General features: G+C 70.8%; 111 protein-coding genes, 1 tRNA gene, 1 other RNA gene and 1 riboswitch (1 of these 114 cut by a window edge). Of the genes, 69 read left to right on the top strand and 44 right to left on the bottom strand.

Features of this window, described 5'->3' with window-relative positions; translation table 11 throughout:
* The first annotated feature begins 208 nt into the window (after positions 1-208).
* The 7 genes from HCT63_RS20275 (at position 209) to HCT63_RS12175 (ending at position 7369) form a co-directional block, all read left to right on the top strand.
* Positions 209-586, top strand: a complete 378-nt coding sequence (locus tag HCT63_RS20275) for a hypothetical protein (RefSeq protein ID WP_208322424.1) — start codon at positions 209-211, stop codon at positions 584-586.
* Positions 583-1185 (top strand): tetratricopeptide repeat protein, encoded by a 603-nt coding sequence (locus HCT63_RS12200; protein ID WP_243843001.1) that lies wholly within the window; start codon positions 583-585, stop codon positions 1183-1185. The genes HCT63_RS20275 and HCT63_RS12200 overlap by 4 nt, the downstream gene beginning before the upstream one ends.
* A gap of 90 nt (positions 1186-1275) precedes the next feature.
* Positions 1276-3060, top strand: coding sequence for a sulfatase (locus tag HCT63_RS12195; protein ID WP_167004727.1), 1785 nt, complete (start codon positions 1276-1278; stop codon positions 3058-3060).
* Between the two features lie 69 nt (positions 3061-3129).
* Complete coding sequence (gene prfB / locus HCT63_RS12190; protein ID WP_167004724.1) at positions 3130-4245, top strand: peptide chain release factor 2; 1116 nt, start codon at positions 3130-3132, stop codon at positions 4243-4245.
* A 19-nt stretch (positions 4246-4264) separates the two neighbouring features.
* Positions 4265-4954, top strand: coding sequence for a cell division ATP-binding protein FtsE (ftsE, locus tag HCT63_RS12185; protein ID WP_167004721.1), 690 nt, complete (start codon positions 4265-4267; stop codon positions 4952-4954).
* A gap of 9 nt (positions 4955-4963) precedes the next feature.
* Positions 4964-5884: a permease-like cell division protein FtsX gene (ftsX, locus tag HCT63_RS12180; RefSeq protein ID WP_167004718.1), complete on the top strand. Its 921-nt coding sequence runs from the start codon at positions 4964-4966 to the stop codon at positions 5882-5884.
* A gap of 90 nt (positions 5885-5974) precedes the next feature.
* Entirely contained in the window at positions 5975-7369 is a 1395-nt protein-coding gene (locus HCT63_RS12175; RefSeq protein ID WP_167004715.1) for a M23 family metallopeptidase, read from the top strand.
* A gap of 6 nt (positions 7370-7375) precedes the next feature.
* Here the strand turns inward: HCT63_RS12175 and HCT63_RS12170 are convergent, their stop codons facing one another.
* On the bottom strand, positions 7376-8779 hold the full coding sequence (locus tag HCT63_RS12170) for an MFS transporter (protein WP_208322397.1): 1404 nt from the start codon (positions 8777-8779) through the stop codon (positions 7376-7378).
* Between the two features lie 58 nt (positions 8780-8837).
* On the opposite strand from HCT63_RS12170, the gene smpB reads away from it, so the two are divergent.
* The 4 genes from smpB to HCT63_RS12150 all read left to right on the top strand — a co-directional run bounded on the left by smpB (position 8838) and on the right by HCT63_RS12150 (position 11362).
* Positions 8838-9317 carry an SsrA-binding protein SmpB gene (gene smpB / locus HCT63_RS12165; protein ID WP_167004712.1) on the top strand — a complete coding sequence of 160 codons (480 nt, stop codon included), beginning with the start codon at positions 8838-8840 and terminating at the stop codon, positions 9315-9317.
* Complete coding sequence (locus HCT63_RS12160; protein WP_167004709.1) at positions 9314-10189, top strand: amidohydrolase family protein; 876 nt, start codon at positions 9314-9316, stop codon at positions 10187-10189. Before smpB ends, HCT63_RS12160 begins: the two co-directional genes overlap by 4 nt.
* Positions 10190-10251: 62 nt before the next feature.
* Positions 10252-10623: a transfer-messenger RNA gene (gene ssrA, locus HCT63_RS12155) on the top strand.
* A gap of 121 nt (positions 10624-10744) precedes the next feature.
* A complete protein-coding gene (locus HCT63_RS12150) occupies positions 10745-11362 on the top strand; it encodes a class I SAM-dependent methyltransferase (protein WP_167004706.1) in 618 nt (205 codons plus the stop codon).
* Here HCT63_RS12150 and HCT63_RS12145 read toward each other — a convergent pair.
* Entirely contained in the window at positions 11352-12923 is a 1572-nt protein-coding gene (locus tag HCT63_RS12145; RefSeq protein ID WP_167004703.1) for a carboxypeptidase-like regulatory domain-containing protein, read from the bottom strand. The two genes, HCT63_RS12150 and HCT63_RS12145, sit on opposite strands and share 11 nt — an antisense overlap.
* 71 nt (positions 12924-12994) lie before the next feature.
* Positions 12995-13297, bottom strand: coding sequence for a hypothetical protein (locus tag HCT63_RS12140; protein ID WP_167004700.1), 303 nt, complete (start codon positions 13295-13297; stop codon positions 12995-12997).
* 131 nt (positions 13298-13428) lie between these two features.
* On the opposite strand from HCT63_RS12140, the gene HCT63_RS12135 reads away from it, so the two are divergent.
* Entirely contained in the window at positions 13429-13689 is a 261-nt protein-coding gene (locus HCT63_RS12135; protein WP_167004697.1) for a hypothetical protein, read from the top strand.
* Positions 13690-13711: 22 nt separating this feature from the next.
* Here the strand turns inward: HCT63_RS12135 and HCT63_RS12130 are convergent, their stop codons facing one another.
* A complete protein-coding gene (locus HCT63_RS12130) occupies positions 13712-14038 on the bottom strand; it encodes a TraR/DksA C4-type zinc finger protein (protein WP_167004695.1) in 327 nt (108 codons plus the stop codon).
* 124 nt (positions 14039-14162) lie between these two features.
* Between HCT63_RS12130 and poxB the strand changes: the two genes are divergently transcribed.
* Positions 14163-15896, top strand: a complete 1734-nt coding sequence (gene poxB / locus HCT63_RS12125; protein WP_167004692.1) for a ubiquinone-dependent pyruvate dehydrogenase — start codon at positions 14163-14165, stop codon at positions 15894-15896.
* A gap of 3 nt (positions 15897-15899) precedes the next feature.
* Here the strand turns inward: poxB and HCT63_RS12120 are convergent, their stop codons facing one another.
* Positions 15900-17075, bottom strand: coding sequence for a glycoside hydrolase family 3 protein (locus tag HCT63_RS12120; protein ID WP_208322396.1), 1176 nt, complete (start codon positions 17073-17075; stop codon positions 15900-15902).
* A 132-nt stretch (positions 17076-17207) separates the two neighbouring features.
* Here HCT63_RS12120 and HCT63_RS12115 point away from each other — a divergent pair, with 132 nt between their 5' ends.
* From HCT63_RS12115 to HCT63_RS12080, 8 genes are all read left to right on the top strand, one after another.
* Positions 17208-18779: a GGDEF domain-containing protein gene (locus HCT63_RS12115; RefSeq protein ID WP_167004689.1), complete on the top strand. Its 1572-nt coding sequence runs from the start codon at positions 17208-17210 to the stop codon at positions 18777-18779.
* A 187-nt stretch (positions 18780-18966) separates the two neighbouring features.
* A complete protein-coding gene (locus tag HCT63_RS12110) occupies positions 18967-19656 on the top strand; it encodes an NUDIX domain-containing protein (protein ID WP_243843000.1) in 690 nt (229 codons plus the stop codon).
* A 25-nt stretch (positions 19657-19681) separates the two neighbouring features.
* A complete protein-coding gene (gene nadA / locus HCT63_RS12105) occupies positions 19682-20950 on the top strand; it encodes a quinolinate synthase NadA (RefSeq protein ID WP_167004686.1) in 1269 nt (422 codons plus the stop codon).
* Entirely contained in the window at positions 20947-22509 is a 1563-nt protein-coding gene (gene nadB, locus HCT63_RS12100; RefSeq protein WP_167004683.1) for an L-aspartate oxidase, read from the top strand. Before nadA ends, nadB begins: the two co-directional genes overlap by 4 nt.
* A complete protein-coding gene (gene nadC / locus HCT63_RS12095) occupies positions 22503-23357 on the top strand; it encodes a carboxylating nicotinate-nucleotide diphosphorylase (protein WP_167004680.1) in 855 nt (284 codons plus the stop codon). Before nadB ends, nadC begins: the two co-directional genes overlap by 7 nt.
* Position 23358: 1 nt before the next feature.
* Positions 23359-24498 carry a cysteine desulfurase family protein gene (locus tag HCT63_RS12090; protein WP_167004677.1) on the top strand — a complete coding sequence of 380 codons (1140 nt, stop codon included), beginning with the start codon at positions 23359-23361 and terminating at the stop codon, positions 24496-24498.
* 320 nt (positions 24499-24818) lie between these two features.
* Positions 24819-24980: riboswitch (cyclic di-AMP (ydaO/yuaA leader) on the top strand.
* A 6-nt stretch (positions 24981-24986) separates the two neighbouring features.
* Positions 24987-25577: a C40 family peptidase gene (locus HCT63_RS12085; RefSeq protein WP_208322395.1), complete on the top strand. Its 591-nt coding sequence runs from the start codon at positions 24987-24989 to the stop codon at positions 25575-25577.
* 73 nt (positions 25578-25650) lie between these two features.
* Positions 25651-26676, top strand: a complete 1026-nt coding sequence (locus tag HCT63_RS12080; protein WP_167004674.1) for a DUF3048 domain-containing protein — start codon at positions 25651-25653, stop codon at positions 26674-26676.
* A 142-nt stretch (positions 26677-26818) separates the two neighbouring features.
* Here the strand turns inward: HCT63_RS12080 and HCT63_RS12075 are convergent, their stop codons facing one another.
* Positions 26819-27616, bottom strand: coding sequence for a MerR family transcriptional regulator (locus HCT63_RS12075; RefSeq protein ID WP_167004671.1), 798 nt, complete (start codon positions 27614-27616; stop codon positions 26819-26821).
* Between the two features lie 80 nt (positions 27617-27696).
* Between HCT63_RS12075 and HCT63_RS12070 the strand changes: the two genes are divergently transcribed.
* From HCT63_RS12070 to HCT63_RS12050, 5 genes are all read left to right on the top strand, one after another.
* Complete coding sequence (locus HCT63_RS12070; RefSeq protein WP_167004668.1) at positions 27697-28302, top strand: YqgE/AlgH family protein; 606 nt, start codon at positions 27697-27699, stop codon at positions 28300-28302.
* 62 nt (positions 28303-28364) lie between these two features.
* The gene (locus HCT63_RS12065) at positions 28365-28628 is read left to right on the top strand and encodes a DUF3039 domain-containing protein (protein WP_167004666.1); all 264 of its coding nucleotides are present in this window, start codon (positions 28365-28367) and stop codon (positions 28626-28628) included.
* A complete protein-coding gene (locus tag HCT63_RS12060) occupies positions 28621-29661 on the top strand; it encodes a zinc metalloprotease (protein WP_167004664.1) in 1041 nt (346 codons plus the stop codon). Before HCT63_RS12065 ends, HCT63_RS12060 begins: the two co-directional genes overlap by 8 nt.
* On the top strand, positions 29661-31472 hold the full coding sequence (locus HCT63_RS12055) for a DEAD/DEAH box helicase (RefSeq protein ID WP_167004662.1): 1812 nt from the start codon (positions 29661-29663) through the stop codon (positions 31470-31472). Before HCT63_RS12060 ends, HCT63_RS12055 begins: the two co-directional genes overlap by 1 nt.
* A gap of 18 nt (positions 31473-31490) precedes the next feature.
* Positions 31491-32897, top strand: coding sequence for a M1 family metallopeptidase (locus HCT63_RS12050; protein ID WP_167004660.1), 1407 nt, complete (start codon positions 31491-31493; stop codon positions 32895-32897).
* Here HCT63_RS12050 and HCT63_RS12045 read toward each other — a convergent pair.
* Genes HCT63_RS12045 through HCT63_RS12035 form a run of 3 tightly spaced genes read right to left on the bottom strand, consistent with a single transcriptional unit; the run spans position 32870 to position 34837 of the window.
* Positions 32870-33451: a carboxymuconolactone decarboxylase family protein gene (locus HCT63_RS12045; protein WP_167004657.1), complete on the bottom strand. Its 582-nt coding sequence runs from the start codon at positions 33449-33451 to the stop codon at positions 32870-32872. The genes HCT63_RS12050 and HCT63_RS12045 overlap by 28 nt on opposite strands.
* Positions 33448-34332 (bottom strand): SDR family NAD(P)-dependent oxidoreductase, encoded by an 885-nt coding sequence (locus tag HCT63_RS12040; RefSeq protein WP_208322394.1) that lies wholly within the window; start codon positions 34330-34332, stop codon positions 33448-33450. The genes HCT63_RS12045 and HCT63_RS12040 overlap by 4 nt, the downstream gene beginning before the upstream one ends.
* A gap of 7 nt (positions 34333-34339) precedes the next feature.
* Positions 34340-34837, bottom strand: coding sequence for an Lrp/AsnC family transcriptional regulator (locus HCT63_RS12035; protein WP_243842999.1), 498 nt, complete (start codon positions 34835-34837; stop codon positions 34340-34342).
* Positions 34838-34858: 21 nt separating this feature from the next.
* On the opposite strand from HCT63_RS12035, the gene HCT63_RS12030 reads away from it, so the two are divergent.
* Genes HCT63_RS12030 through HCT63_RS12020 form a run of 3 tightly spaced genes read left to right on the top strand, consistent with a single transcriptional unit; the run spans position 34859 to position 37674 of the window.
* Positions 34859-36232, top strand: coding sequence for an FAD-linked oxidase C-terminal domain-containing protein (locus HCT63_RS12030; RefSeq protein ID WP_167004654.1), 1374 nt, complete (start codon positions 34859-34861; stop codon positions 36230-36232).
* Positions 36233-36242: 10 nt separating this feature from the next.
* Positions 36243-37244, top strand: a complete 1002-nt coding sequence (locus HCT63_RS12025; protein WP_167004651.1) for an alpha/beta hydrolase — start codon at positions 36243-36245, stop codon at positions 37242-37244.
* A 13-nt stretch (positions 37245-37257) separates the two neighbouring features.
* Complete coding sequence (locus tag HCT63_RS12020) at positions 37258-37674, top strand: hypothetical protein (RefSeq protein WP_167004648.1); 417 nt, start codon at positions 37258-37260, stop codon at positions 37672-37674.
* Here the strand turns inward: HCT63_RS12020 and HCT63_RS12015 are convergent.
* Positions 37671-38552, bottom strand: coding sequence for a hypothetical protein (locus tag HCT63_RS12015; RefSeq protein WP_167004646.1), 882 nt, complete (start codon positions 38550-38552; stop codon positions 37671-37673). The two genes, HCT63_RS12020 and HCT63_RS12015, sit on opposite strands and share 4 nt — an antisense overlap.
* A gap of 50 nt (positions 38553-38602) precedes the next feature.
* Here HCT63_RS12015 and HCT63_RS12010 point away from each other — a divergent pair, with 50 nt between their 5' ends.
* A complete protein-coding gene (locus HCT63_RS12010; protein WP_167004642.1) occupies positions 38603-39493 on the top strand; it encodes an oxygenase MpaB family protein in 891 nt (296 codons plus the stop codon).
* A complete protein-coding gene (locus HCT63_RS12005) occupies positions 39483-40079 on the top strand; it encodes an acyltransferase (protein WP_167004639.1) in 597 nt (198 codons plus the stop codon). Before HCT63_RS12010 ends, HCT63_RS12005 begins: the two co-directional genes overlap by 11 nt.
* 11 nt (positions 40080-40090) lie before the next feature.
* On the opposite strand, the gene HCT63_RS12000 is transcribed toward HCT63_RS12005, so the two are convergent.
* From HCT63_RS12000 to HCT63_RS11990, 3 genes are read right to left on the bottom strand one after another with little or no spacing between them, the layout of a single operon-like run.
* Positions 40091-40645 carry an isochorismatase family protein gene (locus tag HCT63_RS12000; protein WP_167004636.1) on the bottom strand — a complete coding sequence of 185 codons (555 nt, stop codon included), beginning with the start codon at positions 40643-40645 and terminating at the stop codon, positions 40091-40093.
* The gene (locus HCT63_RS11995) at positions 40642-41961 is read right to left on the bottom strand and encodes a nicotinate phosphoribosyltransferase (RefSeq protein WP_255490664.1); all 1320 of its coding nucleotides are present in this window, start codon (positions 41959-41961) and stop codon (positions 40642-40644) included. The genes HCT63_RS12000 and HCT63_RS11995 overlap by 4 nt, the downstream gene beginning before the upstream one ends.
* 21 nt (positions 41962-41982) lie before the next feature.
* Positions 41983-43293: a fibronectin type III domain-containing protein gene (locus HCT63_RS11990; protein WP_167004633.1), complete on the bottom strand. Its 1311-nt coding sequence runs from the start codon at positions 43291-43293 to the stop codon at positions 41983-41985.
* 58 nt (positions 43294-43351) lie between these two features.
* On the opposite strand from HCT63_RS11990, the gene clpS reads away from it, so the two are divergent.
* The 6 genes from clpS (at position 43352) to HCT63_RS11960 (ending at position 46532) form a co-directional block, all read left to right on the top strand.
* Positions 43352-43657, top strand: coding sequence for an ATP-dependent Clp protease adapter ClpS (gene clpS / locus HCT63_RS11985; protein ID WP_167005016.1), 306 nt, complete (start codon positions 43352-43354; stop codon positions 43655-43657).
* Positions 43654-44235: a DUF2017 domain-containing protein gene (locus HCT63_RS11980; RefSeq protein WP_167004630.1), complete on the top strand. Its 582-nt coding sequence runs from the start codon at positions 43654-43656 to the stop codon at positions 44233-44235. The genes clpS and HCT63_RS11980 overlap by 4 nt, the downstream gene beginning before the upstream one ends.
* A 31-nt stretch (positions 44236-44266) precedes the next feature.
* On the top strand, positions 44267-44737 hold the full coding sequence (locus tag HCT63_RS11975; RefSeq protein ID WP_167004627.1) for a 2'-5' RNA ligase family protein: 471 nt from the start codon (positions 44267-44269) through the stop codon (positions 44735-44737).
* Between the two features lie 80 nt (positions 44738-44817).
* On the top strand, positions 44818-45279 hold the full coding sequence (locus tag HCT63_RS11970; RefSeq protein ID WP_167004624.1) for a M67 family metallopeptidase: 462 nt from the start codon (positions 44818-44820) through the stop codon (positions 45277-45279).
* Positions 45279-45557, top strand: a complete 279-nt coding sequence (locus HCT63_RS11965) for a MoaD/ThiS family protein (RefSeq protein WP_167004621.1) — start codon at positions 45279-45281, stop codon at positions 45555-45557. Before HCT63_RS11970 ends, HCT63_RS11965 begins: the two co-directional genes overlap by 1 nt.
* Positions 45558-45584: 27 nt before the next feature.
* Entirely contained in the window at positions 45585-46532 is a 948-nt protein-coding gene (locus HCT63_RS11960) for a cysteine synthase (RefSeq protein WP_167004618.1), read from the top strand.
* A 113-nt stretch (positions 46533-46645) separates the two neighbouring features.
* On the opposite strand, the gene HCT63_RS11955 is transcribed toward HCT63_RS11960, so the two are convergent.
* Complete coding sequence (locus tag HCT63_RS11955) at positions 46646-47149, bottom strand: DinB family protein (RefSeq protein WP_167004616.1); 504 nt, start codon at positions 47147-47149, stop codon at positions 46646-46648.
* A 142-nt stretch (positions 47150-47291) separates the two neighbouring features.
* On the opposite strand from HCT63_RS11955, the gene murI reads away from it, so the two are divergent.
* Genes murI through HCT63_RS11930 form a run of 5 tightly spaced genes read left to right on the top strand, consistent with a single transcriptional unit; the run spans position 47292 to position 50651 of the window.
* Positions 47292-48113, top strand: coding sequence for a glutamate racemase (murI, locus tag HCT63_RS11950; protein ID WP_167004613.1), 822 nt, complete (start codon positions 47292-47294; stop codon positions 48111-48113).
* Complete coding sequence (locus HCT63_RS11945) at positions 48110-48871, top strand: MBL fold metallo-hydrolase (RefSeq protein ID WP_167004610.1); 762 nt, start codon at positions 48110-48112, stop codon at positions 48869-48871. Before murI ends, HCT63_RS11945 begins: the two co-directional genes overlap by 4 nt.
* A gap of 37 nt (positions 48872-48908) precedes the next feature.
* On the top strand, positions 48909-49640 hold the full coding sequence (rph, locus tag HCT63_RS11940) for a ribonuclease PH (protein ID WP_167004606.1): 732 nt from the start codon (positions 48909-48911) through the stop codon (positions 49638-49640).
* A complete protein-coding gene (gene rdgB, locus HCT63_RS11935) occupies positions 49637-50251 on the top strand; it encodes an RdgB/HAM1 family non-canonical purine NTP pyrophosphatase (protein WP_167004603.1) in 615 nt (204 codons plus the stop codon). The genes rph and rdgB overlap by 4 nt, the downstream gene beginning before the upstream one ends.
* A gap of 7 nt (positions 50252-50258) precedes the next feature.
* The gene (locus tag HCT63_RS11930; protein ID WP_167004600.1) at positions 50259-50651 is read left to right on the top strand and encodes a hypothetical protein; all 393 of its coding nucleotides are present in this window, start codon (positions 50259-50261) and stop codon (positions 50649-50651) included.
* Between the two features lie 26 nt (positions 50652-50677).
* Here the strand turns inward: HCT63_RS11930 and HCT63_RS11925 are convergent, their stop codons facing one another.
* Positions 50678-51142 carry a tRNA (cytidine(34)-2'-O)-methyltransferase gene (locus HCT63_RS11925; RefSeq protein ID WP_167004598.1) on the bottom strand — a complete coding sequence of 155 codons (465 nt, stop codon included), beginning with the start codon at positions 51140-51142 and terminating at the stop codon, positions 50678-50680.
* Positions 51143-51196: 54 nt separating this feature from the next.
* Here HCT63_RS11925 and HCT63_RS11920 point away from each other — a divergent pair, with 54 nt between their 5' ends.
* Together HCT63_RS11920 and HCT63_RS11915 are read left to right on the top strand one after the other, a co-directional pair.
* Positions 51197-52060, top strand: a complete 864-nt coding sequence (locus HCT63_RS11920; protein WP_167004595.1) for a helix-turn-helix domain-containing protein — start codon at positions 51197-51199, stop codon at positions 52058-52060.
* 4 nt (positions 52061-52064) lie between these two features.
* The gene (locus HCT63_RS11915; protein WP_167004592.1) at positions 52065-52496 is read left to right on the top strand and encodes a VOC family protein; all 432 of its coding nucleotides are present in this window, start codon (positions 52065-52067) and stop codon (positions 52494-52496) included.
* Between the two features lie 337 nt (positions 52497-52833).
* Here HCT63_RS11915 and HCT63_RS11910 read toward each other — a convergent pair.
* Both HCT63_RS11910 and bcp read right to left on the bottom strand, forming a co-directional pair.
* Positions 52834-52915 (bottom strand) — tRNA-Leu (locus HCT63_RS11910).
* Between the two features lie 19 nt (positions 52916-52934).
* On the bottom strand, positions 52935-53405 hold the full coding sequence (gene bcp, locus HCT63_RS11905; RefSeq protein WP_167004589.1) for a thioredoxin-dependent thiol peroxidase: 471 nt from the start codon (positions 53403-53405) through the stop codon (positions 52935-52937).
* A 99-nt stretch (positions 53406-53504) separates the two neighbouring features.
* On the opposite strand from bcp, the gene HCT63_RS11900 reads away from it, so the two are divergent.
* The 3 genes from HCT63_RS11900 to HCT63_RS11890 are packed head-to-tail and all read left to right on the top strand — an operon-like array spanning position 53505 to position 55278.
* On the top strand, positions 53505-53789 hold the full coding sequence (locus HCT63_RS11900) for a DUF3618 domain-containing protein (protein WP_167004585.1): 285 nt from the start codon (positions 53505-53507) through the stop codon (positions 53787-53789).
* Entirely contained in the window at positions 53790-54110 is a 321-nt protein-coding gene (locus HCT63_RS11895; RefSeq protein ID WP_167004582.1) for a co-chaperone GroES, read from the top strand.
* A gap of 28 nt (positions 54111-54138) precedes the next feature.
* Positions 54139-55278, top strand: a complete 1140-nt coding sequence (locus HCT63_RS11890) for an FUSC family protein (RefSeq protein WP_167004579.1) — start codon at positions 54139-54141, stop codon at positions 55276-55278.
* Between the two features lie 7 nt (positions 55279-55285).
* On the opposite strand, the gene HCT63_RS11885 is transcribed toward HCT63_RS11890, so the two are convergent.
* A complete protein-coding gene (locus HCT63_RS11885) occupies positions 55286-56254 on the bottom strand; it encodes an L-lactate dehydrogenase (RefSeq protein WP_167004576.1) in 969 nt (322 codons plus the stop codon).
* Between the two features lie 70 nt (positions 56255-56324).
* Here HCT63_RS11885 and HCT63_RS11880 point away from each other — a divergent pair, with 70 nt between their 5' ends.
* Positions 56325-56543: a hypothetical protein gene (locus HCT63_RS11880; protein ID WP_167004572.1), complete on the top strand. Its 219-nt coding sequence runs from the start codon at positions 56325-56327 to the stop codon at positions 56541-56543.
* 17 nt (positions 56544-56560) lie between these two features.
* Here the strand turns inward: HCT63_RS11880 and HCT63_RS11875 are convergent, their stop codons facing one another.
* Both HCT63_RS11875 and HCT63_RS20715 read right to left on the bottom strand, forming a co-directional pair.
* Positions 56561-56845, bottom strand: a complete 285-nt coding sequence (locus HCT63_RS11875) for a hypothetical protein (protein WP_167004569.1) — start codon at positions 56843-56845, stop codon at positions 56561-56563.
* 27 nt (positions 56846-56872) lie between these two features.
* On the bottom strand, positions 56873-57721 hold the full coding sequence (locus tag HCT63_RS20715) for a CatB-related O-acetyltransferase (protein ID WP_208322393.1): 849 nt from the start codon (positions 57719-57721) through the stop codon (positions 56873-56875).
* 98 nt (positions 57722-57819) lie between these two features.
* On the opposite strand from HCT63_RS20715, the gene HCT63_RS11865 reads away from it, so the two are divergent.
* The 5 genes from HCT63_RS11865 (at position 57820) to HCT63_RS11845 (ending at position 60838) form a co-directional block, all read left to right on the top strand.
* The gene (locus HCT63_RS11865; RefSeq protein ID WP_167004566.1) at positions 57820-58368 is read left to right on the top strand and encodes a helix-turn-helix domain-containing protein; all 549 of its coding nucleotides are present in this window, start codon (positions 57820-57822) and stop codon (positions 58366-58368) included.
* Positions 58365-58892: a PaaI family thioesterase gene (locus HCT63_RS11860; RefSeq protein ID WP_167004563.1), complete on the top strand. Its 528-nt coding sequence runs from the start codon at positions 58365-58367 to the stop codon at positions 58890-58892. The genes HCT63_RS11865 and HCT63_RS11860 overlap by 4 nt, the downstream gene beginning before the upstream one ends.
* A gap of 63 nt (positions 58893-58955) precedes the next feature.
* Positions 58956-59246: a YtxH domain-containing protein gene (locus tag HCT63_RS11855; RefSeq protein ID WP_167004560.1), complete on the top strand. Its 291-nt coding sequence runs from the start codon at positions 58956-58958 to the stop codon at positions 59244-59246.
* Complete coding sequence (locus tag HCT63_RS11850; protein ID WP_167004557.1) at positions 59243-60289, top strand: YihY/virulence factor BrkB family protein; 1047 nt, start codon at positions 59243-59245, stop codon at positions 60287-60289. The genes HCT63_RS11855 and HCT63_RS11850 overlap by 4 nt, the downstream gene beginning before the upstream one ends.
* Positions 60290-60298: 9 nt before the next feature.
* Complete coding sequence (locus HCT63_RS11845) at positions 60299-60838, top strand: nucleosidase (RefSeq protein WP_167004554.1); 540 nt, start codon at positions 60299-60301, stop codon at positions 60836-60838.
* A 10-nt stretch (positions 60839-60848) separates the two neighbouring features.
* On the opposite strand, the gene HCT63_RS11840 is transcribed toward HCT63_RS11845, so the two are convergent.
* A complete protein-coding gene (locus tag HCT63_RS11840) occupies positions 60849-61526 on the bottom strand; it encodes a helix-turn-helix domain-containing protein (protein ID WP_167004551.1) in 678 nt (225 codons plus the stop codon).
* A 95-nt stretch (positions 61527-61621) separates the two neighbouring features.
* Between HCT63_RS11840 and HCT63_RS11835 the strand changes: the two genes are divergently transcribed.
* The gene (locus HCT63_RS11835; RefSeq protein WP_167004548.1) at positions 61622-62461 is read left to right on the top strand and encodes a class I SAM-dependent methyltransferase; all 840 of its coding nucleotides are present in this window, start codon (positions 61622-61624) and stop codon (positions 62459-62461) included.
* A gap of 24 nt (positions 62462-62485) precedes the next feature.
* On the opposite strand, the gene HCT63_RS11830 is transcribed toward HCT63_RS11835, so the two are convergent.
* The 3 genes from HCT63_RS11830 to HCT63_RS11820 form a co-directional block, all read right to left on the bottom strand.
* Positions 62486-63610: an endonuclease/exonuclease/phosphatase family protein gene (locus HCT63_RS11830; RefSeq protein ID WP_167004545.1), complete on the bottom strand. Its 1125-nt coding sequence runs from the start codon at positions 63608-63610 to the stop codon at positions 62486-62488.
* Positions 63611-63673: 63 nt separating this feature from the next.
* Positions 63674-65023 carry an NADP-specific glutamate dehydrogenase gene (gene gdhA, locus HCT63_RS11825; RefSeq protein WP_167004542.1) on the bottom strand — a complete coding sequence of 450 codons (1350 nt, stop codon included), beginning with the start codon at positions 65021-65023 and terminating at the stop codon, positions 63674-63676.
* A gap of 48 nt (positions 65024-65071) precedes the next feature.
* Positions 65072-66007, bottom strand: coding sequence for an endonuclease/exonuclease/phosphatase family protein (locus HCT63_RS11820; RefSeq protein ID WP_167004539.1), 936 nt, complete (start codon positions 66005-66007; stop codon positions 65072-65074).
* 89 nt (positions 66008-66096) lie between these two features.
* Here HCT63_RS11820 and HCT63_RS11815 point away from each other — a divergent pair, with 89 nt between their 5' ends.
* Positions 66097-66861 carry an N-acetyltransferase gene (locus tag HCT63_RS11815; RefSeq protein ID WP_167004536.1) on the top strand — a complete coding sequence of 255 codons (765 nt, stop codon included), beginning with the start codon at positions 66097-66099 and terminating at the stop codon, positions 66859-66861.
* A gap of 7 nt (positions 66862-66868) precedes the next feature.
* On the opposite strand, the gene mug is transcribed toward HCT63_RS11815, so the two are convergent.
* Together mug and HCT63_RS11805 are read right to left on the bottom strand one after the other, a co-directional pair.
* Positions 66869-67396, bottom strand: coding sequence for a G/U mismatch-specific DNA glycosylase (gene mug / locus HCT63_RS11810; RefSeq protein ID WP_243842998.1), 528 nt, complete (start codon positions 67394-67396; stop codon positions 66869-66871).
* Between the two features lie 74 nt (positions 67397-67470).
* Entirely contained in the window at positions 67471-68214 is a 744-nt protein-coding gene (locus tag HCT63_RS11805; RefSeq protein WP_167004530.1) for an arylmalonate decarboxylase, read from the bottom strand.
* A 64-nt stretch (positions 68215-68278) separates the two neighbouring features.
* Here HCT63_RS11805 and lhgO point away from each other — a divergent pair, with 64 nt between their 5' ends.
* Positions 68279-69478, top strand: coding sequence for an L-2-hydroxyglutarate oxidase (gene lhgO / locus HCT63_RS11800; RefSeq protein WP_167004527.1), 1200 nt, complete (start codon positions 68279-68281; stop codon positions 69476-69478).
* A 97-nt stretch (positions 69479-69575) separates the two neighbouring features.
* Here lhgO and HCT63_RS11795 read toward each other — a convergent pair whose 3' ends face one another.
* Both HCT63_RS11795 and HCT63_RS11790 read right to left on the bottom strand, forming a co-directional pair.
* A complete protein-coding gene (locus HCT63_RS11795; protein ID WP_167004524.1) occupies positions 69576-70808 on the bottom strand; it encodes an oxygenase MpaB family protein in 1233 nt (410 codons plus the stop codon).
* Between the two features lie 87 nt (positions 70809-70895).
* Complete coding sequence (locus HCT63_RS11790) at positions 70896-72266, bottom strand: aminotransferase class V-fold PLP-dependent enzyme (RefSeq protein WP_167004521.1); 1371 nt, start codon at positions 72264-72266, stop codon at positions 70896-70898.
* A gap of 77 nt (positions 72267-72343) precedes the next feature.
* Here HCT63_RS11790 and HCT63_RS11785 point away from each other — a divergent pair, with 77 nt between their 5' ends.
* Complete coding sequence (locus HCT63_RS11785) at positions 72344-72961, top strand: TetR/AcrR family transcriptional regulator (RefSeq protein ID WP_167004519.1); 618 nt, start codon at positions 72344-72346, stop codon at positions 72959-72961.
* A complete protein-coding gene (locus tag HCT63_RS11780; protein WP_347877936.1) occupies positions 72897-73631 on the top strand; it encodes a nitroreductase in 735 nt (244 codons plus the stop codon). Before HCT63_RS11785 ends, HCT63_RS11780 begins: the two co-directional genes overlap by 65 nt.
* Positions 73632-73651: 20 nt before the next feature.
* On the opposite strand, the gene HCT63_RS11775 is transcribed toward HCT63_RS11780, so the two are convergent.
* Positions 73652-74791 carry a sugar phosphate nucleotidyltransferase gene (locus HCT63_RS11775; protein ID WP_167004516.1) on the bottom strand — a complete coding sequence of 380 codons (1140 nt, stop codon included), beginning with the start codon at positions 74789-74791 and terminating at the stop codon, positions 73652-73654.
* Positions 74792-74892: 101 nt separating this feature from the next.
* Here HCT63_RS11775 and HCT63_RS11770 point away from each other — a divergent pair, with 101 nt between their 5' ends.
* Genes HCT63_RS11770 through HCT63_RS11760 form a run of 3 tightly spaced genes read left to right on the top strand, consistent with a single transcriptional unit; the run spans position 74893 to position 76846 of the window.
* Positions 74893-75387: a VOC family protein gene (locus HCT63_RS11770; protein WP_167004513.1), complete on the top strand. Its 495-nt coding sequence runs from the start codon at positions 74893-74895 to the stop codon at positions 75385-75387.
* Positions 75388-75445: 58 nt separating this feature from the next.
* Positions 75446-75907, top strand: a complete 462-nt coding sequence (locus tag HCT63_RS11765) for a GNAT family N-acetyltransferase (RefSeq protein WP_167004510.1) — start codon at positions 75446-75448, stop codon at positions 75905-75907.
* 27 nt (positions 75908-75934) lie between these two features.
* A complete protein-coding gene (locus tag HCT63_RS11760) occupies positions 75935-76846 on the top strand; it encodes a hypothetical protein (RefSeq protein WP_167004507.1) in 912 nt (303 codons plus the stop codon).
* Between the two features lie 32 nt (positions 76847-76878).
* On the opposite strand, the gene HCT63_RS11755 is transcribed toward HCT63_RS11760, so the two are convergent.
* A complete protein-coding gene (locus HCT63_RS11755; RefSeq protein WP_167004505.1) occupies positions 76879-77478 on the bottom strand; it encodes an XRE family transcriptional regulator in 600 nt (199 codons plus the stop codon).
* A gap of 101 nt (positions 77479-77579) precedes the next feature.
* Here HCT63_RS11755 and HCT63_RS11750 point away from each other — a divergent pair, with 101 nt between their 5' ends.
* Complete coding sequence (locus HCT63_RS11750) at positions 77580-78530, top strand: NAD(P)/FAD-dependent oxidoreductase (RefSeq protein ID WP_243842996.1); 951 nt, start codon at positions 77580-77582, stop codon at positions 78528-78530.
* A gap of 1016 nt (positions 78531-79546) precedes the next feature.
* Positions 79547-80179 (top strand): methyltransferase domain-containing protein, encoded by a 633-nt coding sequence (locus HCT63_RS11740; RefSeq protein ID WP_167004501.1) that lies wholly within the window; start codon positions 79547-79549, stop codon positions 80177-80179.
* Positions 80180-80183: 4 nt separating this feature from the next.
* Here HCT63_RS11740 and HCT63_RS11735 read toward each other — a convergent pair whose 3' ends face one another.
* Together HCT63_RS11735 and gabT are read right to left on the bottom strand one after the other, a co-directional pair.
* Positions 80184-81662, bottom strand: coding sequence for an NAD-dependent succinate-semialdehyde dehydrogenase (locus HCT63_RS11735; RefSeq protein WP_167004498.1), 1479 nt, complete (start codon positions 81660-81662; stop codon positions 80184-80186).
* Between the two features lies 1 nt (position 81663).
* Positions 81664-82980, bottom strand: a complete 1317-nt coding sequence (gabT, locus tag HCT63_RS11730; protein WP_167004495.1) for a 4-aminobutyrate--2-oxoglutarate transaminase — start codon at positions 82978-82980, stop codon at positions 81664-81666.
* Between the two features lie 92 nt (positions 82981-83072).
* On the opposite strand from gabT, the gene HCT63_RS11725 reads away from it, so the two are divergent.
* Positions 83073-83969, top strand: coding sequence for a LysR family transcriptional regulator (locus tag HCT63_RS11725; RefSeq protein ID WP_167004492.1), 897 nt, complete (start codon positions 83073-83075; stop codon positions 83967-83969).
* Between the two features lie 3 nt (positions 83970-83972).
* Here HCT63_RS11725 and HCT63_RS11720 read toward each other — a convergent pair whose 3' ends face one another.
* From HCT63_RS11720 to HCT63_RS11695, 6 genes are all read right to left on the bottom strand, one after another.
* A complete protein-coding gene (locus HCT63_RS11720) occupies positions 83973-84485 on the bottom strand; it encodes a hypothetical protein (RefSeq protein WP_167004489.1) in 513 nt (170 codons plus the stop codon).
* 63 nt (positions 84486-84548) lie between these two features.
* On the bottom strand, positions 84549-85529 hold the full coding sequence (locus HCT63_RS11715) for a phosphotriesterase-related protein (protein WP_167004486.1): 981 nt from the start codon (positions 85527-85529) through the stop codon (positions 84549-84551).
* The gene (locus HCT63_RS11710) at positions 85526-86545 is read right to left on the bottom strand and encodes a DctP family TRAP transporter solute-binding subunit (RefSeq protein ID WP_167004484.1); all 1020 of its coding nucleotides are present in this window, start codon (positions 86543-86545) and stop codon (positions 85526-85528) included. Before HCT63_RS11710 ends, HCT63_RS11715 begins: the two co-directional genes overlap by 4 nt.
* Before the next feature lie 2 nt (positions 86546-86547).
* Positions 86548-87501 (bottom strand): shikimate dehydrogenase, encoded by a 954-nt coding sequence (locus HCT63_RS11705; RefSeq protein ID WP_167004480.1) that lies wholly within the window; start codon positions 87499-87501, stop codon positions 86548-86550.
* The gene (locus HCT63_RS11700; RefSeq protein ID WP_167004477.1) at positions 87498-88772 is read right to left on the bottom strand and encodes a TRAP transporter large permease; all 1275 of its coding nucleotides are present in this window, start codon (positions 88770-88772) and stop codon (positions 87498-87500) included. Before HCT63_RS11700 ends, HCT63_RS11705 begins: the two co-directional genes overlap by 4 nt.
* Positions 88769-89347: a TRAP transporter small permease gene (locus HCT63_RS11695; protein WP_167004474.1), complete on the bottom strand. Its 579-nt coding sequence runs from the start codon at positions 89345-89347 to the stop codon at positions 88769-88771. Before HCT63_RS11695 ends, HCT63_RS11700 begins: the two co-directional genes overlap by 4 nt.
* Before the next feature lie 79 nt (positions 89348-89426).
* Here HCT63_RS11695 and HCT63_RS11690 point away from each other — a divergent pair, with 79 nt between their 5' ends.
* Positions 89427-90416 carry a LacI family DNA-binding transcriptional regulator gene (locus HCT63_RS11690; RefSeq protein WP_167004471.1) on the top strand — a complete coding sequence of 330 codons (990 nt, stop codon included), beginning with the start codon at positions 89427-89429 and terminating at the stop codon, positions 90414-90416.
* A 20-nt stretch (positions 90417-90436) separates the two neighbouring features.
* Here the strand turns inward: HCT63_RS11690 and HCT63_RS11685 are convergent, their stop codons facing one another.
* The gene (locus HCT63_RS11685; RefSeq protein WP_167004468.1) at positions 90437-92224 is read right to left on the bottom strand and encodes a sugar phosphate isomerase/epimerase and 4-hydroxyphenylpyruvate domain-containing protein; all 1788 of its coding nucleotides are present in this window, start codon (positions 92222-92224) and stop codon (positions 90437-90439) included.
* An 83-nt stretch (positions 92225-92307) separates the two neighbouring features.
* On the opposite strand from HCT63_RS11685, the gene HCT63_RS11680 reads away from it, so the two are divergent.
* Positions 92308-92955 (top strand): TetR/AcrR family transcriptional regulator, encoded by a 648-nt coding sequence (locus tag HCT63_RS11680; RefSeq protein ID WP_167004466.1) that lies wholly within the window; start codon positions 92308-92310, stop codon positions 92953-92955.
* Positions 92956-93118: 163 nt separating this feature from the next.
* On the opposite strand, the gene HCT63_RS11675 is transcribed toward HCT63_RS11680, so the two are convergent.
* A complete protein-coding gene (locus tag HCT63_RS11675; protein WP_167004464.1) occupies positions 93119-93511 on the bottom strand; it encodes a MerR family transcriptional regulator in 393 nt (130 codons plus the stop codon).
* A gap of 86 nt (positions 93512-93597) precedes the next feature.
* Here HCT63_RS11675 and HCT63_RS11670 point away from each other — a divergent pair, with 86 nt between their 5' ends.
* The gene (locus HCT63_RS11670) at positions 93598-94539 is read left to right on the top strand and encodes an MBL fold metallo-hydrolase (RefSeq protein WP_208322392.1); all 942 of its coding nucleotides are present in this window, start codon (positions 93598-93600) and stop codon (positions 94537-94539) included.
* A gap of 3 nt (positions 94540-94542) precedes the next feature.
* Here HCT63_RS11670 and HCT63_RS11665 read toward each other — a convergent pair whose 3' ends face one another.
* Positions 94543-96027: an MFS transporter gene (locus tag HCT63_RS11665; protein WP_167004462.1), complete on the bottom strand. Its 1485-nt coding sequence runs from the start codon at positions 96025-96027 to the stop codon at positions 94543-94545.
* A 118-nt stretch (positions 96028-96145) separates the two neighbouring features.
* On the opposite strand from HCT63_RS11665, the gene HCT63_RS11660 reads away from it, so the two are divergent.
* Complete coding sequence (locus tag HCT63_RS11660; RefSeq protein WP_167004459.1) at positions 96146-97711, top strand: FAD-dependent monooxygenase; 1566 nt, start codon at positions 96146-96148, stop codon at positions 97709-97711.
* On the opposite strand, the gene HCT63_RS11655 is transcribed toward HCT63_RS11660, so the two are convergent.
* Positions 97704-99137, bottom strand: a complete 1434-nt coding sequence (locus HCT63_RS11655) for a DNA polymerase ligase N-terminal domain-containing protein (protein WP_167004456.1) — start codon at positions 99135-99137, stop codon at positions 97704-97706. The genes HCT63_RS11660 and HCT63_RS11655 overlap by 8 nt on opposite strands.
* A gap of 41 nt (positions 99138-99178) precedes the next feature.
* Positions 99179-99970, bottom strand: coding sequence for an isocitrate lyase/phosphoenolpyruvate mutase family protein (locus HCT63_RS11650; protein ID WP_208322390.1), 792 nt, complete (start codon positions 99968-99970; stop codon positions 99179-99181).
* A 95-nt stretch (positions 99971-100065) separates the two neighbouring features.
* On the opposite strand from HCT63_RS11650, the gene HCT63_RS11645 reads away from it, so the two are divergent.
* Positions 100066-100833 carry an SDR family oxidoreductase gene (locus HCT63_RS11645; protein WP_167004450.1) on the top strand — a complete coding sequence of 256 codons (768 nt, stop codon included), beginning with the start codon at positions 100066-100068 and terminating at the stop codon, positions 100831-100833.
* Positions 100834-100848: 15 nt separating this feature from the next.
* Here HCT63_RS11645 and HCT63_RS11640 read toward each other — a convergent pair whose 3' ends face one another.
* On the bottom strand, positions 100849-101712 hold the 3' portion of the coding sequence (locus tag HCT63_RS11640) for a sigma-70 family RNA polymerase sigma factor (RefSeq protein WP_243842995.1). The gene runs 447 nt beyond the window's last position; the window shows 864 of its 1311 coding nt (coding positions 448-1311); the start codon falls outside the window, past its right edge; it ends in the stop codon at positions 100849-100851.

The following is a 101712-nucleotide window of genomic DNA, read 5'->3' as shown; positions in this document are numbered from 1 at the left end:
TCAGCGCCGATGGTACTGCACGGGAGACTGTGTGGGAGAGTAGGACGCCGCCGGACAATATTTCAGGTCGTGGGTCGTTTCCCACCCCCTCACCGGGGTGGTTGAAACGACCCACGACCCATTTTTACGTGTGCACAGCCTTGCGAACGAGGGCATGTACGCAAGACTGAGCGCAGGCAGCGCAGGAGGATTGATTTGATGAGCGAGCGTGGTGGAGGCGGCCGCGGAGGCCAGGGCCGTAGCGGTGGAGGCCGCCCGAGTGGCGGGAGCGGCGGAGGCCGTGGCGGCAGCGGAGGCAACGGACGTGGCCAGGGACGGCCGGGTGGACAGGGACGCCCCGGGGGATCGGGCGGCGGTCGACCAGATCGCAGCGGAGGTTCCCGTGACGGTGGCCCGCGTGGCTCCCGTGATGGGCAGCAGCGTGGTCCTCGTGACGGTGCCCCCCGTGGTCCTCGCCGCGAGGGTGATCGTCCTGATCGTCCGCGCCGCGATGGCGACCGCGAGGCTCCCCGCCGTATCGAGGGCCCCCCGATCCCTGAGGGCGTCCACCCCGACCAGCTCGACAAGGGTGTCCGTCGTCTGTTGACGTCGCTGACTCCTGGCAAGGCCGACGCCGTCGCGTCGCACCTGGTCGCTGCGGGGATCCTCATCGACGAAGATCCTGATCTCGCCTATAAGCACGCCCGCACTGCGCGCGAGCTCGCACCCCGGATCGGAGTGATCCGTGAGGCTGCGGGGGAGACTGCGTACGCGGCCGGCCGCTGGGCCGACGCGCTCGCCGAGCTGCGTGCTGCCAAGCGCATGACGGGGAGCTTCGACCACATCCCGTTGATCGCGGACTCCGAGCGCGCCCTCGGTCGTCCCGACCGTGCGCTCAAGGTGATCGCCGACGCGCGTGACAAGCTCGAGGACACCGACCTCCGCGTGGAGGCCGCGATCGTCGCCGCCGGCGCGCGTCGCGACCTCGGGCAGGTCGACGCGGCTCTCGCGGTCCTCCAGCAGGAGCCCCTTCACCACGGCAGCCCGACCACCTGGCTCGCCCGGTTGCGCTACGCGTACGCGGACGCGCTGGTCGAGGCCGGCCGCACACAGGACGCGCTCGAGTGGTTCCACCGCACGCTTGCGGCGGATCCGCAGCACGCCACCGACGCCCAGGAAAGAATCAACGCGCTCGAAACCCCCTGAGTTCTCCCCAGAGGAGCCGCGATGGCGGCTCCTTTGGGTGGGGGTCGTCGTACACTTGTGCCTCCCGTCACCCCTCCTGGAGGTTTTCGCGTGCGCGTCCCTGGTAGCCGTGCGGCCGTCGTTGCTGTCGCGATCACGCTTGTCGCCTCCGTCGCCGTAGCGGTGAAGCTGGCCGAGGAGCCGGTTCCCGTCTCAGCGAGCACGGCTGCAGGCACGACCGCTTCCGGCGCCGCGGCCGCCGCCGTGGCCGCTCCCGCCGTGGCCGCTCCCGCCGCGGTCGCTCCCGCCGCGGTCGCTCCTGCTCACGGGACCGTTGCTGCCGCCGCCCCTGCAGGCGCCGCTCGCTACCGTCCGAACGTCGTGATGATCATGGCCGATGACCTCGACAGCTCCCTCGTGAAGTACATGCCGAACCTCAAGAAGCTGCAGAAGCGAGGTGCCGACTTCCGCCGCAGCTTCGTGGTCGACTCGCTGTGCTGCTCGTCGCGTGCGTCGTTCCTGACCGGCATGTACCCCCACAACTCCAAAGTCTTCATCAACACCACGGGCCCCGATCCGGCGAACCCGATCGGTGGCCACGCCGCGTGGGTGAAGGCCGACAACAACAAGAAGACCTTCGCGTACGCGATGTCCGGCCAGCAGGGCGGCTACCGCACCGGCTTCTTCGGCAAGTTCATCAACCACTATCAGGGGACCTCTGGGAGCGCTGCGCCGGCCGGATGGAGCACGTTCCAGGGCCTGACCGGCAACCTCTACGCGATGTGGGGCTACCGCCTCGCGTCGAACGGTTCGGGCATCCAAGGCGCCCGTACGGTCCAGACCCGCTCCTTCGGCACCCGTCCCACGGAATACTCGACAGACGTGCTGCGCCGGCGTGCGGTCAGCTACCTCCGTTCAGCAGAGCGCGACGGCCGCCCGTACTTCGTCGAGCTCGCGCCCACCTCCGTCCACAGCCGCGCATCAAAGATCGTGCGCAAGGGCGAGCCCGTCTTCCCGGCGGCGCTTCGCGACCGGCCGCTCAAGGGCAAGAAGGCCAAGAAGAACCCGAAGCGACGCTTTGGTGATTGCGGCCCGGTCCGGTGCGACAAAATCGACGTCGCGAAGACCCCCGGGTTCAACGCCAGTCGTGCGGCGTCGCGGCCACGCTATGCCGATGGTCGCCCGGCTCCGCTGTTCGGCCAGACCGCCAAGCTCCGCAAGGCCGACGTCAACCGCATGCGCCGCTATCACCGCGACCGCGTCCGCATGGCGCAGTCGCTCGACGACATGATCGGTGCCGTCATGAAGACGGTGGGGCCTGACACTTACCTCGTCTTCACGAGCGACAACGGCTACCACCTCGGGCACAAGCGGCTCGGTCGCGGCAAGACCACGCCGTACGACACCGACATCAGGGTCCCGCTCATCATCGCCGGCCCAGGCGTCGTGCGTGGTCCGCGCTACCAGGTCGTCCAGAACATCGACCTCTCGTCGACCTTCGAGCAGATCGCCGGCCTGCGCCCCGACCAGCGCCGCGACGGCCGGTCGTTGCTCCCGATCCTGCGCAACCCACGCGCCGCGTGGTCGCGCTACGCATTCGTGGAGCACACCCGCCCGGTCCGCGACGTGAACGACCCCGACAACGAGAAGATCAGCCTCGAGACACCCTCCTACCTGGCCGTGCGGTCCGCGGACTCGATGCTCGTCCGATACGACACGCGGGGCGGCGACCCTGCCGGCTACACCTACGAGTACTACACAGGGCTGTCGCGGCCGCGGGCGTACGAGCACACGAATGTCTACAACCCCCATAACCCGACGGTGCAGACGCTCCTCCGCAAGCTCGAAGCCTTCGCGGACTGCGAGCGCGCCGAGTGTGCCGCGCTGACCCGCTGAGACCTCAACAGCTTTGTCGCGCAGCGCCCTGGGGCGGCTCGCGAGGGGGTGACGGGTAGTCTCGTCGGTGTGGCACAACGGGACTACGACGCAGCACTGAAGGCCCTCGACTCGACGATGTCGTCGATCGAGGCCGTTCTCAACCTCGACGCGATCCGCGCGGAGGTCGCGGAGCTGCAGGAGCAGGTGGCTGCGCCCGACCTCTGGGATGACCAGGCCAACGCCCAGGTCGTCACCGGCAAGCTCTCGGCCCTGCAGTCCGAGTTGGAGCGAGCGACCGGTCTTCGCCAGCGCCTCGACGACCTCGCGGTTCTCGTGGAGCTGGCGCGCGAGGAGGACGACGCCGACGTCCTTGCCGAGGCCGATGCCGAGCTCGAACGGGTCCAGAAGGCCGTCGAGGGCCTCGAGGTCCGCACGCTGTTGTCCGGCGAGTACGACGCGCGCGACGCGCTGATCACCATCCGCTCCGGTGCCGGCGGTGTCGACGCAGCCGACTTCGCCGAGATGCTGCAGCGCATGTACATCCGCTGGGCCGAGAAGCACAAGTACGTCGTCGAGATCTACGACACCTCGTATGCGGAAGAGGCCGGCATCAAGTCGACGACGTTCGCGGTGAAGGCGCCGTACGCCTATGGCACGCTGTCCGTGGAGTCGGGCACCCACCGGCTCGTGCGCATCAGCCCGTTCGACAACCAGGGTCGCCGTCAGACCTCGTTCGCGGCCGTCGAGGTCGTCCCGGTCCTCGAGCAGACCGACCAGATCGACATCCCCGAGGACGAGATCCGGATCGACGTCTATCGCTCCTCGGGCCCGGGTGGCCAGAGCGTCAACACGACTGACTCCGCCGTCCGCCTGACGCACATTCCGACCGGCACCGTCGTGAGCTGTCAGAACGAGAAGAGCCAGCTCCAGAACAAGGCGAGCGCCATGGTGATCCTGAAGGCGAAGCTCCTCGCCCTCAAGAAGGCAGAGGAGCGCGCCCAGATCGACGAGCTGCGCGGCGACGTCCAGGCGTCGTGGGGCGACCAGATGCGCTCCTACGTCCTCAACCCGTACCAGATGGTCAAGGACCTCCGTACGGAGCAGGAGACAGGCAACACCCAGGCGGTGTTCGACGGAGAGATCGACGAGTTCGTCGAGGCAGGTATCCGTTGGCGGCGTGGCGCTGAGGCCACCGCCAAGTAGCGCTGCGTACACTCGCACGGTGATCCGCTTCGAGAACGTCAGCAAGACCTACCCGGGGCAGCCCAGACCCGCGCTTGACAAGCTCAGTCTCGAGATCGAGAAGGGCGAGTTCGTCTTCCTCGTCGGGCAGTCCGGATCGGGCAAGTCGACCTTCCTCCGGATGGTCCTGCGCGAGACTCGCCCGTCGACGGGTCGGGTGTACGTCGCGGGCAAGGAGATCAACCGGCTCGCCAACTGGAAGGTGCCGAAGCTGCGTCGCCAGCTCGGGACCGTCTTCCAGGACTTTCGTCTGCTGCCGAACAAGACCGTCTCGGAGAACGTGGCGTTCGCGCTGCAGGTGATCGGCAAGCCGCGCACGGAGATCCGCCGTGTCGTCCCCGAGACGCTCGAGCTGGTCGGTCTCGAGGGCAAGGGCGGGCGGATGCCGGACGAGCTGTCCGGCGGTGAGCAGCAGCGCGTCGCGGTGGCGCGCGCGTTCGTGAACCGGCCGATGATCCTCATCGCCGACGAGCCCACCGGCAACCTGGATCCCGTGACGTCGGTCGGCATCATGAAGCTGCTCGACCGGATCAACCGCACAGGCACGACCGTGATCATGGCGACCCACGACGCGGGGATCGTCGACCAGATGCGCAAACGCGTGATCGAGCTCAGCGGTGGCGTGCTGGTGCGCGACCAGTCGCGCGGCGCGTACGGCTACGAGGACTGACGAGGACCGATGGCACTGGGAAGCATCCTCTCCGAGCTCACGACGGGCCTTCGGCGCAACTTTTCGATGACGGTGTCGCTCGTCGTCACGATGAGCGTCTCGCTCGTGCTCGCGTCGCTCGGCCTGCTGCTGCAGACGCAGGCCGACCGGACCGAGAAGTACTACGGCGACCGGCTCCAGATCCAGGTCAACCTCTGCACCCAGAACTCCTCCGCGGACACCTGTGTCGGCGGACGGGCGACCCCGGAGCAGGAGAAGACCGTCGAGACCGCCCTCGACGACAACCCCGAGGTCCGCTCGTTCGAGCGCTGGAGCCCGGAGCGCAACTACGAGCAGGCGCAGGAGTACCTCGGCCAGAACGCTGACGGGCGCAAGCAGCTCGAGGCGCTCGGGCCGGAGTCGTTCGGCACCTCCTACATGGTGACGCTGCGCGACCCCAACCAGTTCGAGGGAGTCGTGAGCCAGGTCAGCGGCCTCGACGGGGTTGCGGGCGTCGTCAGCATGCGCGACCTGCTCGCGCCGCTGTTCGAGGTCTTGTCGAAGCTGCGCTGGGCCGCGCTCGGCACGTCCCTGCTGCTCATCGTCGCGGCCGTCCTCCAGGTCTCCAACACGATCCGGATGACCGCGTACGCGCGACGTCGCGAGATCGGCATCATGCGCCTGGTCGGCGCGTCGTCGTGGCACATCCAGCTGCCGTTCATCCTCGAGTCGCTGGTCGCGGCCGTGATCTCGGCCGCGCTCGCGTGCGGCGGGCTGGCCGCGTTCATGCAGTTCGTGGTGTACGGGTTCCTGCGCGACCGGCTTGCGGGCCTGACGACCTGGGTGAGGTGGCAGGAGGCGATCGGGGTGATGGGCTACACGAGCATCCTCGCGCTCCTGCTGGCGCTGGTCCCGACGCTGGTGATGACGAGGCGCTACCTCAAGGTCTAGGACGGCACGCCCGGCGGCACGAAATGCACCCTCTCGTTCAAGTTGAGGGTTAGCGTCGCCTACGGAACGTTCCCGACCAGAGGTAGGCCTGTGGCTTCACCCGTCCTTCCCCGGCGTACTCGTACGCGGACGGCGCTCGCGCTTGCGGTCGTCGTGGCCATGACCGGCGCGCTCGCGAGCCCGAGCGCCGGCGACGAGAAGGGCGACCTGGACCACCGGCGCAAGGAGGTCCAGTCCGAGATCTCCGGAGCCCGGGCGGAGCTCGACCAGTCCAGTGCCCGGCTCGCTGCTGCCACGAAGGCGCTCCAGACGGCGCAGGCCACGTTGTCGGCCGCCCGCTCGGCACTCGCGACCACGCAGAGCAGGCTCGCGACCGCGCAGACCCGCGACATCGCCATGCAGGCCGCGTTGACCAAGGCGGAGGCTTCGCTGGTGACAGCGAAGTCGGAGGCGAAGAAGGGCCGCCGCAGCCAGAAGAGGGCAGCCCGCGAGGTCGAGCGGATGACCGTCGAGTCGCTGCAGGGCGGCTCGCCGAGCATGCGTGCGTTCGCGGCGCTGGTCGACGGCGTCGACCCTGCCACGTACGGCAAGCAGATCAGTCTCGACCGGGCTGTGACCGATGCACGCCTTGCGAAGGTCGACAAGCTTGACGCGACTCGCGTCATCTTGGACCTCAACCGCAAGAAGGTCGAGAAGCTCCGCAACGAGGTGGCGGTCAAGCGCAAGGAGGCTGCCGACAACCTCGCCGAGCAGAAGCGGCTCGAGCAGGCGGCGCGCGAGCAAACAGCAAAGGTCGGTGAGCTGGTCGCAACCAACGCGTCCGCGCAAGCGACCGCGGCCTCCGCACGCCAGTCCGACGCTTCCGAGCTCGCAGCGCTCGAGTCCGAGCGCGGCAAGATCTCGAGCAAGCTGAAGGCGATCGCCGCGCAGGAGCGGCTCGAGGCCCAGCGCGAGCGTGATCGCAAGCGGCGTGAGGCGAACAAGAACAAGAACTCCAGTGGCTCTGGCGGGTCGGGCGGGTCCGGCGGCAACGGTGGGTCGGACGGCAACGGCGGGTCGGACGGCGGAGGTGGAGGAGGCAGCGACAGCGGCAGCGCGCTGTCGTACCCCGTCGACGGTCCGATCACGTCCTCGTACGGCATGCGGTTCCACCCCGTGCTGCACGTTTGGAAGCTCCACGACGGCACCGACTTTGGGGTCGGCTGCGGAACCCCGGTCCGAGCGGCGGCCGGAGGGCGCGTCGTGGACCGCTACTACAACGCCGGGTACGGCAACCGCGTGATCATCGCGCACGGCCAGAAGCGCGGCCGCAGCGTCGCCACGACCTACAACCATCTGTCGCGCTACTCCACCTATGCGGGGCAGCGCGTGAGCCGCGGCGAGATCATCGGGTACGTCGGCAGCACCGGCTATTCGACGGGGTGCCACCTGCACTTCATGGTGATGCTCGACGGTGACACGACGAACCCGATGAACTGGCTCTAGACACCCTCAGCGGCGCCTGCTGGTCGCGAGGTCGGCCAGGCCCAGCAGCAGGGCTCCCACGACGAACGCGACGGTCGTACGCAGGGCGAGGCTCATGGACTCCCCGTAGTCGCCGTCGACCGCGAGCCGGCTGAAGAACTGGGCGAGGACCAGCGACACGCCGATCGCGCTCCCGACGCGCTGAGCGGTCTGAAGCATCCCCCCGCCGACACCGGCGCGCCGGACGTCCACCTCCGACAGGGTGATCGTCACGTTGGGGGAGATGACCAGACCGCCACCGACGCCCGCGAGGAGCAGCAGAGGCGACAGCGTGAGCCCGACGTGGTCGCGGAGGTGAGGGACGGCGAGGTCGATCCCGACCAGGCCGACCACGACCAGGACGAGGCCGACCACGACGAGTGCTCGCCCGTACCGGCCGACAAGACGTCCGCCGAGCGCCGCGGCCGCCGCAGACCCGAGGGCGAACGGCATCTGGGTCAGGCCGGCCTCGAACGCGCTGTAGTCCAGCCCGTTCTGGAGGTAGAGGGTGAGCACCAGGAAGATCGAGGTGAACCCCGCGAAGTAGAGCGTGCCGAGGCTGAGTCCCAGCACGTACGTCCGGACGCGCAGCAGCGCGAGGTCGACGAGCGGCTCGCGCCCCGACCGCGCCCAGCGGCGCTCCCAGGCGACGAAGGTGACCATGAGAACGGCCGAGGCACCGAGCAGCCACCACGGGCGCGTCGACAGGGACTCCCCGCGCGAGCCCTCCACCATCGGGAGCAGTACGAGAAGCGTCGCGACGCCGAACAGCAGCACGCCGACCGGGTCCAGGGACTCGCGCCGCCGGCTCTCCGCCTTCGGCAGCCACCGCAGCGCGAGAAACAGTGCGACGACACCGATCGGTACGTTGACGAAGAAGACGTACCGCCAGCCGTGCTCCGGTCCGCCGACCGACACCAGGACACCGCCGAGGAGGGGGCCGACCGCCGTCGAGATCCCGACCATCGCGCCGAACAGCCCGAATGCCCGTCCGCGTTCGTCGCCCTGGAACATCGTCTGGATGAACCCGGACACCTGCGGGTTGACGAGGCCGGCGCCCAGGCCCTGCACGATCCGGGCGGCGGCCAGCCAGCCGGGGTCGGACGCGGCGCCGGCGACGGCGCTCGACGCGGTGAACACAACCAGCCCGACGCAGAAGATCGTACGGCGGCTCATGGCGTCGCCCAGTCGTCCCGCCGGGACGAGCACGATCCCGAACGCGAGCGCGTAGCCGGCGACGATCAGCTGGATCTGCGAGTCGGTGGCGTCGAGCCCGGTGCGGATGGAGGGGAGGGCGACATTGACGATGCTGACGTCGAGCAACGTCATGAATCCGGCGACCAGGCACACGACCAGCGCGCTCCACCGCGTGTCGCGCTGCGCGTCCGCCACGGTCTGACCGTACGTGCCCGCCCGTGAATGTGCTGGACAGGACAGGGACAATGGGGGAATGGCCAAGGAGACCGGCACCAAGCTGATCGCGCAGAACCGCAAGGCGCGGCACGACTACCACCTCGACGACGTGTACGAGGCGGGGATGGTGCTGTCCGGCACCGAGGTCAAGTCCCTGCGCGAGGGGCGGGCCAACCTCACCGACGGCTGGGCCGACATCGAGAACGGGGAGGTGTGGCTCCACGGGGTGCACATCCCCGAATACACGCAGGGCACTTGGACCAACCACTCCGCGCGCCGCAAACGCAAGCTGCTGCTGCACCGTCGCGAGATCGAGAAGATCGAGAAGGCCGTGTCGACGCCGGGCGTGACGCTCGTGCCGCTGTCGCTCTACTTCGTGTCGGGCCGCGCGAAGGTCGAGATCGCTGTCGCTCGGGGCAAGAAGGCCTGGGACAAGCGCCAGGCGATCGCCGAGCGCCAAGCCACCCGCGAGGTCCAGGCTGAGGTGGGGCGCAAGGTGAAGGGCATGCCCGGATGACCTTGGAGGACGCCGACCTCCCGGCATTCGCCGCAGAGCTGGGCATCCCCGGGCTGTTCGACACCCACGTCCACTTCCTCCCGCCGCGGGTCATGGACAAGGTGTGGGGCTACTTCGACGCAGTCGGTCCGCTGACGGGACGGCCCTGGCCGATCCGTTATCGCTGGCCGGTCGAGGAGCGCGCCGACTACCTCGGGCGGATCGGCGTCCTGCGCTACTCCGCGCTGCCGTACGCGCACAAGCCGGGGATCGCCGAATACCTCAACACCTGGTCGGCCGAGTTCGCCGCCGCCCACGGCAACGCCCTGCGGTCGGCGACGTTCTATCCCGAGCCCGAGGCCGCCTCGTACGTGCGGGCCCGGATCGAGGCAGGCGTCGACGTGTTCAAGACCCACGTCCAGGTCGGCGACTTCGACCCGACCGACCCGCTGCTCGACGACGTGTGGGGTGCGCTGAGCGACTCGCAGACGCCGGTCGTCGTGCACGCCGGATCAGGACCCGCGCCGGGGACGTACACGGGGCCCGAGCTGATCGGCAAGGTGATGGCTGCCTTCCCGAACCTGCCGATGATCGTCGCGCACATGGGCATCCCCGAGTACGAGGACTTCCTCGCGATGGCCGAGCGCTATCCGCAGGTGCGGCTCGACACCACGATGGTGTTCACGGACTTCACCGAAGAGACCGCCCCGTACCCGCGCGACCTTCTCGCGCGGCTGCGCGACCTGCAGCCGCGGGTGCTGCTGGGCTCGGACTTCCCCAACATCCCGTACGCGTATGCGCACCAGGTCGAGGGCCTCGTACGGCTCGATCTGGGTGACGACTGGCTGCGTGACGTCCTGTGGCGCAACGGCTTGGCCCTGTTCGACGCGTGAGCCGGAATACCGTTCGTCTCGAGGCGGTTGGACCAGGTACCCTTCAGGGACAACTACACAGCGGGGCTGATCGGTTTCGACTTTGGTCGTACGACGTAGGAGAAGCGAGCCGAGAATCCAAGGTCATCTCGTAAACGTTCCTTGGAAATCAATAAGTGCCGATTCTAAGCGCACTGACTTCGCTCTCGCCGCCTGAGGCGAGCTAAGTGAAGGGTCGGCCTGGGAACGCCTCCGTCCCAGTCACCGGCCTCAGCTAGGAGGCTTGCTCTGTTAGTCCGGTCGCGGGACTGACAGGGGACATTCACAGCGACTGAGCCTGTCGACGACGTGTCTGTTCGAGCGTCGGGGCTGAGAAAACGACATAGCAGACTGCGCTCGGAGAAGTCCTACCTCTGCGCTGAAGGACGCGGGTTCGATTCCCGCCAGCTCCACCATGAGGTCCCCGCATCACAGAGGCGCTCCCGGCTGACGGCCGGGAGCGCCTCGGTGTCTCTCGTCGCGGGATGCGGCTACGCGCCCCGACCCGTGCGCGCGCGATAGCCTCCCGGAGTGACCATGGCGGACATTGGAGGCGCGTACGACGCGCGAGCGGACGAGTACGTCGCGCTGTTCGGGTCGGTCGATCAGGCAGCGCAGCAGGATCGGGACACGATCGAACGCTGGCAGGCAGGCGTCGACGGACGGATCCTCGACGCCGGCTGCGGCCCCGGGCACTGGACCGAGATGCTCTCGCGCGGTGGGAGCCGGGACGTTGTTGGAGTCGACGCGTCGGCTCGCTTCCTGGACGCGGCACGAGGGCGGTCCGCGTTCCTCGACCTCTCGCGGGCCGATCTCGCCGCGCTGCCTCTCGCGACCGGATCGGTCGGCGGCATTCTGTCCTGGTACTCGATCATCCACACCCCACCGGCCGACGTTCCGGCGATCGTGCGTGAGTTCGCCCGCGTCCTCGCCCCCGGAGGATCCCTGCTGCTCGGGTTCTTCGAGGGCGAGGCTCGCGCCGCGTTCGACCACGCGGTGACGACGGCGTACTACTGGTCCGCCGACGCACTCGGGGGCCTGCTCGCGCCGCACGGGTTCGTGATCGAGCGGGCCTCGGCCCGCCAGGACCCTGGCGTACGGCGGCAAGGCGATCTGGTCGCCAGACGGACTCTGCGCGGCTCCGCTACTTCTTGACCTTCGCGGTCTTCTTGCTGGTCTTGACCACGGTCGCGTACGAGGTGCGTGTCCCGGTGACCTTGACGGTGAGGCGCTTGCCGACGTCGCGCTTGGTCAGCGTGTACGACGCCTTCCTGGCCTTGGTGATCTTCTTGCCGTTGCGGAACCACTGGTACGACAGCCGGACCCTGCCCGGACCCCAGGCACCGGCCTTGATCGTGAGCTTCTTGCCCTTCTTGGCCTTGCCCGAGATCCTCGGCGTCGTCGCAGTGAGCGTTCCGATGGCGCGGGCGGTCGGGGCCGAGGTCCGTGCGACGGAGGCGAGGCCCGACTTCGAACCGGTGACGGTCACCGTGAAGCGCTTGCCGGCGTGCGCGTTGCCGACGCGGAAGGTGGACGCGGTCGCGCCTGCGATCGCCATGCCGTCGGCCCGCCACTGGTAGCGCAGGCTCACGCCCGCCGGTGCCCACGCGCCGGGGACGGCGCGGAGCACCTGACCGGTGCGTGCGGAGCCTGTGATGCGCGGGGTCGCTGCCGCGATGGGTGTGGGAGGCGTGCTCGGTGCGGCGAGCTGCACGGTGTGGCTCAGATGCGTCTGGCGGGTCGGGAACGTGATCGGGGTCGCGCCGGCGACGCTCGCCGCGTCCTTCCACCACTGGCCGACGGCGGCGCCGGTGTAGCCGGCGGGAACCCCGAAGTAGACCTTGTATGCCTCGGCGCTGTCGGTAAAGCGGTAGTGGCCTTCGTCGTCGGTCATGTGCGGACCGGACTGGATGGGACCCCAAGCCCCGTTGGAGAAGACATGGATGAGGAGCGGCGCGTCGACCAGCGGCTTGCCGTCGGGGCCCAGCACCGTGAAGTCGACGGTGGGACGCTCCTGGAGCGTGACGTCGAACGTGGTGGTCGTACCAGGGGACACCACGACGCGCTGATCGACGTAGTAGTACGGCCAGCCGTTGTTGGAGTCGTCGTAGACGGAGACGCTCACCCAGTAGTCGCCGGGGACAAGGTCCTTCGAATCGTCGCCGGACTGGCTCTCGTACGCGCCGCTGGCATCCGTCGTCACGCCGTAGCCGCCCGACATCTCCGACTCGCGGAAGCTGACTGACGCGCCGGCGACAGGCATGCCGAACTCGTCCTTGACGGTGCCCCGGATGAAGCCCGCCTTCTCGAGGACGATGTCGCCGAGGACGAGAGCGGCACCGTTCTTCACCTCGATCACCGTGGCGTCGTAGACCGACCAGGCGTTGCCGTAGTACTCGGCGGCGTAGCCGGCGGGAGGGCTCCACGTGCGGACCGTGTAACGACCGTCGGGGACACCGGGGATCGTGTACGAACCGCCGGCTCCGGTGGCAGTCGAGGCGACCGCGCCACCGCCACCCGTGGCCGGGTAGAGGCCCACTCCGACACCGAAGGCGCCGGACGCCGTACCTCCGGGCGACTGGGCGAGGACTTTGCCGCTGACCGTGCCGGCGGCGGCCTGGGCGGGGGCGGCGACGAGCATCGAGAGCCCGAGCGCGGCCACGAGCGCCACGACGAGCGCGCGCAGGCGCCAGCGGGCAGGGGAAGAGGACAGCATGGAGGGCTCCCGAGGACGTCGCCGGGACCGGGGTGCCCCGAACGCGCGACCATGGTAGACCGCGTACGGGTTCAGTCCTGCGGCGTCGCCTCGCCCTGGGACGGGCCCTCGGACTCGCGCTGGGTGCGCTCGCGGAGCCACTCGCGCAGTCCGTCCGCCAGGTCCTCCCTCTGCGGTGCCTCGTCCTCGGGCTCTGGATCGGCGGCCGCGTCGGGCGCGACGGGGCGCGGCGCGGAGGGGTCGATCTGCCAGGTGACCCCGAACGAGGTCGACGTCACGACCTCGGTGACCGCCTTGAGGTCGGGCTCGTACGGCTGGCCGGAGGTGATGCTCTTAGCCTCTTCCGGTCCGCCCTTGCTCCGGAACATCCCCATGGCTGGCTCTCCTCGGTCACGCGATCGGTCCGGGACCCAGCGTAGAGCGAGGAGGGGCTGGGGCCCAGCCTTGTCCGCGCGATGCACCCTCGGTACGGTCACGGTGAGCCACGACACATCGGAGGACACACATGGCCAAGCTTGCCGCGCTCACCGGGACCGCGATCGCTGCCACCGGAGCGGCCCACTTCGTCTCACCGAAGACGTTCGAGCCGATCTCGGCGGCGGCGTTCCCCAAGGACACCGGCACCTGGATCAAGCGCAACGGAGCGACGGAGGTCGCGATCGGCCTCGGGTTGCTCTCGCGTCGTACTCGCAAGATCGCGACGGTGGGGCTCCTGGCGTACGCCGGGTTCCTCGGCAGTCGGATCGCCGCCAACAAGAGTCGCTGACGGCACGTCGTACGGCCTGTCGTCAGCCGCACCCGACGCAGGTGCGTGCGGCGGGCCGTACGGCCAGGCGCTCGGCAGGGATCTCCCTCCCGCACCGCTCGCAGCGGCCGTACGTCCCGTCGCGCGCCCGCTCGGCCGCGGCAGTGAGCTGAGCCCGGTCCTCCTCGAGCCGTGCAATCAGCGCGGCGACCTGCTCGCGCTCCCACGCGATCGTCGCGCCCTCAGGATCGTGCTCGTCATCGGCGTTGGACGCCTCCGACGCCGCGAGGATCGCCGCGTGGTCGCGCCGCAGCGCCGCCAGCTGGTCGTCGACCCTGGCGAGGCGCGCGGAGATCGGTGCGGTGTCCACGTCGAGTTCAGCGTCAGGTCACGCGCGGGCATTCCGTCTCGACCGGCGAAGTCTCGACCGGCGAAGTCGCGCCTGCCGGGTCACGATGGCCGAGGAGCAGACCGGCCGACCGGGGGAGCGAGCGATGCCGAGCACAGCGGACGTGATGATCGAGACGCTGAAGGCCGCGGGCGTACGCCGGGTGTTCGGCCTCCCCGGCGATTCCCTCAACGCCTTCACGGACGCGCTGCGCAGGGACGGCACGCTCGACTGGATCCACGTCCGTCACGAGGAGGTTGCCGGCTTCGCCGCGGCGGCCGATGCGCACCTGACTGGCGAGGTCGCGGTGGTCGCCGCGAGCTGCGGACCGGGCAACCTGCACCTCATCAACGGCCTGTACGACGCGCAGCGCAGCCGAGTCCCGGTCGTCGCGATCGCGTCGCACATCCCGAGCGTCGAGATCGGCAGCGGCTACTTCCAGGAGACGCACCCGCAGGAGCTGTTCCGCGAGTGCTCGGTCTACTGCGAGATGGCAGGGGTGCCCGAGCAGCTTCCCCGGATCCTCGAGATCGCGATGCGGTCGGCGATCTCCGAACGCGGTGTCGCAGTGGTCGTCGTCCCCGGCGACGTCATGCAGGCCGAGGCCGCGGGGCGGCGCCCCCCGAAGACGATCGAGGCGCCGCGTGCGCTCGTCGTCCCCGCCAACACCGATCTTCTGAGGGCCTCGGCGATCCTCGACGGCGCCGAGCGGGTGACGATCCTCGCCGGCGCGGGCTGCGCGGGCGCGCACGACGAGCTGGTCGGCATCGCCGAGGCGCTCAAGGCACCGATCGTGCACGCGATGCGCGGCAAGGAGTACGTCGCGTACGACAACCCGTACGACGTGGGGATGACCGGGCTGCTCGGGTTCTCGTCGGGCTACCGCGCCATGGAGGCGTGCGACGTGCTGCTCGTGCTCGGCTCTGACTTCCCGTACCCGCAGTTCTATCCCGAGCACGCGACCGTCATCCAGGTCGACGTGCGCGGGGAGCAGCTGGGGCGTCGCACCACTCTCGACCTCGGGCTGGTCGGCGATGTACGCGAGACCCTGAGGGCGCTCACCCCGCTGCTGAACCCGCGGTCGGACGACGCCCACCTGCAGAAGATGGTCGGCCACTACGCCAAGACTCGCCGCGAGCTCGATGAGCTGGCGGCGCCCGGCAAGGACGGGCCCCTGCACCCGCAGTTCGTCGCCAAGAGCGTGTCCGACCTGGCCAGCGGCGACGCGGTCTTCACGTGCGACGTGGGGACGCCGGTGATCTGGACGGCCCGCTACGTCGAGATGAACGGGCGTCGGTCTGTCGTCGGGTCCTTCACCCACGGGACGATGGCGAACGCGCTCGGGCATGCGATCGGCGCTCAGGTCGCCTACCCGGACCGGCAGGTCGTGGCGCTGTGCGGCGACGGCGGCCTGTCCATGCTGCTGGGGGACATGATCACGCTCGTGCAGCAACGGCTCCCGGTGAAGATGGTCGTCTTCAACAACGCGTCGCTGGCGTTCGTCGAGCTGGAGATGAAGGCGGCGGGGATCGTCAACTTCGGCACGAACCTGGTCAACCCGAGCTTCGCCGCCGTCGCGCGCGCGATGGGGATGCACGGTGAGCGTGTCGAACAGCCCGAACGGCTCCCGCACGCGATCTCGGAAGCGCTGGCGGTGCCAGGGCCCGCGCTCGTCGAGGCCATCGTCGAGCGCCAGGAGCTCTCGATCCCGCCGGCGGTGACCGCGGCGCAGGCGAAGGGATTCACGCTGTACGCGCTGCGGACCGTGCTCAACGGACGGGGCGACGAGATCTTCGAGCTGGCCAAGACGAACGTCTTCCGGAGACTGCGGGACCGTTGACGGTCAGCCGGCCGCGTGCTCCCGCTTGAGAGAGACCACCCTTGCGGCCGCTTGCTCGACACGCGTACGGAACGCGGGGTCCTTCTCGGCCTCGGCGACCACCGCCGACGTCATCTCCGCCATGTGCGCGGGGTCGATGGCGAGGACCAGGTCGCCGCCCGCGCGCAGGAAGTCGACCGCCCGGCGGGCTGGGGGACGGTCGGAGACCTGCCGTGCTGCGGACAGGTCGTCGGAGATCACGACCCCCTCGAACCCGAGTCGTTCGCGCAGGAGCCCGGTGATCATGGGGCGTGAGAACGCGGCGGACTCGTGCGGGTCGATCTTGTCGTAGTACGCCGTCGACATCATGACGACCTTCGCATCGGCGGCGATCGCGGCGCGGAACGGCACGAGGTAGGCGTCGGTCGCCGTCGTCTCCGTGTCGCGGACGCCGCTTGCCGTGTCGGTGTTGGCCGTCACGCGCCCGAGCCCAGGGAAGTGCTTGACGGTCCCGATGACCCCGGCCGCCTCCATGCCGTCGAGGAACGCGAGGCCCTGGCGGGTGACGTCGGCGGGTGTGAACCCGAACTGGCGGTCGAAGTAGCCGATGGGCGCGTTGCGCTCGGCGAACGTCGGACTGGGGACGGTGTCGAGGACCGGCGCCAGGTTGAGGTCGACCCCTGCGGCGCGCAGCTCACGGCCCCACGCCGTTGCCTGCTTCTGCAGGGTCGCGGGCGACCAGCTCCCCTGTGTCGTGGTGCGGGGGATCTCGGTGAAACCGCGACCGCGCAGCACCTGGACGAGCCCGCCCTCCTGGTCGGTCGCGACCAGGAGCGGGAGCCCACCGGTGTGGTCGTCGGCCGCGCGGCGCAGCGTACGGACCACGTCGGCGGTCGCCTTCACGCCGTCGGTGCCGCGGCCGCGCAACATCACGTTGCCGACGTGGTGGCGGGTGAGGGCCTCGACGGTCTCGGGCTGGGCCGCGTCAGGCTCGGTCGCCGTCATGAACACCTGTCCGACCAGGACCGGCAGGGACATGGTGGATGGCGTCGACGCTGACGCCGACGGGCGCGGAGCTGTCGAACCGCCCGTCGGCTCGGCCGTGCCGGCGGGGGATCGGGGGACCCCGGCGCATCCAGCGAGAACGACGACCATCGACGCACTCACGGCGATCCGGCGGGCAAGGGGGGATCGGATCATCGGGTCCAGAGTAGTGGGCGCGAGCGTACAATCACGCTCGAGGCGAACCTTCGTGTGCAGTTCCATGTAAACCTCGGACCAATTCGGACCGAAGCGGCCATACTGCCATGGAGTGCTCGGGAAGGAGTGAGGATGGACGCGTCGATCCCGCCCGCCCACGCCGCCCGCCTCACGACTGCCCTGGCGGGGATCCGCGCCGGTGAGAGTGCCTCTGCCGTCGGTGCGATGAAGAACCTGCTCCGCGATCTTGGCCGCGAGCCGTCAGAGCTGCGGGCCCTCACCGAGTACGTCCTCGCGCTCGCCGCGATCCAGCAGGGCGCGAACGGCCAGGCCGCGCGTGCCGCCGCCGCCTGCCAGGCCGTGGGTCTGGCCGTGGGGGAGCCGGGATGGGTCGCGATCGGGTGCGCGACCCGTGCGCTGGCCGTCCTTCACGACAACCGTCCCGCCGACGCCGTTGCCGATCTCGTGCGTGCCGAGTACGAGCTCCGCAGCTCGTACTCGGACGGCCTGCGCGCCTGGGCGCACACGCAGGTCGGGCAGGGCTACGAGAAGTTCGGCCTCTTCGAGCTGGCCGTGCCGCACTACGAGGCCGCGATGGCAATCGAGGCGCGGGTGCTCGATCTCGCCGGCTCCCGGGCGATCGATGCACGCAACCTCGCCACGGTGAACTATCACTGGTCCAAGGAGCTCGACATGCTCATGGAGCCCGACCTCGACGAGGAGGTCGAGCGGAGGCGGGCCGAGGTGGTCAGGTGGGCCGAGCGGTCGCTGGCGCTCGCCGACTCCGAGCACGTCGAGGGCTCGGTGTTCCCGCTGGCTCGGTATCTTCGCGCGGCTGCTGCGTGGCCGTCCGACCCGGCACGCTGGATCGGTGAGCTCCACGTGTGCCGGAGCAACCTGGGCGAGACCTCGTACGCGGGCTTCGAGATGGAGGCGACCGCGCTGCTGGCGGTGGCGTACGTCGAGGTCGGCGAGATCGCTGACGCCCAGCGCGAGGCACGGCGCGCACTGATCCGCCTCGATGGTGTCGAGGACCTCAACGTGCAGCGCTACGTCCGCTGGGCGACGTTGCGGGTCGCGGACGCCATGGGATACCCGTCGGCCGGCGCTGGGCTCGGCTACGGCCGCAGCATCGCGTGGGCGTGGCGCCAGCAGCACCACAGCGACCTGGAGATGATGCGGGCGGCGATCGCGGGCTACGAGCGTGCTCGGGCTCACGAGGCTGCGGTACAGGCGGCGCGCGAGGACGCGCTCACCGGGCTCGGCAACCGGCGCGCGTTCGACGAGTGGATCACGGACGCGGGCGCCTCCGGCGATGACGTCAGCCTCGTCCTCGTCGACGTCGACCGCCTCAAGAAGCTCAACGACACTCACGGGCACGCGGTCGGTGACGGGGCGCTGCGTGCGGTCGCCGACCTGGTGCGCGCCAACATCCGGAGCGGTGACCGGGCTGCTCGCATCGGCGGTGACGAGTTCGCGATCGTGCTCGCCTCCTCCGACCCGGTCGAGGCGCAGCTCGTCATGGACCGCCTGCAGCTCGCCGCCACGGTCGCGATCCTGCCGACGTCGGTCGAGCAGAGCGGCATCGGCCTGAGCATGGGCGTCGCCTCGTCGAGCGAGGGGCTGTCGTCCGACGCGCTCTTCGCGGTCGCCGATGCGCGGATGTACGAGGACAAGCGCCGCCGCGCCGGCGCCGTCGCCTGATCCCTCGCCGCGTTCATTCTTCGGTGGGCCCCACGCAATCGCGCTGCCCCACTGCGTGGTTTCGGTGGGGCGTTCATTCTTCGGTGGGCCCCACTGTCGCGAGTAAGGGTGCTTGTGACTATTATGTGTTCAGGTCAAGGTGACACTTACTGCAGAGGTGGCGCCGTCGGCGTGGCGAGGGGGAGACGTGGAAGGCATCGACGTCGCGGTCTCGACGGTGATCTTCGCGCTGCGCCACGACAGCGCCAAGGACTGCACGTCGCTGTGGATGCCGCTCGTACGCCGCGTCCGTGAGCCGTACGCCGGACGATGGGCCCTTCCAGGCGGCCCCGTACGGCCTGACGAGGACCTCGCCGACACTGCACGCCGGACCCTTGTCGAGACCACCGCCCTGAGCCCGACGTACCTCGAGCAGCTCTACACGTTCGGCCGGGTCGAGCGCTCGGCCCGGTCCGCCGCGGGGCCACGCGTGATCTCGGTCGTCTACTGGGCGCTCGTCCGGCCCGAGGAGGCCGAGCGCGGCATCGAGGATGAGAACGTCGCCTGGCACCCCGCCGACAGCCCTCCCGAGCTGGCCTTCGACCACAGCACGATCGTCTCGTACGCCCTGTGGCGCCTGCGGACCAAGATGGAGTACGCCCGGATCGCGCAGGCGTTCCTCGGCGAGACGTTCACGCTGGCCCAGCTGCGCCAGGTGTACGAGGTCGTCCTCCAGCGCACCCTCGACCCGGCGAACTTCCGCCGGCAGGTCGAGGCCAGCGGCGACGTCGAGCCGACAGGGGAGTACCTCGTCGGTGGCCGCCACCGTCCCCCGAAGCTCTATCGCCACCGCGAGGCCAACGACCTCGCGGACAACGGACCTCTCACGGGCCTCTGACAGGCTCCTCCAGGAAGGCACCACCATGACCTCTGTCGACACTGTCGTCCGCAGCGCCCCTGGCGCCACCTGCGCGCCCGACCTGGCCGACGGCCCGTGGACGTTCGACCTCGCGCCGCCATCGTACGGGCCCGGGGCGTCGATGGCCGACGCGATCCCCGCCGACGCGCCACGGCAGGGCGGCCTGCCCGCCGCATACACGCAGATGTCGGCGAGCGAGCTCGACGCGCGGATCCGTGCGGCGAAGGCGACGCTCGGCGACCGCGTCGTGATCCTCGGCCACTTCTACCAGCGCGACGAGGTCGTCACGCACGCCGACTTCCTCGGTGACTCGTTCCAGCTCGCCAACGCCGCCCTCACCCGCCCCGATGCCGAGGCGATCGTCTTCTGCGGCGTGCACTTCATGGCCGAGACGGCCGACATCCTCTCCCGCCCCGAGCAGGCCGTGATCCTGCCCAACCTGGCAGCTGGCTGCTCCATGGCAGACATGGCCGACATCGACACGGTGGAGCAGTGCTGGGCCGAGCTCGAGGCCTTGTACGGCACCGAGCCCGACGCTGACGGCAAGGTCCCTGTGATCCCGGTGACCTACATGAACTCGTCCGCCGCGCTCAAGGGCTTCTGCGGCGACCACGGCGGCATCGTCTGCACGTCCTCCAACGCCGAGACGGTCCTGACCTGGGCGTTCGAGCGCGCGCACCGCGTGCTGTTCTTCCCCGACCAGCACCTCGGCCGCAACACCGCCAAGGCGATGGGGGTCGGCCTCGACGCGATGCCGATGTGGAACCCCCACAAGCCCCTCGGCGGCAACGACGAGCAGAGCCTCCTCGAGGCCAAGGTGCTGCTGTGGCACGGCTTCTGCTCGGTCCACAAGCGCTTCACGGTCGCACAGATCGAGAGGGCGCGCGCGGAGCACCCGGACGTCCGCGTCATCGTCCACCCCGAGTGCCCGATGCCGGTCGTCGACGCCGCCGACGAGGCAGGCTCGACCGACTACATCCGCAAGGCCGTCGAGGCCGCGCCCGCGGGGACGACGTTCGCGATCGGCACCGAGATCAACCTCGTCAACCGCCTCGCCGCCGAGCACCCCGAGCACACGATCTTCTGCCTCGACCCGGTCGTCTGCCCGTGCTCGACGATGTACCGGATCCACCCCGGCTACCTCGCCTGGGTCCTTGAAGGTCTGGTCGAGGGACGGGTCGAGAACCGCATCACGGTCGGCGCGGACGTCGCCGCCGGCGCGCGGGTCGCGCTGGAGCGGATGCTGGCCGCCCGTCCGCCGGAGCGCGCATGAGTGCGGCGGCCGGACGGCGGCTCCGCGTCGTCGTGGTCGGCGGGGGCATCGCGGGCCTGACCGCAGCGATCGAGGCGAGCGCGTGCCACGACGTGGTCCTCGTGACCAAGGGAGCGCTCACGGAGTCGACGACCCAGTACGCCCAGGGGGGTGTCGCCGTCGTCCTCGACCCGGCTTCACGTCCTGGTGTCGAGGACTCCGTCGCCGCCCACGTCGCCGACACCCTGTCGGCGGGCGCAGGCCTCGTCGACCGCGCCGTCGCAGAGGCCGTGTGCGGGGGCGGCCCCGACGCCGTTGCCGACCTCGTCCGGTGGGGCACCCGCTTCGATCGCGACGACGGGCGGTTCGCGCTCGGGCTGGAGGCAGCGCACTCGGCGCCACGCATCCTGCACGCCGCGGGCGATGCCACGGGGGCCGAGCTCGTCCGCGCGCTCGTCGCCAGGCTGCACGCCAGCGACGTCGAGGTGCGCGAGCACACGTTCGTCACCGATCTCGTCGTGAACGACGGAGTCGTCGCCGGGGTCGCGATCGTCGGCGACCCCAGCGGTCCGCCGCATACGCTCGTCGCCGACGCGGTCGTGCTCGCGACCGGGGGAGCGGGCCAGCTCTATGCCCACACCACGAACCCCGCGGTGGCCACCGCGGACGGCCTCGCCGTTGCGATGCGCGCTGGCGCGGTCGTGGGCGACCTCGAGATGTACCAGTTCCACCCGACGCGCCTGGCGGTCCCGGGCGGCGGCCTGATCTCGGAGGCCGTACGCGGGGAGGGGGCCGTCCTCCGAGACGCGCGGGGGCACCGGTTCATGCGCGAGGCCCACCCCGACGCTGAGCTCGCCCCTCGTGACGTCGTCGCCCGCGAGATCGCCCGCGTGATGCGTGAGCAGGGTGGAGAGCCCGTCCGGCTCGACGCCACCTCGCTGGGGGCCGACTTCCTCGCGCGCCGGTTCCCGGGGCTGGACGCCCGGTGCCGTGCGCATGGCCTGCGCTGGGACGAGGATCCGATCCCCGTCACTCCCGCTGCGCACTACTTCATGGGGGGCGTCCGGACCGACCTCGACGGCCGGACCACCGTCCCCGGACTGTACGCCGTCGGCGAGGTGGCCTGCACCGGTCTGCACGGCGCGAACCGGCTCGCCTCCAACTCGTTGCTCGAGGGGGCGGTGATGGCTCGCCGGTGCGTTGCCGCGCTCGGCGTCCAGGCGCCCGCGCCCTGGGACGGGGAGCCGAGCCCGTACGAGGACCTTCCTCCGGCTCTTGCGGCGACACCTGTGGACCGTGCGCGGCTCCAGGCGACGATGTGGGCCGCGGCCGGCCTGGTCCGTGACGGTCAGACTCTCGCCGCGGCGGCCGACACCCTCGCCGGCTGGAGAGCTGTGGTCGACGGCACCACCGCGGCGTACGAGGACGCGAACCTCCTCGAGGTCGCGAGAGTCGTCGTGATGGCTGCGCTCGCCCGTGAGGAGTCGCGTGGCGCCCACTTCCGTACCGACCATCCCGAGCGTGACCACGCCTTCGACCGGCACCTGTCGTGGGTGCGCAAGGGAGGACACCCGTGCTGACCGAGGCTCACGTCGAGAAGACCGTGGCCGCCGCGCTCGAGGAGGACGCTCCGTGGGGCGACCTCACGGGCGAGACGCTCGTCCCTGCAGACGCGCGGGCGTCGGCCGTCCTTGTCGCCCGTGAGGGCGGTGTCCTTGCCGGCGCACGGGTCGCTGAGTCGGCCTTCCGTCAGGTCGACCCTGCGACGACGGTGCACCTCGTCCTCCGCGACGGCGATCTCCTCGAGCCCGGTACGGTCGTCGCGACGGTCGAGGGCCGCGCCCGCGCCGTCCTGCGCGCCGAGCGAGTCGCCCTCAACTTCGCCCAACGGATGTCAGGCATCGCGACCCAGACCCGCGCGTACGTCGACGCCGTCGCCGGCACGGGCGTCCGCATCGTCGACACCCGCAAGACGACGCCCGGCCTGCGTGCCTTCGAGCGGTACGCGGTCGCGTGCGGCGGCGGGCACAACCACCGCTTCTCGCTGTCGGACGCCGTGATGGCCAAGGACAACCATCTCGCCGTGCTCGGCGACGACCCCGAGCAGATCACGGCGGCGCTGCGGGTCGCGCGCGAACGGCTCCCGCACACCGTCCATCTCGAGGTCGAGGTGGACCGGCTGGACCAGATCGACGCGGTCCTCGCCGCAGGGGTCGACACGATCATGCTCGACAACTTCTCGCTCGAGGACCTGCGGACGGGGGTGGCGACGATCGCCGGGCGTGCGCTCGTCGAGGCCAGCGGCGGGATTACCCTGCCGGGCATCAGGGAGGTCGCCCTGACCGGTGTGGACCTCATCTCCGTCGGCGCACTCACGCACTCCGTCCGCGCCCTCGACCTCGGGCTGGACGTCGAGGTGGCGAGCTGAGGTGCGCTACCTCGACGCGGCGGCGACGACACCCGTACGCCGTGAGGTGCTGGAGGCCATGTGGCCGTACCTCACGGGAGAGTTCGGCAACCCGTCCAGCCGCCACGGGCTCGGCGACGCCGCGGCCCGTGCGCTGACCGCGGCGCGCGCACAGGTCGCGACCGCCCTCGGCGGCCGACCGACCGAGGTCGTCTTCACCGCCGGCGGTACGGAGGCCGACAACCTCGCGGTCAAGGGCCTGGCGCTGGCACGGCCTCGCGGTCGCGCGATCGTCACCTCGGTCGTCGAGCACCCTGCGGTCCTGGAGGCGTGCGACTACCTGGCACGCTTCCACGGCTTCAACGTCCACCGTCTCGGCGTCGACGGCGACGGCGTGGTGGACCTCGCGGAGGCTGCGCATGTCATCGACGAGGACACCGCGCTCGTCTCGGTGATGCTCGCCAACAACGAGATCGGGAGCCTCCAGCCGGTCGCCGAGCTCGCCGCGATCGCCCACCGGGCCGGCGCGCTGATGCACACCGACGCCGTCCAGGCGATGGGGGCCGTCGCGGTCCATCCGGCCGATCTCGGCGTGGACGCGCTGTCGTTGAGCGGCCACAAGCTCGGTGCGCCCAAGGGGAGCGGGGCGCTCTGGGTACGCCGAGGGGTCGCGCTGGAGCCTCTCGTGCACGGCGGAGGGCAGGAGCGCGGTCGCCGGTCGGGTACGGAGGACGTCGCGGCGGCGGTCGGTCTCGCGACCGCTGTGCGGCTGGCGACGGGGCCAGGGTGCGACGAGGAGCGTGCCGACCTGGCCGCGGGGCGGGACGCGTTCGTCCGCGAGGTGCTCGAGGGCGCGCCCGGCGCACTCCTCACGGGACACGCCGAGCACCGCCTCCCCGGCCACGCGTCCTTCTGCTTCCCCGGCACCTCAGGGGAGGCGGTGCTCCTCGCCCTCGAGCACGACCACGGCATCGTCTGCTCGAGCGGATCTGCCTGTGCGGCCGGCTCGGACGAGCCGTCAGCGGTGCTGCTTGCGCTCGGACTGGAGCCGGAGGTCGCCCAGACGGCGGTGCGGTTCGCTGCAGTGTCGGGAGCTGATTTCGACGGTGTCGCAGCAGCCGTCATCAACGCAGTGTCAACGCTGCGTGCACTGGCCGGATAACTGACCGTTCCGGCAAGTCTGCCGTTGCGGCCGTAACCATTCTGTTACCGTCTCGATGCATAACCGAGATCAATGTGAGCGGCTTCACGACGACCCCGTTCGATCCCTGTGATCTCAGGGGGTCCGTACCTGGACAGGTGCCCATGTACGTCTTGTGATGGCTTGGGGGGGTTTGAGACTCGGCTCGAATCGTGTCTATGGTGACCCGCGGCTCGACTACGGGCCTGGACAACTTCACATGAGCCAGCCGAGAACGCGACCCGGAGGCTCGACAACTGAACATCGTGTGTGGGAAACGCCGAGTCCTGCCCCACCTGCACACGCCCCCATCATCGACCCCCACCCAGGGGCAGGAGCGGAGGAACCAACTCTGCACGAAGACCGTCCGCGGTCATGCGTGCTCGGGGTGAAGCCCGCAAGGGCAGGGCCATCCTTCGGCCCTAATCCGACAGCTCACTTCGCAGGCGTGGAAGGGAAACCACGCACTCATGTTCGCGAACCCCCGGATGCATCGCCTCGTCGCGCTGCCCATCGCACTGCTCGCTGCATTCGTCATGGTGGTCTCGACCGCCGGCGAGTCGCAGGCCGCCACCGCCAAGGCGTCGACCTCGTCGACCAAGATGGCGGCCGCCAAGACCACCGCAGCCAAGACCCCGACCGCCAAGCAGGCCAAGCAGGCCCGCAAGAAGGCCAAGCGCGTCGCCGCCAAGAAGCGCCGTGCTGCCCGCATCAGCAAGGCCTCGCGCGTCGCTGCCCGCCAGAAGGGCGACCCGTACCGCTACGGCGCCAGTGGCCCGGGCGCTTTCGACTGCTCGGGTCTCACGTCGTACTCGTTCCGCAGGGCCGGCGTGAAGCTGCCCCGTACCGCGAACTCGCAGTACCGCCACGTGCGCAAGATCAAGAAGAAGAACATCCGCAAGGGCGATCTCGTCTTCTTCGGTGGATCCCGCAAGTACCACGTGGGCATCTACTGGGGCAAGGGCCGCATCCTCCACGCGCCCTACTCCGGGAGCCGCGTGAAGGTCGAGCGGATCTGGACCAAGGGCTGGTCCGCCGGCACGGTCCGTCTGCGCGCCTGACGTACGACCCTCGAGACCGACACGGCAGGGCCGGTGCCACACCTGGCACCGGCCCTGCTCCACCATGGAGAGCATGCCCGTGAGCAACTACCTCCGCGCGACCGCGCGCGCTACCGCTGCCCTCGCTGCGCTCGCCCTCGTCGCTGCGTGCTCGAGCTCGCCTGATCCCGAGCCGGAGCCGACGCCCGACACGCCTGACGCGAGCCGTGATGCCGCGACGCTGATCCGTGCCAACCCGTTCACCGGGAAGGCGGCGCCCAAGGGACTGCCCGACCACCCCGCGTTCCTCGTCAAGATCGAGAACACGGCCGCCGGTGCTCCGCAGTACGGGCTGTCCGAGGCCGACATGGTCGTCGAGGAGCTCGTCGAGGGTGGGCTGACCCGTCTCGCGGCATTCTTCTACTCCCAGACTCCGGACAAGGTCGGGCACGTACGGTCGACCCGTACGACCGACATCGCGCTCGTGAAGCCGACCGGTGGGCATCTCATCGCCTCCGGCGGCGCCGGTGTCGCCGTCCGCAAGATCAAGGCCGCCGGCGTCGACTTCCACAGCGAGGACACCGGCAACCTCACACTCACGCGAGACTCCGCCAAGAGTGCCCCGTACGACCGGCTGCTCGACCTCGACGCCTACGCCGACCAGCACGCGTCCAGCAAGGCGGCGATCCCCGCCCCCTACCTCCCGTTCGGCGCGACACCGACTGCTGCGAAGAAGAAGGCGACCTCGTTCGACGTCCGCTTCTCGCGGGGTTCGGCGACCCGCTGGAAGTACGCGGATGGTCGCTACACGCGCGTCAACGGGCACGCCCAGAAGGGCAAGGACTTCTCCCCGGACACGGTGCTCGTGCTGTTCACGCGCCAGGCCGACGCGGGCTACCGCGACCCGGCTGGCAACCCCGTCCCCGAGACGGTGTTCACCGGCAAAGGCAAGGCCGTCGTTCTCCACGGCGGCACCATGCTCGAGGCCCGCTGGAGCAAGAAGAACGCCGGCGCGCCGGTCCGGCTGGTCGCGGGCGGCAAGCCGGTCGTGCTCGAGCCCGGCAAGGTGTTCGTCGAGCTCGTGCCCCAGGGTGCGGGTGGCATCTCCGTCCGCGGCTGAGCGAGCGACATCACACGCCACAAGGGTGGGCTGTGACCCGCCTCGCGACCTAGCATCGACCCCAGAGGTCGGCCCCACCTGACGGTCCCTCCCTCCAGCGTCGGGTGGGGCCGTCGTCTCTTCGCAGCGAGGCCTGCGGGGCTCAGCTCGCGGGCTTCTGCTCCGCCAGCGCCGCGAGCTCCTCGCCGAGCGCCTCATCGATCGCGTGACCGAGCTCGTCACGGAAGACCGCGACCACGGCCTGCGCCGCGACGGGCAGGAGGTTGGCGATCGACGTGACGACCGAGTTCCACTCCTCTTCGGGCATCCCGCGCTGCGCGAACGGCTGCCAGATGTCGTGGCGGACGCGGGCGACGAGGTCGTCGGCCACCGTGCGCAGCGGCGACGAGAGCGCGGGGAGCAGCTCGAGCACGGTCTCGGGCGACAGGCCCATGGCGATCGCCGACACCCCGGCGCGGACCACGTCGGGGCGATAGACCTCGAGGGTGTCGTCGTCGACGACCGCGACCAGCCCGGCGTCGACCATCCGCTCGACGAGGTCGGTGCCGCGGGGGACGCCGGTGAGCGCGATCAGGCTGCTGCGCGACATCATCTCCGGCTCCTGCTCGCGGGCGAGAGGGGAGTCGAGGACGCCGATCAGGTCGAGCGCGTAGTCGGCGGTCGCGGACGGCTTGTCCTGCAGCGCCTTCTCGACGGCCTGCAGGGTGTAGCCGCGATCGAGGAGCGTGCGGACCAGCTTGAGCTGGTTGACGTGCGACCGCTGGTAGTAGCCCGTCCGTCCCTCCAGTCGCGGAGGGTCGAGGAGTCCACGGCTCGCATAGGCGCGGACGTTGCGTACGGTCATCCCCACGCGCGCAGCGAGCTCGTCGACGGTGAGCTCGCCCTCGTGTTCGGTGTCGGCCATCTCGTCCTCGGGGCAGTGGGTCAACGGTTCCGTCATCCTACGGCCTGGACGCCCGCGTTCCGGTGTGGCACGGCGTACGCTGAGAGGCGAGCGACGGACGGCGTGAGGAGGCCCCGATGACCGAGCAAGAGCCGGCCGAGACGCCTGACGACTTGTCGCCACGTCACCGCTCGTACCGGGGCCGTCTTCTCGTCGCGACGCCGCTGCTCGGCGCCGGGCCGTTCTTCCGTACGGTCGTGGCCGTCCTCGACCACGATGGGGGCGGCGCGCTGGGCGTGATCCTCAACCAACCGCTCGACGCGTCGGTCTCCGACGTCCTGCCGGAGTGGTCGAGCCTCGTCGCGAGCCCGTCGGCCGTCTTTTCGGGCGGGCCGGTGTCGTCGGACTCGGCCCTGGCCATCGGCGTGATGGCCTCGGCAGGTGTCGAGACGCCGGACGGGTGGCGCGAGATGTACGACCGCGTCGGGCTCGTCGACCTCGACATCCCCGCGGCCGGCACGCACGTCGGACTGCGCGGTGTGCGCGTCTTCGCGGGGTATGCCGGCTGGAGTCCGGGTCAGCTCGAGGAGGAGATCGAAGAGGGCTCGTGGGTCGTCGTCGACGGCTTTGCCGAAGATCTCCTCTCGCCGAATCCGGAGGCCCTGTGGCGCGACGTGCTGCGCCGCCAGGGCGGCGATCTCGCGATGCTCTCGACCTTCCCCGACGATCCCCACATGAACTGAGCCGTCCACACCCGCGTGTCGACGGACTGGGGCGGACGACCTGCCTGACATAGACTGCGGAGGTGTCCACCACCTTCAGCCCCGGAGCCCAGACGTCCGAGGACGTCCGTACGCAACCGCGTCTCGACGACGGTGACCACGAGCGCTTCTCGCACTACGTCCCCAAGGACAAGCTCACCGAGGCGATGATCGAGGGCACGCCTGTCGTGGCGCTCTGCGGCAAGGTCTGGGTGCCCAGTCGTGACCCGCAGCGCTTCCCCGTGTGCCCGGAGTGCAAGGAGATCTGGGCGTCGCTTAACGCTGACGACGCCGGTGGCGATGACTGAGCGCGGCCGACGTCGCGCGCTGCCGCTGCTGTTGACCGTCCTCGTGGCCAGCAGCAGCCTGCTGCTGAGCGGCTCGGTCCTGTCGGGAGCGGTCACGACACCCGCGGCCGCCGCAGAGGGCATTGACCCCGCAGAGGGCGACGGACACACCTCTCACGACGCCTGCGACCCTGGCGACGCCGAGGCATTGTCCGCACGCACGCTCAAGGGGCTCGACGGCGTCGTCCGCGGCCCTGAGCCGTCAGATGCGACGGCCGCGGCGTACGAGCGGGACCTCGAGCGCCGTCTCGCTGCGGACCCTTCGGCCCGCACGAGCCCCGAGGCCCGGGGCGACGCGCCCCACCGCATCAAGGTGCGCGTGTACGTCCACGTGATCAAGCCCTCGACCAAGGCCAAGGCCGTCAGCCGCGCCAAGATCCGGCGGCAGATCAAGGTGATGAACCGCGCCTACGCCGGCAAGCAGTGGAGCCAGGCCCGCAGCGCCCGGTTCCGGTTCTCGGTCAAGAAGGTCGACACCGCCGTCAACAAGTCGTGGTACTACGCGTCACTCGGCTCCAAGGCGTCGCGCAAGATGCGCAAGGAGCTCCACCGCGGCAAGAAGCGCGACCTCAACCTCTACATCGGTGCGCCGACCGAGCGTGGGGGTCTCCAGCTCCTGGGCTACGCGACGTTCCCGCAGCGCGCCAAGAAGAAGCTCGCGACGGACGGTGTGGTCATCCACAAGGACTCGATGCCGGGCGGACGGTTCCGCGGCTACAACAAGGGCGACACGGCCGTCCACGAGACCGGCCACTGGCTCGGGCTCTACCACACGTTCCACGGCGGCTGCGGCAAGAAGAACGACCGAGTCGCTGACACACCCGCCGAGCGGGTCCCGAGCTTCGAGTGCCCCAAGGGCCGCGACACCTGCCCGTCACCGGGACTGGACCCGATCCACAACTTCATGGACTACTCGTACGACCGGTGCATGCACCACTTCACGCCCGGTCAGATCGACCGGATGCGCAAGCTCTGGCGGGTGTATCGCCGCTGATGTCCGGGGCCGCGCATCTCCCACCGGCCTATCCCGATCGTGCAGCATGGGGCACCGCCCCCAAGCTGCGCGCGTGGCAGGCTGACGCACTCACGCTCTATGGCGAGCGCAACCCGCGAGACTTCCTCGCGGTCGCGACCCCTGGGGCGGGCAAGACCACTTTCGCGCTGACGGTGGCCGCGAAGCTGCTCGAGGCACGCGTCGTCGAACGCGTCGTCGTCGTGGCGCCGACCGACCACCTCAAGACCCAGTGGTCCGAGGCGGGCGAAAGGGCGGGCATCCCACTCGACCCGTCGTTCAACGGACGCAGCGGTGCCATGGCGTCGGACTACCGCGGCTTCGCGCTCACCTACGCCGGAGTCGCGACGAACCCGACGGCCTACCGGCTGCGCACCGAACGCTTCCGCACCCTCGTCATCCTCGACGAGGTGCACCACGCCGGTGACGCGCTGTCGTGGGGCGACGCGGTCCGCGAGGCGTTCGAGCCGGCGACGCGTCGTCTTGCCCTGACCGGCACGCCGTTCCGGTCCGACACCAACCCGATCCCTTTCGTCACGTACGCCCCGGGCTCCGACGGCATCGGCCGCAGCGTCGCCGACTACTCGTACGGCTACTCGGAGGCGCTCGCCGACGGGGTCGTCCGTCCGGTGCTGTTCATGGCCTACTCCGGCGACCTGCGGTGGCGCACGCGCGCCGGCGACGAGGTGGCCGCCCGCCTGGGTGAGCCGATGACCAAGGACCTCACCGCGCAGGCGCTCCGTACGGCGCTCGATCCCAAGGGCTCGTGGATCCCGTCCGTCCTCGCCGCCGCCGACAAGCGGCTGTCCGAGGTGCGGCGCCACGTCCCCGACGCTGGCGGGCTCGTGATCGCGAGCGACCAGAACTCCGCCCGTGCCTACGCCAAGATCCTGCGGGAGATCACCGGCACGGGGCCCTCGGTCGTGCTCTCCGACGAGAAGGAGGCCAGCGCGCGGATCAGTGCGTTCGCCGACTCCGACGACCGGTGGATGGTCGCGGTCCGGATGGTCAGCGAGGGCGTCGACGTGCCCCGGCTCGCGGTCGGCGTGTACGCGACCATCACCTCGACGCCCCTGTTCTTCGCCCAGGCCGTCGGCCGCTTCGTCCGGGCCCGGCGGCGCGGCGAGACGGCGACCGTGTTCGTGCCCAGCGTGCCGCGCGTGCTCGGTCTGGCCGCCGAGCTGGAGATCGAGCGCGACCACGTGCTCGGTCGCCCGGACGCTGACCCCGACGACCCCTATGCGCTCGACGACGCGCTGATCGCGGCCGCGCAGGCGACCGAGTCCGAGGGCGGTCTCGAGGAGTTCTCGTTCGAGGCGCTCGACAGCGAGGCGTCGTTCGACCGTGTGCTGTACGACGGCGGTGAGTTCGGCCACGAGGGCGAGGTCGCCGTCGGCTCCGAGGAGGAGATGGACTTCCTCGGCATCCCGGGGCTGCTCGAGCCCGATCAGGTCCGCGAGCTGCTGCACCACGCGCGCTCGCGAGGGGCCGAGCGCGCGGCCGGTGCGTCGGCCGCGGCGGCCGCAGCCTCAGCGGCCGACGAGCAGGCACCTGCGCCGCCCCCGGGGCCGAAGCTGCACGAGCCGACGGCGCACGAGCTGCGGGCGATGCTGCGTCGCGAGCTCAACGGGCTGGTCGGCGCGTGGCACCACCGGACCGGAGCGCCGCACGGCGTCACCCACAACCGCCTCCGCGAGGCGTGCGGCGGTCCGCCGGCCGCGAGCGCGTCGGCGGACGACCTCCGTGCGCGCATCGACAAGATTCGTGAGTGGGCGAGCAAGCCGTCGGCGTGACGCCGTAATGTTCCGGGCATGCGCCCCTTCCTCGCCATGGTGACGGCCGTCCTCGTCGCGGCCACGGTCGCCGTTGCCCCGACGGCCTCGGCTGCTGACAGCACCGTCGGTGGACCGGGCGCCGGCGACCCCTACTTCCCGCGTCACGGCAACGGTGGCTACGACGTCCGCCACTACCGGATCAACGCGGCGTACGACGCGCCTCGCGCACGGCTGAAGGGGACGACCCGGATCCGCGCGGTCGCTTTCAAGCGGCTGACCCGCTTCAACCTCGACCTGCTTCTCGATGCCTCGTCGGTGCGCGTCGATGGACGGAAGGCACGACTGACCCAGCGCGGTCGCGAGCTCGTCGTCACGCCCGCTCGCGCGATCCGCAAGGGCGCGCGGTTCGTCGTGACGGTGCGCTACGCAGGGCGGCCGGCGTCGGTGCGCGAGAAGGGGGTCACCCCCTTCCTGACGACCAAGAGCGGCGCCGTTGCCGTCGGCCAGCCCCAGGTCGCGCCGTGGTGGTTCGCGAGCAACGACCACCCGAGCGACAAGGCGACGTTCGACATCCGGCTGCGCGCGCCTCGCGGCCAGCAGGCGCTGAGCGTCGGACGCCTCGCCAGCCACCGCGCGGTTGCCGGTGGCAACCAGTGGCGCTGGGTCATGCGCAAGCCGATGGCGACCTACCTCGCGTTCGCGGCGTGGGGACGCTTCCGCATCGACCGTGGCAAGGTCAACGGCGTCCGCTACCTCTATGCGTACGACAAGGCGATGAGCCCGGCGCTGCGGCGACGCGCCATCCGCTCGCTGCGCGCGACGCCGCAGGTGACCGCGTTCCTCAGCCGCCACCTCGGCCCGTACCCGTACGCCGACCTCGGCGGTGTCGTCACCTCGGCACCGCTCGAGTTCGCGCTCGAGACGCAGGCGCGTCCGGTCTACGACTCCACCTTCTTCCGCCGTGCTTCGAGCCTCGACGCGCGGCGCAACACGTCGGTCGTCGCCCACGAGATCGCCCACCAGTGGTTCGGCAACTCCGTCTCCCTGCGTCGGTGGCGCGACATCTGGCTCAACGAGGGGCTCGCCACCTACATGGAGTGGATGTGGGACGAGTCGCGCGGGCTCGACGACGTCGAGACGGTCTTCGACTCCTGGTACTCGGTCAAGGGCGCATGGTTCTGGCGGCTCCCGATCGGCAAGCCCGGCCGCAACCACATCTTCGACTACGAGGTCTACGTGCGCGGCGCGATGACCGCCCACGCGTTGCGTGGCGAGATCGGCGACGCCGCGTTCTTCTCGCTGCTGCGGCGGTGGGTGAGCGAGCGCAAGGACGGTCACGGCACGACCGCCCAGTTCGTCGCACTCGCCGAGAAGGTCAGCGGTCAGCAGCTCGACACGTTGTTCGACGCCTGGCTCTACAGCGGCAAGCGTCCGGCACTCTGAGCTCCGGCCCGGCCTGCGCTCACATCGAGCGGGACGCGCAGGGTGTGCAGGGTCGTCGCAAGGCCGTCGTACTGGCACACCAGCAGGACGATCTCGACCAGCGCGCGCGGCGAGAACCGGGCGGCCAGCGCCTCCCACGTCACGTCGTCGACGTCGCGCGTGCGGACGAGCGCGTCGGCGGTGTCGAGGAGTACCCGGTCGTCCTCCGCCCACGGCCACCGGCCATCGGGATCGGTGGCCGCCGCGATCTCCTCGGCACGCAGGCCTGCGCGCGCGCCGAGACGCCTGTGGTGGTCCAGCTCGTACGCCGACTCCCGTAGCGCGGCGACCCGGAGGATCACCAGCTCGGCCTGACGGCGCGGGAGCGTCCCGAACGGCATGAGCCGTCCCGAGTAGTGCAGCCAGCCTCGGAAGAGGCCGCGCGTGCGACCCAGCACGGAGAACAGGTGGACATCGCGGACCCCGACGACGCGCGAGGCGACTCGGGCGAGCGTGGCATTCAGCAGACCGAGGTCGCGCCGACCCCCGGGTGAGACGCGAGGAGGAGACGTCATACGACGTCCTCGGGCTCGCGCCGTACGGCAGACCGCCCGGGTTGAGGTGTGGTCAGCGAGGCATCCTCGTGACGCGCGATGTCGAGCGCATGGCGTACGCGCGAACGACGCAGGGTGCGCTCGATCGCCCGCTGGACGGCCGAGCGGGCGGGCAGTGCCGCGCGGACGAAGCGCGGCGACATGACGACGCGGGAGCGTCGGGCGATCCCGCGCTCGAGGGCATCGATCGCGTGGTCGAGCGGAGCGACCCGGCCGAGCGGGGTGCCGCGGACGAGCCTGGTCGCCGCCTCGGTGCCGAACCCGCGGCTGGTCATGTCGGTGTCGAGCTCGCCGAAGTAGGCGACCCCCACGCGGGCACCGCTCGGTGCGAGCTCGATCCGCAGCGCGTCACCGAGCGCCTCCACCCCGGCCTTCGACGCGGAGTACGCGCCCATCAGCGGGAGGTGCACGGCCGCGGCGAGGGACGAGACGAGCAGGGCGTACCCGCGGTCGTGGCTCACGTGCGGCCCGGCGAAGCGCACGGTGTCGTACACGCCCGTGAGGTTCACCGCGAGGGTCCGGTCCCAGACGTACGGGTCGCCGCCGACGAGGGGCAGCTGCGCGGCGATGCCGGCGTTGGCGACGACGACATCCAGGCCGCCGAGCGCCGCGACCGCGGCGGTGACCGACTCCTCGAGCGCCGCCCGGTCGGTGACGTCGCACGCGAACCAGGGAGCGTCGCCCGCGCGTGCGGCGGTCGTGGCGAGCGCGTCCGGCTCGAGGCCGAGAAGGGCCACCTGCGCGCCGCGCTCGGCGAGGCGTACACCCAGCGCCGCTCCGATGCCGCGTGCGGCACCGGTCACGAGCACACGTCGGCCTGCGAGTCCGTCTGGGGTTGCCACGCGCACACTATGACGTGGGTGGCACCGCGGTGTCGAGGGCCGCCGTGGCGTCGAGCAGCGGAGCGACCCGCGGCGCCAGCTCCGTCTGGAGCGCGATGACGGTCGCGACGCGGACGATCGACGGCTCCGAGACGACCGCGTCCAGGACACGCTGGAGATCGGCGTTGGAGCGCGCGACGACGCGGCACCACAGGTCGCCGGCGCCGGTGATCGTGCACGCCTCGAGGACCTCGGGGATCGATGCGAGGTGGTCGGCGGCAGGTGGTCGTCCGGCACTCTGCACGACCTCCAGCGTGAGGAACGCGGTCACCGGGAACCCCAGCGCGGCGGGCGACACGGTCGGCGACCAGGAGGCGATCACACCGCGCTCGGCAAGACGGTCGAGCCGCGACTGGACGGTCGCACGGGCGACGCCGAGTCGCCGCGAGGCCTCGAGCACGCCGATCTTGGGCTCGTCGAGGAACAGGCGGACGATCTGGGCGTCGAGGTCGTCGATCGGGGCCACCCGGTCAGCATAGGGTGAGGTATGTCCAACGACGCGTTCGTGCAGGCACTGGTCGACGCGCTCGGTGAGGTCGTCGTGACGGACCCGGACCGGCTCGCCTCGTACCGCACCGACCGGGCGATGTTCTGCGACGCCGGCACGCCGTGCGCGGTCGTGCTGGCCCGCGAGACCGCCGACGTCGCCGAGGCGGTGCGAGTCGCAGCGGCGCACGGAGTCCCGGTCGTCGCGCAGGGGGCGCGCAGCGGGCTGTCCGGTGCGGCCAACGCCGTCGACGGGGGCCTCGTGATCGCACTCGAGCGGATGGACAGGGTCCTCGAGATCGATGCCGACGAGCGCCTCGTGGTCACGCAGCCCGGTGTCTTCAACGCTGACCTGTCGCGCGCCGTCGCGGAGCAGGGGCTGTTCTATCCGCCGGACCCCAGCTCGTGGGAGTTCTGCACGATCGGCGGCAACCTCGCGACCAACTCGGGCGGCCTGTGCTGCGTGAAGTACGGCGTGACCACGGACTACGTCCTCGCGCTCGAGGTCGTCCTCGCGTCGGGCGAGGTGCTGCGGACCGGACGCCGTACGGTCAAGGGCGTCGCCGGGTACGACCTGACGCGGCTCTTCGTCGGGTCGGAGGGCACGCTCGGCATCATCACCGAGGCGACGCTGCGGCTGCGGCCCGCCGCGCACCGTCCACGGACCCTCGCGGCGACGTTCGGCTCGGTCCACGACGCCGCCGAGGGGATCGCCGCGATCACCCGCTCGGCAGTGATCCCCAACCTGCTCGAGCTGATGGACGGGACCAGCCTGCACGCCGTGAACGACGCGTTCCACCTCGGCTTCGAGGAGGAGGTCGGCGCGCTCGTCCTCGCCCAGTCCGACGCGGCGGGGCTCGCGGGAGAGGAGGAGATCGCCGAGATCGCCGGCCACCTGCGCGGCGCGGGGGCGTACGACGTGGTGCTCGCCGCCGACGAGGCGGAGGCGGCGCTGCTGCTCACGGCGCGCCGCGAGGTCCTCACCGCGTTCGAGGCGATGGGCACGACGATGGTCGACGACGTCTGCGTGCCGCGCAACCGGATCGCGGACCTGGTCGACGGCGTCGAGGAGATCGCCGCGAAGCGCGAGGTGGTGGTCGGTGTGGTCGGCCACGCGGGAGACGGCAACTTCCACCCGTGCGTGATCTTCGATGCCGACGATCCGGACGAGGCCGCGCGTGCGCGCTCCGCCTTCGACGACATCATGGTGCTCGGTCTCGCGCTCGGCGGGACCATCACCGGCGAGCACGGCGTGGGCGTCCTCAAGCGCGAGCTGCTCGCGCGCGAGCTCGGCCCGGTGGGGATGGCAGTGCAGCGCGCGGTCAAGGACGCGCTCGATCCGCAGGGCCTCCTCAATCCGGGCAAGGTCCTCTAGTCTGACCGCCATGGCTGCGCCCCTGCCCCTGCGTACGCGCGTGTTCGCCGCGATCGAGCGGCTCGTCAACACGCCGATCGACCAAGCCTCGCGCGAGGAGATCCCGGCCCGCCGGACCAGGCGCGCAAAGCTGCTGGCGAGCCCGGTCGGCCGGCTGGTCGCCGGCGCGCCGCACCCGGACGCCCAGATCGCCGACCGGCTCGTCGAGATGGCTCCGGTGACGATCCCCGGAGTCGCGCCCGAGACCGAACCGGTGACGCTGCGGCTGCGCGTCTACCAGCCGCCGAGCCCCGGCCCGGAGCCGCTGCCGGTCGTCGTCCTCTTTCACGGTGGCGGCTGGGTGCTCGGAGATCCGGAGCAGGACGAGTGGCTCGCGACCCACCTGGCCGTGATGACGCCGTGCCTCGTGGTCTCCGTCGCGTACCGGCTCGCACCCGAGCACCCCTACCCGGCCGCGGTGCTCGACGCCTGGGCAGCGCTCCAGTGGGTCGCCGAGCACGCCGGTGAGCTCGGCGGAGACCCTGCGGCACTGATCGTCGCCGGGGACAGCGCGGGCGGCAACCTCGCGGCCGTCGTCGCCGCCATCGCGGTCGAGGAGGGCGGGCCGCGCCCCGTCGCACAGGTGCTCGTCTACCCGGCGGTCGAGATGGAGGCCGTCCTGCCCTCGGAGGTCGAGTTCGCCGACGCGCCGGTGCTCACGTCGCGGGGGATGCGGGCGTTCGTCCGGCTCTACCTCGACGGCGCCGACCCGTACGCGCCGACGGCGGCGCCGCTGCACGGGTCCCTCGCAGGGGCGCGGGTGCCGGCGCTGATCCAGATCGCGGGGCACGACCCGCTGCGCGACAACGGGGTCGCCTATGCCGAGGCGCTGGAGGGCAAGGGCGGCACGGTGACGCTGACCGACTACGCCGACACCGTCCACGGGTTCGTGAGCCTGCCAGGAGCGTCGCCGTCAGCCACGCGGGCACGGGACGAGATCGTCGCGTTCGTCCGTGCGGCCACGGGCGGCTAGGCCTAGGAGCACCATGACCGGGTCCCTGCCGTACATCGACGAGCACGCCCGCGTCGTCGCCGCCCCGCGCAGCGTCGTGTGGGCGGCGCTGGAGCAGTACGCGACCCACGATCTCGCCGAGGCTGCGAGCCCGCTGATCTCGCGGATCCTCGGGACCGATCCGCCGGGCGGGTTCGACGTCGACGAGCGCATCCCCGGCGAGCGGCTCGCCCTCACGGGCCGTCACCACTTCTCCCGCTATCGCCTGGTCTTCGCGCTCGAGGACGCGGCCGGGGGAGCGACGCGGCTGAGCGCCCGGTCGTACGCGGCGTTCCCGGGGCCGCACGGTGCGGCGTACCGGCTGCTCGTCATCGGCACGCGCTTCCACGTCGTCGCCACGACGCGGATGCTGCGCACGGTGCGGCGCCGTGCGACCCGAGGCGCGAGCTAGGGGAGCAGCGCGAGGGTGCGCAGGTCGGCGAGCGTCGCGTCCACGTCGTCGGACGCGACCCCGGCGAACCATCGTCGGGCGGACTGCAGGCCGGCCTCGCCGATGATCCCGAGGTCAGCCACGACGCGCTCGGGGTCGGCGATCGTCAGGCGCTCCGCGATGTCGGTGGCGTTCGCGCCGTCGAGGCTGGCGCGCGTCGCGAGAAGGATGTTCAGCACCCCGTGGCGTACGCGGCTGGTGTCGGGCTCGCGCCACGCGACCGCATGCGCGAGATCACCTGCGCACGAGAAGGCCACCTCGCGGTCGAGCGCGTCGCCGATCGCGCCGGCGAGGGTCTCGGGAGAGGGTGTGTCGTCCGCGTCGGCGCCGCCGGTGCGCAGGAGCAGGTGGAGGTCCTCCATGGCGAGCGTGTCGAGCGCGTGCTGCCAGCGTGACGAGCCTTCCGTACGCGCGTAGAGCGGCAGGCTCACATCGACCCGGACCTCGTCGAGAAGCCCCTCGGCGTCAAGCTGGGACACCATCGCCGCCACCCGGTGTGCGCCGCGCGTGAGGTCGTCGAGGTCGCGGACCGCGGCGACCAGGCCCCGCAGCCGGATCCCCGGCTGCCGCACCGCCCAACGGACGGCAGGCTCGATCGCACCGGCGCCGCCGGTGACCGTGACGACCACGTCCAGCGGGTCGGTGCCGAGGGAGTCGACCACCCCTTGGACCGACGGGAGCGCGGTGTCCGAGACCACGAGAGGGCCGAGGACGTCGACGACGTCACCCGCGGCCGTACGACGTGCGACGTGCGCAGCGATGACGTCGGTCAAGGGCGGCGCACCCTCGACGAGCGAGGCGGCGTCGGAGGCGAGATCGACCAGGAACGGAGCACTCACCCCTTGAATCTAGTGCAGACATCGGCGCCCGCAGCCAGTAGCGTCTGGCTATGGCGCGCACTGATCCGTCTCCGCCCCGAGGTCGCGACCGCTTCCGCCGTGACGCCTGGCCTCGCGTCATCGCCACCCTCGACCCCGTCGACGACTTCGAGCGGATCTCGGTCATCAACGCCCGGTACGAGTTCCCGTGGGACATCCAGCAGGCGTTGAGCTTCGCGCTGTTCCGGACGTTCGCGGTGCCGTCGATCGGGGTGCTGCTGCACGAGACCCACGAGTTCACCGCACGCACCCAGAAGCGGCACGACGACACCGTGCTCGTGCTCGACGCGGTGATCGAGCACGGGCTCGAGTCGCCGGGCGGCCGCGGCGCCGTCCGCCGCATGAACAAGATGCACGGGTCGTACGACATCAGCAACGACGACATGCGCTACGTGCTGGCGACGTTCGTCGTCACGCCGGTGCGATGGATCGCCGACTACGGGTGGCGCGAGCTCAGCCGCGCCGAGGTCGAGGCCTCGACACGTTCGTACACGCGGATGGGCGAGCTGATGGGCATCAAGGACATCCCGGCCTCGTACGAGGAGTTCGAGACGCTGCTCGACGACTACGAGCGCAAGAACTTCGCGTTCGACGCGCGCTCACGCGAGGTCGCCGACGCGACGCTCGACCTGCTGTGCTCGTACTACCCCAAGGTGCTGCGTCGCGGGGTCGAGGTCTTCTCGCGGGCGATCATGGACGACCACGTGCGTGAGGCCTTCGGTTATGCGACGCCGCCTCGCGCGGTGGTCGCGCTCTCGAGGGGCGCGCTCAAGCTGCGTGGCCGGTTGCTGCGGCTCGCGCCGCCACGGTCGAAGCCGTCGCGTCCCGAGGACCGCGGGGTCGTGCGGACGTACCTGCCCGGCGGCTACCGGATCGAGGATCTCGGCACGCATGTCGAGTGAGCTCAGCACGTACGAGCTCGCCCTCGAGTGGTGGCGCAAGCAGCGCTGGTACGGCCGGGCGACGCGCCCGCTGAACCGCGCGCGGCTCACGGTGGAGCTGGCGCGCAGGCGTGCGTACGCCCGAGGAGTCGTGTACGGCGAGGCGCTCGAGATGCTGCGCGACGGGCGCCTCGAGGTCGGGCCGCAGGTGTTCCTCGAGCCGGGCGTCTGGATCACCGGGGGCCCGGACGCGCGGATCGTGATCGGCGAGGGGACGTTCCTCAATCTCGGAGTCATGGTCGCGGCGTCGCAGCGTGTCGAGATCGGGGCGCACTGCATGATCGCGAACGGGTGCCTGATCACGGACTCGGCGCACCGGTTCGACGATCCCGGGGTGCCCGTGCCGTGGCAGGGCTTCACGTCGAAGGGGCCGACGGTGATCGGCGACAACTGCTGGCTCGGCGCCAACGTCGTCGTGACGAGCGGTGTGACGATCGGCGAGCGGTGCGTGATCGGCGCGAACTCCGTCGTCACGCGGGACGTGCCGGCGTTCTCGGTCGCCGCGGGTGCCCCGGCGCAGGTCGTGCGGACGATCTCGTACGACTGAGCGCGGAGCGGTCAGGCGAGGATGACGCCCGCCGCGTCGAGGTCGGCGCGGGTCTTGGCGAGGTTGGCCTCGGACACCGGAGCCGTGAGATCCATGAGCACAGTCGTCGCGAAGCCGTTCGCTGCCGCGTCGAGGGCGGTCGCCCGTACGCAGTAGTCGGTCGCGATCCCGACGACGTCGACCGCGTCCACGCCGCGGTCGCGCAGCCACGCGTCGAGAGCGTCCTCGGACCCGGTGGCCGTGCCCTCGAAACCGGAGTAGGCCGCGTCGAACTGCCCCTTTTCGAAGACCGCCGCGAACATGTCCTCGCGGAGCGGCTCGTGGAGCTGGTTGCCCTCCGTGCCGACGACGCAGTGCGGCGGCCACGAGTCGACGAAGTCGGGAGCCTCGCTGAAGTGCGTCCCGGGATCGATGTGGTGGTCCTTGGTCGCGACGACGATGTCGTACCCGCCGTCGGCGACGAGCTTCGCGATCCGCTCGGCGACGTCGGCGCCCCCGGCGACGGCGAGCGAGCCGCCCTCGCAGAAGTCCTTTTGCACGTCCACCACGACCAGTGCCTTGCTCATCGTGCTCCCTCGCTCGCCGTGCCCTCGAAGACAGTCGGGATCGCAGGCTCCCCCCGCGACAGCTGCCGCGCCTGCAAGGGTAGCTCGGCCAGCGAGGCGCGGAGCCGGTCACGGGCCACGTCGAGCGGCTCGTCGTGGACCCGCTCGCCGTCACGGACGAGCGGCACCAGCAGCGGGCGGTCGTTGTGGTCGCCCTCGGGGGCCTCGCCGATGCCGATGACCTCCGCCGTCGCTGTGCCGCGGTCGTCGAGTCGACGCAGGACGTACTTGCGGCCGCCGATCGAGATCTTGTCCTTGCTGGCCTTCGCGACCGACACCATGGTCGCGTCCGCGCCGAGACCGTCGGCCCGCGCGACGAGCTTGTAGACGAAGCCGCACGTGGGGTGTCCGGAGCCGGTGACCAACGATGTGCCGACCCCGTACCCGTCGACCGGCGCCGCGGCGAGTCCGGCGATCGCGTACTCGTCGAGGTCGCTGGTCACGACGATCTTCGTCGCCGTCGCGCCGAGGTCGTCGAGCTGGCGCCGGACCTGCTTGGCCAGCAGCGGCAGGTCGCCGGAGTCGAGGCGTACGGCGCCCAGGTCGGTGCCCGCGACCTCGATGCCGAGGCGTACCGCCTCCGCGACGTCGTACGTGTCCACCAGCAGCGTCGTGCCGACGCCCAGCGACTCGACCTGGGAGGTGAAGGCGTCGCGCTCGGTGTCGTGCAGCAGCGTGAACGAGTGCGCCGACGTCCCCGTGGTCGGGATCGCATAACGGCGCCCGGCCGCAAGGTTGGACGTCGTCGAGAATCCGCCGACGTACGCGGCGCGGGCCGAGGCGATCGCGGCACTCTCGTGGGTGCGCCGCGAGCCCATCTCGATGCACGGGCGGTCGCCGGCGGCCACGATCATGCGCGCCGCCGCCGAGGCGATCGCCGAGTCGTGATTGAGGATCGAGAGCAGCACCGTCTCGAGAACCACGGCTTCGCCGAAGGTGCCCTCGACGACGAGGACGGGGGACTGCGGGAAGTAGGTCTCGCCTTCGGCGTACCCCCACACGTCGCCGCTGAACCGGTAGTCGGCCAGCCACGCGAGTGTCGGCTCGTCCACGACGGACGTCTCGCGGAGGAACGCGAGGTCGTCGTCGGTGAACCGGAACGCCTCGATCGCGTCGAGGATCCGTCCGATCCCTGCGACCACGCCGTAGCGCCGCCCGTCGGGCAGCCGGCGTGCGAACAGCTCGAACACCGAGCGCCGCTCAGCGGTGCCGTCGGCGAGCGCTGCCTGGAGCATCGTCAGCTCGTAGTGGTCCGTGAGCAAGGCGGTGGAGGTCACGGCGTCAGCGTAGTGCGGCTCCTAGCGGCGCACGCGGAAGCGCGTGGTCGCGTACGGGCCGGCGCCCTTGGCATTGACCGCCCGGACGTGGACCGTGAGCCTGCCCGTACGGAGCTTGCTGCGCTTGACGATCAGCCTCCGCGTGGAGGCGGAGACGGTACGGGCAAGAAGGGCCTTCTTGCCCTTCTTGATCACCACGCGGTAGCGCAGGACGCGCGTCCCGCCGCTGCGCGCGGGTGCCTTCCAGCGGACGGTGCGCTTCTTCGCGGTCGTCTTGCCGGTGACCTTCAGCGCGCGCGGCTTCGACGGCGCGGTCGTACGGGGCGGCGGTGCAGGTGGACGCGGGACTGGCGGGGCAGCGAGGGCCGGGAGACGGAGGACCTTGCCCGTCGCGGTGTCGTTGGCAACCCACAGGCGCCCCGCAGCGTCGAATGCAAGGTCCGACGGGTAGTCGATCTGCGTCGCGGCACCGCTGATGACGAAGACGGGCGCGGCGTTGCCGTTCGCTCCAGGGGCGAAGACCCGGACGGAGTCGTCCGTTCCGTTGGCGACGTAGATCCGGCCGTACCGGTCGACGGCCACGCCGCCCACCTCCTCGAGGCCGGTCGCTGGTCCCGAGATCGTCCGCGACGGCGTCGCGGGGCCGCTCGCACCCGCGGTGAAGACCTTGACGTACGGAGCAGCCGGGTTGCCACCGCTGACATAGAGCGACGTGCCGTGCACCGCCACGCCGAGGGGAGCCGAGGTGCTGAGCGTCCGCAGCCGGGTGGTGGAGCCGACCTCCAGGCGGACGACTTCGTCAGTGCCTCCGCTGGTCACCCACAAGCCGGTCGGCGACGTCGTCGCGAGGTCGTTCGGTGCGGAGATCAGCGTCGCCGCGCCGATCGCCGACTGCATGACGAACCCGTTCCCGCTTGCCGGGACGGCGTACGTCCGGATCGCGTTGTCGTTGTACGCCGCCATGTGGAGTCGGCCGTCCGTCCCGACGACGATGCCGGCGGGCTTCGTCAGGAAGCTCATCCCGGGAGACGTCGAGTCGAGGACCGCGCCGGGGGCGGTGTCGCCCGCGGCGTCGGCGGCGAAGACCCGTACTGACCCCAGCGTCGACCCGCTGAGGAAGTTGCTGACGAAGATCCGTCCGTCCGGACCGATCGCGAGGCCGACCGGACGTTGCAGGCCCGTCAACGGCCCTGAGATGACCCGGTCGGGGGCCGGGGCGATCGTGGCGGCCGGCCGTACGGCCGGGTCGCCGGCCGTGGCGGGCGAGGGGATGACTGCGAGGGCGCCAGCGACCAGGGCGGCAGCGGCGGTGGCCGCGAGGGCTCTTCTCATGTGCCGCATCACAGCAGGGCAGCAGGGCCAGGCGATCGGGGTTTGCACGTGCGCCACAATGGTGCAGGTGAGCACGCCAGCGCCGATCGAGCTCGACGAGCCGGAGACCGACGAGGTCACCGAGCTCGACCGACCGTGGGTCACCATCGTCTGGAACGACCCGGTCAACCTGATGTCGTACGTGGCCTACGTGTTCAAGAACTACTTCGGCTACTCCGACGCCAAGGCGCACGAGCTGATGATGAAGGTGCACAACGACGGCAGGGCCGTGGTCTCGTCCGGCCCGCGCGAAGAGATGGAGCGGCACGTGCAGGCGATGCACGAGTACGGCCTGTGGGCGACCCTCCAGCGGGAGGACGCGTGAAGGCGTTCGAGCGGCGCAAGCGCGGCCGGATCCGGGCAGAGTTCGAGCCGGCCGAGGCGGCGCTCCTCATCAACCTGCTCGGTCAGATCATCGAGCTGCTGCGCGACCGCAACGGGCCTGAGGAGTCGTCGATCGACCCGCTGTTCGGCCAGCTCGGCACGACCGGCTCGTCGTTGCCGCCGGAGGACCCGGTGCTGCGCCGCCTGCTGCCCGACGCCTACCGCGACGACGACGAGGCGGCCGGTGACTTCCGTCGCTTCACCGAGCGGGGCCTGTCCACCGTGAAGGTCGAGAACGCGCAGGCTGTGGTGGCCTCGCTGGTCGCGGGTGGCTTCGATCTCGAGGACCCCGAGAGCTCCGAGGACCCGGTCGAGGTCGAGCTCGGCGACCGTGCTGCGCAGTCGTGGATGCGGGCGCTGACCGACATCCGGCTGGCGCTCGCCGTCAGGCTCGGGATCGAGTCCGAGGAGGACGCCGAGGCCGCTGCCGAGAGCGACGACCAGGCGGTGTCCGTCGTCGTCGACATCTACGACTGGCTGGGCTTCGTGCAGGAGTCGCTTGTCAGCGCGCTGGACTGACGACGTGGCCGGTGACCGTACGCGCTGGTGCGTGGTCACGTTTGTCGAGTCTGAACCTGCGCCGGAGGAGTTCGGCCGCGACGCCTGGCCGTTGCACGTCACGTGGGTCCCGCCCTTCGACGCCGCCGAGGACGACGTCGTCGGAGCGCTGAGCGGTGTGCTCGCCGGCCGCCCGCCGATCGATACCCGCGCTGTCGCCGACACCTGGTTCGGACGGCGCCGCGAGGTCCGCGTCGCCGAGCTGGCCCGCGTGGACGAGATCGACGCCCTGCACCGCGCGATGCTCGCCGCGCTCGACGATGTCGGCGTCGACGTCCGGGCGATGCGGCACGTCGGCGACCGGTTCCGACCCCACGTGTCCGAGCAGCGCGGGCGCGGTGTGGAGATCGGCGCGCCCGTACGGCTCGAGGACGTCTCGCTGGTCGCGATGCGCCCGGACGGCGATGCACGGCGACGACGGGTCGTACGGACCTGGCCGCTCGGTGGCCCTGCGACACCCTGACGTGCACTGTCCCACACGCTCGGCTTCCCGCATGGTGGATGCCGGGCGTCCGCCATTCGGGACCGCGTACCCTGTGAGGCATGCTGACCATCGACCAGGCGACCTACGACGCGATCATCGCGCACGCCCGTCGGGACCATCCCGACGAGGCCTGCGGCGTGGTCGCGGGGGCCGTCGGATCCGATCTGCCGACGCGCTTCGCGCCGATGGTCAACGCGGCGATGTCGCCCACGTTCTACGAGTTCGACTCGACCGACCTGCTGCGGCTCTACCAGGAGATGGACGACAACGACGAGGAGCCCGTCGTCGTCTACCACTCGCACACCGCGACCGAGGCCTACCCATCCCGTACGGACGTCAACCTCGCCGGTGAGCCCGGGGCCCACTACGTCCTCGTGTCGACCCGTGACGGCGCACACGAGTCCGGCCCCGTCGAGTTCCGGTCGTACCGGATCGTCGACGGTGAGGTCACCGAGGAAGAAGTCAAGGTCGTTGAACGTTACGACGACGTAAGCACCCGTTCGAAGGAAGCAGACGTCTGATGGCCATCGAGGTCCGAGTCCCCACCATTCTCCGCACCTACACCGACGGCGAGAAGAAGGTGTCCGCCGCCGGTGACTCGGTCAGCGCGCTGATCGAGGACCTGGAGGCGAACCACTCCGGCATCAAGGACCGGCTGGTCGAGGACGGCCAGCCGCGTCGCTTCGTCAACATCTATGTCAACGACGAGGACATCCGGTTCTCCGGCGGCCTCGAGACGCCGCTGTCCGATGGCGACGTCGTCGTGATCCTGCCCGCGGTCGCGGGCGGTTCGCGCTGACCGGCGCCCCGTACGCACGTTGACCTCATGCGCTTCGACAACCTGATCGACTCCGTCGGCAACACCCCGCTCGTGGGGCTGCCGAGGTTGTCGCCGACCCCTGAGGTCCGGATCTGGGCCAAGCTCGAGGACCGCAACCCGACCGGCTCCATCAAGGACCGTGCCGCGCTCGCGATGATCGAGCGCGCCGAGGCTGAGGGCGTGCTGCGGCCGGGGTGCACGATCCTCGAGCCGACGTCCGGCAACACCGGCATCTCGCTGGCGATGGTCGCCAAGCTGCGCGGCTACCGCATGGTGTGCGTCATGCCGGAGAACACGTCCGAGGAGCGGCGCCAGATCCTGCGGATGTGGGGCGCGGAGATCGTCTCGTCGCCCGCGGCGGGCGGCTCCAACGAGGCCGTCCGCGTCGCGAAGCGCGTCGCCGAGGAGCATCCCGACTGGGTGATGCTCTATCAGTACGGCAACGCCGCCAACGCCGACGCGCACTACCGCGGCACGGGGCCCGAGATCCTGGCCGACCTGCCCGAGGTGACGCACTTCGTCGGGGGGCTCGGCACGACCGGCACGCTGATGGGCGTCGGGCGGTTCTTCCGCGAGGCCAAGCCCGAGGTGCGCATCGTCGCCGCCGAGCCTCGCTACGGCGAGCTCGTGTACGGGCTGCGCAACCTCGACGAGGGGTTCGTGCCCGAGCTGTACGACCCGCAGTACATCGACGCCCGCTTCTCTGTCGGCCCGCGCGACGCCGTCCGGCGCGTGCGTGAGCTGCTCGAGGCCGAGGGCGTCTTCGCCGGCATCTCGACCGGCGCGATCCTGCACGCCGCGCTTGCCCAGGCCTCGAAGGCCGTCAAGGCGGGGGCATCGGCCGACATCGCGTTCGTCGTCGCGGACGGTGGCTGGAAGTACCTCTCGACCGGCGCGTACGAAGGCACGATCGACGAGGCCGAGGAGCGCCTCGAGGGCCAGCTCTGGGCGTAGGCCCTCCACTTTCCGTTGGCCCCAACGAAGAAGTGTTGCCCCACCGCACATGCGCGGTGGGGCCTGCACTCTTCCTTGGGGCCAACGGAAAATGGGAGGGGCGGGACCATCGCTCAGGTCGGGTAGCCCTCGAACGGGCCCGTCGCCCCGTCGACCAGCTCGCGGAGGATGTCCGCGTGGCCGGCGTGGCGGGCGTACTCCTCGACCATGTGGATCAACACCCATCGCAGCGAGACCGTCGGGCCGTACCAGGCCGTGCCGGTGTCGGTGAGGTCCAGGTCGTGGATCACCTCGTCGGCGGCCTTGCGCGCCATCGCGAAGTAGGCGAGCACGCCCTCGGTCGTCTCCCACGGCTCGATGCGCCAGTCGGCGTCCCAGTCGTCCTCGTCGGCCGGGACCTCGAGCGACTCGCGGCCGAACGTCGAGCAGAACCAGGCGTAGTCGACGGACGCCAGGTGCTTGACCATCCCGAGGAGCGTCGTGCCTGACGGCACGATGGGCCGCCGCAGGTCGTCGTCGGACAACCCGTCGATCTTCCACAAGATGGCGTCGCGGTGCCGGTCGAGAGCCACGTACAGGCTCTCCTTCTCGTCTCCGGTGAAAGGAACTCGTCTCATGGAGGGACTGTAGGGGAGCGTGGTGTGGACACGCCGCTCGTTCCTCGCGGCTGCTCGACCAGCCGGTGGGTGACGCGACGCGCCGTGTGGCCTGGACCGCAATGTGTTTCGTGCGTGTGAATCGCCCACTAGGCTCGCTCGGGTGAACGACGCGCCCATCGGCATCTTCGACTCCGGCTTCGGCGGTCTCACCGTCGCTCGTGCCGTGATCGACCAGCTGCCGAACGAGGCGGTCCTCTATCTCGGCGACACAGCCCGGCAGCCGTACGGGCCGCAGCCGATCGGTGACGTCCGCGAGTACGCCCTCGAGTGCCTCGACCACCTCGTCACCCAGGGCGTGAAGGCGCTGGTCATCGCGTGCAACTCGGCGAGTGCCGCCGTGCTCCGCGACGCCCGCGAACGCTACGACGTGCCGGTCGTCGAGGTGATCGTGCCCGCGACTCGACGTGCGGTCGCGGCTACCCGCAACCACCATGTCGGCGTGATCTGCACGCGCGCGACAAAGGCCTCGATGGCCTACGACGATGCGTTCGCCGCCAACCCGACCGTCCAGCTGACCGTCGAGGCGTGCCCACGCTTCGTCGAGTTCGTCGAGGCAGGGGTGACGTCCGGGCCCGAGCTGCTGGAGGTCGCCCACGAATACCTCGCGCCGCTGCAGGCCGCCGGCGTGGACACGCTCGTGCTCGGCTGCACTCACTATCCGCTGCTGACCGGCGTGATCTCGTACGTGATGGGAGACGACGTGACGCTGGTGTCGAGCGCCGACGAGACCGCCAAGGACGTGTACGCGCTGCTGGTGCGCCACGAGCTCGAGCGCACCACGGACACGCTGCCCGAGCACCGCTTCCTCACGACGGGCCAGCCGGAGCAGTTCCGTACGCTCGGCCGTCGCTTCCTCGGCCCCGAGATCGAGCAGGTCGACCAGTTCTCCTCGATGGGCATCACCGCGTGGGTGGGCGCATGAGGCTCACGATCATCGGGTGCGCAGGCTCCTACCCAGGGCCCGACTCCGCCGCCAGCTGCTATCTCGTCGAGGCGCCGTACGAGGGCCGTACCTACCGACTCGTCGTGGATCTCGGCAATGGTGCGCTCGGTGTCCTGCAGCAGTACGCCGCGATCGAGGACCTCGACGCGATCGCGGTCTCGCACCTGCACCCGGACCACTACATGGACATCTGCGGGATGTACGTCTACCGCAAGTACGTCCCTGGTGGCCCGCTCCCACGCATCCCCCTGTGGGGCCCCGAAGGGAGTGCGCAGCGGTTCGCCGAGGCGTACGACCTCCCGCGCGATCCCGGCATGACCGAGGAGCTCGACGTCTTCGCGTGGACCGACGGCGAGCCGGCGACGCTGGGCCCGTTCACAGTGACGCCGACTCTGGTCGACCACCCTGTCGAGTCGTATGCGCTGCGGATCGAGACCGACGGGCGGGTTCTCGTCTACTCGGGCGACACCGGCCCGACGCCGGCGCTCGCGGACGCGGCCCGTGATGCCGACGTCTTCCTCTGCGAGGCTTCGTTCGTCGACGCCGGGGGCAACCCACCCCATCTCCATCTCTCGGGGACGGACGCCGGCGTCGCGGCGACGGAGGCCGGTGTCGGTCGTCTGCTGCTCACCCACGTGCCGACCTGGACCGACCACGACGTCGTCGCCTCAGAGGCCAAGGCCGCGTTCGCCGGGCAGAGCGAGCTCGTGGTCCCGGGCAACGTCTACGAGGTGTGACGCAGGCCCGTACGGTCACCGCGTTAGGCTCGCGGGCATGACTTCCCGCGAGGACGGCCGCGCCGTCGACGAGCTGCGTCCGGTCACCATCACCCGCAACTGGCTCGACCACGCCGAGGGATCGGTGCTGGTCGAGTTCGGACGTACGCGGGTGCTGTGCGCCGCGAGCGTGACCGAGGGGGTGCCGCGCTGGCGTCGTGACTCCGGCCTCGGCTGGGTGACGGCCGAGTATGCGATGCTGCCGCGCGCGACCCACACCCGGTCCGACCGCGAGTCCGTGAAGGGCCGCATCGGCGGTCGTACGCACGAGATCTCGCGCCTGATCGGGCGCTCGCTGCGTGCCGTGATCGACTACAAGGCGCTCGGCGAGAACACGATCGTCATCGACTGCGACGTCCTCCAGGCCGACGGCGGCACCCGCACGGCAGCGATCACCGGCGCGTACGTCGCCCTGGCGGACGCCGTCTCCTACCTGCGGGGGCGCGGCTCGCTGGTGGCGGAGCCGCTCACCGGGTCGGTCTCTGCGGTGTCGGTGGGGATCATCGACGGCACCCCGATGCTCGACCTCCCGTACACCGAGGACGTCCGCGCCGAGACGGACATGAACGTCGTGATGACCGGCTCGGGCGCATTCGTCGAGGTCCAGGGGACCGCTGAGGGCGCGCCGTTCGACCGTGTGGAGCTCGACGCGCTGCTGGCGCTCGCCGAGAAGGGCTGCGCCGATCTCACGGCGATCCAGGCGGCCGCGCTCGGTGGGGGCGCGGCGTGAGCGAGGCGGGGCGCCGGGTCGTCCTGGCGAGCCACAACACGGGCAAGCTCGCCGAGCTGCGCCGCATCCTGGAGCCCGAGCTCCCGGGCATCGAGGTGCTGGGGCTGGGCGACATCGGTGACTTCGCCGAGCCGGTAGAGGACCAGCCGACCTTCGAGGGCAACGCGCTGCTCAAGGCGCGTGCCGCGGCGAAGGCGACCGGCCTGCCGTCGCTGGCCGACGACTCCGGTCTGTGCGTGGACGCCCTCAACGGCATGCCGGGCGTGCTCTCGGCTCGCTGGGGCGGTCGACCCAAGTCTGATGCGCGCAACAACGCGCTGCTGCTCGACCAGCTGGCCGACGTGCCGGACGAGCGCCGCGGCGCGGAGTTCCGGTGCGCGATGGCGCTCACGATGCCGAGCGGGGCGGAGGTCGTCGAGATCGGCATCATGCGCGGCCGGATCCAGCGCGAGGCGACCGGTGACGGGGGCTTCGGGTACGACCCGCTGTTCGCGGCCGACGGCTACGACGTGTCGACCGCCGAGCTGACCCCCGCGGACAAGGACGCGATCAGCCACCGGGGCAACGCACTGCGCGCGATGGTCCCGCACCTCGTCGCGCTGCTGGCCTGAGGCCGCTGTGCGTACGCTGCTGCCGCTCCTGCGCATCGCCGCCCTCATCGCGTGGGCAGTGGCGTTCGTCGCGACGTGGCGTGCGCTGAGCTCCACCGGGATGCCCGACCCCGAGGGGATGAGTGCGGACGCGCTCTGGTGGTACACGAACCAGGACGACATCCGTCAGGTCGGCCTCGTCATCCTCGGCGCCGCGCTCGTGACGATGTTCGTTCCGGCGATGCTGGTGACGCTCGGGGGAGCGTTCATGGTGGCCGCGTACGCATGGATCGTCGGTGAGTCGAGCCCCGGTCTCGAGCAGGCGGGTGCGTGGTGGATCTTCGCGGCGGCGCTGGTCGTGATCGCGCTCGTACGCCGGGTCGTACGGCCGCGTCGCCGTCCCGCCGCCGTGGCGTCCTAGACGCCTTCGGCGCTGTGCTTGACGAGCTACACGCCTCCGGCGTAGGCCTGCTGGCGCCACGCCTCGTACACGACGATCGCCGTCGAGTTGGCGAGGTTGAGCGAGCGACGTGCCGGCTGCATCGGGATCCGCAGCCGATCGGTCACGCGCCGGTCGGCGAGGACGTGCTCGGGCAGCCCCGTCGGCTCCGGCCCGAAGAGGAACACGTCGCCGGGCTCGTACGCGATGTCCGCGTACGAGGTCGTGGCGGCGGTCGTGAACGCGAACACGCGGACCGGGTCGAGCGCCTTGAACGCGGCCTCGAGGTCGGCGTGGACCGAGACGTCCGCCAGGTCGTGGTAGTCCAGTCCGGCCCGCTTGAGCTTGGCGTCGGACAGGTCGAACCCCAGCGGCTCCACAAGATGCAGCTGGGCGCCGGTCGCGGCCGCCAAGCGGATCGCATTGCCCGTGTTGGGCGGGATCCGCGGCTCGTAGTAGAGGATTCGGAACATCGTCCGAGGCTATCGCGGCTGCCCTGCGGCACCGATCGGGCGGATACTCAAAGCGTGACCACCTCCATGGACTTCGTCCGCGCGGACCCGCGCGGCCCGTTCGCAGGCGCGGTCACCTCGATGGTCGGATACCGCCAGAGCGGGATCACGCAGCGCCTGCACCGCGGGCTGCCCTCTCCGTACCTCACGCTCGTCATCGCCCTCGACACCCCGGTGGTCGTGGGAGAGCGGGAGGGCGACGAGGCGCCGGTCGCCGCGTACGACATGCTCGGTCCGCTCTCGACGCGGCCGGCGTTCATCGACCAGCCAGACACCCAGGAGGGTGTGCAGCTCGCCGTGCACCCGTTCGCGGCGCGTTGGCTGTTCGGTGCGCCCGCGAGTCGCCTCCCCGGCCTTGCGCTCGACCTCGGCGACGTCCTCGGACCGTCGGCACCGGCGCTGCGCCGGCGGGTCGGGGACGTGGACGACTGGTCGAACCGGTTCGGAATGGTCCGTGACTTCCTGGCCGTACGTGCCCGTACGGCCAGCGGCGCGGCGGCGTCCCGGCCGCGGCCCGAGGTGGTCGAGGGGTGGCGCTGGATCGTGGCCCACGGAGGCAACGGACGGGTCGACGACCTCGCCGCGCACGTCGCGCTGAGCCCGCGGCGGTTGCGGGCGGTCTTCGTGGAGGAACTCGGCTTCGGTCCGAAAGTGCTCGGACGGCTGGTGCGCTTCGACCGCGCGGTCGCCATGGTGCGGGACCAGGTCGCCCAGCCGGGGGAGGAGACGCTCAGCGACGTCGCGGCGCGTGCGGGATACGCCGACCATGCGCACCTCGTCCACGAGTTCCAGGCGATGGCGGGGACGTCGCCGACGGGCTGGCTGGCCGAAGAGCGCCGAAACATCCAAGCCGGAGGGCACGGTGCCGCGACAGGGTGAGGCCATGAGCACTGAACAGCAGACCACGGACCAGACCACCGAGACCACGACGCCGGCACCGACCGTGTGGCCCGCCCTCGCGGCCCGCGATGCGCTCGGCATGATCGACTTCCTGGAGCGGGCGTTCGGCTTCCGCCGGGTGGTCGTGATCGCCGACGGCGACCGCGTCCAGCACGCCGAGCTGGCCTGGTCCGAGGGCGGCGGGATCATGATGGGCTCGGAGAAGACCGAGGGCCACTGGCAGCAGAAGGCCGGCACCTTCGGTGCGTACGTCGTGTGCTCCGACCCGGACGCGCTCTACGAGCGGGCGAAGGCGGCCGGCGCCACGATCGTCATGGAGCTGACAACGACCGACTACGGAAGCCGGGACTTCATCGCGGCCGATCCCGAGGGCAACTCCTGGTCGTTCGGGACCTACCGCGGCGAGCCGCACTGACGATCTGGCAGATGTCAACGCGGTCTATCGGTGCCACGAGATGACTCTGAGGGACCGCGTTCCGGGGATCATCTGTCCTGCCAGGAGCCCCGTCGACCCTGTGGCTGCCCGCCGCGAGCGCCAGTCGGACCGCTGCCTCGTCGACGCGGCTGTTCTGGGAGAGCTACGAGACCGTCGACGGATGGTTCCGGGGCCGAGCGACGCTTCAGCGCCATCCGCTACTGGGGCACGCCGGAGAGGGGCGGCCACTTCGCGGCGTTCGAGCAGCCGGACATCTTCGTAGGGGAGCTTCGGGCATCCTTCGTGGCGATGCGCGAGGGTAGGTAGGAACGACGGGTGCCGGTGACAGGACTCGAACCTGCACGTCTCTCGACACAGGAACCTAAATCCTGCGTGTCTACCAGTTCCACCACACCGGCCCGTCGGACATTCTAGGGCTCAGGCGATGTCGAGCTGACGGATGAGCCGCTCGACGTGACCCGTCGCCTTGATGTTGTACTGCGCGACCTCGATCTTGCCCTCCTCGTCGACGACGAACGTCGAGCGGATGACACCCTCGATGACCTTGCCGTAGAGCTTCTTGTCGCCGTAGGCGCCCCAGGCGCGGAGCACCTCTTTGTCGGGATCGGAGAGCAGCGTGATCTCCAGCCCCTCCTTCTCACGGAACTTCGCGAGCTTCTCGGTGTTGTCGGGCGAGATGCCCAGGACCGTGTAGCCCGACGAGTCGAAGGTCTCGCGCTCGGCGGTGAAGTCGCACGCCTCGCGTGTGCACCCCGGAGTCATGGCCGCGGGATAGAAGTAGACGATGACCTTGCCGCCCCGGAAATCGGAAAGCGTGACCTCTTTGCCGTGGTCGTCCACAAGCGTGAAATCCGGGGCCTGATCACCTGGCTGCAGTCGCGTGGTCATGGCCCTATCCTTGCCTATCGGTAACGTGGACTCGACAGGTGACCGCAGCCCCTCGGGTCGGGCGGCGCCGCGACCGCGAAGACGCAGCGAGGAGACGACGTGGCGAACGACACCAGGCCAGAGGCCCCGACGACGATCACCGGGACGCCTGACCAGCTCGTCTCCCAGATCGACGAGGTCAGGAACCGGCTCGCGTCCAACGTCGACCAGCTCGTCGACCTCGCCAACCCCAAGAACGTGGCCCGTCGCCGCATTGCCGACGTCAAGGCGCGCTTCGTGACGCCGTCGGGTGAGCCTCGCCTCGAGAACATCCTGCCCGTCGCCGGCGCCGTCGTCGGTGTCCTCGGGCTCATCATCGTGATCCGCAAGATCGTGAGCAACTGAATGGCCGACGGGCTCCCCATCCGGATGCTCCACGACCGGCTCTTGGTGTCGATCGACCCCGAGTCCGGCGACCGGCGCTCGTCCGGCGGCATCGTCATCCCGGCGACTGCCGCGCTCGGCCGGCGTCTGGCGTGGGCGAGGGTCGAGGCGGTCGGCAGCAACGTCCGTACGGTCCAGGTCGGCGACAGCGTCCTGTTCGACCCGGACGACCGGGCCGAGGTCGAGGTGCGCGGCAAGGACTTCATCCTTCTCCGCGAGCGCGATCTGCACGCGGTGGCAGCAAAGCGGATCGACGACGACCAGACCGGTCTCTACCTGTAGGGCACGGACCAGTACGGGGGGAGGGCCGATGGCGCGCGAGCAGGGTTTCCTCGCCCGCATCGGCGACGGCGGGGACGTCCGCAGCGGTGCACGGATGCCAGTGGCGCTGCGTGCACGTCTGCAATGGGTACGCACGCAGCTGACGGCGATCGTCCAGGTGTCGGTGGGTGCCGCGCTGGCGTGGGTGATCGCGCACGACATCATCGGCCACCAGCAACCGTTCTTCGCGCCGGTCGCGGCGATCCTCGTCGTCTATGCGGGGGTGGGTGGTCGTCGGCAGATCATGCTCGAGCTGTTCGTCGGCGTCTCGGTCGGCGTGCTCGTCGGCGAGACGCTGATCACGCTGATCGGCAGAGGCTGGTGGCAGATCGGCGTGATCGTCGCCCTCGCCTCGGTCTCGGCCACGTTCCTCGGGCTGCGCGGGTTGGCGCGCACCCAGGCGGCGACGTCGGCGAGCCTGCTGGCCGCGATCTTGCCGGTAACGGCGGGCAACCCGGCGGTCATCCGCTTCATCGACGCCGTGGTCGGCGGCCTCGTCGGACTCGCGATGGCGCTGCTCATCCCGGGCAACCCCGCGCGCCGCGCCAACCGCGAGATGCAGGCGGTGCTCCGTACGCTCGACCAGGCGCTGCGCGGCATCGAGCTTGCGCTACGCCTCGAGGACGCTGGGCCCGCGTGGACGGCGCTGCAGCAGGTCCGCGGGCTCCAGCCGGCGATCGAGCGCCTCGCGACGACGGTCTCCGGGGCGGACGAGATCGCCCGTTACTCACCGCTGCGCTGGCGCCAGCGCAGCCATGTCGAGCGCTACGTCGTCGCGATCCGTGACGTCGACAACGCGGTCCGCGACGCCCGTGTGCTCGCACGCCGCGTCCATACGATGCTGCGCAAGGGAGAGCGGTCGTTCCCCGGGATGCCGGAGGCGGTGAGTCTCCTCCAGGAAGCGGTCGGCATCTTCGCCGACGACATCGCGGCGGCCGACGCGTACGACGAGGCACGCAGCAAACTCGTCGAGGCGGCGCGGATGGCCACGGTGGCGCTTCCGGCTGCCGCCACGATCAACGACGCCGCTGTGGTCGCTCAGGTGCGTGCGCTCGCGTCGGACTTGCTCTATGCAACGGGCATGACGCAGGCGCAGGTCGACCGGGCGCTCGAGGTGCGCGAGTCGTAGGGAGGGCCTAGTTGGTGGGCGACGGAAGGCCGAGCTTGCGGTTCTGGTGGCGCAACGCCTCGGCAGAAGCGCGCAGACCCTCGAGATCGGTGTCGTCGAGCGGGAGGACGGCCGGCCCCGCGGCGCCGTTCGTGCCGACCACGCAGGGGGCGGACAGGCAGACGTCGCTGATGCCGTACTGGCCAGTGAACAGCGTGGACACCGGCAGGAACCGGTGCTCGTCGCGCAGCACCGCCGACATGATGTCGGCCATCGCCAGACCGATCGCATAGTTGGTTGCGCCCTTCCCCTCGATCACGGTGTACGCCGAGTTGGCGACGGCGTCGCGGATCTCGCCGTACTCCGAGACCGGGATCGCGCGGCCCTCCACGTCGTACGAGGCCAGAGGCACGCCACCGACGTTCGCCGACGACCAGAGGACGATCTCGGTGTCTCCGTGCTCGCCGGCGACCAGCGCGTGCACGCTGCGCGTCGAGACGTGCAGCCGGCGTGAGAGCAGGTAGCGCAGGCGTGCCGTGTCGAGGACCGTCCCCGAGCCGAAGACGCGTCCGGCTGGGAGGTCGAGGAAGCCGACCGCCGCGTACGCCAGGACGTCGCACGGGTTCGTCACGATGATGTAGATCGCGTCCGGCGCGTGCTGGCGTACGGCGCCGAGCACGCTGCGGGTGATGCCGATGTTGACCTCCGCGAGGTCGAGGCGGGTCTGGCCCGGCTTCTGCCGCGCGCCGGCGGTCATGACGACGACGTCGGCGCCCGCGCATGCCGCCGGGTCGTCGCTGCCGACGATCGTCGCCGGCGGGGCGAACGCCGCCCCGTCGTTGAGGTCACCGGCCTGTGCCTGGACGAGCGCGGTCGCGATGTCGTACAGGACGATCTCGTCGGCGAGCCCCCGCAGAAGCGCGGCGTACGCGACGGTGCTCCCGACCGAGCCCGCGCCGCAGACCGCGATCTTGGTGCCTCGCCCCGGCTCCGCCATGCTCACGAGTCTGTCATCGGCCCTGCCGCTCTGCAGAGCGCAACGGGCCTCGCGGTACTACCGTCGTCGCATGGCGATGGTGGTGACGTTCGGCGGTCCGTTGGAGTACGCCAACCAGGTGTGGGACGACGTGGAGCCCGACGCGGACGGCTTCGTGCTGATCCTCGGCGGCGCTGGTGCGGGACCCGAGGCGTGGTACCTCGTGGATCCGGAGTCCGAGGCGATCCCCACCGAGCAGGGCGATGCGCTGCCGGCCGAGTACGCGGGCCAGACCAAACCGGGCACCTAGCGCGTCGGCCGCAGGTGTCAGTCGATCATCGACAGGCCGACGCACCCGAGGTAGCCGAGCACGAGCGTGGCCGCCGCCCGCTCTCCGTGCTTCGGCCAGCGCGTGTGCGGCCATCGGAAGTGGCCCACCGCGTACAGGACGAAGAAGCCACCGAACATCGCCCGTCGGCCTGCCGCGAACCAGTCGCTCGCGGCGAACGCAGGCACGCACGCGACGAGCGAGGCGATCGCCACGACGGCGAAGAGCACGCCGAGCCAGGTCCGCCGGGGCACGGCGGGGCGGCGTGTCGTCTCGGGGGTCACAGCCCCCGATCCTACGGACCGCTCGGGTCAGACAGGAACCTGCTCGGACTCGTACGCGGACACGCCGCCGGCCCGCAGGGCCTCGATCGCTTCCAACGCGGCGTGCACGTCGGTGACGGGGACGTCGCGCATCTGGTTGGGGCTGAGCTCCCACCACCGCGAGGCCAGCAGGCGGGCGACGGTGGCGTCGTCGAAGCGCTGACGGATCGGCCGGGCGGGGACACCGCCGACAATCGTGTACGGAGCGACGTCCTTCGTGACGACCGCGCCGGCCGCGATGATGGCGCCGTCGCCGATCGTGACGTCGCGCAGGATCGTCACGTTGACCCCGATCCAGACGTCGTTGCCGATCGTGAACGAGCCTCCGCGCCAGGACGTGTCGGCGCCCGCGATCGTCGACGCCGACGGGAACTCCTCGGCGGTGGGGTGCCAGCCGAACCGCCGCGGGTTGTACTGGAACGGCGACGTGCTGAGCCACTCGATGGGGTGCTCGGGGTGGCCGATCGCCACGTCGGGGCCGATCGAGCAGTAGCGTCCGATGGAGCCGGACGTCTTGATGAGGCCGGACGTGAGATAGGTGTAGGCCCCGACAGTCACCGGGCTGGTGACACGGATGCGGCCGGCGATCTGGACAGGTGGCTCGCACGTCAGGTTGCCGACCGAGACAGCGGGCAGCCGCTGGAGGCCGTCGATGCCGACGACCTCGGGGGCTGGCGGCTCGGTGCCCGGCGCTGGCTCCGGCTCTGGTGCTGGCTCCGGGTCCGGTGCTGGCAGGGCAGGCGGCGGGGCGGCGGCAGCGGGCACAGGTGCGTCGGGTCGGCGACGGAACGGCGAGCGCAAGGGGACTCCCTGGGGGCGGGTGACGTCGGTCGTCATAGCCTAGGGACCTCCCTGGGCCGGTCGATGCCCGGACTCGGTCCGCGGTCGGATCTGGTCGACTTCTGCTCATCGCGGTGACTATCATCATGGTAGTCATGGCGATCGCGAGAGGAGAGACGATGCGGCGTACCGATCTGAGCGACGCTGAGTGCCCCGTCGCACGCAGCGTCGACGAGCTCGGAGACTGGTGGAGCCTGCTCATCTTGCGCGACGCCCTCGACGGGATGCGTCGGTTCGACGAGTTCGCCGACGACCTGGCGATCTCGCCGGCCATGCTCACGCGGCGTCTCCGCACGCTCGTCGAGCGCGGGCTGATGGAGCGACGTCGCTACAGCGAGCGGCCCGAGCGCTTCGAGTACGTCCTGACCGACCGCGGCCATGCCTCGCAGAGCGTGGTGCTGGCGCTGCTGGCCTGGGGCAACCACGACCTCGATGCCGCCGACCGCGCGGTGGTGCTCGTCGACCGCGACTCGGAGCGCGAGATCGAGCCCGTCCTCGTCGACGCCGCCACCGGCACGCCGCTGTCGCAGCTGCGACTGGAGGCGACGGCAGGTCCTGCCGCAGGACCCGAGACCCAACGGCGCTTCGCCTCCCGTACCGACCGACGATCCCGGCGCGACCGGGAGCGAGGAGAGCCGAGATGACCGCACCGCCCACCGACCGTACTGGTGCCGAGGCCGCGACACGTGAGCGTACGCACACCTGGGACGACCCGATGGCGACCGTGCACGCGGCGGCCGGACGCAGCGGGCTCGAGCTCATGCGCGCTGTCCGCGACGGGCTCGTGCCGCCGGCACCGATCGCGCGGCTCGTCGGGTTCGCGCTGACCTCGGTCGAGGAAGGCGAGGTCGAGTTCACGCTGGAGCCGGCGGAGTTCCAGTACAACCCGATCGGCTCCGTCCACGGCGGAGTGTTCGCGACGTTGCTCGACTCCGCTGCCGGGTGCGCGGTGCACACGACGCTCCCGGAGGGCGTCGGCTACACCAGCCAGGACCTCAACGTGAAGTTCCTCCGCCGCCTCACCGTCGAGACCGGTCCGGTGCGTGCCGTCGGCCGCGTCCGCCACCGTGGCCGTACGACCGCGTTGGCCGAGGCCGAGCTGCTCGACGCCGACGGTCGCCTCCTTGCGCACGCGACGAGTAGCTGTCTGATCCTCGCGGCGGGTTGATCTTGCTCGGAATCGGGTACCCGTCCTGTGACCGGTACTCGATGACGAACGAAGGGAATCCCCATGAAGGGAAAGCTGGCTCTGCTCGGAGGCCTCGCCGTGGGCTACGTACTCGGTACGCGCGACGGCCGTGAGCGCTTCGAGCAGATCAAGGGCAAGGCCCAGAGCATGTGGAACGACCCCACTGTGCAGCAGAAGGTGAGCGATGCTCAGGACTTCGCGAAGGAGAAGGCTCCTGAGGTGCAGGACAAGGTCACACAGACGGCCAAGGACACCGTCGGCAAGGTGACCCACCGGAAGGAGGGCAGCGGCGACCACAACGCCGCGCCGTCGAACACGGGGCCGACCGGATGACCGAAGCCCGACCCGAGCGCGCGCCTCACCCGGACGACCCGGCCAAGCCGGGGTCGCCGACCGAGATCACGAAGCCTTCGTGGACCTACGTGGTGCGCAAGGCGGTCCGCGAGTTCTCGGAGGACGAGTGCCTCGACATCGCGGCCGCCTTGACGTACTACTCGGTGCTCGCGCTCTTCCCGATGATGATCGCGCTGCTGTCGCTCGTCGGGCTGTTCGGCCAGGGCCGCGAGACCGTTGACACCCTGCTGGGCGTCCTCCGCGACGTCGGCGCGGACTCGGCGGCGAACACCCTCGAGCCCACGCTCGTCCAGCTGAGCAGCGGCAGCGGAGCGGGGCTGGCGTTCGTGCTGGGCCTCGCGGTCGCGCTGTGGTCGGCGTCGGGCTATGTGGGCGCCTTCGGGCGGGCCATGAACCGCGTGTACGAGGTCGATGAAGGCAGGCCGATCTGGAAGCTTCGACCGGTCATGCTGCTCGTCACGCTGATCACGGTGGTCCTGTGTGCGCTGGTCGCCCTGGCGCTCGTCCTGACCGGGCCTGCCGCCCAGGCCGTCGGCGACGCGATCGGCATGGGCGACACGGCGGTGACGGTGTGGAACATCGCGAAGTGGCCGGTGATGCTGCTGGCCGTCATGGTGCTTGTTGCGATCCTTTACTACGCGACCCCGAACGTGAAGCAGCCGAAGTTCCGGTGGCTCAGCGTCGGTGCCGTCGTCGCGATCGTGGTGTGGATCATCGCGTCGGTCGCCTTCGGTTTCTACGTCGCGAACTTCTCGAGCTACAACCGCACGTACGGGTCGTTGGCCGGGGTGGTCGTGTTCCTCCTGTGGTTGTGGATCACCAACCTCGCGCTCCTGTTCGGAGCTGAGCTCGACGCGGAGCTGGAGCGGGGACGTCAGCTGCAGGGCGGGATCGCGGCGGAGGAGAGGATCCAGCTGCCGCCGCGAGACACCACGAAGAGCGACAAGGCGGCCGCCAAGCACGAGGACGACGTCGCGCGCGGGCGTCGACTGCGGGAGAGTCGAGGGCATACGACTGACTAGGCTCCTCGTATGCCCTCGGAGCCTCTCGTCGTCGCGGCGACCGCCGCCGAAGCCGCCCACGTCCCGCCGGGCCTCTCGGTGCTCGTCACCGGGATCGGCAAGGTCCAGGCGACGCTGGTCACCGCGCTCGCGCTCGCCGAGCGTCGCCCGTCGGTCGTCCTCAACGTCGGGACCGCCGGTGCGCTCGGTGGCGCGACGGGGTTGCGGCTGCCGTCGCGGGTGCTGAACCACGACTTCAGTGCGGCGGAGCTGCGGCTCCTCGGCTATGACGCGGTCGACGAGATCGAGATCGCAGGCGGCGACGGCACCGTGCTGGCCAGCGGGGACACCTTTGTCAACGACCCGGCCGTCCGCGACCTGCTGGCTCAGCGTGCTGCGCTGGTCGACATGGAGGGGTTCGCCGTGGCCGCGGTGGCCCGCCACTTCGACGTGCCGGTCCGCCTCGTGAAGCACGTGAGCGACCAGGCGGACGAGTCGGCCATGGACTGGCCGCAGGTCGTCGACGCGAGCGCCCGGGTGCTGGGGGAGTGGCTGAGCCAGAACGCCTGACGCGGCTCACTCACGTGGGACGGACGACCTGCGCGAGTCCGGTCGGTGGGAACCACGCGGGCACCGCTCGGCGCAGCATCGTCGGGCCGTCGACGCGGACGGAACCGGACCGTAGCGCACGGTCCCACGTCGTGTCGCCGCGCCAGACCTGGGTGAGCGCCCGCAGGCCGGTCGTGACCGTCACCGAGACGGGCCTCTCCGGGTCGATGTCGCACACGTCGGTGTCGTTGGGCTCGATGACGATCCACCATCGCCGCGACGCCCCGCGGACGTCGTCGAACACGAAGTGCACGACCTCGGGTGGGTCCGCGACGGCATCGAGGTCCACCTTGCGGTGCATGTCCCACATCAGAAGCTTGGGGTCGAGGTCCTCGTCGCCGAGCGTGCCGATCCACCGCACGCCCCAGGTGCCGACCGACTCGACGACCTGGCGTAGCTCCTCGCCGGCCGGTGTCAGGACGTAGCGGACGTCGTTGCCTTCGACCTGCTTCTCGACGATGCCCGCGACGACGAGCTGGTGCAGGCGCTTGGACAGCAGCGACGGGGACATGCGGGGAAGGCCGCGCCGCAGGTCGTTGAAGCGCTGGCTCCCCGTGACGAGTTCGCGGACGAGCAGCATCGTCCAGCGCTCGTCCAGCAGCTCCATCGCCTTCGCGACGGGGCAGAACTGGTGGTATGGGGCCCCCATCCGTGCAGCGTACGACCGGTACAGATCTCGTACTAGGCCCGTTGTCTGCTCGTCCGTAGCGTCGACCTCACGCACACCGAAGGGGGAATCTTGTCATGACGAGCGAGACGACAGCGGCGTCGGCCACCACGGACGATGCCGCGATCAAGGCGAAGCACCGCGCGATGTGGGCGTGGGGGGACTATCCGGCGGTCGCGACGGAGGTGATCGCTAGCCTGGGCCCGGTGCTCGTGGACGCCTGCGGCATCGAGGCGGGGCAGACCGTGCTCGACGTGGGTGCGGGCTCCGGCAACGCCGCACTCCCCGCCGCGCGCACCGGCGCGACGGTGACGGCGAGCGACCTGACGCCCGAGCTCCTCGACGTCGGGCGCGCGGAGGCCGACGACGAAGGCCTCACGCTGACCTGGCGCGAGGACGACGTCGAGCACCTGGGGGTGGAGGACGCGTCGTACGACGTGGTGATGTCGTGCGTCGGGGCGATGTTCGCGCCGCACCACCAGGAGACGGCCGACGAGATCGTCCGTGCCACCAAGCCCGGCGGCACGATCGGGCTCGTGAGCTGGACGCCGCAGGGCTTCATCGGGCAGATGTTCGCGACGATGAAGCCGTACGCTCCGCCGCCTCCGCCCGGAGCGCAGCCCCCGCCGCTTTGGGGAGACGCTGACCACGTCCGCGCGCTCTTCGGCGATCGGGTCACCGACGTCGAGGCCACGACGCAGACGCTCGCCGTGGACCGCTTCTTCGACGGCGCGGAGTTCCGGGACTTTTTCAAGGCGACGTACGGACCGACGATCGCGGTCTACAAGGCCATCGCCGACGACCCGGAGAAGGTGGCGGCGCTCGACGGCGAGCTCGCCGCGCTCGCGGAGACGTTCGGTGTCCGCAACGGCGCGATGCCGTGGGACTACCTGCTGTTCACCGCCCGTCGCGCCTGAGGGGGTGGGCCGGCCGCGTCGGGGTCACACCCCGGCGAGGTCGGCCCACAGTGCGGCGTGGTCGGAGGCTTCCTCGACCCGCGAGGTGAGGGTCGGGAAGATCTCCCACGGATCCTTCGTACGGGGACCGCGCCAGACACCCTTGCGGAAGACGCCGCCAGCAGTCATCCGCGCGAAGAGCGGGTCGGAGAGGAGGATGTAGTCGATCTTGTCGTCCTCGTTGCCCGACCCGTACGTCCCGCGACGGTGGTTCCAGTCGAACGCGGGATGCGCGCTGACGTCGGTGAGCCCGTCCATCTCCAGCAGCGGCGCCAGCGAGGTGCTGTCCGGGTCGTCGTTGAGGTCTCCGGTGACCGCGAGGTGGTCGACGCCCTCGCTGCGCAGCGACCGGACGATCCGCGCGACGCGGGACGCCTGGCGCTCTCGACGCTTCGCGCCCGTGGGGTCACCGGGCGAGGAGTAGCCCTTGGACTTGAAGTGGTTGGCGAGGAGCACGAGGCGCGTCCCGAGCGGGGTCTCGACGTGGTACTCGCAGCAGTCGCGCGAGAACACCGTCCCTTGCGGGTCGGTGTCGAAGATGTGGGTGCGCATCTGCACCAGTCGGTAGTCGCCGGACGCCATGAGCCCGACGTCGATGCCGCGCAGGTCGTTGCCCTCGAGCACCATGACCTGCTCGTACGGGGTGCCGCCGACGGCGGGCAGCAGTGACTCGGAGAACATCTGGAGACCAGGCCGGTCGTCGGCCTCGACCACGGTCACCACATCGGCGTCGAGTGCTTCGAAGACCCGCGCGGTGTTCTCGGTGGCGAGGGCGTTCACGGCGATCGTCTTGAGCTCGAGCCAGCCGACCCAGTCGGCACGTCCCTTCGCGACCAGGGTGACCTCACCCGTACGGGGTCGCCGGACGAGCTGGCCGCGCAGCTTGCGCAGCCGGACGTACGGGCCCTCGTCGGAGCGCAGCACCCCAACCGTGTCGAGCAGAGCGAGGATGTCGTCCTCGGCTCCGGCATAGCTGTGCCGCTCGAACAGGTCGGACAGGCGCGCGTGAGCGGCCAGCACCTTCTTGCGGGTGGCGGCGTCGCCCTCGGAGTCGGCCATCGCCTTCGGCCGCGCGAACAGGTTCTCGACGTTGAACGATGCGATGCGCATGGTGATCCCCCCGTCCGTCAGTCTGCGCCGGGCACGGGTCACGGCACGGGGACTTGTCGGAGGTCAGATCACGCCGAGCGCGAGCATCGCGTCGGCGACGCGCACGAACCCGGCGATGTTGGCGCCGGCGACGTAGTTGCCCGGCGTCCCGAACTCGTCCGCCGTCTCGGCGCACCGGTCGTGGATGCCGCGCATGATCTCGGCCAGGCGCTCCTCGGTGTGCTCGAAAGTCCACGAGTCGCGCGAGGCGTTCTGCTGCATCTCGAGGGCGCTCGTCGCCACGCCGCCGGCGTTGGCGGCCTTGCCCGGCGCGAAGCGCACCCCGGCGTCCTCGAAGACCGCGATCGCCTCCGGGGTGGCAGGCATGTTGGCGCCCTCGGCGACGATGGTGCAGCCGTTCTTGACGAGGGTGACCGCGTCGGCGCCGTTGAGCTCGTTCTGCGTCGCCGACGGCAGGGCGATGTCGCACGCGACGTCCCAGATCGACCCTGCGTCGGTGGAGCGGACACCGTTGCCGCGCAGGTCCGCGTACTCGGAGATCCTGCCGCGGCGCACCTCCTTGACCTCCTTGAGGAGCGCCACGTCGATGCCGCCCTCGTCGACGACGTAGCCGCTGGAGTCCGAGCAGGCCACGACGGTGCCGCCGAGCTCGTGGACCTTCTCGATGGCGTACGTCGCCACGTTGCCGGAGCCGGAGACCACGACGCGCTTGCCGTCGAAGGAGTCGCCCGCGGCCTTGAGCATCTCGGAGACGAAGAAGACGGTGCCGTACCCGGTGGCCTCCTTGCGAACCTGCGAGCCGCCCCACGTGAGGCCCTTGCCGGTGAGGACACCAGACTCGTAGCGCGAAGTGATGCGCTTGTACTGGCCGAACAGGTAGCCGATCTCGCGACCACCGACGCCGATGTCGCCGGCGGGAACGTCGGTGTACTCGCCGATGTAGCGCGTCAGCTCGGTCATGAAGGACTGGCAGAACCGCATGACCTCGGCGTCGGAGTGACCCTTGGGGTCGAAGTCCGAGCCGCCCTTGGCGCCGCCGATGGGCAGGCCGGTCAGCGAGTTCTTGAAGATCTGCTCGAAGCCGAGGAACTTCACGATGCCGAGGTAGACGCTCGGGTGGAAGCGCAGGCCGCCCTTGAACGGACCGAGCGCGGAGTTGAACTGCACACGGAAGCCGCGGTTGATCTGCACGCGGCCGGCATCGTCGACCCACGGCACCCGGAAGATGATCTGGCGCTCGGGCTCGCAGATGCGGCGGATGATCGCGGCATCGACGTACTCGGGGCGCTTGGACACCACGGGGCCCAGGCTCACCAGGACCTCGCGGACCGCCTGGTGGAACTCTGCCTCGCCCGGGTTGCGACGAAGGACCTCGTCGTACACACCCTGAAGCTTCTCGTCGACGCTCGACACGTGGTGCCACCTCCTGTTGGTATACCCCGAACGAGGCTAGCCGGTGGCTCAATATGGGATACGCAGGGTGGCTCGGATCGGGTTGTGGTCAGAGGCGAACGGCGTCCGATAGAGCCTGCCCTTCAGTCGCACGATCACCCGGAACCCGGCGACCCCGATCCCGGGCGAGACATACACGTGGTCCACGTGGTGGTGGGTACGCCACGGCCGGCGCCGCAGCTGGTTGGCGCTGTTGTAGCTGGCGTTCTTGCGGGCCCGGGCGACGGCGAAGGCGTCCCGGGCCGCGGCGCCCTGGCGCATCGCCCTGCGGGGGCCGTCGAAGGTGTACTTGCGCGATCCGGAGGAGTTGTAGTCGCCGGCCCACACGATCGGCCAGGAGGCGCCGTGGGCGCGCCGTACGGCGAGGGTGTCGGCGATCAGGTTCTGAGTCTGGCGGTAGCGCTTGCGGTCCTTGGCGGCGCCGGGCCCGTTGATGAGGTGTGCGGACGCGACGAGGAACTGCGCGCCGGTCGCCTTCTCGGTCAGCAGCTGGTAGCAGGCGTAGTCGGCGCTCTTGGCGTACGAACGGTCCAGGCGGATGCGCCCCGAGATCTCGCGGGAACCCCTGAACCGCGTGCGGTCGTACAGGATGCGCGCCCTGGCGTCCCGTACCGGCGTGCCCTTGATCTTCGCGCACCTCGCGTTGGAGGCGTAGCGGTGCTTCACCTTGCGGTAGAGCGACGGGAAGATCGTGTTGCCATTGGCCTCCTGGAGGGCGATCACGTCGAAGCCGTTGCGGAGGATCTGCGAGGCGACGCGGTTGCGCCGCTTGCCGGTCCACGGGAGGACGTGGTCGTCCTTATGGACGTTGTACGAGCCCAGGCGCACGGTCGTACGGCCCGTCGCGGTCGGCTCGGCCGACGCAGGCACGACCGGGACAGCGGCGAGGGCGGCGGAGGCGCTCGCGACGGCAACGAGGGAAGCGCAGGTCCGGAGGAGGGACATGACTCCATGCGATACCGATCTCCGCACATGCGCAAACGCACCTCGGGAAGTCGGTGGCTCGTCAGGGTGGCGCCCCGTAGCCTGCCGCCATGACCGTGCAGTCCGGAGACAGAGTTGTCGAGGTGGTGACGCTGGCGTCGCGGCCCGAGCTCGGGCCCTTGCTCGACGGGTTCGACGGGGCGTGGCCGGAGTTCATGCGCTGGGACCCGATGGGGGCGCTCTATTACGCGGTCGTCGAGGAGGTCTATCCGGAGTTCGCGCTGGTCGCGCTCGACCCGGAGGTGCCCGACCGGGCGATGGCGTGCGCCTTCAGCGTGCCGCTCGCGTGGGGCGACGAGCCGCTGCCGACGGGCGGCTGGGACCGCATGATCCAACGGGCGACGCTCAACCGCACGCTCGAGACGACGCCGACGATGGTGTCCGCGCTGGAGATCTGTGTGCAGCCGGATCTGCGGGGGCGTGGGCTGTCGGGGGTGATGCTCGCCGCGATGCGGGCCAACGCCGCCCGGCTCGGCTTCGACACGCTCGTCGCGCCCGTACGCCCGAGCGGCAAGCACGCGTTTCCTGACGTGCCGATGGAGGAGTACGCAGCGCGGGTGCGTGACGACGGACTCCCCGAGGACCCCTGGCTCCGTACGCACGTGCGTGCCGGCGGCGTCATCGAGGCCGTCGCCCCGCGTTCGATGGTCGTCTCCGGCACGCTCGACGAGTGGCGCGGCTGGACCGGGCTGCCGTTCGACACCACCGGCCCGGTCGAGGTGCCCGGTGCGCTCGCGCCTGTGCACTGCGACGTCGCGCAGGACCACGCGGTGTACGTGGAGGCGAACGTGTGGGTGCGGCACCGGACGGGGTGAGCGGTCGTCACCGACCGCGCTCCACCTCCTCGCGGAGCCGCGCGAACTCCTCGGCCAGCCGCGAGAGCGTGTAGTGGGCGTTGAGTCCGCTCGGGTTGGGCAGCACCCAGGTGCGTGCTCCTCCGAGGTGTCGCTCCTGCGGGCCGATGACCGCGGCGGGTTCGTGGAACGCCGCCCGGTAGCCGGTGATGCCGAGGACGGCCACCCATTCCGGTCGTACGCGGGCCGCCAGCGCCTCGAGGTCCCGCCCGCCCGCGACGAGCTCCTCGCGCGTCAGCTCCGCGGCGCGGGCGGTCGTCCGGGTGACGAGGTTGGTGATGCCGAGGCCGTGGTCGAGCAGCGCGTCCCGTTCCCAGGGCTCGAGGCGGCGCTCGGTGAATCCTGACAGGTGCAGTGCCGGCCAGAACCGGTTGCCCGGCCGGGCGAAGTGCAAGCCGGTCGCCCCTGAGTACAGCCCCGGGTTGAGTCCGCAGAACAGGACACGGAGGCCGGGGCGCATCCAGTCCGGGATCGTACGGCCCTCGGCTGACGCCACCTCCTGCGGAGTCGGGCGCGGCGGTGGTCCGTCACGATCGGCCTCCCTCGCACCGTTCTGCCGAGCCATGGGTGTCAGTGCTCGCGCAGCAGCGTGCCGGAGCCGGTGACCTGGTCGTCGATGCCGTGCTCGCGCAGGGCGTGCCACAGGGTCGCGGCGTTGATCGCGACGACCGGTTTGCCGAGCTCGGCCTCCAGCGCCTCCGCCAACCCGACGAACGAGAGGTTGGTCCCGACCTGCACGATCGCGTCGACGTCCGGACCGTCCAGCTGCGCGACCACCTCGCGCAGCCGCGGCTCGTCGACGCGCGCGATGTCCGTCGCCGTCGGGCAGCGCAGTCCGGTGATCGCCGCGACATCGAAGCCTGCCTCGGTGAAGAATCGCCCGACCTCGACGTCGGCGACCGGCTGGTAGGGCGAGAAGACGGCGATGCGCCGGACGTCCAGCGCCTCGAGCGCGGCTCGGCACGCGCTGGCGCCCGTGGTCACCGGCAGCCCGATGGACTCGCGCAGCCGGCGCTCGAACGCGGCGTTGCCCTCGACGCCGCCCCAGAACGTCTCGGCAGACATGCCCATCACGAGCCGGTCCGGCTCGGCGGTCAACGCATCGCGCACCGCCGCGTCGATCGAGGCACGGATCTGCACGAGAAGCGCCTCGAAGCCCGCGTTGCCGGCCATCGACGGGTCGGCGATGTGCATCGACCCGGCACGGAACGCGACGCCCTCGACACCGGCGCGCCAGTAGTCGTGCTCGACGACGGTGTTGGTGCTGGGCACGATGACGCCGAACACGGCGCGGGGTCCTACGACGTTCGTCACGGCGCCAGAGACTACCGCCTAGGTTGAGTGCGGGTACGAGGAAGCAGGAAGGAGCACGATCCTTTTGACCAGTCGCACGATCGGCATCGTCGGGGGAGGCATCGTCGGGTTGGCCGTCGGGCGCGAGATCGCCTTGCGGTATCCGGACGACCAGGTGGTGGTCTTCGAGAAGGAGGACCGGCTCGGCGCCCACCAGACCGGGCACAACTCCGGTGTCGTCCACGCCGGCCTCTACTACAAGCCCGGCAGCCTCAAGGCCGCGCTGTGCACCCGTGGGCGGAGCCTGCTCGAGGAGTTCTGTGCCGAGCGCGACATCCCGTACGACCGGTGCGGCAAGCTCGTCGTCGCGATCGACCAGGCTGAGATGGGGCGCTTCGACGTCCTGGAGCGGACCGCCCGCGAGAACGGCGTCCCCGGCCTGACCCGCGTCGACGGCACCGGCATCACCGACCTCGAGCCGTATGCGGCGGGTGTCGCCGCCCTGCACTCACCGGCGACCGCGATCACCGACTACGGGGAGATCACTCGCGCGCTCGGGGCGGACATCGAGAAGGCGGGTGGCGTCGTCCACCTCTCGGCGCCGGTCACCGCGGTCGAGCGTCGCGCAGGCGGGATCGCCGTGACTGCCCACGCGCGGGTGCACCAGGTCGATCGGCTCGTGCTGTGCGCAGGCCTGCAGAGCGACCGCGTCGCCGCGCTCGCCGGGACTGACGGCGGGCCGCGGATCGTGCCCTTCCGCGGTGAGTACATGGCTGTCGCCGCCGACAAGCAGGACCGGGTGCGCGGCATGATCTATCCGGTCCCCGACCCTCGCTACCCGTTCCTCGGCGTGCACTTCACGCGCCGGGTCGGCGGTGGCCTCGAGGTCGGGCCCAACGCCTTCCTGGCGCTGAGCCGGGAGCGGTACGGCCGCGCGTCGTTCTCGGCCCGCGACCTCGCGGACACGGTGACGTGGCCGGGCTTCTGGCGCTTCGCCGGTGAGCACTGGCGGACGGGTCTCAGCGAGATCCGTGGCGTCCTGTCCACGCGGTCGTACATGAGGGCCGCGCAGCGCTACGTCCCGTCGATCGGCGCGGACGACGTGACGCGCCACGGGCTCGGCCTGAGGGCGCAGGCTGTGGCGCGCGACGGGTCGCTCGTCGACGACTTCGTGATCGACCACAGCGACGGCATCACGGCGATCCGCAACGCGCCCTCACCGGCGGCGACGTCGAGCCTTGCCATCGCCGAGCACGTGGTCGACCGGCTGGGGCTGGGCCGCTGAGGCGCCGCCGCCCGTCGTTCTGTCAGCGCCGACGTCCATGACGGCCGACGGCGCGACGGGTGCGGTGAGGGTCGAAAGGTGCCTGTGGACGGATGCGCTAACGCCCGCGGGTGGGGGTCTCGAGGGCGCCGACCTCCTGCTCTGCGTCGCCGTAGTAGTCGCGCAGGACCCGCTTCGCGACTCGGTCGCCCCACCGCTCGAGCCGGCGCCTGCCGGCCTCGCCGCGGTTCAGGACGCGATAGCGGACGGTGTTGGCGGCGATCGCCGCGGCTATGGCCCAGGGGAGGCGTACGGGCAGGCCGAGCTCCCGCATGCTGCGGGGGCCGAGGAACGCGGTCAGCATCGACAGCGTGCGCTCGCGACGGAACCGCCCGTACGGCAGCGCGCCGACGGTCTCCATGATCGCCTGGGCGAGCTCGGGCCCGGCGGCGGTGATGTCGGCCTGCGCCCGTACGACGTGGTAGTTGAGCCGGTGGCGCTCGCGCTCGCTGTCGACGAGCCACTGCTCGTCCACGCCCATCAGCCAGCCCACGTACTTCCACAGGTGCATGACGGCGTGCGACTCGTCGCGCGTGATCGGGACGCCCAGCGCGCGCGACCCGAGAAGCAGGACGCCGTCGAACAGGCCGAGCGTGGCGGCCTGATCCGTCTGGTTGATCGGCAGGCCCCACCGCTCGACGTCCCACGTCTCGCCGAACGCGTGGTTGACGAGCGCGTGCATCGCGCGGACATGGACGGTGAGCCGCCAGCCCTCGGCGTACGGGACGAGCGCGCCCGGCTGCATGATCGCGACCGACCACTTCTGGGTCTCGGCGATGCGCCGGCGGGTCATGTTGCCAGTGAGACCCCCGGTCGCGACGAGCAGGTCGGTCGGTCCGCCGAACCGATACCCCCCGATGAGAGAGAGCTGGAGAAGCACGTCGGCGGCATTGCGCCCGAACCGACGGGCGACGCGCCCACCCTCGGCGATGAGCGCGTGGTCGACCCAGTCCGGGGTCGCCTCGACGGTGGCGAAGAAGTCGGCCAGCGCCGGGGGAGGGTCGGCGATGGCGTTCGGACCGTCGGCGAGTCGCGTCGAGAAGTCGCGCATCGAGACGCGTCCGGCCTCGCCTGCTCGCATCCGCATCGCTTCGGCAAGGCGGTTGCCGGCCTCGTCGCACGCGAGGAACCCGGCGCCGAGTCGTGACATGAGGTCCTCGTCGACCTCGCGGACACCTCCGACCAGCTTCAATGGGCGGGCGATGCGGGCGCTGCGCTCCTCGGCCTCGCGGAAGCGGGTCGGGAAGGCCGGGGAGACGGGCGCGACGGGGGCGTCCTCGATCGTGGTCATGCCTTCATCGTGACGCGAGCAATTGCTCGTATACCAGTCGCGTACGGAGTCGCGTACGAAGCCCCGTGTCGAGGCGGCGATCCACCCTCAGCGCAGGTCGGCGAGCACCCGCTCGACCGCGGCGACCGTCCGCTCGACGTCGTCCTCGGTGGTGGCCCAGCTCGACACCGAGCAGCGCAGCACCGCGCGTCCGTCCCACTCCGCCGGCGTGAGGACGGCCGTGCCTTCGGCGAGGATCCGCTCGCCGGCCTCGGTGGTGAGCGCGTCGGTCTCGAGCCGGAGCATCACCTGGGTGTACGCGACGTCGTTGACGACCTCGACACCCGGAAGCCGAGACAAGCGCTCGGCGAACGACTGCGCGTGGGCGACCAGCGTCTCGACGAGCGAGACCAGCCCGCTCCGGCCGAGGCTGCGCAGCGCCGCCCACACCGGGAAGCCGCGGGCGCGCCGCGAGAACTCCGGCACGAGATCCATCGGGTCGTCGCCCGAGCCGGGGATGTAGTCGGCGTCGATCGCGAACGCCGCGACCAGCGCCCCCGGGTCGCGGACCAGCGCGACGCCGCAGTCGTACGGCACGTTGAGCGTCTTGTGCGCGTCGGTCGCCCACGAGTCGGCGTCCTCGATGCCCGCCGTGAGCGAGGACAGGCGCGGGCTCGCCGAGGCCCAGAGCCCGAACGCGCCGTCGACGTGGATCCACGCCCCTGCCTCGCGCGCCAACGGGATGAGCTCGCGGAACGGGTCGAACGCGCCGGTGTGCACCTCGCCGGCCTGCAGGCAGACGATCGTCGGGCCGCTCCCGGCGGTCAGCGCCGTGCGGAGTGCGTCGGGGCGCATCCTGCCCTGGTCGTCGGCGTCGACGAGGACGAGCGTGTCGCGGCCGAACCCGAGGTAGCGCGCTGCGAGGTCGATCGTGTCGTGCCGAAGCGCACCGACGACGAGCCGGATCGGTGGCGAACCGGCGAGCCCGCGCTGCGCGACGTCCCATCCGACCTCGGCGAGCACCCGCTGGCGCGCTGCGGCGAGCCCGGTGAAGTTGGCCATCAGTCCTCCGGTCACGAGGCCGGCCGCGGTCCCGGTCGGCAGGCCGAGTGCCTCGACGATCCATCGTCCCGCCGTCTGCTCGGCTGCGGCGGCGGCGGGCGTCAGCGAGGTCAATGCGCCGTTCTGGTCCCAGATCGAGGTGAGCCAGTCGGCTCCGAGCGCGGCGGGGAGCGCGCCGCCGATCACGAACCCGAAGAACCGTCCGCCTGCGATCCCGGCGAGCCCAGGATCGGCCGTACGGGCGAGCGTCTCGACCACCTCGTCGGCGTCCGCCCCGTCCTCCGGGAGCGGACCTCCGAGCGCGGCGAGCATCTCCTCGTACGACGCCGTCGGCCACACGGGGCGCGCGTCGAGTCCGTCGAGGAACCGTCGTGCCTGGGCGTGAGCAGCGTCGAGCGGGCTGATCCGGTCATTCATGGACATCCACGCTAGCGAGACAGGCGGTGTGCGCCGATGGTGTTTCATGCGAGCGATCGCTCGCCTACGATGCGGGCATGGATCCTGTGCTGGCTCCACGCAAGCGTCCCCGCCAGGCACGCTCCCGCGCGACGGTCGAGCGGATCGTCAGCTCGGGTCGCGAGGTGCTCCTGCGTGACGGCTACGACGCGTTCTCGACCAACCGCGTCGCCGATGCCGCGGACATCAGCCCGGGGTCGCTCTACCAGTACTTCCCGAACAAGCACGCGATCGTCGCCGCCATCGTCGAGCGCTATGCCGACGAGGTCGCGGACCAGGTCGCGGCGTCGCTGACCGACCGGCTCGGAAAGGTCGGGCCGGACATGGTGCGCGCGTGCGCCGACGCCCTCCTTGCCGCGCTCGAGCAGCACGCGGACCTTCTCCGGGTGGTCTTCGAGGAGCTGCCGGCGCGTCAGAACGGCGCCCGCCGCGCTGCGCTCGAGCGTCGCGTGCAGGATCTCGTCGCGGCCTACCTCGCCGCGCAGCCGGGGGCGACCACGGCTCGGCGCCCGGCGGCTGTCGCGTGGGTGCTCGTGCTGGCCGTCGAGAACCTGACCGTACGGTGGGTGCTCGACGCGCCGCCGCTGTCGCGTGACGAGGTGCTCGACGAGATGGTGCGCCTGTGCGTGCGGTATTTGTCCGAACCGGTCGAGTGAGGGAGTCGCTGTGCTGCTGTCGGAGATCCTCGCGCAACGATGGAGCTGCCGTGCGTTCCGTCCCGAGCCGGTGCCCGAAAAGACGCTGCGGGACGTGTTCGCGCTCGCGCAGCGGACACCGTCGTGGTGCAACACGCAGCCGTGGCACGTCCACGTCGTCGGTGGAGAGGCGACGGCGCGGTTCGCGGCGAGCCTGACCGCGCACGTGCAGTCCTCCGCGCCGTCGTCCGACCTGCCCATGCCGGAGGACTACGTGGGGGTCTATCGCGAGCGGCGTCGCGAGTCCGGCTTCGCGCTGTACGCGAGCCTCGGCATCGAGCGGTCCGACCTTGAGGCGCGGGGCACGCAGATGCTCAAGAACTTCTCGTTCTTCGGTGCGCCGCAGGTCGCGGTGGTCACCACCGACCGGAGCCAGGGGGTGTACGGGGCGATCGACTGCGGTGCGTACGTCGCGAACCTCGTTAACGCTGCACACGCCTCAGGCATCGCGACGGTCCCGCAGGCGGCGGTCGCGATGTACTCGGAACACGTACGGGAGTTCCTCGGGCTCGCCGACGACCGGCTCGTGGTGTGCGCGATCGCGCTCGGCTTCGCCGACGAAGACCACCCGGTCAACGGATTCCGTACGAGCCGGGCGTCGGTCGACGAGGCGGTCACGTTCGTCGAGTGACGCAGCGCAGGGCTCCTCGCTCACTCCTCGCGGGGCGCCCGCTCGGCGACGTTCCCCTCGGCCCCGACGAGGGTCACGACGTCGTCCGAGCCGCGGACGGAGCCGCCCGTGATCACGGCGCCCGCGTCGGCCACCACGCCGACCAGGCGCACGCCGGGACCGACCGTGACCCCGTCCAGGAGGACGCTGTCGACGACCTCCGCGCCGGCGGCCACCTCGCAGCCCGGCCCGACGATGCTGTGCCGCACCGACCCTGAGATCTGGCTTCCCGGGGCGAGGAGCGCATCCTGGACGTCGGCCGAGCGTGCTACGCGCGCCGGCAGGCGTACCGGCGCGGCGGTGCGGATGGGCCACCGGGGGTCGTCCAGCCGGACTCCGGTGCGGTCGAGCACATCCATGTGCGCCTGCCAGTAGCCGGGCACGGTGCCAAGGTCGCGCCAGTAGGAGTCGAGCCGGTGCTCGACCACGTGCTGGTTCTCCACGAAGTGGGGCACGAGTTGGTCGCCGTAGTCCTCGAGCTGGCCGTCGGCCTCCAGCAGGTGGTCGAACGCGTCCAGGAGCGTCGTCGTGCGGTAGGCGAATATCTCGGCCGCGACCACGTCGGTCGCTGGTTCGTCGGGCTTGTAGGCGAACCCGGTCACACGGCCGTCGTCGTCGGTCTCCACCACGCCGTGGCGGGAGGGGTCGGGGACGCCGGTGGTAGTGACGATTGTGAGGTCGGCCTCCGCACTCTCGTGCGTCTCGAGGACGTCACGCAGGTCGAGGGTGTACAGGTGGTCGGCGCTGAGCACGAGCGTCACGTCGGGCGCGCGCTCACGCAACGCTTCGGCCTGGCGGGCGAGCGCGTCGGCGTTGCCCTGCGCGAAGCCGCCGCCCTCGGCGCCCTCGAACGGCGGAACGACCCTCAGCCCGCCCCACGAGCGGTCGAGGTCCCAGGGCCGACCGTGGGCCAGGTGCTCGTTGAGCGAGCCCGGGAGGTACTGCTCGATCATCCAGACGTCGCTGATCCCGCTGTGCACGAGGTTCGAGAGCACGATGTCGACGAGACGGTAGGAGCCGGCGACCGGGACGGTGGGCTTGGCGCGTCGCTCGGTGAGCTCACCGAGCCGTCCGCCCTTGCCACCGGCGAGAACGATGGCGATGACATCAAGGGGACGCATGAGGGAACTGTAAGCGGCCGCAGCGCGCCTCGCCGGTCGCGAGTGAGCCGAGGTCCGCAATCCGGACAGAATCTGACCGCTAGCGCTCCTAGCCTCGGGACATGACCACGACACGTATTCCCGCCGACTACGGCGCTGTCAGCCCCTACGTATGCGTCCGCGGAGCAGCCGAGTTCGTCGACTTCATGGTGGCCGCCTTCGGGGCGGTCGAGCGCGGGCGCTTCGCGCTGCCCGACGGGCGGCTCGGACACGCCGAAGTGCTCATCGGCGACCGCGTCGTGATGGCGTTCGACGCGGCGCCGGAGTGGCCCGACTGCATCTCGCTGCTCAGCTTGTACGTCGAGGACGTGGACGCCACGTTCGCGGCGGCGCTGGAAGCAGGCGCTCACGAGGTGACCCCGCTGGCCGATGACGCGTTCGGCAGCCGAGGTGGCCGCGTCCGCGACCCGTTCGGCAACATCTGGTGGCTGGCCTCGCACCTCGAGGACATCACAGCAGAGGAGATGGAGCGCCGCCTCGCCGAGCCCGCGTACCAGCAGCAGATGGAGACCTTGATGGCGACGTTCGACGCGGAGATGCGCTCACGCGTCGGCTGATCGTTTGTCGGCCTGGTCGTGTCACGTCTGGGAAACAATCGCCGCGCACCATGGGCGCATGACCCTCGCGACCGACCGCGCCGACTTCGACGACCCCCGTCTGGCGGCGTTCCTGCAGGAGCATCTCGACGACCTCGCGCCGACCGCGCCGCCGGAGAGCCAGCACGCGCTGGACCTCGACGGGTTGCGTCGTCCCGCCGTGCGCATGTGGTGCGTCGAGGACCCCGAGGGGATCGTCGCGACGGGCGCGCTGGTCGTCGTCGAGCCCGCGCACGAGGAGCTCAAGAGCATGCGGACCCACCCTCGCGCGCGAGGACGCGGGCTTGCGCGCGACCTCGTCGGGCACCTTCTCGACGACGCCCGCACCCGAGGCGTACGACGGGTGTCCCTCGAGACCGGCAGCCAGGACTTCTTCCTCCCGGCACGGGCGCTGTACGCCAAGGCGGGCTTCGAGGTCTGCGGGCCGTTCGGGACGTACGTGCTCGATCCGCACAGCACGTACATGACACGCATGGTGTGACGCGCGTCCTCAGGGCACCCTGGTGAGGTGACCGAGCAGACGTTCGAGGCGGTGGCGCGTCCCCTGTACGAGGGGATGCCCGACGACTTCATCGCGGCGCGCAAGGCCCTCGCGGCCCAGGCGCGCAAGGCCGGGGACGCGCCGCTCGCCCGCCGGATCAGCGCGCTTCGCAAGCCGACTCGAGCGGCGTGGGCGGTGAACCTCCTCGTACGGGGCGACGCTGAGCGCGTGGAGGCGCTGCTCGCGCTGGGCGAGGAGCTGCGTGAGGCGCAAGAGCAGCTGGCCGGGGCGGAGCTGCGCGCGCTGGCCTCGCAGCGGCGCGCCCTGATCGGTGAGGCCGTGGCATCGGCACGCCGTCTCGCGACCGACGCCGATGCGCCGCTGGGTGACGCGGTGGCCGAGCAGCTGACGCAGACGCTGCAGGCGGCGCTCGCCGACGCGGCCGCAGCAGCTGCCATGGAGACGGGGCTGCTGGTCGACGCCCTGACGACGGCGGGGTTCGAGCCGGTCGACCTCGACGGCAAGGTGGCCGTGCCCGAGGCTGTCGCCGAACAGCCACGGACGCGCGCGCCGCGGAAGAAGGCTGCGCCTTCGACGCCCGCCAAGCCGGCCCCGGAATCCGCCCCGAAGCCCGACCCGAAGGCTGCCGAGCGGGCCCGTCGCGACGCCGAGGAGCTCGCGCGCGCCGAGAAGGTGCTCGAGGACATGGGTCGCCGTGCGGCGCAGGCGCACGACCGAGCAGCCGAGACCCGCACGGCGGTCGAGGATCTCCAACAGCGACGCAAGGCCCTCCGTGAGGAGCTTGATGAGGTCGAGTCCGCGCTCGCCGACGCCCGTACGGCCGACTCGTCCGCGCGCAAGGAGCGCGCCGACGCCGAGCGCGACGAGGCCAAGGCCCGCCGTGCCGCCGAACGCGCCCGCGCTGTGAAAGCAACCTGACCGTTTCTCCCGCCGATTCGGTCAGGTTGCTTTCACGGCGCGGACGGGGAGGTGCGTTTCGGGCGAGCCCGCAGGTGCGCGCGCTCGCCCTGCTTGCCGAAGAGGCTGAGGAACTCGACCGGATCGTCGTCGGCCGCGCCGAACCAGTGCGGGGTACGGGTGTCGAACTCGGCCGCCTCTCCCGGTGCGAGGACGATGTCGTGCTCGGCGAGGACGACGCGCAGACGCCCGTTGAGCACGTACACCCACTCGTAGCCCTCGTGCGTCTTCAGGTCGGGCGTGCCGCTGTCGCTGCCGCCGGGGATCACCAGCTTGTACGCCTGGATGCCGCCGGCGCGACGGGTCAGAGGGATCGTCGTCATGCCGAACGCCTTCCGAGGCCGCAGGTGGATGCGGGGGTCACCGGTCGGCGGCGCGTCGACGAGCTCGTCCAGCGTCACCCCGTACGCCCGGGCGAGCGGGAGGAGGAGCTCGAGCGTGGGCTTGCGGGCGCCCGACTCGAGGCGCGACAACGTACTCACGGAGATGCCGGTCTCCTCGGACAGGTCGGCAAGTGTGGTGTCTCGCTCCTGACGCAGGGCCCGCAGGCGGGTCCCGACGGCGTCGAGGGTCTGGTCGAGTGCGTGGTCCATCCTTCGAGTTTGCCATACCGGCAAGGACGTTTGCGAGAATCGGTTGCCGCGACGCACGCTGGGCGACGTGGGGCCACGGTGGCTCCGGGAGAGGACTAGGCATGAAGGACGGGGCGATGAAGGACGCGTACGACGTCGTCGTGGTGGGTGGGGCCGCTGCTGGGCTGAGCGGAGCACTGGTGCTCGCGCGGTCACGGCGCTCGGTGGTCGTGATCGATGCCGGGCAGCCACGCAATGCCCCTGCCGAGGGTGTGCACGGGCTGCTCGCCCGCGAGGGGATGCCGCCGGGTGAGCTGCTGGAGCGCGGACGGGACGAGATCCGTCAGTACGGCGCCGAGATCGCCACGGGCACCGTCGAGGCGGTGACCGGTGGCGTCGGGCGCTTCGCCGTGGCCCTCACCGACGGGCGTACGGTCACGGCCCGTCGCGTCCTCGTGGCGACGGGGCTCGTCGACGAGCTGCCGGAGGTCGACGGGGTTCGCGAGCGATGGGGCCGTGACGTCGTCCACTGCCCGTACTGCCACGGCTGGGAGGTCCGCGACCAGGCCATCGGCGTCCTCGCGACCGGGCCGATGGCGGCTCATCAGGCGCTGCTGTTCCGGCAGCTCAGCGACGACGTCACGGTGTTCGTGAACGACCAGGGTGCACTGCCGAAGGAGCAGGCGGAGCAGCTCGCGGCGCGCGGCGTCGCCGTGGTCGAAGGTGCCGTCGAGGCGCTCGAGATCTCGGGCGACCGGATCACCGGCGTGCGGCTGGTCGACGGCACCACGATCCCGCGCGACGTGGTGGCCGTGGGTGCACGGATGTCGGCGCGAGTCGAGTTCCTCGCGCCCCTCGGGATCAAGCCTGTGGAGCATCCGTCGGGGATGGGGACGCACGTGCCTTGCGATCCCACCGGTCGAACGGACGTGGCCGGGGTGTGGATCGCGGGCAACGCCACCGACCTCAGCGCTCAGGTGGGGGCGGCGGCGGCCGCGGGCGCGTTCGCTGCCGCGCAGATCAACACTGATCTGGTCGCCGAGGAGGCGAGGTCTGCGGTGGCTGCGCGCTGACGGGCGTGGTCGTGCGGCGGAGGACACCAGCCAGCAGGGCCACCGCCGCCCCGCCGACGACGAGGGCGAGCCCGGCTGCCGCGACCCACGGCGGGGGACCGCCGGTCGACGGCAGCGTGCTGTCAGAGCCCCCGTCCTCGCTGTCGGCGGCGTCTGCGGGCGTGCCGGGCGTCCGCGTGGGCGGCGCCGTCGTCGGTTCAGTCGTCGGTTCAGTCGTCGGCTCAGTGGTGGGCTCGGTCGGGCTGCTCGCACAGCTGAGGCATCCGAGGAGGCGCCGGCCTGGTTCGGCGTCGTCCCGGTGTACTCCGTGCCGCTGACGTTCACGAGCAGCGTGGTGACACCCCCCGGCGGCGTCCCTCGGTAGGTGAAGCTGGCGACGTTGCCCAGCTCGGCGGCGGTCAGGTTCAGCACGTTCGTCAGCCCGGCCTCCAGGTCGAGGTAAATCTGCGTGCCCGGGGTGTCGAGCGGTCGTTCCAGGGCCTCGCCGTTCGCGTTGCGTGGCGTGAGGGTCTGCGCGCACGTGCCCATCTCGCGCGTCAGGTCGCGGTACTGGGCGAATGCGCCGGGGATGTCGATGAGGTCGCCAACGGGCTCCGCGACCGACGCGGGTGACTGTCGCGAGGTGGTGCCTTCGATCCGGGGCGCGGATCCGTACGGCGCGCCGGGCTGGACGACCTGGTAGAGGGCGGAGGCGCCGTTCGTGTCGGTGTTGTGGGCGGTGAACGCGTCGCCGTCGAGGCAACCGTCCCCTCCGACTCGTCGGCGTTGAGCGTGACGTCGCCCTCAACGAACACCAAGAAGCTGCTGTTCGCCGGATCGAGCGGATCGATCCGTACGGGGTTGATCCCGTCGAGGTCGGGGTACGCGCGGGGGAGCGGTGCGGACAGCGCGAGGAGAACCGCACCCGTGCACGCAACGACAGTCTCGGCAGCAGCCATGCCGCGGCTTCGCGTGAGGGGGCGCATGAAGGGAGGTGGCACTGCGCGACTCTTCTCGCCTCTCGTCAGAATGGAGGCGTGACCTCGACTTCCGTGCAGACGCTGACGTTCGGCCCGCTGACGATCGCGTACGACGAGACGGTGCTCCAGCCGCGAGCGTGGACGGCGCGTCAGGCCGAGCTCGCGGTCGAGCTCGCGGCCTCGACGCACGACGGTCCGGTGCTGGAGCTGTTCAGCGGTGTCGGCCACATCGGGCTGCTCGTGGCCGCGCGCACGGGGCGCCCGCTGGTCCAGGTCGACGCCAGCCCGCACGCCTGTGCGTGGGCCCGCGCGAATGCGGAAGCGGCAGGTCTGGCCGACGCGGTGACGGTACGGTGTGGCCTCCTCGAGGACGCGCTCGAGCCGCACGAGCGGTTCTCTCTCGTGATCGCCGACCCGCCATGGGTGCCGAGCGCCGAGATCAGCCGGTTCCCCGACGACCCGCCGCTCGCGATCGACGGCGGCGCGGACGGGATGGACCTCGTCCGCAGCAGCCTCGAGGTCATCGGGCGCCACCTGACCGCCGGTGGGTACGCCGTGGTCCAGGTCGGCCCGGAGCGCCAGGCGGAGGCCGTCGTGGAGGCGATCGACGGCCTGCCGCTGACGTGCGTCGCGGTCGAGCGCTATCCGCGCGGTGCGCTCCTCGTGCTCCGTGGCAGCGAGAACGACTGAGCCGTCACTGCCACGCGACGCTGAAGTACTGTGTCTCGCTGAACTCCTCCAGCCCCTCGCGTGCACCCTCGCGACCCAGGCCGCTCTGCTTGACCCCGCCGAACGGTGCGGCCGGATCGGAGACGAGGCCGCGCCCGATGCCGACCATGCCCGCGTCGATCTCCTCGGCGAGACGCAGCGCGCGGCCGAGATCGCCCGCGTAGACGTACGCGGCGAGGCCGTACTCGCTGGCATTGACGTAGTCGAGCAGCTCCTCCTCCGTGCGCCACCTGACGATCGGGGCGACCGGTCCGAAGATCTCTTCGGTGACGACCGGGGAGTCCGGGGCCACGTCGGCGAGCACGACCGGGGCGAGGAAGTGCCCGGTTAGCGTCGGATCGAGCGGTGCGCGGTGCGCGACCGTCGCTCCAGCGGCGAGGGCGGCGTCGATGAGTGCCTGCACGCCCGCGAGCGCCTTGGCTGAGATCAGCGGACCGATCTGGGCGCCGGTTGACGCCGGACCGACGGTCAGCGCCTCGACGGCTGCCCCCAGGCGTGCGGTGAACGCGTCAGCGACGTCGGCATGGATGTAGAAGCGGTTCGCCGCGGTGCAGGCCTGCCCGCCATTGCGGAACTTCGCGACCATTGCCCCTTCGACGGCCGCGTCGAGGTCGGCGTCGTCCGTGACGATGAACGGCGCGTTCCCGCCGAGCTCCATCGAGCTGTTCACGACCCGGTCCGCCGCCTGGCGCAGCAGGATCCGGCCGACGTTCGTCGATCCGGTGAACGAGATCTTGCGGACCCGGGGGTCCGCGAGCCAGGTGCCGACGACTGCGGCCGCGTCGGTGGTCGGGACGACGTTGACGACCCCGTCCGGCACCCCGGCCTCGGTGAGGATCCGGGCGATCGCGAGGGCGGTGAGCGGGGTCTCGGCCGCCGGCTTGAGCACCACCGTGCACCCGGCCGCGAGCGCCGGGGCGATCTTGCGGGTCGCCATCGCGGCGGGGAAGTTCCACGGGGTCACCAGGGCGGCGACGCCGACGGGGCGGCGGGTCACGAGCGTACGGGTGCCGCCGGCCGGCGCCGGGCCGTAGTCGCCGGAGCTCCGCACGGCCTCCTCGGAGAACCAGCGGAAGAACTCGGCCGCGTACATCACCTCGCCGCGTGCGTCGACGAGCGACTTGCCGTTCTCGGCGCAGATGAGCGCAGTCAGCCGGTCGACGTCGGAGACCATCAGGTCGTACGTGCGTCGCAGAATCTCCGAGCGGGCGCGTGGCGCGGTGCGGCGCCACGCGGTCAGTGCGCGCGCAGCGGCGTCGACGGCCGAGGTCGCGTCGGCAGGGGAGGCGTCGGCGACGTGCGCGACGAGGGCGGCGGTCGCGGGGTCGTCGACGACGAAGGTCGCGGCGGTCGACCGCCACTCGCCGCCGACGAACAGGCCGCGCTCGGGATCGAGCTCGGCGAGGTGGCGCTCGAGCGCGGAGGGCTCGTACGTCGCGGTCATGTCAGGCCTCCTGCAGAGCGGTGGTGAGGACGTCGAGCGCCTCGTGGAGAAGGGCGTCGGAGATCGTCAGCGGCGGCAGGAAGCGGATCACATTGCCCCAGGTGCCGCAGGTGAGGATGATGACGCCCTCGGTGTGGCAGGCGGAGGCGAGGCGCTTGGCGAGCGCGGCGTCGGGCTCGCCGGCCGCATCGACGAGCTCGATCGCGATCATCGCGCCGCGTCCGCGCACGTCGCCGATGCGCGGGTCGTCGGCCGCGACGCGGTGGAGTCGGTCGCGCATCAGTGACTCGATGGCACCTGCCCGCGCCACCAGCCCCTCGGCCTCGAGGATCTCGATCGTCGCGAGCGCCGCGGCACAGGCCAGCGGGTTGCCGCCGTACGTGCCGCCGAGGCCCGAGGCGTGCGCGGCGTCCATGATCGCGGCGCGCCCCGTCACGGCGGACAGGGGCAGGCCGTCGGCCACCCCCTTGGCCGTGACGACGAGGTCGGGTACGACGCCCTCGTGCTCGCACGCATACATCGCCCCCGTACGCCCGAAGCCCGACTGCACCTCGTCGGCGACGAACACGACGCCGTTCTCGGTGCACCACTGCGCGATCGCCGCGAGGAAGCCCTCCGCGGGCACCACGAACCCGCCCTCGCCCTGGATCGGCTCGATCACGACGGCCGCGAGGTTGGCGGCGCCGACCTGCTTGTCGATGACATCGAGGGCCCGCTCGGCGGCGAGCCGGCCGTCCTTGATGCCGTCGCGGAAGGGGTACGACATGGGGGCGCGGTAGACCTCGGGGGAGAAGGGCCCGAACCCGTGCTTGTACGGCATCGACTTGGCCGTCATCGCCATCGTGAGGTTGGTCCGCCCGTGGTAGGCGTGGTCGAATACGACGACCGCCTGCCGACCGGTGTGGGCGCGGGCGATCTTCACCGCGTTCTCGACGGCTTCGGCGCCGGAGTTGAACAGCGCGGTGCGCTTCTCGTGGTCGCCCGGGGTGAGCCGGTTGAGGGCCTCGGCAACCGCGACGTACGGCTCGTACGGGGTGACCATGAAGCAGGTGTGTGTGTAGGCGGCGGCCTGGGCGGCCACGGCGTCGACGACCCGCGGTGCGCTCACGCCCACGGTCGTCACGGCGATGCCCGACCCGAGGTCGATGAGCTGGTTGCCGTCGACGTCTTTGACGATCCCGCCGGACGCCTCGGCGGCGAACACGGGCATCGTCGTCGCCACTGCGGCGGGGACTGCGGCGTGCTTGCGTGCCATCAGCGCCTGCGAGGCCGGTCCCGGGATAGGGGTGACGAGGCGACGTTCCTGGGTGAGAGCCATGCAGACAGGATCGGGGTAACGAGGCTATGCCGTCCAATACCGAATATACTGCCTACGTATGCCGTACAGGCATAGGAGGTTTGGAGGCTCGGATGGAGCTGCGGGTGCTCGGCTACTTTGTCGCGACCGCTGACGCCGGCACGGTCAGCGGCGCCGCGACTGCCCTTCACATGACGCAGCCGGCGCTGTCGCGGCAGCTGCGCGGCCTGGAGCGCGAGCTGGGCGTCGACCTCTTCACGCGGTCGCGCGGGCGACTGGCGCTCAACGCGGCGGGCACGCAGTTCCTCCCAGTCGCGCGCGATCTGCTGCGGCGCGCCGACGAGGCCCGCGCTACGGCGTCCACGATGGCGGCGGGGCGTCTCGAGGCGTTGACGATCGCGACCCGGACGACGACGCTGACCGACGTCATCGCGCCGTTCGTGGCGCAGCTGGAGCCTGACGACCCGGTGCCCACCGTGCTGGAGACCGAGGTCGGTGACCCGCACGTGTCGCTGCGCGGCGGCGCCGATCTCGCGCTCGTGTTCGACCGGCCCGGTCCGGACCTCGCCGGTGCGCCGGTCGCCGTGCTGCCGGTGTGGGCGTACGTCCGGACGGACCACGCGTGGGCGCCGCGGGGGAGCGTTGGGCTCGATGAGCTCGTCGGTGAGCGGCTCGTGGTGCTACGCACGGGCATGAGGGCGCGGCACGTGCTCGACGTCGCCGTCGAGAACGCCGGGCTCGCGCTCGGGTCGTACGTCGAGTCGTCCCACCCTCAGGTCGCGCAGGCGCTCGCGGCGGCGGGGCGAGGGATCGCGGTCGTCACCGACGATCCGCGCTTCGCCCTCGTCCCGCTCGAGGTCGACGGCGCCCACGGGCCGCTGCGGGTCCACCTGTGGGCGGCATGGGAGCCCGACCATCACGCGGCCGCGACCCTCGCCGACCTGACCCGTCGGCTGCGGGACTTCTGCGTCGCGCGGTACGGGGCGGGCGTCGCGCCGCCTGCGAGATGAGGGTCAGTGCTTGAGCTGCCACTCGAGCACCGCAGCGAGGATGCCGAGGACGGCGAGTGCGAAGCCGGAGCCGAACATCTCACGTGACCCCCGCTTGCCGGCGATCTGCGCGACGATCCAGCCCAGAGCGGCGAGTCGCACGACGATGACGGCGATCGCGAGGCCGAGCGCCCAGCTTTCGGCGATCCAGCCGACGTACGCGGCAAGCATCAGCAGGACGGGCAGCGACGCGGTCGACGCGATGGGGCGGGCGTCTCGCAGCTCGTGGAGGAGCATCGTGCGCGAGACGGATCCCGTGCTGCGGACGTCGAGGGCGACGGTCTCCGCAAGGGCGTGCGCGATGAAGGTGGAGACCGCCGTGCCCAGAACGACGACGGCTCCGGTCGGTCCGTCGAGGTCCTCGGGGTGGAGCGACACGAGCGCTGCGAGCACCAGGATGTTGCCGTACAGGTATGCGCTGACCCGCGCGGCGGCGCGCTCCCGGTCGAGGGGCGGACGCTTCGTGGGTGGAGACATCACGTATTCATGGTGCACCGTGGTCGCACACTTCGTGCGGTGACGATGGCGCGGCCCGCCCGATCAGCGCGACGGCGCCAGCAGCCGCGCGGGGTTGCGGACCAGCATCTGCTCGAGGTCGGCCTCGCTCGCGCCACCCTCGCGCAACATCGGGACGATGCGCCGGTGGACGTTCTCCATGTGCCAGTTCGGGACATGCGTGGCGCGCCAGCTCGGCGGTGTCACCCGGCTGAAGAACGCGGCGTCGTGCGACAGCACCATGCGGTCGGCGTAGCCGAGACGCAGCAGCGCCAGCACCGTGCGTGCGCGCTTCTCGTCGGCCAGCAGGTGCTCCATCCCGAACCTGTCCATCCCCAGGGTCGCCCCGGTGTCGGCGAGCGCGCGCAGATAGGCGAGGTCCTCGGAGTCGCCACAGTGTCCGACGATCACGCGGTCGGGCGCGACGCCGTGCTTGCCGAGGAACGCGAGCTGGTCGCGGCCGTTCTCCGACGGTGCGTGCGTGTGCGTGGTGATCGGCACCCCGGTCTGCTGGTGCGCGATCGCCGCCGCTGTCATCACCCGCGTGACGTCCGGGGTGCGTCCGGCCCGGTCGGTCACCACCTTGAGCATCCCGGCTCGGACGCCCGTGCCGGCGATGCCGTTCTCGATGTCGGCGAGGAACATCTCCACCAGCGGGTCCGGCCCGTTGATCAGCAGGCCGGGCCCGTGGGTGTGGAAGTACGGCGGCAGCACGTCCGCCGTGTAGTAGCCCGTCGACGCGACGAGCCGGACGCGTGACCGGGCGGCAACCGTCGCCACCCGCGCCACGTCACGTCCGAGACCGAGGACGGTGAGGTCGACTACCGTCCGTACGCCCAGGTCCCACAGGCGGTCGAGGCCCGCGACGGCCGTCTCGACCGCCGCGGCGTCGTCCCACTCCGGATGGGGGAAGTTCAGGTCCAGCTCGGTATGCCCGACGAAGACGTGCTCGTGGATCAGCGTGACCCCGAGGTCGCCCTCGTCAACCGGGCCGGTGAAGGTCTGGACTTCCCCCGACCCCGTCATTCAGCCGTGCCCCGGATCGCCTCGTAGACGGCGAGCTGCTCATCGTTGAAGTTCTCGCGCAAGTAGGTGTCGGCCTTCGTTCGGAACGCCTCGACGTCCACGTCGTCGACGACCTTCAGCGACCCACTGTCCTTCCACTCGGCGAGCGTCTTCTGCTCGTCCTCGTCGACACAGCCCGGAACTTCCTCGACGGCCTTGTCGACCGCCGCCTGCAACGCCTCCTGCTGCTCGTCGGACAGCTCGTCCCACTTCTGGCCGATGATCACCAGGTTGGAGTTGGCCTGGTGCGACGACATGCTGATGTAGTCCTGCACCTCGTCGAGGCTGACGGCGTCGATGTTGACGATCGGGTTCTCCTGGCCGTCGACCGTGCCCTGTTGAAGCGCGAGGAAGAGCTCCTCGTACGCCACCTCGGTCGCGTTCGCCCCCAGCGCCTTGGCGTTCATGAGGAACTGCGGCGACGCGGGGAAGCGCATCCGCAGGCCCTCGAGGTCTGCCGGCGTACGGATCGGCTCGTTGGCGGTGAACTGCCGCATGCCGGCAGACCAGGCGCCGAGCGTCGTCACGCCCGTCTCCTCCTTGAAGCCGTCGAGCAGCTCGTTTGAGTCGTCGCTCTCGAAGAACCGTACGAGGTGGTCGTTGTCGTCGAAGGCGTACGCGGCGTCGAGGACGGCGACCGGCTCGTACACGGCACCGAGCGCCGAGGCGCCTTGGATGTCGATGTCGATGTCTCCGGAGACGACCGAGCTGATCCGGTCGGCGTCGCCGCCGAGCTGGCTGTTGGGGTGGAGCTTCACCGTCACCCCGACGTCGGCGTTCTCGACCTCGTCGGCGATGACCTGGGCTCCGCAGCGGTGCTGCGGTTGGTTCTCGGTGTAGCTGTGCGCGAGCGTGAGCTCGACGTCGCCACCGTCACCTCCCTCGTCGTCGCCCCCACCGCAGGCGGTGAGCGCGAGCACGGGGACGACCGCCCAGACGGCGATCGTGGTGGTACGGCGGAATCGGTGTGTAGACATGGCTACTGGTTCCTTTCTCCGGAGGTCTCCCGAGACCGATGGGTGGGATGGTCGACGTCCGCGTCCTGCGGCGGGGCGGTCTCGGCGGAGACCATCTCGTCGAAGTCGCGGAACATCTCCTCGCGGTGAGCTGTCCTGCCGGTGAGGAGCTCGAAGGTGTCGGCGGCCTGGTGGACCGCCATCCCGGCGCCGCTGAGGGTGGGGCAACCGCGTGCTCGCGCCGTACGGAGCAGCTCGGTCATGAGGGGACGGTAGACGATGTCGGCGACCCAGAGCTGCGGGGCGAGCAGCTCGTCCGGCACGGGTGAGCCGGGGTGCTGGGCCATGCCGACCGGGCTGGCGTTGACGAGTCCGGAGGCGCCGGCGAGCACGGTGGCGAGTGCAGACGGCGCGTGCGTACGGACGTCGAGCGTCGCGCCCGTGCCGGACACCGAGGCGCGCAGGCTCTCGGCGCGGGTCTGATCGGGATCGACGACGTGGAGCCGCGTGGCCCCGAGGTCGGCGAGCGCGTGCGCGACCGCCGTGCCCGCGCCGCCGGCGCCGAGCAGGACGACGTCGTCGAGGTCCGCGCCGGGCAGACCCTCGCGGAACGCGCGGGTGAAGCCGGTGACGTCGGTGTTGTGCGCTGTCGTGACGCCGTCGCGGATCAGGATGGTGTTGAGGGCGCCGATGCGGACGACCTCGGAGGCGAGCTCGTCGACGTACGGCAGCAGGGTCCGCTTGATGGGGTGGGTGACGTTGAGCCCGTCGAAGCCGAGCTCGACCGCCGCCGCGAGGAGGTCGCGCACGTGGTCGGCGTCCACCTGGGTGTCGTCGAGATCGACCACCTTGTAGACGTAGCGAAGCCCGTGCCGGTCGGCCTCGCGCTCGTGCATCGGCGGGGTGAGCGACGGTTTGACGCCCTGGCCGAGCAGGCCGGCGAGGACGGAGCCGCGGCTGTCGTGATGCCCGGTCACAGGCCCAGCTCCTTCGGGAGGTAGAGGATCGCATCGGGCCAGAAGACGATCGCCAGGCACAGCAGGAGAAGCGGGACCATGAACGGTAGCGAGCCCCAGAACACCTCCGACATCCGCGCCTTCGCGATCGCCTGCAGGACGAAGATGACGGTGCCCACCGGGGGAGTGAGCAGGCCGATCATCTGCGACAGGATCATCAGCACGCCCAGCGCGATCGGGTCCACCTCGTACACCGCCGCGATCGGCAGCAGGATCGGGACGGTCAACGTGAGGACGGCGATCGCGTCGAGGGCCGTGCCGAGGACCAGCGACAGCAGGAGCACGAGCAGCAGGAAGACTGTCGGGCTCGAGGTCAGGTCGAGGACCCAGGCCGAGAGGTGTTGCGCGACTTGCTCTCTCGCGAAGATGTAGCCGAGCAGGTTGGCCGACGCGACGATCAGCATGATCGCGCCGCTGGTGAGGACCGCCTCGGTGAGGACCTTGGGCAGGTCGCGGATCTTGAGCGTGCCGTACGCGAAGCCGAGGATCGCCATGTACGCCGCGCCGACCGCTGCCGCCTCGGTCGGGGTGAAGAAGCCGCCGAGGATGCCGCCGAGGATGATGACCGGCGCCCCGAGCGGCGCGATCACGCGCTTGCCGGTCTCCCACACCCGCGCGCCGCTGAACTGGGTGCGCTCGATGTTGGGGTCGCGGCGGACCCAGAAGAACACGACGACGCACAGGCCGAGTGCCATCAGGAGCGCGGGAACGACGGAGGCGGCGAACAGCGCGCCCGTCGACACCGCGGCAAGCCCGGCGTAGATCACGGCGGGGATGCTCGGCGGCATGACCGGGGCGATGAGCGAGGCGGCGCCGGTGACGCCGAGGGCGAACTTCTTGGAGTAGCCGCTGCGGAGCATCGCCGGGATCTGGACCTTGCCGAGCGCGGCGGCGTCCGCGACGGCCGACCCGCTCATCCAGGAGAAGCCGAGGCTCACGCCGACGCTCACGTAGCCGAGGCTGCCGCGCACCCGGCCGAGCAGGGCCAGCGCGAAGTCGAACAGGCGGTCCGCGATACCGGCGTGGTTGGCCAGGCAGCCGAGCAGGATGAACAGAGGCACAGCGAGCAGCGGGAAGCTGGCCGTGGACTGCGCGACGAGGCGCAGCGCGAGGCCCAGCGACTGATCGTTGGTCATGAGATAGAGCAGCGACGGGCCGATGAACGCGAACGCGATCGGGACCCGGATCACCAGGAGGACGGTGATGAGGAGGCCGAGAACGAGGAGGCTCATGCGACCGGGGCCTCCATGTCACGCGTACGGTCCTGCGGCACGCCGACGACGGCGTACTGCACTGCGGCGAACGCGGCGCGCAGGGTGGTGCTCACGAATCCGACCAGCGAGATCGCATAGAGCCACGACATCGGCATCCGCATGGCCGGCGACTTGATGATGCCCTGGTCCATCGTCAGCGACCACGCCTCGGCGGTGAGGGCGGCACCGACGGCCGCGACCACGACACACGAGATGACGCGGACGATGCGGCGTACGACTTCGTTGTCGATCGCGTCGACCATCTCGATCGCGATGTGGGAGTCGCTCGTGACGAGCACACCTGCCACGACGAAGGTCAGCCACACCAGGCAGAAGCGGGCGAGCTCGCCCGTCCACGGCCAGCCGTCGAACGGGAGGTAGCGCTGCGCGGCCTGCGCGAGCACGAGGAAGAAGATGAGCAGCAGAGCGGCGATGCCGATCGCCAGCTCGATCGCGGTCAGCACCCGGACGGTCCTCGATGCCCACCGGGGCGGGGCGTCGAAGAACGCCTTCACGCGCTCGGGACCACGCAGGGGTGGTGTGGCGTACGTCATAGGAGGGGAACTTAGGGACGACGAGATTGTCGTGGCAAGCGGTTGCCATCGGGTTGCCAGATCGTGTTCGCTATGTGACATGGCCGACCCCACGATCTACGACGTCGCCGCGGCCGCCGGGGTCGCGACCTCGACGGTGTCACGCGCGTTCTCCCATCCGACGCGAGTGAGTGCGAAGACCCGCGAGCACGTCCTCGCGGTCGCTGCCGAGCTTGGCTATCGGCCGAACCCGCATGCCCGCGCGCTGTTCTCCGGCCGCCACCACACCGTCGCGATGGTCGTCTCCGACATCACGAACCCGCACTACTTCGAGCTGATCCGCGGGGCCGAGCTGCGGGCGAAGGCGTCGGAGTACACGCTCGTGCTCGTCAACGCCGAGGAGTCGCCGCGCATCGAGTACGACCAGATCCAGCGCCTCGTCGGCTCGGTCGACGGGTTCGTGCTCGCCGCGAGCCGCCTGCCGGACGAGAACCTCGAGCAGATCTCGGCGCAACGCCCGGTCGTCCTGATGAACCGCGAGCTCCCAGGGCTCTCGAGCGTCGTCCTCGACCACGTCCAGGGGTGCCGCCAGCTCGTGGAGCACCTGGCGTCGCTCGGGCACCGCCATCTCGTCTACCTCGCCGGGCCGCGCAACTCGTGGATGGCGGCGACGAGGTGGTCCGCGCTGCGCGTCGCCGGCGACGACCTCGGCATCCGGGTCGAGCGCGTGGGGCCGTTCACGCCCAAGGTTTCGCACGGAGGAGTCGCGGCCGACGGTGCCCTCAACACCGGCGCGACTGCCGTCGTCGCGCACAACGACCTGCTCGCGATCGGGGTCGTCCAGCGGCTCGCGCAGCGCGGTGTGCGGGTGCCGGCGGACGTGAGCGTGGTCGGGTTCGACGACATCTTCGCCTCGGACTTGTGCACCCCGCGCCTCACGACCCTCGGGGGCCCGCACGGCGAGGTCGGACGGGCGGCGGTCGAGATCCTGCTCGACATGGCGACGCCGACACGCCAGCCCCGTACGCCTGCGCGTGTCGTGCTCCCGACCGAGCTGGTGCTCCGCGACTCGACCGGCGAGGCGCCGTAGGGCCGCGGCTGTCCGACGGGTCAGAGGGCGCCGGTGGCGCGCTGCGCGGCGAGTCGTACGGGCGCGTCCGCGGCACCGTACCCGTCGTACGGACCGCGCCGCTCGACGAACTCGAAGAACACGTCACCGAGGGTGCGTGTGTAGAAGTGCACGAACCCGCCGTCGGCGTCCTCGTCGTACAGCAGGTCCAGCGACCGCAGTTCGGTGAGGAACGCGTCGTCGAGGCCGAAGCGCGCGCGCAGGTCGTCGTAGTAGTTGTCGGGTACGGGGAGGAACGACAGTCCGCGCCCCCGTGCCGTACGGGCGAGCCCGACGACGTCGTCTGAGGCGAACGCGACGTGCTGCGCACGGCGGTCCTCGCCCTGCGGCTCCACGTTGAGGGGGAGTCGTACGCAGCCGTCCGGCGTACGCATCACCTGGCTGCGGACGAGCCCGCTCGGCCCGGCGACTTCGCGGGCTGGCTCCGGGTCGAGGCCGAGGACGCTCTGATAGAAGAGCACGGCCTCGTCGAAGTCCTGCCAGCGCTGCGTCACGTTGACGTGGTCGATGGAGCGGGCGACGTCGGAGCGTTCGGGATCGCCGTACGTGAACTCGTCGAGCCAGCGTGGATCGGGTCCGTGGTCGCTGAAGAGGATCTGCGTTCCGTCGGGTGCCGCCGTCGCCGGCAGGTCCTGCTCGCCCGCGTGCGTCTGCCGGAACACCGGGGGCGCGTCGAGCTCGCGGGCCCGCGCCAGCGCCGCGTCCGCGTCGGCGACCTCGAGACCGAACGCGGCCAGGTGGGCCGGCTTGTCCCCTCCGCGGTCGTTGAGGATCACGCGGGCCCTCCCCGACGACCAGAGTCGTACGGGCTTGGTGCGGTGCCGGCCGCGGAAGGTGAAGCCGAGCTGTTCGAGCACGAGGTCGGTGTCGTCGAGCCCTGACCCGCGCAGTTCGACGAAGTCGAAGGCCTGCGGCGGGCTGACGGCGGTGAGCGGCCTGGTGGTGGCTGCGGTGTCGGGACGGCGTACCTGGTCGGCGAGCCAGACCAGCGAGCGGTGCGCGTGCGCAGCGGTGCGTCGCACGTCGGTCTGGCGGAAGACGTCGTTGAAGACCTCGAGCGACAGCGGTCCGGTGTAGCCGGCGGCGAGCACGTGGCCGAGGAAGCCGGTGAGGTCGAAGCTGCCCTCGCCTGGGAAGAGGCGGTGGTGCCGGCTCCACGAGAGCACGTCCATGTCGAGGGCAGGGGCGTCGGCGAGCTGGAGGTAGAAGATCTTGTCGCCCGGGATCTTCTCGATGTCGCTCGGGTCGTGGCCGCGAGACAGGATGTGGAACGAGTCGAGGCACACGCCGATGTTGGGGTGGTCCGCGCGCTCTACGATCCGCCATGCGCGGCGGTAGTCGTCGATGTACTTGCCCCAGGCGAGCGCCTCGAACGCGATGCGGACCCCGTACGAGGCGGCGAGCTCACCGAGGGCGCGCAGCTGACGGGCCGACACCTCGTCGGAGTCGATCGTGGCGGTGGCGACGTTGCTGCACACGAGGATCAGGTCCATACCGAGGCGGTTCATCAGCGCGAACTTCGTCTCCGCGCGGCGAAGGTTGTCGGCGAAGGTCTCCTCGTCGACGCCCTCGAAGTCGCGGAACGGCTGGTAGAGGTCGAGCGACAGCCCGAGCCGGTCCGCGAGCGTGCGGATCTCCTCGGGCGACTCGTACGCGGTCACGAGGTCGGGCTCGAAGATCTCCACGCCGTCGAAGCCGGCTTCGGCGCAGGCGTGGAGCTTGGGGACGAGACTTCCGCTGAGGCAGACGGTGGCGATCGACGTACGCACGCGAGGAACGTACCATTTCGTACATTGCGGGGGCCAGAGCCGACTGCCGGTCCTCGGTGGCCTCGCTCGACTAGGGTGGTGCCGTGACTGACCAGGTCTCGAGGCAGCGCGATCCCGAGCGTACGAAGGCGGAGCTCCTCGAGGTCGCCACACGGGCGTTCGCCGAGGACGGATACTCCGGTGCCCGCGTCGACGAGATCGCGGAGCGCACACGCACGACGAAGCGGATGATCTACTACTACTTCGGCGGCAAGGAGCAGCTTTATCTCGCCGTTCTGGAGAACGCGTACCGCGGGATCCGTCAGGCCGAGGAGCGTCTCGAGGTTGGTGACCTCGGCCCTGTCGACGCGATCAGGCGGCTCGCCGAACTGACGTACGACCACCACGTCGAGCACCAGGACTTCATGCGCCTGGTCGCCATCGAGAACATCCATCGCGGTGAGGGCATCCGCAAGCTCGAGGTGCTCCGTGACCTCGGCAAGCCGGCGATGGAGATCCTCGAGACGATCCTCAAGCGGGGCGTCGCCGACGGGGTGTTCCGTGACGACGTCGACGCGCTCGACGTGCACCTGCTGATCAGCTCGTACTGCGTGTTCCAGGTCGCCAACCAGTACACGTTCGGCTACCTCTTCGACGTCGACCTGCTCGCCGACGATCAGCGCCCGCGGCTGCGCGCGTTGATCGGCGACGTCGTCGTGTCCTGGCTGCGTCCCGGGTCCCCGGTCGCGTAGGGCGAGCCCGTATCGAGACCCCGGGTCTCGGCACCCCTCGTGCGATCTCGGTCGCTGCCTGATCCGCTGAGGCCCCGTCCCCGATTCGGGCACTTTGACACCCAACCCGACAGCGGATTCGGTGGCAAAATGCCCGAATCGGGGACGGAGGCCATCCGCTGCGTCATCCGAGTCGCGCTCTCGCCACCAGAGCGGAGCACTCGTCGCAGTCGGACACGACCGGATGGGCGCAGGTCACCACGTGCGAGAGAAACCGGTCGGCCAGCTCGAGATCGGCGACCTGTTCGGCGATGCTGACTCGCTTGGCAGCGATGATCCCGATCCGGTCGGCGCGCTCCGCGGCAGCGAGGTCACGGACCTCGGCCAACGAGAGTCCGGCGCGCTGGCAGATCTGGATCATCCGAGCCTGCGCGAGCGACTGTTCGTCGTAGACGCGATGGCCCGAGGGGAGCCGCGGTGGTCGGAGCAGCTCGACGTCCTCCCAGTGGCGCAGGACGTGCGCCGCGATGCCGAGGACAGCGGCGGCGTCGCCGACCCGCATCTCCGTCTCGGGCATCGGATCACCTCTTTACTTCAGGTCGACCTGAAGTTATAGCGTCCCATCATCGATGGTCAACCCGACGACGGAAGGCGGTCACCCCGGTGTCCGAAGACGTTCGAACTCCCAGCATCGCCGTATGCTGCGCAGCAGCCGCAGGCCTCCTGAAGGGCGTGGTGCGTCCGCGGCCACGGGACGAGCGGTTCCTCCGCAGCCTGACCGACGCAGGCCTCCCGTACGCGACCCGGACCGTGACTGTCACGCCGTTGCGTCAGGTGGCCCGCCCGGTCCCGACCGCGATGATCGTCGAGGGCCGCCGGAGCCCGCGCCGGATCCCCAACGCGCTCCAGACGTTCGTGGTCACCCATCCTGAAGCGACGTTCCTCGTGGATCCGAGCCTGTGCCTCGACGCTGAGCGGCGTGCGGTCGCGCAGCTGCCTGCGGTCCTTCGGGCCGTGATGAGCCCCCCGGGCCGGACCGTCGCGACCGTCACGGCCCTCGGTGAGCTCGACCCGGCGCCTGCACTCGACTTCGCCCTGCCGACCCACGCGCACTGGGACCACGTGTGCGGCCTGCTCGACCTTCCCGACCTGCCGGTGCGGCTCCACACCCGCGAGCGGGACTGGGTCATGGACGGGCTGATCGCACCGGTCGGAGGAGTCCGCGACGCACTGCGGGGGCGTACGACGGTCCTGTACGACCTCGAGGGGCCGCCCGTCCTCACGTTTGCCGCGAGCCACGACCTTTTCGGTGACGGCTCGGTCGTGCTCGTCGACCTCGCGGGCCACACCCCTGGGAGCGTCGGCGTTCTCCTGCACACCGAGCGCGGGTGGGTGCTGCTCGCGGGCGACGCGGCGTGGCACAGCTACCAGGTCGAGGACCTACGCCAGAAGTCCGCCTTCCCGGGCGGCCTCGCCGACGAGGACCGAGGCGAGACGTTCCGTACGCTGCACCGCCTCCATGCCGTCAGAGAACGCGTCGGGATCGTTCCGACGCACGACCCGGACGCGGCCCGACGACTGTCCGGCGCCGTCCCCGTGCGCTGATGCTCAGCGGGGTTGCGGTGTCGCCGTCGTTGGCAGGGTCTGGATCGGCGCGGCGGCGGCGGCGACGGCGTCGGTGAGCGTGCCCTTCGCCTGGCGGTGCCGCTTCATGAGGACGTCCAGCAGGACCGCGGCGAAGCTGAGGCCCGCCATCACCCACGAGGCGGCGCCGATCCCGGCCGCGAGCGCGTCGCCCTGCGAGTGACCGGTGTCCGTGCGGTTCGTGATGACGGCCGCGTTCACCGTCGCCGCGACCGCGGTGAACACGGCAGCGCCGACGTACCGGGCCATGTTCGAGACGCCGGAGGCGGCGCCGACGTCGTCGGCGTCGACGCAGGCCGTCGCCGCTGACGAAGCCGGGCCGTTCGACATGCCCATGCCGACGGCGATCGCGACGAGTGGCAGCAGGAACGCGAGGTAGCGCCAGTCCGCCTGGGTCAGACCGACGACGGCGAACCCCACTCCGGTGATGAGGAACCCGAGCGAGACGACCTGGCGCCCACCGACCTTGGCCGCCATCGTCGGCACGAGTGGGGCGACCACGACCAGCCCCACGGTCGCCGGGAGCGTCGCGAGGCCGGCCTGGAACGGCGTGAACCCGAGGGCGGCAGGGTTCTGAAAATAGAGGCTGAGCAGATACATCAGCGCATTGATCGTGCCCGCGCCCACGAGGATCGCGATCGTCGCGCCGACGAGCGTGCGGTTGCGCAGGAGAGCGAGGTCCAGGAGCGGCACACGGACCCGCTTCTCGACGGCGACGAACGCGAAGCCGGCGATCACGGCGATCGCGAAGCAGCCGATCGTGGCCACGCTGAACCAGCCCCAGTCGCTGCCCTTGCTCGTCCCCAGCAGGATCGGGCTCAGCGTGAGGGCGACGAGGACGGCACCGGCGTAGTCGATCGAGCGCGATCGTGTCTCGTCCCGGGACTCCGTGACCGTCGCGAACGTCATCACCATGCAGACGATCGCGATGCCGGCGTCGATCCAGAACAACCCCTGCCACCCGGTGAAGTCGACGAGGACGCCGCCCACAAGCGGACCCGCGGCCGCCCCCACGGCAGCGGCCGCACCCCACAGCGACACGGCTCTGAGCTGTGCGTCGCCGGAGTTCGCGACGGACAGGAGACTCAGCCCGCACGCGAGGATCGTGGCACCGGCCGCACCCTGAATCAGGCGACCGATGATCACCATCTCGCCGGTGTTCGCCAGGGCGATGACGAGGCACGAGAGGACGAACAGCAGCAGACCGAGCTGGAAGACCCGCTTGCGCCCGAAGACGTCGCCGAGGGCGCCCGAGGTCACGATCACCGCGGCACCGACGAGCGAGTAGCCGGTCACCGCCCACTGCAGCGTGTCGACCGACATCCCGGTGTCGTCGCTGATCGCCGGGAGCAGGATGCTCACCGCGGACGTGTTGGCGTTCACGACCAACGTGGACAGGCACGTGGCGGCCAGCACGCCACCGGTCTTCGCGGCAGTGTCGGTCGACATCACGGGCCACCCCCTGTGTGCCGGTGGTCACCGTGGCCTCCGGACGTCTGGCCACACGCTAGCGGCGGGCCGCTCGCGCCGCATCGCCATGACCGTTCTCGACTCCTACGCTCGGACGATGGACGACTCCGAAGAGACAGCGATGACGGATGTGCTGGTCGTCGGTGCGGGGCCGACCGGGCTCACGATGGCGCTGGAGCTGGCTGCCCAAGGGCTCGCCGTCCGCGTCGTCGACGCCGCACCCGATGCCGTCCACGAGTCGAGAGCACTCGTCGTCCAGGCACGCACGCTGGAGGTGCTCGACAGGCTCGGGGTCGCGGACGACCTGGTGGCTGCGGGCGATCGGGCTTCCGGCGTGACGATCCACGGGCGCGGGCGCACCGCAGCGATCCGCCTCTTCGACCCGGCGATCACCGAGACCGCGTACCCGTTCCTCCTCTTCCTCTCGCAGGCGCGCACCGAACGGATCCTGCTGGACCACCTCGCCGGCGCGGGCGTCGACGTCGAGCGGGGCAGCACCCTCGCCGGCCTCGAGCAGGGCAGTGACGCAGTGACGGCCGTCGTCGACCGCGCAGGCCGCCAGCGGACCACGATCAGGGCCCGGTACGCCGTTGGCTGCGACGGCGCCCACAGTGCGGTCCGTACGGTGGTCGGTGCCGACTTCGCCGGATCGACCTACCCGCAGACCTTCGTCCTCGCCGACGTCGAGGCCGACGGCATCGATCACGGCCAGGCCCACGCGTACCTCGGGGAGGAAGGGCTCTTGTTCTTCTTCCCGCTGGGGAGCCCGGCGTCGTGGCGTGCGCTCACGATGCGTCCGCCCGGCGACGACGCGACCGCCTTCGCCGACCTCGAGCGGCTCGTGGGCACCCGGACCAACGGCGAGGTCGTCGTCCGCGACCCGGTCTGGCTGACGGACTTCTCGATCTCCGAGCGCTGTGTCGACCATCTGCGCACCGGGCGCGTCCTCCTCGCCGGCGACGCCGCGCACATCCACAGTCCCGCGGGCGGCCAGGGGATGAACACCGGTATCCAGGACGCGGTCAACCTCGGCTGGAAGCTCGCGCTGGTGTGCCGAGGACTGGCGGGCAGCGATCTGCTGGACTCGTACGAGGCCGAACGGCTGCCGGTCGCGCGCGACGTCCTGGAGGCCACCGGGCGCGTGTTCCGGGTCGCGACGTCGTCGAACCGCACCCTCGGCCGCGTGCGCACCCTCGTCGGGACGACGGTGCTGCCGCTGCTCGCTCGGGTGCCGGCGCTGCGTCGGACCGCGTTCCGGGCGGTCGCCGAGCTCGACGTCCGCTATCGTGTCGGCGCGATAGCGGCAGACGGGCAGCGCACGCACCGGGCTCTGCGCCCCGGCGACCGCGTCCCGGACGGACCGGTCGTCGTCGACGGCATCGCGACGACGCTCCACAGGAGCCTGTCGCCGACCGCCTTCACCCTCGTGCTCGTCGGGCCGTACGGTCACACGCGCGCCGCCGACGTGGATGTCCTCGTCCGCCGCTGGGGTGACCTCCTGCGGGTCGTCCGCGTGACGGTTGTGCCTGGCGTCGGAGAGGCGTCGGCGCTGCTCGTACGGCCTGACGGCTACGTCGGGGCGACCGACCGCGAGGACAACCTCGCCGCCGTCGACCGCTACCTCGCCGACGTCGTCGGGCTCACCCCTGCGGGCCTCACGTGATCTCCGGCAGTTCCTGCGCGGCGCCGAGGAGCACGCGGAACGGGTCGCCCTTCTCCTCGAGGCGGTCCAGGACGGTACGGATCGTCCAACCACCGGGTCGCAGGTCCGGATCGTCGAGCTCGTCCCAGCCGAGCGGCACCGACACTGGCGCGCCGAAGTCGGGGCGGGGCGAGTACGGCGCGAGCAGGGTCTTGTCGATCGCGTTCTGGGTGCCGTCGAGCCGGACGAGACCTTTGCGCTGCTTGACGTCCGCCTTCGCGCTGACCAGCTCAGGCACCACCTGGCCGACCGTCTCTGAGAGCGTCTCCACCCAGGTGCGGGTGTCGTCGAACGAGTAGCCGGCGACGACCGGGACCCAGATCTGGATGCCGCGTCGACCTGTCACCTTCGGCCGCGCCGTCACGCCGAGGTGCCCGAGCGCCGTACGGTGCAGCCGGGCGAGGGTGAGCAGGTCGTCCCACGAGGTACGGTCGCCCGGCTCGAGATCGATCAGCGCGTAGGTCGGCTCGCGCGGCGCGTCGGCGCGGGAGATCGGCACCGCCCACTCCCGTGCACCGAGGTTCGCGGCCTCGACCAGCGCCGCCGGGTCGTCCGCGAAGGTGCGCCCTTCGACGTACGGCAGTGCGATCGGCGCGATCCGTGCGGTGTACGCCAGCAGCTCGCGCTTGGTCACCGGCGGGTCTCCCGGGAAGAGCACCTTGTCGAGGCCGGTGACCTTCAGGCTGCGGCCGAAGACCTCCCAGGTGCCCCGCTTGCCGAGCGCCATCAGGTCGTCGATCGCCTGGTCCGGGAGCGGCTCGGGCAGCAGCGACACAGCCGCCTCCGCGGCTGGCGCGTCGGACCGCCACAGAAAGTGCGGGTCGGCCTTCACCTCGTCGTTCGTACGCCCGCTGAGCACCGAGCGCGGATGGTCCTCCGGATCCCAGCCCGAGGCAGCGAAGTCGTCGTGCTTGTGCAGGAGCATCCAGGCGTTCTCGCCCTGATCTCCACCACGGCGTAGGAGGACCAGGCGGCCGCGCAGCTTCTTCCCGTGGACCTCGGCGTGCAGCTCACCACCCTCGATCGCCGCCCGTGGGTCGTCGGTCTTGGTGGGCTCCCACGTCCCGGTGTCCCAGACGATGACGTCGCCGCCGCCGTACTCGCCCGACGGGATGACGCCTTCGAAGAGGAGATATTCGAACGGGTGGTCCTCGACGTGCATCGCGAGCCGGCGGGCATCGGGATCGAGGGTCGGTCCCTTGGGGACCGCCCAGCTGACCAGGACGCCGTCGATCTCGAACCGCAGGTCGTAGTGCAGCCGACTTGCACGGTGGCGCTGCACGACGAAGCGGAGGGGCCCGCCCACACCGCCGGCGCCCTCCCCGGCAGGCTCAGGCGTGCGCGCGAAGTCGCGCTTGCGACGGTAGACCTCGAGCGGATCGCCCATGGAAGACATGGTGCCGGGTGAGCACGAACCATGCCCGCCGCTCAGCTGTTGGCGAGCAGCGCGTTCATCCGGCCGTAGTCGGCGCCGCCCGCGAGCGCGTCGAACGTCCCGTCGGCGAGGACGGCGCGAGCCAGGCGCTCGGTGAGGCCGTACGCCGCCTGGGCGAGTGCCGTGCCGGTGCTGATCCGACAGACTCCAGCCGCCGCCAGTTCACGGACCGACGGCGAGCCGGGCCCGGCCATCGCGTTGACCGGCACGTCGACCGCCTGCGTCACCGCGGCGAGGGCGCCCAGGTCGCTCAGGCCGGGGACGAACACGCCGTCCGCGCCGGCCGCGGCGTACGCACGGGCGCGGGCGACGGTGTCGTCGAGGTCGTTCACGCCCAGCAGATAGACGTCGGTCCGGGCGTTGACGAAGAGCGGCACACCAGCCGCGTCGGCAACCGCGCGTGCCTCACAGACGCGCTCCGCCATCGTGTCGATCGCGAGCAGCGTGCCGGACTCGGAGTCCTCGAGGTTGATGCCGACGGCGCCCGCCTCGATCACTCCGGCAACGGTCGCGGCGACGTCCCCGAAGCCCGCCTCGATGTCAGCGGAGACTGGGACGTCGACGGCGGCCACGATCCGACGCACCGCGTCGAAGAGCGCCGTCGGATCCAGTGCCTGGCCGTCCGCGGCACCGAGTGCCCACGCGACGCCCCCGCTGGTCGTGGCGATCGCAGGGGCACCGGCCTCCTGGATCAGCCGCGCGGACGCAGCGTCCCACGCGTTGGGGAGCACGAGCACGTCGTCGTGGAGCGCGTGGAAGGTCTTGGCTCTCTCATGGGAGGTCATGCGTGTCAGTCTTCCGCGCGGGTCAGACACGTTCCGGCGGGAATCGGACGCGACCATGGTTGCCACGACGGTGCCCGCGCGGGAAGGTAGCCCTCGTGAGCAACGCGATCGTGACAGGTGCAGCAAGTGACATCGGGCAGGCCATCGCCCGGACCCTCGTGGCCGACGGCAGCTACGTCGTGCTGGCGGACAACGACCTCGACACCGTCGAGGCCCTAGCGCGGGACCTGCCGGGGACGGAGGCGGTGTACCTCGACCTGGCGTCGGCCGAGTCTGTCCGACAGGTCGGCGCCGACCTCGTGGAGCGCCTCGGCGCGCCAGACCAGCTCGTCAACGGTGCCGCGCTCTGCAACGGCGGCTCGCTGCAGTCGGTGGACGAGGCGACGTGGGCGCAGGACCTCGAGGTCGTCCTCGCCGGCACGATCCGGGTGTCGCAGGCGTTCCTCCCGTCGATGCGCGCGGCAGGGCGCGGCTCGGTCGTCAACATCGCCTCGGTGAACGGACACAGCTACTTCGGCGCCGATGTCTACAGCGCCGCGAAGGCCGGCGTCCTCAACCTCACGAAGACGCTCGCGGTCCAGTACGGCCCGTACGGCGTCCGGGTCAACTCCGTCTCGCCCGGGACGGTCGTGAACGCTCAGCGGCGCCGTCAGCTCGCGGACGACCCGCACGCGCTCGACCGTGCCACCGACTGGTACCCGCTGGGGCGGGTCGGCGTACCCCAGGACGTCGCGGACGCCGTGGCGTTCCTGCTCTCCGACCGTGCGAGCTGGATCACCGGCACCGACCTGCGGGTCGACGGCGGTCTCCTCGCAGGCATGCAAGGGCTCGCCGACGCGCTCAACACGCGGCCCGAGCGCTAGACGGCACGGGCCCTTTCACCGGTCGAGGTCGCGTCCTAGCGCGTCCGCCTTGCCTTCGAGCACGGCCCGCTCGGCGGCGTTCCCGCACAGCTCGACAGCACGGGCGTACTCCTCCCGCGCCTGGTCCCTGGCCCCGAGTCGTACGAGCAGCTCCGCCCGTACGGAGGGCAGTAGGTGCGACGACGCGAGGTCGCCCCGTTCGGCGATCTCGTCGACGAGACGCAACCCGGCCGCTGGCCCGGACGCCATCGCGAGGGCGACCGCGCGGTTGAGCTCGACCACCGGCGAGGGAGCGACCTGACCGAGTGCCTCGTACAGCACGACGATGCGGTCCCAGTCGGTCTGGTCGACGGACGGTGCGTCGGCGTGGCAGGCCGCGATCGCCGCCTGCAGCCCGTACGGCCCGAGGCCGCGCCCGGCGGCGACCGCGCTCGCGAGCGCCGCGCGGCCCCGGAGGATCGCCGAGCGGTCCCAGCGTCGCCTGTCCTGGTCGGCCAGGAGCACCGGCTCGCCGTGCGCGTCGAGGCGAGCCGGGAAGCGGGCCGCCGTCAGCTCGAGCAGCGCGAGGAGCCCGAACACCTCTGGCTCCGGCGTGAGCCGTACGAGCACCCGCGCCAGACGCACCGCCTCCTGCGCGAGGTCGATCCTGATCCACGCGTCACCACCGGACGCGGACGACCCCTCCGTGAAGATCAGGTAGATCACGCTCAAGACCGACCCGATCCGCTCTGCCCGCTCGTGCCGCTCAGGGACCGCGAACGGGACGTGCGCGGCCGCGAGCGTCTTCTTTGCGCGAGTGATGCGTGCCTGCACGGTCGGGACCGGGACGAGGAACGCCTTGGCGATCTCGTCGCTCGTCAGGCCGCCGACGACGCGCAG

The sequence above is a fragment of the Mumia sp. ZJ430 genome, from assembly GCF_011751845.1.
Taxonomy (GTDB): domain Bacteria; phylum Actinomycetota; class Actinomycetes; order Propionibacteriales; family Nocardioidaceae; genus Mumia.
Note: the sequence above shows the minus strand (reverse complement) of the source record. Positions and strands in the feature narration are given on the sequence as shown.

Coding starts and splice junctions, on each gene's coding strand:
- ftsX (WP_167004718.1), top strand. CDS start 4,964: ATGGCACTGGGAAGCATCCTCTCCGAGCTCACGACGGGCCTTCGGCGC.
- smpB (WP_167004712.1), top strand. CDS start 8,838: ATGGCCAAGGAGACCGGCACCAAGCTGATCGCGCAGAACCGCAAGGCG.
- HCT63_RS12160 (WP_167004709.1), top strand. CDS start 9,314: ATGACCTTGGAGGACGCCGACCTCCCGGCATTCGCCGCAGAGCTGGGC.
- HCT63_RS12150 (WP_167004706.1), top strand. CDS start 10,745: ATGGCGGACATTGGAGGCGCGTACGACGCGCGAGCGGACGAGTACGTC.
- HCT63_RS12145 (WP_167004703.1), bottom strand. CDS start 12,923: ATGCTGTCCTCTTCCCCTGCCCGCTGGCGCCTGCGCGCGCTCGTCGTG.
- HCT63_RS12140 (WP_167004700.1), bottom strand. CDS start 13,297: ATGGGGATGTTCCGGAGCAAGGGCGGACCGGAAGAGGCTAAGAGCATC.
- HCT63_RS12135 (WP_167004697.1), top strand. CDS start 13,429: ATGGCCAAGCTTGCCGCGCTCACCGGGACCGCGATCGCTGCCACCGGA.
- poxB (WP_167004692.1), top strand. CDS start 14,163: ATGCCGAGCACAGCGGACGTGATGATCGAGACGCTGAAGGCCGCGGGC.
- HCT63_RS12120 (WP_208322396.1), bottom strand. CDS start 17,075: ATGATCCGATCCCCCCTTGCCCGCCGGATCGCCGTGAGTGCGTCGATG.
- HCT63_RS12115 (WP_167004689.1), top strand. CDS start 17,208: ATGGACGCGTCGATCCCGCCCGCCCACGCCGCCCGCCTCACGACTGCC.
- nadA (WP_167004686.1), top strand. CDS start 19,682: ATGACCTCTGTCGACACTGTCGTCCGCAGCGCCCCTGGCGCCACCTGC.
- nadB (WP_167004683.1), top strand. CDS start 20,947: ATGAGTGCGGCGGCCGGACGGCGGCTCCGCGTCGTCGTGGTCGGCGGG.
- HCT63_RS12085 (WP_208322395.1), top strand. CDS start 24,987: ATGTTCGCGAACCCCCGGATGCATCGCCTCGTCGCGCTGCCCATCGCA.
- HCT63_RS12080 (WP_167004674.1), top strand. CDS start 25,651: ATGCCCGTGAGCAACTACCTCCGCGCGACCGCGCGCGCTACCGCTGCC.
- HCT63_RS12075 (WP_167004671.1), bottom strand. CDS start 27,616: ATGACGGAACCGTTGACCCACTGCCCCGAGGACGAGATGGCCGACACC.
- HCT63_RS12070 (WP_167004668.1), top strand. CDS start 27,697: ATGACCGAGCAAGAGCCGGCCGAGACGCCTGACGACTTGTCGCCACGT.
- HCT63_RS12060 (WP_167004664.1), top strand. CDS start 28,621: ATGACTGAGCGCGGCCGACGTCGCGCGCTGCCGCTGCTGTTGACCGTC.
- HCT63_RS12055 (WP_167004662.1), top strand. CDS start 29,661: ATGTCCGGGGCCGCGCATCTCCCACCGGCCTATCCCGATCGTGCAGCA.
- HCT63_RS12050 (WP_167004660.1), top strand. CDS start 31,491: ATGCGCCCCTTCCTCGCCATGGTGACGGCCGTCCTCGTCGCGGCCACG.
- HCT63_RS12045 (WP_167004657.1), bottom strand. CDS start 33,451: ATGACGTCTCCTCCTCGCGTCTCACCCGGGGGTCGGCGCGACCTCGGT.
- HCT63_RS12030 (WP_167004654.1), top strand. CDS start 34,859: ATGTCCAACGACGCGTTCGTGCAGGCACTGGTCGACGCGCTCGGTGAG.
- HCT63_RS12025 (WP_167004651.1), top strand. CDS start 36,243: ATGGCTGCGCCCCTGCCCCTGCGTACGCGCGTGTTCGCCGCGATCGAG.
- HCT63_RS12020 (WP_167004648.1), top strand. CDS start 37,258: ATGACCGGGTCCCTGCCGTACATCGACGAGCACGCCCGCGTCGTCGCC.
- HCT63_RS12010 (WP_167004642.1), top strand. CDS start 38,603: ATGGCGCGCACTGATCCGTCTCCGCCCCGAGGTCGCGACCGCTTCCGC.
- HCT63_RS12005 (WP_167004639.1), top strand. CDS start 39,483: ATGTCGAGTGAGCTCAGCACGTACGAGCTCGCCCTCGAGTGGTGGCGC.
- HCT63_RS12000 (WP_167004636.1), bottom strand. CDS start 40,645: ATGAGCAAGGCACTGGTCGTGGTGGACGTGCAAAAGGACTTCTGCGAG.
- HCT63_RS11990 (WP_167004633.1), bottom strand. CDS start 43,293: ATGAGAAGAGCCCTCGCGGCCACCGCCGCTGCCGCCCTGGTCGCTGGC.
- clpS (WP_167005016.1), top strand. CDS start 43,352: ATGGTGCAGGTGAGCACGCCAGCGCCGATCGAGCTCGACGAGCCGGAG.
- HCT63_RS11970 (WP_167004624.1), top strand. CDS start 44,818: ATGCTGACCATCGACCAGGCGACCTACGACGCGATCATCGCGCACGCC.
- HCT63_RS11965 (WP_167004621.1), top strand. CDS start 45,279: ATGGCCATCGAGGTCCGAGTCCCCACCATTCTCCGCACCTACACCGAC.
- HCT63_RS11960 (WP_167004618.1), top strand. CDS start 45,585: ATGCGCTTCGACAACCTGATCGACTCCGTCGGCAACACCCCGCTCGTG.
- HCT63_RS11955 (WP_167004616.1), bottom strand. CDS start 47,149: ATGAGACGAGTTCCTTTCACCGGAGACGAGAAGGAGAGCCTGTACGTG.
- HCT63_RS11945 (WP_167004610.1), top strand. CDS start 48,110: ATGAGGCTCACGATCATCGGGTGCGCAGGCTCCTACCCAGGGCCCGAC.
- rph (WP_167004606.1), top strand. CDS start 48,909: ATGACTTCCCGCGAGGACGGCCGCGCCGTCGACGAGCTGCGTCCGGTC.
- HCT63_RS11925 (WP_167004598.1), bottom strand. CDS start 51,142: ATGTTCCGAATCCTCTACTACGAGCCGCGGATCCCGCCCAACACGGGC.
- HCT63_RS11915 (WP_167004592.1), top strand. CDS start 52,065: ATGAGCACTGAACAGCAGACCACGGACCAGACCACCGAGACCACGACG.
- bcp (WP_167004589.1), bottom strand. CDS start 53,405: ATGACCACGCGACTGCAGCCAGGTGATCAGGCCCCGGATTTCACGCTT.
- HCT63_RS11895 (WP_167004582.1), top strand. CDS start 53,790: ATGGCCGACGGGCTCCCCATCCGGATGCTCCACGACCGGCTCTTGGTG.
- HCT63_RS11890 (WP_167004579.1), top strand. CDS start 54,139: ATGGCGCGCGAGCAGGGTTTCCTCGCCCGCATCGGCGACGGCGGGGAC.
- HCT63_RS11885 (WP_167004576.1), bottom strand. CDS start 56,254: ATGGCGGAGCCGGGGCGAGGCACCAAGATCGCGGTCTGCGGCGCGGGC.
- HCT63_RS11880 (WP_167004572.1), top strand. CDS start 56,325: ATGGCGATGGTGGTGACGTTCGGCGGTCCGTTGGAGTACGCCAACCAG.
- HCT63_RS20715 (WP_208322393.1), bottom strand. CDS start 57,721: ATGACGACCGACGTCACCCGCCCCCAGGGAGTCCCCTTGCGCTCGCCG.
- HCT63_RS11865 (WP_167004566.1), top strand. CDS start 57,820: ATGGCGATCGCGAGAGGAGAGACGATGCGGCGTACCGATCTGAGCGAC.
- HCT63_RS11860 (WP_167004563.1), top strand. CDS start 58,365: ATGACCGCACCGCCCACCGACCGTACTGGTGCCGAGGCCGCGACACGT.
- HCT63_RS11855 (WP_167004560.1), top strand. CDS start 58,956: ATGAAGGGAAAGCTGGCTCTGCTCGGAGGCCTCGCCGTGGGCTACGTA.
- HCT63_RS11850 (WP_167004557.1), top strand. CDS start 59,243: ATGACCGAAGCCCGACCCGAGCGCGCGCCTCACCCGGACGACCCGGCC.
- HCT63_RS11845 (WP_167004554.1), top strand. CDS start 60,299: ATGCCCTCGGAGCCTCTCGTCGTCGCGGCGACCGCCGCCGAAGCCGCC.
- HCT63_RS11840 (WP_167004551.1), bottom strand. CDS start 61,526: ATGGGGGCCCCATACCACCAGTTCTGCCCCGTCGCGAAGGCGATGGAG.
- HCT63_RS11835 (WP_167004548.1), top strand. CDS start 61,622: ATGACGAGCGAGACGACAGCGGCGTCGGCCACCACGGACGATGCCGCG.
- HCT63_RS11830 (WP_167004545.1), bottom strand. CDS start 63,610: ATGCGCATCGCATCGTTCAACGTCGAGAACCTGTTCGCGCGGCCGAAG.
- HCT63_RS11820 (WP_167004539.1), bottom strand. CDS start 66,007: ATGTCCCTCCTCCGGACCTGCGCTTCCCTCGTTGCCGTCGCGAGCGCC.
- HCT63_RS11815 (WP_167004536.1), top strand. CDS start 66,097: ATGACCGTGCAGTCCGGAGACAGAGTTGTCGAGGTGGTGACGCTGGCG.
- HCT63_RS11795 (WP_167004524.1), bottom strand. CDS start 70,808: ATGACCACGATCGAGGACGCCCCCGTCGCGCCCGTCTCCCCGGCCTTC.
- HCT63_RS11790 (WP_167004521.1), bottom strand. CDS start 72,266: ATGAATGACCGGATCAGCCCGCTCGACGCTGCTCACGCCCAGGCACGA.
- HCT63_RS11785 (WP_167004519.1), top strand. CDS start 72,344: ATGGATCCTGTGCTGGCTCCACGCAAGCGTCCCCGCCAGGCACGCTCC.
- HCT63_RS11775 (WP_167004516.1), bottom strand. CDS start 74,791: ATGCGTCCCCTTGATGTCATCGCCATCGTTCTCGCCGGTGGCAAGGGC.
- HCT63_RS11770 (WP_167004513.1), top strand. CDS start 74,893: ATGACCACGACACGTATTCCCGCCGACTACGGCGCTGTCAGCCCCTAC.
- HCT63_RS11765 (WP_167004510.1), top strand. CDS start 75,446: ATGACCCTCGCGACCGACCGCGCCGACTTCGACGACCCCCGTCTGGCG.
- HCT63_RS11755 (WP_167004505.1), bottom strand. CDS start 77,478: ATGGACCACGCACTCGACCAGACCCTCGACGCCGTCGGGACCCGCCTG.
- HCT63_RS11750 (WP_243842996.1), top strand. CDS start 77,580: ATGAAGGACGGGGCGATGAAGGACGCGTACGACGTCGTCGTGGTGGGT.
- HCT63_RS11735 (WP_167004498.1), bottom strand. CDS start 81,662: ATGACCGCGACGTACGAGCCCTCCGCGCTCGAGCGCCACCTCGCCGAG.
- gabT (WP_167004495.1), bottom strand. CDS start 82,980: ATGGCTCTCACCCAGGAACGTCGCCTCGTCACCCCTATCCCGGGACCG.
- HCT63_RS11725 (WP_167004492.1), top strand. CDS start 83,073: ATGGAGCTGCGGGTGCTCGGCTACTTTGTCGCGACCGCTGACGCCGGC.
- HCT63_RS11720 (WP_167004489.1), bottom strand. CDS start 84,485: ATGTCTCCACCCACGAAGCGTCCGCCCCTCGACCGGGAGCGCGCCGCC.
- HCT63_RS11715 (WP_167004486.1), bottom strand. CDS start 85,529: ATGACGGGGTCGGGGGAAGTCCAGACCTTCACCGGCCCGGTTGACGAG.
- HCT63_RS11710 (WP_167004484.1), bottom strand. CDS start 86,545: ATGTCTACACACCGATTCCGCCGTACCACCACGATCGCCGTCTGGGCG.
- HCT63_RS11700 (WP_167004477.1), bottom strand. CDS start 88,772: ATGAGCCTCCTCGTTCTCGGCCTCCTCATCACCGTCCTCCTGGTGATC.
- HCT63_RS11695 (WP_167004474.1), bottom strand. CDS start 89,347: ATGACGTACGCCACACCACCCCTGCGTGGTCCCGAGCGCGTGAAGGCG.
- HCT63_RS11690 (WP_167004471.1), top strand. CDS start 89,427: ATGGCCGACCCCACGATCTACGACGTCGCCGCGGCCGCCGGGGTCGCG.
- HCT63_RS11675 (WP_167004464.1), bottom strand. CDS start 93,511: ATGCCCGAGACGGAGATGCGGGTCGGCGACGCCGCCGCTGTCCTCGGC.
- HCT63_RS11665 (WP_167004462.1), bottom strand. CDS start 96,027: ATGTCGACCGACACTGCCGCGAAGACCGGTGGCGTGCTGGCCGCCACG.
- HCT63_RS11660 (WP_167004459.1), top strand. CDS start 96,146: ATGGACGACTCCGAAGAGACAGCGATGACGGATGTGCTGGTCGTCGGT.
- HCT63_RS11655 (WP_167004456.1), bottom strand. CDS start 99,137: ATGGGCGATCCGCTCGAGGTCTACCGTCGCAAGCGCGACTTCGCGCGC.
- HCT63_RS11650 (WP_208322390.1), bottom strand. CDS start 99,970: ATGACCTCCCATGAGAGAGCCAAGACCTTCCACGCGCTCCACGACGAC.